Origin of the sequence: Micromonospora kangleipakensis, assembly GCF_004217615.1 — a bacterium.
Classification (GTDB): domain Bacteria; phylum Actinomycetota; class Actinomycetes; order Mycobacteriales; family Micromonosporaceae; genus Micromonospora; species Micromonospora kangleipakensis.
The window spans coordinates 3,167,671-3,278,679 of the sequence record NZ_SHLD01000001.1 but is presented as its reverse complement, the minus strand read 5'-3'; the positions used below and the strand labels follow the sequence as shown (position 1 = coordinate 3,278,679).

Annotated in this window: 111 protein-coding genes and 1 pseudogene (1 of these 112 only partly in view); 57 read left to right on the top strand and 55 right to left on the bottom strand. The window is 73.8% G+C overall.

All coding sequences use genetic code 11. The features are described from left to right. Window positions 1-56 precede the first annotated feature (56 nt). Window positions 57-251, top strand: coding sequence for a hypothetical protein (locus EV384_RS15720; protein ID WP_130334157.1), 195 nt, complete (start codon window positions 57-59; stop codon window positions 249-251). A gap of 128 nt (window positions 252-379) precedes the next feature. On the opposite strand, the gene EV384_RS15715 is transcribed toward EV384_RS15720, so the two are convergent. From EV384_RS15715 to EV384_RS15685, 7 genes and pseudogenes are all read right to left on the bottom strand, one after another. Then, complete coding sequence (locus EV384_RS15715; protein ID WP_011905669.1) at window positions 380-583, bottom strand: cold-shock protein; 204 nt, start codon at window positions 581-583, stop codon at window positions 380-382. A 291-nt stretch (window positions 584-874) separates the two neighbouring features. Next, a complete protein-coding gene (locus EV384_RS15710) occupies window positions 875-1,147 on the bottom strand; it encodes a DUF4235 domain-containing protein (RefSeq protein WP_130334155.1) in 273 nt (90 codons plus the stop codon). Window positions 1,148-1,449: 302 nt separating this feature from the next. Further along, a pseudogene (locus EV384_RS35975) lies at window positions 1,450-1,650 on the bottom strand (DUF3618 domain-containing protein); the annotation flags it as partial. Then, window positions 1,647-2,081, bottom strand: a complete 435-nt coding sequence (locus EV384_RS15700; RefSeq protein WP_130334151.1) for a phage holin family protein — start codon at window positions 2,079-2,081, stop codon at window positions 1,647-1,649. The gene EV384_RS15700 and the pseudogene EV384_RS35975, both read right to left, overlap by 4 nt. 371 nt (window positions 2,082-2,452) lie before the next feature. After that, window positions 2,453-3,649 carry a mechanosensitive ion channel family protein gene (locus EV384_RS15695; protein WP_130334149.1) on the bottom strand — a complete coding sequence of 399 codons (1,197 nt, stop codon included), beginning with the start codon at window positions 3,647-3,649 and terminating at the stop codon, window positions 2,453-2,455. 101 nt (window positions 3,650-3,750) lie between these two features. After that, window positions 3,751-4,572: a DUF1206 domain-containing protein gene (locus EV384_RS15690; protein WP_130334147.1), complete on the bottom strand. Its 822-nt coding sequence runs from the start codon at window positions 4,570-4,572 to the stop codon at window positions 3,751-3,753. A gap of 62 nt (window positions 4,573-4,634) precedes the next feature. After that, window positions 4,635-5,000 carry a hypothetical protein gene (locus EV384_RS15685; protein WP_130334145.1) on the bottom strand — a complete coding sequence of 122 codons (366 nt, stop codon included), beginning with the start codon at window positions 4,998-5,000 and terminating at the stop codon, window positions 4,635-4,637. Between the two features lie 74 nt (window positions 5,001-5,074). Between EV384_RS15685 and EV384_RS15680 the strand changes: the two genes are divergently transcribed. After that, the gene (locus EV384_RS15680; protein WP_130334143.1) at window positions 5,075-6,301 is read left to right on the top strand and encodes a cysteine desulfurase-like protein; all 1,227 of its coding nucleotides are present in this window, start codon (window positions 5,075-5,077) and stop codon (window positions 6,299-6,301) included. Continuing rightward, complete coding sequence (locus tag EV384_RS15675; protein WP_130334141.1) at window positions 6,298-6,594, top strand: GNAT family N-acetyltransferase; 297 nt, start codon at window positions 6,298-6,300, stop codon at window positions 6,592-6,594. Before EV384_RS15680 ends, EV384_RS15675 begins: the two co-directional genes overlap by 4 nt. 18 nt (window positions 6,595-6,612) lie before the next feature. Here EV384_RS15675 and EV384_RS15670 read toward each other — a convergent pair whose 3' ends face one another. Beyond that, entirely contained in the window at window positions 6,613-8,124 is a 1,512-nt protein-coding gene (locus EV384_RS15670) for a glycoside hydrolase family 3 protein (protein WP_130334139.1), read from the bottom strand. Between the two features lie 139 nt (window positions 8,125-8,263). Here EV384_RS15670 and EV384_RS36730 point away from each other — a divergent pair, with 139 nt between their 5' ends. The 3 genes from EV384_RS36730 to EV384_RS15660 all read left to right on the top strand — a co-directional run bounded on the left by EV384_RS36730 (window position 8,264) and on the right by EV384_RS15660 (window position 10,995). Beyond that, window positions 8,264-8,386: a hypothetical protein gene (locus EV384_RS36730; protein ID WP_255544580.1), complete on the top strand. Its 123-nt coding sequence runs from the start codon at window positions 8,264-8,266 to the stop codon at window positions 8,384-8,386. Window positions 8,387-8,614: 228 nt separating this feature from the next. Next, a complete protein-coding gene (tnpB, locus tag EV384_RS15665) occupies window positions 8,615-10,030 on the top strand; it encodes an IS607 family element RNA-guided endonuclease TnpB (protein ID WP_278045602.1) in 1,416 nt (471 codons plus the stop codon). Between the two features lie 14 nt (window positions 10,031-10,044). After that, complete coding sequence (locus EV384_RS15660; protein ID WP_130334137.1) at window positions 10,045-10,995, top strand: TIGR03557 family F420-dependent LLM class oxidoreductase; 951 nt, start codon at window positions 10,045-10,047, stop codon at window positions 10,993-10,995. 37 nt (window positions 10,996-11,032) lie between these two features. Here the strand turns inward: EV384_RS15660 and EV384_RS15655 are convergent, their stop codons facing one another. Then, the gene (locus tag EV384_RS15655) at window positions 11,033-11,386 is read right to left on the bottom strand and encodes a hypothetical protein (RefSeq protein WP_130334135.1); all 354 of its coding nucleotides are present in this window, start codon (window positions 11,384-11,386) and stop codon (window positions 11,033-11,035) included. Between the two features lie 83 nt (window positions 11,387-11,469). On the opposite strand from EV384_RS15655, the gene EV384_RS15650 reads away from it, so the two are divergent. Then, window positions 11,470-13,101, top strand: a complete 1,632-nt coding sequence (locus tag EV384_RS15650) for a RecQ family ATP-dependent DNA helicase (RefSeq protein ID WP_130334133.1) — start codon at window positions 11,470-11,472, stop codon at window positions 13,099-13,101. 69 nt (window positions 13,102-13,170) lie between these two features. Continuing rightward, a complete protein-coding gene (locus EV384_RS15645) occupies window positions 13,171-13,674 on the top strand; it encodes a hypothetical protein (RefSeq protein WP_130334131.1) in 504 nt (167 codons plus the stop codon). A gap of 274 nt (window positions 13,675-13,948) precedes the next feature. Here EV384_RS15645 and EV384_RS15640 read toward each other — a convergent pair whose 3' ends face one another. The 8 genes from EV384_RS15640 to EV384_RS15605 are packed head-to-tail and all read right to left on the bottom strand — an operon-like array spanning window position 13,949 to window position 22,709. Continuing rightward, a complete protein-coding gene (locus tag EV384_RS15640) occupies window positions 13,949-14,932 on the bottom strand; it encodes a DNA topoisomerase IB (RefSeq protein WP_130334129.1) in 984 nt (327 codons plus the stop codon). Then, window positions 14,916-15,884 (bottom strand): glycosyltransferase family 9 protein, encoded by a 969-nt coding sequence (locus tag EV384_RS15635; RefSeq protein WP_130334127.1) that lies wholly within the window; start codon window positions 15,882-15,884, stop codon window positions 14,916-14,918. The genes EV384_RS15640 and EV384_RS15635 overlap by 17 nt, the downstream gene beginning before the upstream one ends. Then, a complete protein-coding gene (locus tag EV384_RS15630; RefSeq protein WP_130334125.1) occupies window positions 15,881-16,582 on the bottom strand; it encodes an SDR family oxidoreductase in 702 nt (233 codons plus the stop codon). Before EV384_RS15630 ends, EV384_RS15635 begins: the two co-directional genes overlap by 4 nt. Continuing rightward, a complete protein-coding gene (locus EV384_RS15625; protein ID WP_130334123.1) occupies window positions 16,579-18,099 on the bottom strand; it encodes a PfkB family carbohydrate kinase in 1,521 nt (506 codons plus the stop codon). Before EV384_RS15625 ends, EV384_RS15630 begins: the two co-directional genes overlap by 4 nt. 11 nt (window positions 18,100-18,110) lie before the next feature. After that, the gene (locus EV384_RS15620; RefSeq protein WP_130334121.1) at window positions 18,111-18,821 is read right to left on the bottom strand and encodes a D-sedoheptulose-7-phosphate isomerase; all 711 of its coding nucleotides are present in this window, start codon (window positions 18,819-18,821) and stop codon (window positions 18,111-18,113) included. Further along, window positions 18,821-20,038 (bottom strand): glycosyltransferase, encoded by a 1,218-nt coding sequence (locus EV384_RS15615; RefSeq protein WP_130334119.1) that lies wholly within the window; start codon window positions 20,036-20,038, stop codon window positions 18,821-18,823. The genes EV384_RS15620 and EV384_RS15615 overlap by 1 nt, the downstream gene beginning before the upstream one ends. Further along, window positions 20,023-20,997 carry a glycosyltransferase gene (locus EV384_RS15610; protein ID WP_130334117.1) on the bottom strand — a complete coding sequence of 325 codons (975 nt, stop codon included), beginning with the start codon at window positions 20,995-20,997 and terminating at the stop codon, window positions 20,023-20,025. Before EV384_RS15610 ends, EV384_RS15615 begins: the two co-directional genes overlap by 16 nt. Next, window positions 20,994-22,709, bottom strand: coding sequence for an HAD-IIIA family hydrolase (locus EV384_RS15605; RefSeq protein ID WP_423202898.1), 1,716 nt, complete (start codon window positions 22,707-22,709; stop codon window positions 20,994-20,996). The genes EV384_RS15610 and EV384_RS15605 overlap by 4 nt, the downstream gene beginning before the upstream one ends. A gap of 193 nt (window positions 22,710-22,902) precedes the next feature. On the opposite strand from EV384_RS15605, the gene EV384_RS15600 reads away from it, so the two are divergent. The 3 genes from EV384_RS15600 to EV384_RS15590 all read left to right on the top strand — a co-directional run bounded on the left by EV384_RS15600 (window position 22,903) and on the right by EV384_RS15590 (window position 25,226). After that, entirely contained in the window at window positions 22,903-23,349 is a 447-nt protein-coding gene (locus EV384_RS15600; protein ID WP_130334115.1) for an SRPBCC family protein, read from the top strand. Next, window positions 23,346-24,347 (top strand): SDR family oxidoreductase, encoded by a 1,002-nt coding sequence (locus tag EV384_RS15595; RefSeq protein ID WP_130334113.1) that lies wholly within the window; start codon window positions 23,346-23,348, stop codon window positions 24,345-24,347. Before EV384_RS15600 ends, EV384_RS15595 begins: the two co-directional genes overlap by 4 nt. Before the next feature lie 111 nt (window positions 24,348-24,458). Then, window positions 24,459-25,226 carry a polyprenol monophosphomannose synthase gene (locus EV384_RS15590; protein ID WP_130334111.1) on the top strand — a complete coding sequence of 256 codons (768 nt, stop codon included), beginning with the start codon at window positions 24,459-24,461 and terminating at the stop codon, window positions 25,224-25,226. 300 nt (window positions 25,227-25,526) lie between these two features. On the opposite strand, the gene EV384_RS15585 is transcribed toward EV384_RS15590, so the two are convergent. Beyond that, entirely contained in the window at window positions 25,527-27,131 is a 1,605-nt protein-coding gene (locus tag EV384_RS15585; protein ID WP_130334109.1) for a phytoene desaturase family protein, read from the bottom strand. Window positions 27,132-27,203: 72 nt separating this feature from the next. Between EV384_RS15585 and EV384_RS15580 the strand changes: the two genes are divergently transcribed. Continuing rightward, window positions 27,204-28,637 carry an aldehyde dehydrogenase family protein gene (locus EV384_RS15580; protein ID WP_130334107.1) on the top strand — a complete coding sequence of 478 codons (1,434 nt, stop codon included), beginning with the start codon at window positions 27,204-27,206 and terminating at the stop codon, window positions 28,635-28,637. A gap of 56 nt (window positions 28,638-28,693) precedes the next feature. Here EV384_RS15580 and EV384_RS15575 read toward each other — a convergent pair whose 3' ends face one another. Beyond that, window positions 28,694-29,098 (bottom strand): ChaB family protein, encoded by a 405-nt coding sequence (locus EV384_RS15575; protein ID WP_130334105.1) that lies wholly within the window; start codon window positions 29,096-29,098, stop codon window positions 28,694-28,696. A gap of 152 nt (window positions 29,099-29,250) precedes the next feature. On the opposite strand from EV384_RS15575, the gene EV384_RS15570 reads away from it, so the two are divergent. The 4 genes from EV384_RS15570 to EV384_RS15555 all read left to right on the top strand — a co-directional run bounded on the left by EV384_RS15570 (window position 29,251) and on the right by EV384_RS15555 (window position 31,596). Beyond that, the gene (locus tag EV384_RS15570; RefSeq protein ID WP_130334103.1) at window positions 29,251-30,228 is read left to right on the top strand and encodes a YihY/virulence factor BrkB family protein; all 978 of its coding nucleotides are present in this window, start codon (window positions 29,251-29,253) and stop codon (window positions 30,226-30,228) included. Between the two features lie 65 nt (window positions 30,229-30,293). Then, on the top strand, window positions 30,294-30,710 hold the full coding sequence (locus EV384_RS15565; RefSeq protein ID WP_130334101.1) for a DUF2795 domain-containing protein: 417 nt from the start codon (window positions 30,294-30,296) through the stop codon (window positions 30,708-30,710). Window positions 30,711-30,762: 52 nt separating this feature from the next. Beyond that, on the top strand, window positions 30,763-31,224 hold the full coding sequence (locus tag EV384_RS15560) for an SRPBCC family protein (RefSeq protein WP_130334099.1): 462 nt from the start codon (window positions 30,763-30,765) through the stop codon (window positions 31,222-31,224). A 108-nt stretch (window positions 31,225-31,332) separates the two neighbouring features. Next, window positions 31,333-31,596 (top strand): hypothetical protein, encoded by a 264-nt coding sequence (locus EV384_RS15555; protein ID WP_130334097.1) that lies wholly within the window; start codon window positions 31,333-31,335, stop codon window positions 31,594-31,596. Window positions 31,597-31,760: 164 nt separating this feature from the next. Here the strand turns inward: EV384_RS15555 and EV384_RS15550 are convergent, their stop codons facing one another. Further along, the gene (locus tag EV384_RS15550) at window positions 31,761-32,588 is read right to left on the bottom strand and encodes an MFS transporter (RefSeq protein ID WP_242624080.1); all 828 of its coding nucleotides are present in this window, start codon (window positions 32,586-32,588) and stop codon (window positions 31,761-31,763) included. Between the two features lie 203 nt (window positions 32,589-32,791). Between EV384_RS15550 and EV384_RS15545 the strand changes: the two genes are divergently transcribed. Continuing rightward, entirely contained in the window at window positions 32,792-32,953 is a 162-nt protein-coding gene (locus tag EV384_RS15545) for a hypothetical protein (protein ID WP_242624079.1), read from the top strand. Here EV384_RS15545 and EV384_RS15540 read toward each other — a convergent pair. Beyond that, window positions 32,950-33,399 carry a hypothetical protein gene (locus EV384_RS15540; protein WP_130334091.1) on the bottom strand — a complete coding sequence of 150 codons (450 nt, stop codon included), beginning with the start codon at window positions 33,397-33,399 and terminating at the stop codon, window positions 32,950-32,952. The two genes, EV384_RS15545 and EV384_RS15540, sit on opposite strands and share 4 nt — an antisense overlap. Before the next feature lie 165 nt (window positions 33,400-33,564). Here EV384_RS15540 and EV384_RS15535 point away from each other — a divergent pair, with 165 nt between their 5' ends. Then, complete coding sequence (locus tag EV384_RS15535) at window positions 33,565-33,927, top strand: DUF6401 family natural product biosynthesis protein (protein ID WP_130334089.1); 363 nt, start codon at window positions 33,565-33,567, stop codon at window positions 33,925-33,927. 57 nt (window positions 33,928-33,984) lie between these two features. Here EV384_RS15535 and EV384_RS15530 read toward each other — a convergent pair whose 3' ends face one another. Continuing rightward, the gene (locus tag EV384_RS15530) at window positions 33,985-34,833 is read right to left on the bottom strand and encodes a mechanosensitive ion channel family protein (protein ID WP_130334087.1); all 849 of its coding nucleotides are present in this window, start codon (window positions 34,831-34,833) and stop codon (window positions 33,985-33,987) included. 200 nt (window positions 34,834-35,033) lie between these two features. Here EV384_RS15530 and EV384_RS15525 point away from each other — a divergent pair, with 200 nt between their 5' ends. The 3 genes from EV384_RS15525 (at window position 35,034) to EV384_RS15515 (ending at window position 39,338) form a co-directional block, all read left to right on the top strand. Beyond that, complete coding sequence (locus EV384_RS15525; RefSeq protein WP_130334085.1) at window positions 35,034-37,172, top strand: SpoIIE family protein phosphatase; 2,139 nt, start codon at window positions 35,034-35,036, stop codon at window positions 37,170-37,172. Window positions 37,173-37,216: 44 nt separating this feature from the next. Beyond that, window positions 37,217-37,894, top strand: coding sequence for an HAD family hydrolase (locus EV384_RS15520; RefSeq protein ID WP_130334083.1), 678 nt, complete (start codon window positions 37,217-37,219; stop codon window positions 37,892-37,894). Window positions 37,895-38,042: 148 nt separating this feature from the next. Next, the gene (locus EV384_RS15515) at window positions 38,043-39,338 is read left to right on the top strand and encodes a cation:proton antiporter (RefSeq protein WP_130334081.1); all 1,296 of its coding nucleotides are present in this window, start codon (window positions 38,043-38,045) and stop codon (window positions 39,336-39,338) included. A gap of 63 nt (window positions 39,339-39,401) precedes the next feature. Here EV384_RS15515 and EV384_RS15510 read toward each other — a convergent pair whose 3' ends face one another. The 4 genes from EV384_RS15510 to EV384_RS15490 all read right to left on the bottom strand — a co-directional run bounded on the left by EV384_RS15510 (window position 39,402) and on the right by EV384_RS15490 (window position 43,707). Then, window positions 39,402-40,337: an NAD(P)/FAD-dependent oxidoreductase gene (locus EV384_RS15510; RefSeq protein ID WP_130340599.1), complete on the bottom strand. Its 936-nt coding sequence runs from the start codon at window positions 40,335-40,337 to the stop codon at window positions 39,402-39,404. A 172-nt stretch (window positions 40,338-40,509) separates the two neighbouring features. After that, window positions 40,510-41,010 (bottom strand): metallophosphoesterase family protein, encoded by a 501-nt coding sequence (locus EV384_RS15500; protein WP_130334079.1) that lies wholly within the window; start codon window positions 41,008-41,010, stop codon window positions 40,510-40,512. A 73-nt stretch (window positions 41,011-41,083) separates the two neighbouring features. After that, window positions 41,084-41,863: an SDR family oxidoreductase gene (locus EV384_RS15495; protein WP_130334077.1), complete on the bottom strand. Its 780-nt coding sequence runs from the start codon at window positions 41,861-41,863 to the stop codon at window positions 41,084-41,086. Window positions 41,864-41,874: 11 nt separating this feature from the next. Continuing rightward, window positions 41,875-43,707: a glycoside hydrolase family 15 protein gene (locus EV384_RS15490; protein WP_207232334.1), complete on the bottom strand. Its 1,833-nt coding sequence runs from the start codon at window positions 43,705-43,707 to the stop codon at window positions 41,875-41,877. A gap of 166 nt (window positions 43,708-43,873) precedes the next feature. Between EV384_RS15490 and EV384_RS15485 the strand changes: the two genes are divergently transcribed. After that, window positions 43,874-44,461: a general stress protein gene (locus EV384_RS15485; protein WP_130334073.1), complete on the top strand. Its 588-nt coding sequence runs from the start codon at window positions 43,874-43,876 to the stop codon at window positions 44,459-44,461. 39 nt (window positions 44,462-44,500) lie between these two features. On the opposite strand, the gene EV384_RS15480 is transcribed toward EV384_RS15485, so the two are convergent. Beyond that, window positions 44,501-45,088: a DUF1684 domain-containing protein gene (locus EV384_RS15480; protein WP_130334071.1), complete on the bottom strand. Its 588-nt coding sequence runs from the start codon at window positions 45,086-45,088 to the stop codon at window positions 44,501-44,503. Window positions 45,089-45,113: 25 nt separating this feature from the next. Continuing rightward, on the bottom strand, window positions 45,114-45,644 hold the full coding sequence (locus tag EV384_RS15475; protein WP_130334069.1) for a GNAT family N-acetyltransferase: 531 nt from the start codon (window positions 45,642-45,644) through the stop codon (window positions 45,114-45,116). Between the two features lie 160 nt (window positions 45,645-45,804). Here EV384_RS15475 and EV384_RS15470 point away from each other — a divergent pair, with 160 nt between their 5' ends. The 3 genes from EV384_RS15470 to EV384_RS15460 all read left to right on the top strand — a co-directional run bounded on the left by EV384_RS15470 (window position 45,805) and on the right by EV384_RS15460 (window position 49,206). Next, a complete protein-coding gene (locus EV384_RS15470) occupies window positions 45,805-46,287 on the top strand; it encodes a MarR family winged helix-turn-helix transcriptional regulator (protein WP_130334067.1) in 483 nt (160 codons plus the stop codon). 10 nt (window positions 46,288-46,297) lie between these two features. Next, a complete protein-coding gene (locus tag EV384_RS15465) occupies window positions 46,298-47,284 on the top strand; it encodes a pirin family protein (protein WP_130334065.1) in 987 nt (328 codons plus the stop codon). 332 nt (window positions 47,285-47,616) lie between these two features. Beyond that, entirely contained in the window at window positions 47,617-49,206 is a 1,590-nt protein-coding gene (locus EV384_RS15460; protein WP_130340597.1) for a phospholipase D family protein, read from the top strand. Here the strand turns inward: EV384_RS15460 and EV384_RS15455 are convergent. Next, a complete protein-coding gene (locus EV384_RS15455; protein WP_130334063.1) occupies window positions 49,155-49,898 on the bottom strand; it encodes a hypothetical protein in 744 nt (247 codons plus the stop codon). The two genes, EV384_RS15460 and EV384_RS15455, sit on opposite strands and share 52 nt — an antisense overlap. Window positions 49,899-50,272: 374 nt before the next feature. Here EV384_RS15455 and EV384_RS15450 point away from each other — a divergent pair, with 374 nt between their 5' ends. Next, on the top strand, window positions 50,273-51,097 hold the full coding sequence (locus EV384_RS15450; RefSeq protein WP_130334061.1) for a SigB/SigF/SigG family RNA polymerase sigma factor: 825 nt from the start codon (window positions 50,273-50,275) through the stop codon (window positions 51,095-51,097). Between the two features lie 91 nt (window positions 51,098-51,188). Here EV384_RS15450 and EV384_RS15445 read toward each other — a convergent pair whose 3' ends face one another. The 4 genes from EV384_RS15445 to EV384_RS15430 all read right to left on the bottom strand — a co-directional run bounded on the left by EV384_RS15445 (window position 51,189) and on the right by EV384_RS15430 (window position 54,816). After that, complete coding sequence (locus EV384_RS15445) at window positions 51,189-51,920, bottom strand: class I SAM-dependent methyltransferase (RefSeq protein ID WP_130334059.1); 732 nt, start codon at window positions 51,918-51,920, stop codon at window positions 51,189-51,191. Window positions 51,921-52,017: 97 nt separating this feature from the next. Then, window positions 52,018-52,608, bottom strand: coding sequence for a GNAT family N-acetyltransferase (locus EV384_RS15440; protein ID WP_130334057.1), 591 nt, complete (start codon window positions 52,606-52,608; stop codon window positions 52,018-52,020). Further along, window positions 52,605-54,146 (bottom strand): APC family permease, encoded by a 1,542-nt coding sequence (locus tag EV384_RS15435; RefSeq protein ID WP_130334055.1) that lies wholly within the window; start codon window positions 54,144-54,146, stop codon window positions 52,605-52,607. The genes EV384_RS15440 and EV384_RS15435 overlap by 4 nt, the downstream gene beginning before the upstream one ends. A gap of 43 nt (window positions 54,147-54,189) precedes the next feature. Next, window positions 54,190-54,816, bottom strand: a complete 627-nt coding sequence (locus tag EV384_RS15430; RefSeq protein WP_130334053.1) for a GOLPH3/VPS74 family protein — start codon at window positions 54,814-54,816, stop codon at window positions 54,190-54,192. A 138-nt stretch (window positions 54,817-54,954) separates the two neighbouring features. Between EV384_RS15430 and EV384_RS15425 the strand changes: the two genes are divergently transcribed. The 3 genes from EV384_RS15425 to hrpB are packed head-to-tail and all read left to right on the top strand — an operon-like array spanning window position 54,955 to window position 58,614. After that, window positions 54,955-55,797 (top strand): helix-turn-helix domain-containing protein, encoded by an 843-nt coding sequence (locus EV384_RS15425; protein WP_130334051.1) that lies wholly within the window; start codon window positions 54,955-54,957, stop codon window positions 55,795-55,797. Window positions 55,798-55,837: 40 nt separating this feature from the next. Continuing rightward, window positions 55,838-56,038, top strand: coding sequence for a DUF397 domain-containing protein (locus tag EV384_RS15420; RefSeq protein ID WP_130334049.1), 201 nt, complete (start codon window positions 55,838-55,840; stop codon window positions 56,036-56,038). Between the two features lie 23 nt (window positions 56,039-56,061). Next, window positions 56,062-58,614 (top strand): ATP-dependent helicase HrpB, encoded by a 2,553-nt coding sequence (gene hrpB, locus EV384_RS15415; protein ID WP_130334047.1) that lies wholly within the window; start codon window positions 56,062-56,064, stop codon window positions 58,612-58,614. Between the two features lie 4 nt (window positions 58,615-58,618). On the opposite strand, the gene EV384_RS15410 is transcribed toward hrpB, so the two are convergent. Next, on the bottom strand, window positions 58,619-59,344 hold the full coding sequence (locus EV384_RS15410) for a PP2C family protein-serine/threonine phosphatase (protein WP_130334045.1): 726 nt from the start codon (window positions 59,342-59,344) through the stop codon (window positions 58,619-58,621). Between the two features lie 67 nt (window positions 59,345-59,411). On the opposite strand from EV384_RS15410, the gene EV384_RS15405 reads away from it, so the two are divergent. Next, complete coding sequence (locus tag EV384_RS15405; RefSeq protein WP_130334043.1) at window positions 59,412-59,606, top strand: hypothetical protein; 195 nt, start codon at window positions 59,412-59,414, stop codon at window positions 59,604-59,606. 160 nt (window positions 59,607-59,766) lie between these two features. Here EV384_RS15405 and EV384_RS15400 read toward each other — a convergent pair whose 3' ends face one another. Further along, complete coding sequence (locus EV384_RS15400; RefSeq protein WP_242624078.1) at window positions 59,767-60,093, bottom strand: hypothetical protein; 327 nt, start codon at window positions 60,091-60,093, stop codon at window positions 59,767-59,769. 456 nt (window positions 60,094-60,549) lie between these two features. Between EV384_RS15400 and EV384_RS15390 the strand changes: the two genes are divergently transcribed. From EV384_RS15390 to EV384_RS15360, 7 genes are all read left to right on the top strand, one after another. Beyond that, on the top strand, window positions 60,550-61,275 hold the full coding sequence (locus EV384_RS15390; protein ID WP_423202958.1) for a DUF5753 domain-containing protein: 726 nt from the start codon (window positions 60,550-60,552) through the stop codon (window positions 61,273-61,275). After that, a complete protein-coding gene (locus tag EV384_RS15385; RefSeq protein WP_130334037.1) occupies window positions 61,263-61,463 on the top strand; it encodes a DUF397 domain-containing protein in 201 nt (66 codons plus the stop codon). The genes EV384_RS15390 and EV384_RS15385 overlap by 13 nt, the downstream gene beginning before the upstream one ends. After that, entirely contained in the window at window positions 61,418-61,765 is a 348-nt protein-coding gene (locus tag EV384_RS15380) for a DMT family transporter (protein WP_130334035.1), read from the top strand. Before EV384_RS15385 ends, EV384_RS15380 begins: the two co-directional genes overlap by 46 nt. A 56-nt stretch (window positions 61,766-61,821) precedes the next feature. Beyond that, the gene (locus EV384_RS15375) at window positions 61,822-62,748 is read left to right on the top strand and encodes a hypothetical protein (RefSeq protein WP_130334033.1); all 927 of its coding nucleotides are present in this window, start codon (window positions 61,822-61,824) and stop codon (window positions 62,746-62,748) included. After that, on the top strand, window positions 62,745-63,257 hold the full coding sequence (locus EV384_RS15370) for a hypothetical protein (protein WP_242624077.1): 513 nt from the start codon (window positions 62,745-62,747) through the stop codon (window positions 63,255-63,257). The genes EV384_RS15375 and EV384_RS15370 overlap by 4 nt, the downstream gene beginning before the upstream one ends. A gap of 215 nt (window positions 63,258-63,472) precedes the next feature. Beyond that, complete coding sequence (locus EV384_RS15365) at window positions 63,473-64,795, top strand: MFS transporter (protein ID WP_130334031.1); 1,323 nt, start codon at window positions 63,473-63,475, stop codon at window positions 64,793-64,795. A gap of 12 nt (window positions 64,796-64,807) precedes the next feature. Continuing rightward, window positions 64,808-65,341, top strand: a complete 534-nt coding sequence (locus EV384_RS15360; protein ID WP_130334029.1) for a GNAT family N-acetyltransferase — start codon at window positions 64,808-64,810, stop codon at window positions 65,339-65,341. A gap of 78 nt (window positions 65,342-65,419) precedes the next feature. On the opposite strand, the gene EV384_RS15355 is transcribed toward EV384_RS15360, so the two are convergent. The 5 genes from EV384_RS15355 to EV384_RS15335 are packed head-to-tail and all read right to left on the bottom strand — an operon-like array spanning window position 65,420 to window position 70,009. After that, complete coding sequence (locus EV384_RS15355) at window positions 65,420-65,677, bottom strand: UBP-type zinc finger domain-containing protein (RefSeq protein ID WP_130334027.1); 258 nt, start codon at window positions 65,675-65,677, stop codon at window positions 65,420-65,422. Between the two features lie 28 nt (window positions 65,678-65,705). Then, the gene (locus EV384_RS15350; RefSeq protein ID WP_130334025.1) at window positions 65,706-67,286 is read right to left on the bottom strand and encodes a Na+/H+ antiporter; all 1,581 of its coding nucleotides are present in this window, start codon (window positions 67,284-67,286) and stop codon (window positions 65,706-65,708) included. Window positions 67,287-67,322: 36 nt separating this feature from the next. Then, window positions 67,323-68,288, bottom strand: coding sequence for a TIGR03885 family FMN-dependent LLM class oxidoreductase (locus EV384_RS15345; RefSeq protein WP_130334023.1), 966 nt, complete (start codon window positions 68,286-68,288; stop codon window positions 67,323-67,325). Between the two features lie 41 nt (window positions 68,289-68,329). Further along, window positions 68,330-69,742: an NADP-dependent succinic semialdehyde dehydrogenase gene (locus EV384_RS15340; RefSeq protein WP_130334021.1), complete on the bottom strand. Its 1,413-nt coding sequence runs from the start codon at window positions 69,740-69,742 to the stop codon at window positions 68,330-68,332. Between the two features lie 12 nt (window positions 69,743-69,754). Continuing rightward, complete coding sequence (locus EV384_RS15335) at window positions 69,755-70,009, bottom strand: DUF6343 family protein (protein WP_130334019.1); 255 nt, start codon at window positions 70,007-70,009, stop codon at window positions 69,755-69,757. Window positions 70,010-70,181: 172 nt separating this feature from the next. Here EV384_RS15335 and EV384_RS15330 point away from each other — a divergent pair, with 172 nt between their 5' ends. After that, window positions 70,182-70,793 carry a putative antibiotic biosynthesis monooxygenase gene (locus tag EV384_RS15330; protein WP_130334017.1) on the top strand — a complete coding sequence of 204 codons (612 nt, stop codon included), beginning with the start codon at window positions 70,182-70,184 and terminating at the stop codon, window positions 70,791-70,793. A gap of 116 nt (window positions 70,794-70,909) precedes the next feature. Then, window positions 70,910-71,749, top strand: a complete 840-nt coding sequence (locus EV384_RS15325; protein ID WP_130334015.1) for a GDSL-type esterase/lipase family protein — start codon at window positions 70,910-70,912, stop codon at window positions 71,747-71,749. A gap of 53 nt (window positions 71,750-71,802) precedes the next feature. On the opposite strand, the gene EV384_RS15320 is transcribed toward EV384_RS15325, so the two are convergent. From EV384_RS15320 to EV384_RS15315, 3 genes are all read right to left on the bottom strand, one after another. Further along, a complete protein-coding gene (locus EV384_RS15320) occupies window positions 71,803-72,540 on the bottom strand; it encodes an EcsC family protein (RefSeq protein ID WP_130334014.1) in 738 nt (245 codons plus the stop codon). A 36-nt stretch (window positions 72,541-72,576) separates the two neighbouring features. After that, on the bottom strand, window positions 72,577-72,723 hold the full coding sequence (locus EV384_RS34820) for a hypothetical protein (RefSeq protein WP_165439948.1): 147 nt from the start codon (window positions 72,721-72,723) through the stop codon (window positions 72,577-72,579). Between the two features lie 111 nt (window positions 72,724-72,834). Beyond that, entirely contained in the window at window positions 72,835-73,728 is an 894-nt protein-coding gene (locus tag EV384_RS15315) for a peptidase M23 (RefSeq protein WP_130334012.1), read from the bottom strand. A 433-nt stretch (window positions 73,729-74,161) separates the two neighbouring features. On the opposite strand from EV384_RS15315, the gene EV384_RS15310 reads away from it, so the two are divergent. From EV384_RS15310 to EV384_RS15300, 3 genes are read left to right on the top strand one after another with little or no spacing between them, the layout of a single operon-like run. After that, window positions 74,162-75,082, top strand: coding sequence for a proteasome assembly chaperone family protein (locus EV384_RS15310; protein WP_130334010.1), 921 nt, complete (start codon window positions 74,162-74,164; stop codon window positions 75,080-75,082). 60 nt (window positions 75,083-75,142) lie between these two features. Further along, entirely contained in the window at window positions 75,143-75,940 is a 798-nt protein-coding gene (locus EV384_RS15305; protein WP_130334008.1) for an exodeoxyribonuclease III, read from the top strand. Window positions 75,941-75,993: 53 nt separating this feature from the next. After that, window positions 75,994-76,314, top strand: coding sequence for an antibiotic biosynthesis monooxygenase family protein (locus EV384_RS15300; protein ID WP_130334006.1), 321 nt, complete (start codon window positions 75,994-75,996; stop codon window positions 76,312-76,314). A 6-nt stretch (window positions 76,315-76,320) separates the two neighbouring features. Here the strand turns inward: EV384_RS15300 and EV384_RS15295 are convergent, their stop codons facing one another. Next, window positions 76,321-76,992 (bottom strand): class F sortase, encoded by a 672-nt coding sequence (locus tag EV384_RS15295; protein ID WP_130334004.1) that lies wholly within the window; start codon window positions 76,990-76,992, stop codon window positions 76,321-76,323. Window positions 76,993-77,000: 8 nt separating this feature from the next. Next, window positions 77,001-77,564: a hypothetical protein gene (locus EV384_RS15290; RefSeq protein ID WP_130334002.1), complete on the bottom strand. Its 564-nt coding sequence runs from the start codon at window positions 77,562-77,564 to the stop codon at window positions 77,001-77,003. Window positions 77,565-77,694: 130 nt separating this feature from the next. Between EV384_RS15290 and trmB the strand changes: the two genes are divergently transcribed. From trmB to EV384_RS15275, 3 genes are all read left to right on the top strand, one after another. Beyond that, window positions 77,695-78,429 (top strand): tRNA (guanosine(46)-N7)-methyltransferase TrmB, encoded by a 735-nt coding sequence (gene trmB, locus EV384_RS15285; RefSeq protein WP_130334000.1) that lies wholly within the window; start codon window positions 77,695-77,697, stop codon window positions 78,427-78,429. Window positions 78,430-78,563: 134 nt separating this feature from the next. Beyond that, entirely contained in the window at window positions 78,564-81,077 is a 2,514-nt protein-coding gene (locus EV384_RS15280) for a DEAD/DEAH box helicase (protein WP_130333998.1), read from the top strand. Window positions 81,078-81,197: 120 nt separating this feature from the next. After that, on the top strand, window positions 81,198-81,842 hold the full coding sequence (locus EV384_RS15275; protein ID WP_130333996.1) for a hypothetical protein: 645 nt from the start codon (window positions 81,198-81,200) through the stop codon (window positions 81,840-81,842). Window positions 81,843-82,006: 164 nt separating this feature from the next. Here the strand turns inward: EV384_RS15275 and EV384_RS15270 are convergent, their stop codons facing one another. From EV384_RS15270 to EV384_RS15255, 4 genes are read right to left on the bottom strand one after another with little or no spacing between them, the layout of a single operon-like run. Then, a complete protein-coding gene (locus EV384_RS15270) occupies window positions 82,007-82,951 on the bottom strand; it encodes an ABC transporter substrate-binding protein (RefSeq protein WP_130333994.1) in 945 nt (314 codons plus the stop codon). Further along, the gene (locus tag EV384_RS15265; RefSeq protein WP_130340593.1) at window positions 82,951-83,820 is read right to left on the bottom strand and encodes an ABC transporter ATP-binding protein; all 870 of its coding nucleotides are present in this window, start codon (window positions 83,818-83,820) and stop codon (window positions 82,951-82,953) included. Before EV384_RS15265 ends, EV384_RS15270 begins: the two co-directional genes overlap by 1 nt. Window positions 83,821-83,846: 26 nt before the next feature. Beyond that, complete coding sequence (locus EV384_RS15260; protein WP_242624076.1) at window positions 83,847-84,911, bottom strand: FecCD family ABC transporter permease; 1,065 nt, start codon at window positions 84,909-84,911, stop codon at window positions 83,847-83,849. After that, entirely contained in the window at window positions 84,908-85,954 is a 1,047-nt protein-coding gene (locus tag EV384_RS15255; protein ID WP_130333992.1) for a FecCD family ABC transporter permease, read from the bottom strand. The genes EV384_RS15260 and EV384_RS15255 overlap by 4 nt, the downstream gene beginning before the upstream one ends. Window positions 85,955-86,151: 197 nt before the next feature. On the opposite strand from EV384_RS15255, the gene EV384_RS15250 reads away from it, so the two are divergent. Continuing rightward, complete coding sequence (locus tag EV384_RS15250) at window positions 86,152-86,511, top strand: YciI family protein (RefSeq protein ID WP_130333990.1); 360 nt, start codon at window positions 86,152-86,154, stop codon at window positions 86,509-86,511. A gap of 6 nt (window positions 86,512-86,517) precedes the next feature. On the opposite strand, the gene EV384_RS15245 is transcribed toward EV384_RS15250, so the two are convergent. Further along, window positions 86,518-86,979, bottom strand: a complete 462-nt coding sequence (locus EV384_RS15245) for a cytidine deaminase family protein (protein WP_242624075.1) — start codon at window positions 86,977-86,979, stop codon at window positions 86,518-86,520. A 189-nt stretch (window positions 86,980-87,168) separates the two neighbouring features. On the opposite strand from EV384_RS15245, the gene hrpA reads away from it, so the two are divergent. Next, window positions 87,169-91,182, top strand: a complete 4,014-nt coding sequence (gene hrpA / locus EV384_RS15240; protein WP_130333986.1) for an ATP-dependent RNA helicase HrpA — start codon at window positions 87,169-87,171, stop codon at window positions 91,180-91,182. Here hrpA and EV384_RS15235 read toward each other — a convergent pair. Continuing rightward, complete coding sequence (locus EV384_RS15235) at window positions 91,149-92,402, bottom strand: MFS transporter (protein ID WP_130333984.1); 1,254 nt, start codon at window positions 92,400-92,402, stop codon at window positions 91,149-91,151. The two genes, hrpA and EV384_RS15235, sit on opposite strands and share 34 nt — an antisense overlap. Window positions 92,403-92,558: 156 nt before the next feature. Then, complete coding sequence (locus EV384_RS15230; protein ID WP_130333982.1) at window positions 92,559-93,488, bottom strand: LysR family transcriptional regulator; 930 nt, start codon at window positions 93,486-93,488, stop codon at window positions 92,559-92,561. Window positions 93,489-93,523: 35 nt separating this feature from the next. Between EV384_RS15230 and EV384_RS15225 the strand changes: the two genes are divergently transcribed. The 4 genes from EV384_RS15225 (at window position 93,524) to EV384_RS15210 (ending at window position 98,639) form a co-directional block, all read left to right on the top strand. Next, window positions 93,524-94,255 carry a succinate dehydrogenase cytochrome b subunit gene (locus EV384_RS15225; RefSeq protein WP_207232333.1) on the top strand — a complete coding sequence of 244 codons (732 nt, stop codon included), beginning with the start codon at window positions 93,524-93,526 and terminating at the stop codon, window positions 94,253-94,255. A 2-nt stretch (window positions 94,256-94,257) separates the two neighbouring features. After that, window positions 94,258-96,195, top strand: a complete 1,938-nt coding sequence (locus tag EV384_RS15220) for a fumarate reductase/succinate dehydrogenase flavoprotein subunit (RefSeq protein ID WP_130333980.1) — start codon at window positions 94,258-94,260, stop codon at window positions 96,193-96,195. Next, window positions 96,192-96,953, top strand: coding sequence for a succinate dehydrogenase/fumarate reductase iron-sulfur subunit (locus tag EV384_RS15215; protein WP_130333978.1), 762 nt, complete (start codon window positions 96,192-96,194; stop codon window positions 96,951-96,953). Before EV384_RS15220 ends, EV384_RS15215 begins: the two co-directional genes overlap by 4 nt. Before the next feature lie 600 nt (window positions 96,954-97,553). Continuing rightward, entirely contained in the window at window positions 97,554-98,639 is a 1,086-nt protein-coding gene (locus EV384_RS15210; RefSeq protein ID WP_207232601.1) for an MBL fold metallo-hydrolase, read from the top strand. Between the two features lie 24 nt (window positions 98,640-98,663). On the opposite strand, the gene EV384_RS15205 is transcribed toward EV384_RS15210, so the two are convergent. Continuing rightward, on the bottom strand, window positions 98,664-100,175 hold the full coding sequence (locus EV384_RS15205; protein WP_130333976.1) for a deoxyguanosinetriphosphate triphosphohydrolase family protein: 1,512 nt from the start codon (window positions 100,173-100,175) through the stop codon (window positions 98,664-98,666). Window positions 100,176-100,272: 97 nt separating this feature from the next. On the opposite strand from EV384_RS15205, the gene EV384_RS15200 reads away from it, so the two are divergent. Next, a complete protein-coding gene (locus tag EV384_RS15200; protein ID WP_242624074.1) occupies window positions 100,273-102,657 on the top strand; it encodes a Tex family protein in 2,385 nt (794 codons plus the stop codon). A gap of 42 nt (window positions 102,658-102,699) precedes the next feature. On the opposite strand, the gene EV384_RS15195 is transcribed toward EV384_RS15200, so the two are convergent. Continuing rightward, window positions 102,700-103,659, bottom strand: coding sequence for an LCP family protein (locus tag EV384_RS15195; protein WP_130333974.1), 960 nt, complete (start codon window positions 103,657-103,659; stop codon window positions 102,700-102,702). Window positions 103,660-103,897: 238 nt separating this feature from the next. Between EV384_RS15195 and EV384_RS15190 the strand changes: the two genes are divergently transcribed. Beyond that, window positions 103,898-104,317, top strand: a complete 420-nt coding sequence (locus EV384_RS15190) for a hypothetical protein (protein ID WP_207232332.1) — start codon at window positions 103,898-103,900, stop codon at window positions 104,315-104,317. On the opposite strand, the gene EV384_RS15185 is transcribed toward EV384_RS15190, so the two are convergent. Further along, a complete protein-coding gene (locus EV384_RS15185) occupies window positions 104,280-105,254 on the bottom strand; it encodes a DUF389 domain-containing protein (protein ID WP_130333970.1) in 975 nt (324 codons plus the stop codon). The two genes, EV384_RS15190 and EV384_RS15185, sit on opposite strands and share 38 nt — an antisense overlap. Before the next feature lie 255 nt (window positions 105,255-105,509). On the opposite strand from EV384_RS15185, the gene EV384_RS15180 reads away from it, so the two are divergent. The 4 genes from EV384_RS15180 to EV384_RS15165 all read left to right on the top strand — a co-directional run. After that, window positions 105,510-106,697 (top strand): aminotransferase class I/II-fold pyridoxal phosphate-dependent enzyme, encoded by a 1,188-nt coding sequence (locus EV384_RS15180; RefSeq protein WP_130333968.1) that lies wholly within the window; start codon window positions 105,510-105,512, stop codon window positions 106,695-106,697. A 325-nt stretch (window positions 106,698-107,022) separates the two neighbouring features. Next, window positions 107,023-108,117: a lipid II:glycine glycyltransferase FemX gene (locus EV384_RS15175; RefSeq protein WP_130333966.1), complete on the top strand. Its 1,095-nt coding sequence runs from the start codon at window positions 107,023-107,025 to the stop codon at window positions 108,115-108,117. Window positions 108,118-108,971: 854 nt separating this feature from the next. Continuing rightward, window positions 108,972-109,640 carry a sugar transferase gene (locus EV384_RS15170; RefSeq protein WP_207232331.1) on the top strand — a complete coding sequence of 223 codons (669 nt, stop codon included), beginning with the start codon at window positions 108,972-108,974 and terminating at the stop codon, window positions 109,638-109,640. Between the two features lie 176 nt (window positions 109,641-109,816). Further along, window positions 109,817-111,009, top strand: the 5' portion of a protein-coding gene (locus EV384_RS15165; RefSeq protein ID WP_130333964.1) for a nucleotide sugar dehydrogenase. Its footprint extends 70 nt past the window's final position; the window shows 1,193 of its 1,263 coding nt (coding positions 1-1,193); it begins with the start codon at window positions 109,817-109,819; its stop codon lies beyond the right edge, outside the window.

Here is a 111,009-nt window from a genome sequence, read left to right as displayed (position 1 = left end):
TGCCGGGGCGCCGGCGGGCATGCTTGGACCGGTGCCGTACGCCGAGAGGGGATTCGATGAGGGGCTGGCTCACGCTCACGCTCGGACTGCTGGCGGTGGTCGTCGGCGCGGTCTGGACCGTGCAGGGCCTCGGCTACCTCGGCGGCAGCGTGATGACCGACCAGCGGATCTGGGCGGTGATCGGCCCGGCGGTCGTCCTCTTCGGACTCGCCGCGCTCTGGTACGGCATGCGCCGCCGCCACCGCCCCTGACCCGCGCTCCGCCCGCCCGGGCCACACCCCGGAAACGCGGAAAGCCCCGCATCCCGGGCGGGGTGCGGGGCTTCACATCGATCCGGGGGGCCGGATCGCACTGGCCGGCGGCTGCCGGCCGGCACTGCTCAGAGGGGGCGGACCTGCTCGGCCTGCGGACCCTTCTGACCCTGGGCGATCTCGAACTCCACCCGCTGGTTCTCCTCCAGCGTGCGGTAGCCGCTGGTCTGGATGGCCGAGAAGTGGACGAACACGTCAGCACCCCCGCCGTCGACGGTGATGAAGCCGAAGCCCTTGTCTGCGTTGAACCACTTCACGGTTCCCTGCGCCATGTGTATCTCCTTCTAAAACTGGCGGCCGAGCACGCCGTGCGGCCGATTGGCCGTTTTCGAGCAGCGGCGCCTGAGGCGGCCCCCAAGGTAGGAGACTTCTCTCAACCCACGCCATCTCTCAACAGCGTGGAACAGCAAACCACGTACGCAAAAACTCTGCACGGCCTACCCGACGAACTTCTCCGACATGTGACCTGACGGATGCGTCAGATCAACTAGGCGGGCAGGCGGGACCATGCGAAAGGCCCCTTCCCCGTCGATGCCTGGGGAAGGGGCCGACACCTGCGCGGATCAGTCGGGCCAGCGGCCGGTCAGCCGGCGCACGCCCACCGCGCCGCCCCGGTCCACGGCGGCCCGGACGACCGCGAAGATCGCCCCCTGCAACGCCGCGGCGGCCAGGATCTCGCCCCAGCCACGGTCCTCGTCGGTGGCGCTGGGCGCCTCGCCGTCGCCCGCGGTCACCTTCCAGACCTGCCGGAAGACCACCCCGGCGACCGTACCGGCGGCCAGCCCGAGCAGCACCCCGACGGGCCGGTACGCGGCCTTGCCGATCTTTCCGCTCACCTGCGCCTCCCCCGGACGATCAACAGCGCCACCACGGTCGCCACCGCGCCGGCCGCGACGGCCGCCCACGGCACCGGGTTGCGCCGGACCGCCCCACCCTTGTCGTACGCCTGCGCCCGCGCGACCCGGGCCTTCTGCGCCGCCTGCCCGCGCATCACGCCGGCCTTCTGCGCCGCCTGCCCGCGCACCCCGCCGGCCTTCTGCGCCGCCTGCACGCGCATCACGCCCGCCTTCTCCGCCGCCTGCCCGCGCACCACGCCGGCCTTCTGCGCAGCCTGCCCGCGCATCAGGCCGGCCTTCTGCGCCGCCTGCCCGCGCACCCGGGCCATGGTCGACGCGGCCTGCTCGCGCAGCCGCGCCTTCGCCTGCTCGGCGGAGTCCTTCAGCCGGGCCTTGACGTCGGCCCTGGCGGCCAACAGCTCCACCGTCTCACCCAGCTCCACCCGGGTACGCCGGATCTCCTCGCGGAGCGCCTCCGTGTCGCCGGTCCCGTTGCCCGTCATGCCCGCCTCCCGTCCTTCACCGCGGCGGTGACGGTGTCCACGTCCGCCCGGACGCTGCGGACCGTCGCCTCCGGCACCGGCGGGACGGCACGGCTGACCTGCTTCTTGCCGACCAGGGCGAGAATCCCGGCCAGCAGGAAGAGCGCCACCGCCACGATCAGGGCGGCGAGCCACGCGGGCATCACCAACGCCAGCAGCAGGATCGCCGTGGCGACCAGGGCGCCCGTCCCGTAGAGGGCCATCACCCCGCCACCGCCGAAGAGGCCGATCCCGATCCCGGCGTGCTTGCCCTTCTGGGTCAGTTCCGCCCGGGCCAGCGCCAGCTCGTCCCGCACCAGCCGGGAGACCTGCTCGGTGGCCCGCTGCACCAGTTCCGCGGTGGACGGCTCGCTCCCGGTCCGGGACGTGCTGCGACTCGCGACGTCAGCCATGCTGTCCTCCTTTCATCATCACCGCGCTGTATGCCCGGAGTCACGGCCCGCCAATCCTGCCCGGAGCACCGGTCGCGCCGCCCACCGTCCGGCACGCGGGACGCGGGCCGGAGCGGGGGCGTGCGCAGCAGGTCCCCCGAACCCGACGGAACAAACGCACCGGCAGCCAGATGTCCCGTAACGGGCGACCCCTCGCGGGTCCCGCCGCGCGGCACGACGCCTCCCCGCCAGGTGCAACGGCCGGGCGGGCGGCGAGGTCACGTCGCGCCGCCGGGCGGCCAGGTCACGTCACCGGCCGGGGGGCGGCCCGGACAGCGCGGAGCCCCCGGCGCCGCGGGGGCGGCCGGGGGCTCCGGGCGGCGGACCGCCGGTCAGCGGCGGGTCTCGGCGTGGTCCTCGCGGCCCACGAAGACCTCGCTGCGGGCCTCGCCGTCATCGCTGCCGCCGAAGACCCGGGCGTCGTCCGGCACGTCGGTGTCGGGGAGCCGACGGACCGGCCGGCGCGGCTGGACCGCCTGCCACGGCAGGGCGCCGGAGGCGTCGCCGACCTCGGCGCGCATCCGGGGCAGCGCGGTCGGCCGCTGGTCGCGGACCCAGGCCACCAGGTGCTCGCGGACCAGGCAGCGCAGGTCCCAGAGGCTGCCGGCGTCCGCGGCGCTCACCAGCGCCCGGACCTTGATCATGCCGCCGGTGGCGTCGGTGACCTGGAGTACGCAGACCCGCCCGTCCCACAGCTCGCTGGACTCGGCCAGCCGGCGCAGCTCCTCCCGCATCGCCTGCACCGGGATCGACCAGTCGACGTCGAGCTCGGCGGTGCCGAGCACCGCCGCCTCGGTCCGGGTCCAGTTCTCGAACGGCGTGCTGGTGAAGTACGAGGTGGGCAGGATCAGCCGGCGGTCGTCCCAGATCTGCACCACCACGTAGCTCAGGGTCAGCTCCTCGATCCGGCCCCACTCCCCCTCGACCACCACCACGTCGTCGAGGCGTACCGCGTCGCTGAAGGCGAGTTGGAGGCCGGCGAAGACGTTGCCGAGCAGGCTCTGCGCGGCGAGCGCGGCGACCACACCGACCACCCCGGCGCTGGTCAGGACGCCGGCGCCGATCCCGCGTACGGCGGGGAAGGTCATCAGCATCACGCCGACGGCGAGCACCACGATCACCGCGATGGTGAGCCGGCGCAGCAGCACCACCTGGGTGCGCACCCGGCGGGCGTGCCGGTTGTTCGGCACGTCCACCCGGAACCGGGCCAGCGCGGTGTCCTCGATCACCACCAGGAGCGAGGCGACCAGCCAGGACACGGTGGCGATGATCCCCAGGGCGAGCACGTGCAGGACGATCTGCCGCCACGGGCTGCCGACCGCGTACCCGGTGCTGAACCGGACGCCCAGTTGGACGGCGAGCACGGTCGCGGACACCTGGAACGGGCGGTGCGCGTGGTCGGTGAGCTCGGTCATCAGCAGCGAACGCCGGCCGAGTCGGCGGGTGACCCGGTGCACCACCTCGACCACCAGCAGAGCGATCGCCGCCGCGGCGAGCGCGGCGACGATCGTTTCGAGGTAGTTCTGCACAGGTACTACTCCCTCCAGCCGGGCGGGGACGCTTCGGGCAAAGGCCCAATGGTGCCCGGCGGTCCGGGAATCGACCAGGTCAGACCTTCCGGTACCCGGGGTCAGACCTTGCGGTACCGGGACTGGAGGAAGCAGTAGATCCCGAAGGCGACGATGCCGAGCGCCATCAGCGCGAGGACCACCGGGCCCCAGGGCTGGTCGCGCAGGGTCCGCAGGGCGGCGTCCAGGCCGCGGGCCTTCTCCGGGTCGTACTTGACGGCGGCCACGACGACCAGGATGCCGGCGACGGCGAAGACGGCGCCCCGGGCCGCGTAACCGGCCATGCCGAGGCGGCGGGCCAGGGTGTGGGTCTTCGGGCTCATCTCACCGGTCTTGAGGTTCTTCTCGAACTTCTTCTTGAGGCCGTAGACGACCATCCCGATACCGACGATCGCGAGCACCAGCCCGGCGAGCGCGACCAGCCAGCGGCCACCGGTGGAGGCCATCAGCTTCGCGGAGAGCGCCTCCTGCTGGTCGGAGGCGTTGGCGCTGGCGTCCTGGAAGACCTTGACCGCGGTCCAGGCGAGCCAGAGGAAGACCACGGTGCGGACGACGGAGGTGATCCGTTCGAGGAGCCGGTCCCTGCCGCGCAGCGCGCGGTGGCCGACGGCCGCCTCGAGCGCCTGCCAGATCGCCATGGCCACCAGGCCGACCGCGATCGTGATGAGCAGGAACTTGCCCATCGGCTGGGCGCCCAGGGTGCGGAGCGCGCCGTTCTGGTTGCCCTCCTCGCCCGACTTGCCGAAGGCGATCTGCACGGTGAGCCAGGCGAAGAGCAGGTGCACGATGCCGTAGCCGATGAATCCGGCCCGGGCCAACAGTTCGAGCCACCGGCTGTTCTTGGCCTCGGAGGCGGTGGCTTCGGCGTTCCGGGTGAGTGACATGGCGCCTCAATCTCCGGATGCGAAGATTTCCAAACGTCGGCCACCGCCGCCCGCGATCGGGTTCAGCTGCTGGAACCCTTCGCCACGCGGATCTTGACCTGCTGGTCGGTGACGCTGTCCAGGGTGACCTGGAGGCCGCCCGCCTCGGCGGCCTGCTGGCCGGCGGTGAGCGTGAGCTGCTCGCCGGCCACCTCGACGGTGACCTGGTCGCCCTGGGCGCCGATCAGCTTCGCCTCGACGCCGAGGATGCTGGCGCTGGCGTCGACGCCGCGGTCGAAGGTGACCGTGCAGGCGTCCAGGCCGCAGTCGGTGGAGGCGCCCTCCGAGCTGCAGCCGGCGAGCAGCGCGACGCCGAGCGCCAGGCCGGCCAGCAGGCCGGCGGCCCGCCGGGTGGGGGTCAGGGAGGGGGAAAGGGGTCGGTTCGTCACCCGGCAAGGGTACGGGACGTCGTCCAGCCCCGGCACCCGCCGGTGATCACCACCGGCCGCGTTAGGGTCCCCGCATGCCGTTCGACATCGCCCGGACCCGGGCCGCGTACCCCGCCCTGACCGAGGGCTTCGTCCACTTCGACGGTGCCGGCGGCACCCAGACCGCCCAGCCGGTGATCGAGGCGGTCACCGCCGCGATGCGCGCGGCGATCGGCAACCGCAGCGCCGCCTTCGTGCCCGGCCGGCGGTCGCTGGACCTGGTCGCGGCCGCCCGGTCCGCGGTGGCCGACCTGCTCGGCGCGCGACCCGAGGGCGTGGTGCTCGGGCCGAGCGCCACGGCGCTGACGTACACCCTGGCCCGGACGCTCGCCGCGGCCTGGCGGCCGGGCGACGAGGTGGTGGTCTCCCGGCTCGACCACGACGCGAACGTGCGGCCCTGGGTGCAGGCGGCCGAGGCGGCCGGGGCCACCGTGCGCTGGGCGGAGTTCGACCCGGCGACCGGTGAGCTGCCCGCCGGCCAGTACGCCGACCTGGTGGGCGAGCGGACCCGCCTCGTGGCGGTGACCGCCGGCAGCAACGCGATCGGCACCGCGCCGGACGTCGCCGCGATCGCGAAGACCGCGCACGCGGCCGGCGCGCTGGTCTGCGTCGACGGGGTGCACTCGGTGCCGCACGGCCCGACCGACCTCGCCTCGCTGGGCGCGGACTTCCTGGTCACCAGCGCGTACAAGTGGTCCGGGCCGCACCTGGCCGCGATGGTCGCCGACCCGGCCCGGTGGGAGCAGCTGCGCCCGGCGAAGCTGCTCCCCTCCTCCGACGCGGTCCCGGACCGGTTCGAGTACGGCACTCCGAGCTTCGCGCTGCTGGCCGGGGTGGCCGCCGCGGTGGACCACCTGGCCACCCTCGACCCCGGCGCCACCGGCAGCCGGCGGGAGCGGGTCCGCGCCGGGCTGGCCGCCGCCCAGGCCCACGAGGAGGCGGTCTTCGACCGGCTGCTCGCCGGGCTGACCGCGCTGCCGGGGGTGACCGTGTACGGCTCCCCGGCGCGGCGCTGCCCGACGGTCTCCTTCCGGGTCGCCGGGCTGGCGCCGGCCGAGACGGCGGCGGCGCTGGGCGCGGCCGGCTGCTGCCTCTCCTCCGGCGACTACTACGCCTACGAGTACTTCCGCACGATGGGCCTGCGCGACGGCGGCGGGGCGGTCCGGGCCAGCGTCTACCACTACAACACCGTGGACGAGGTGGACCGGTTGCTCGCCGAACTGGACAGGATCGTCGCCGGTGGGGAGAGAATGGCCCGGTGAGCTTCCTGGTCGAGGAGAACCCCGCCAAGCACCGCTTCGAGATCCTGGTCGACGACGCGCTGGCCGGGTTCACCGCGTACATCCCGCGCGGCGAGGTGGGCGAGGTGCTGGTCTTCACCCACACCGAGGTAGACGAGCGGTTCCAGAACATGGGCGTCGGGTCGGCCCTGATCCGGGGCACCCTCGACCAGGTGCGCGAGCGCGGCGGCCGGCTGGTGCCGAAGTGCCCCTTCGTGGCGGCCTTCATCAAGCGCCACCCGGAGTACGCCGACCTGGTGGTCGCCGAGGCCTGACCGGGTCGCGCCGGCGGCTCAGCCGGCGCCGGCGAGGAGTTCGGCGGCCGCCCGGGCGGCGGCCCGGGTGGCGCCGTGGGTGGCGACGTGCACGGCGCCGGTGACCAGCTCCGGGACACCGAGCTCCACGACGACGGCGTCGGGGCGGGCGGCCAGCGCGCGGCGCACCGCGGCCCGCATCCAGTCGTGCCGGTGGAGGTCCCGCACGACCAGCACGACGGGGCGGCCGGCCGCGCCGGCGGTCGGGTCGGCGGGCGCCTCGCCCTCGGCGTACCGGGCGACGGTGGTCTCCGGAACCAGGTCGGCCAGGGGCGCGCCGATCCCCCAGGGGGTCTCCGCGCCGATGGCCATGTTGTGCGGCGGGGCGAACTCCACCACGTGCGCCGGGCGGCGCAGCGGCAGCGCGTCGACGCCGGCGGGTCCGGTGACCACCCGGACCGCCCGTCGCGCGGCGGCCAGCCCGACCGCCGAGCCGTCGGTCGGGGCCGGGTCGCCGGCCGGGCGGTCGGCGCGGGCGGCGACCGTCCAGGCGGCGAGCTGACCGACCCGCTTGGCCGCCTCGGCGAGCCGCTCCTCCGGCAGCTCCCCGGCGACCACCGCGGCGACGATGGCGTCGCGCAGCTCCCGGGCGTCCGCCTCGGTGGCCCGCTCCCCACCCACGCAGATCGCGTCCGCGCCGGCGGCCAGGGCGCGCACCGCCGCGCCGGCGAAGCCGTACCGGTCGGCGACGGCCCGCATCTCCACCGCGTCGGTGACCACCACCCCGTGGAACCCCAGCTCCTCGCGGAGCAGCCCGCCGAGGATGCGCGGGCTGAGGGTGGCCGGCAGCTCCGGGTCGAGCGCGGGCACCAGCAGGTGCCCGGTCATCACCGCCTGCACGCCGGCGGCCACGGCGGCCCGGAACGGGGCCAGCTCGACGGCGTCGAGGCGGGCCCGGTCGCCGCCGATGAGGGGCAGGTCGTGGTGCGAGTCGACCCGGGTGTCGCCGTGGCCCGGGAAGTGCTTGGCGCAGGCGGCCACGCCGCCGGCCTGGAGTCCGCGTACCCAGGCGGCGGTGTGCCGGGCGACCAGGTCGGCGGCGGCGCCGAACGAGCGGACGCCGATGACCGGGTTGGCCGGGTTGGAGTTGACGTCGGCGTCCGGGGCGTAGTTGAGGGTGACGCCCACGCCGGCCAGCTCGGCGCCGAGGTCGCGGGCCACCGCCTCGGTCAGCGCCGGGTCGTCGACCGCGCCCAGGGCGAAGTTGCCGGGCCGGGAGCTGCCCCGGCCGGACTCGATCCGGGTGACGTCGCCGGCCTCCTCGTCGATGGCGACGATGACGTCCGGACGCTCGGCGCGCAGCGTCGCGGTGAGCGCGGCGAGCTGCCCGGGGTCGACGATGTTGCGGGCGAAGAGGACCACCGAGCCGAGCCCTTCGCCGAGCCACCGGCGGACCCAGGGTGGCGGGGTGGTGCCGACGAAGCCGGGTTGCAGGACGGCGGCGGCGAGGCCCGCCAGGTCTCCGGTCGCCCCCACGGTCCGCTCGCTCATGCGCTGCCGTACCCCCGTCTTCCCCACCGACCCGCCGCCCCGGCGGGTGCTGCCATGGTCACACCGCCCTCGGAAATAGTCAATAAACCTTACTGTTAGCGCCTGGCGGTTCCCGGCACCCCCGTGGGAGAGTGCGACCATGCACCCCGCGCTGCTCGCCGACGCCACCAGCGCGGCCGACGTCCCCGGCGTACGGCTGCTCGGCCTGGTGGTCGGCGGCCTGTTCCTGCTCCTCGCGATCCGGGCGATGTTCCGCCGCTGAGCCCCGCCCGCGCACGGTTCGGCGCGGCCATCCGGGGTACCGCTGTCGTGGTCCGGTCGGTGCGCCCGGCACCCCGCGACGAGGGGATGTCAACCGTTGCCGGTTGAGTAGGCGTTGGTATGCGTTGGTGACCTTGAAAGAGTGGCTTGTAGTGCATGGTGGCGGGGGATCAGGCGGTGGGCGGCTTGGTGCCGTGGGGGGTGGCGGTGGTGGTTGCGGGTTTACCGGGTGGTTACGGTGCTGGGCGTGGCGCACCGGGAGCGGTTGAGCGTGGTGCAGGCGTACCGGTTCGCGTTGGACCTGACGCCCCGCCAGGAGCGGGCGGTGCTCGCGCATGCTGGTGCGGCGCGGGTGGCGCACAACTGGGCGCTGGCCCGGGTCAAGGCGGTCATGGACCAGCGGGCCGCCGAACGCACTTACGGCACCCCCGACGAGCACCTCACCCCCACGATCGGCTGGTCTCTGCCGGCGCTGCATAGAGCGTGGAACGCGGTGAAGGCGGATGTGGCGCCGTGGTGGGCCGAGTGTTCGAAGGAGGCGTTCAACACCGGCCTGGACGCCCTGGCCAGGGCGTTGACGAACTGGTCCGACTCGCGTTCAGGCAAGCGGGCCGGGCGTCGGGTGGGGTTCCCGCGTTTCAAATCCCGGCGCCGGTCCACACCGTCGGTGCGGTTCACGACGGGGGCGATCCGGGTCGAGCCGGACCGCAGGCATGTGGTGTTGCCCCGGCTGGGCCGGTTGAAGCTGCACGAGTCGGCTCGTAAGCTCGCCCGCCGGCTTGAGGCGGGCACCGCCCGGATCCTGTCGGCGACGGTGCGCCGCGGCGGTGGGCGCTGGTACGTGTCGTTCACCTGCGCGGTGCAGCGCGACGCGGGTGTGCCAGCTCGTCCGGATGCGACAGTCGGTGTCGACCTGGGTGTGACGCATCTGGCGGCGCTGTCCACCGGTGAGGTAGAGCCCAACCCGCGCCATTTGGACACCGCCGCCCGCCGGATGCGGCGTCTCGCGCGGCGCATGTCTCGCGGGGTCGGCCCTGACCGGCGCACCGGCCGGCGTGGGTCGAAGCGGTGGAAGCGGGCCCGCGTGCGACTCGGCCGGGCGCACGCCCGGGTCGCTCATCTGCGCCGTGACGGTCTGCACAAGCTGACCACCCGGCTCGCCGCCGAGTACGGCACCATCGTGGTGGAAGACCTCAACGTGGCCGGGATGCTCGCCAACCGGCGGCTGGCCCGGCGTATCGCTGATGCCGGGTTCGCCGAACTGCGGCGGCAACTGGCGTACAAGACGGGGTGGAGCGGCGGGCGGCTGGTGGTGGCCGACCGGTGGTATCCGTCCTCAAAAACCTGCTCCGGCTGCGGCGCGGTGAAAACCAAGCTCGCCCTGTCCGAGCGCACCTACACCTGCACCACCTGCGGCCTCGTCCTGGACCGAGACGTCAACGCCGCACGGAACCTGGCCGCGCTGGCGGTCACCGTCGCCGGGAGTGGCCCGGAGACACGAAACGGACGCGGAGCCGACCGTAAGACCCGCCCCCGCGGGCTGGTGGCTGTGAAACGTCAACCCGGCACCGCCAAAGCGGCCAACACCGGGACCGTCCCACCGCAAGGTAGGACATCCAATCATGAGCTCACCTACGCATCATGAAAGGAAACGGAACGATGAGGATCGGCTACTTTCTGTCCAGCGAGGAGTACACCCCGGCGGAGCTGCTGGAGCAGGCGCGCGGCGCCGAGCGGGCCGGCTTCGAGGCACTGTGGATCTCCGACCACTACCACCCCTGGGTGGACGCGCAGGGCCAGAGCCCCTTCGTCTGGTCGACCATCGGCGCGCTCAGCCAGGTGTGCGCGCTGCCGGTGACCACCGCGGTCACCTGCCCCACGGTGCGGATCCACCCGGCGGTCATCGCCCAGGCGGCGGCGACCAGCGCGGTCATGCACAACGGCCGGTTCGTCCTCGGCGTGGGCAGCGGCGAGGCGCTCAACGAGCACATCCTCGGCGACGCCTGGCCGCAGACCGACGTCCGGCTGGAGATGCTGGAGGAGGCGGTCGAGGTGATGCGCAAGCTGTGGCGGGGTGAGTTCGTCAACCACCACGGCAGGCACTACACCGTCGAACACGCCCGGATCTACACGCTGCCGGACACGCCCCCGCCGGTCCACGTCTCCGGCTTCGGCCCGAAGGCGATCGACCTGGCCGCCCGGATCGGCGACGGCTACATCAGCGTGATGCCCGACGGCGAGATGGTGCGCCGGTTCCGGGACAACGGCGGCGGCGACAAGCCGTGCCAGGCCGGCTTCAAGGCGGCGTACGCCGACAGCGTGGACGCCGGCGCGCGGATCGCGTACGAGAAGTGGCCGAACGCCGGGGTGCCGGGCGAGCTCTCCCAGGTGCTCCCCTCGCCGCGCCACTTCGAGCAGGCCGCCCAGCTGGTCAAGCCGGAGATGATGAAGGAGTCGTTCGTCTGCGGCAACAGCGCCGACGCGCACCTGGAGATGATCGACAAGTACGCCAAGGCCGGCTTCGACGAGGTCTACGTGGCGAACACCGGGCCGCACTGGCCGGGCCTGTTCGACCTCTACCAGCGGGAGGTGCTACCCCGGCTGCGCTGAACAGCGCGCCGTCCCGGGCGGGTCGCTGCGCCGGGACTCAGCCGACCCCCAATGCCCGGCGGAGCCGCTCGCCACCGGCCGGGGTGCCGAGAGCGGCCCGTTCGGCGGGGTGGTCGACGTACCAGCGCAGCACGTCCGCCAGGAACCACGGCTGCACCCGCAGCCAGGTGAGCGTCAGCCGCGGCGCGGTCGTCGAGCCGCGCCATCGAGGGGGGGTCGGGAGCTCGGCGAGGCGGGCCAGCAGCTTGGGCTGGGTGGTCAGCCCGGCGAAGGCCGGCAGGATCGCCGCGTGCAGGGCCAGCGCCCGCCGGAGGTACGCCCGCAGGTTCGCCTCCACGGTCCCCTCGCCCGGTCGGGGCGGCGCCCCCTCCTGCTCCGCCTCGCACGTCAACGCCCGTTCTGGGGGTCGGCTGAACCACCCCGTCGGAAGCCTCCGGTTTCGCCCGATCCCCCCTCGGGTACCTGCGGCCACTGATGAAGCTGACCACGCACTCGACGACGTTGCGCCGCGCGGCGCGAAGCCTCTTCGGCTGGACCGCGCTCCGGCCCAACCAACTGGCCGCGATGCGCGCGGTGATGAAGCGACGCGACGCCCTGGTGGTGCTCCCCACCGGCGCCGGCAAGTCGGCGATCTACCAGATCCCGGCCAGCCTGATCCCCGGACCCACCGTGGTCATCTCCCCGCTGCTGGCGCTCCAGCAGGACCAGATCGCGGCGCTCAACGAGCGGCAACGCCCCGAGCTGCGGGCGGTCCGGATCAGCTCCGACGAGACCGCGGCCCAGCAGGCCGAGGCGATCGTCGAGATCCGGGAGGGGCTCGCCGAGTTCCTCTTCATCACCCCGGAGGCGCTCAGCAACCCGGACCGGATGGCCGAGGTCCGGTCGCTGAACCCGGCGCTGGTGGCGATCGACGAGGCGCACTGCATCTCGGCCTGGGGGCACGACTTCCGCCCCGACTACCTGGCGCTGGGCCACCTGATCGACGGCCTCGGCCGGCCGCCGGTGGTCGCGCTCACCGCCACCGCCTCCCCGCCGGTACGCGACGACATCATCGCCCGGCTGCGGCTCCGCGACCCGGAGGTGGTGGTCTCCGGACTGGACCGGCCCAACATCTTCCTCGAGGTGGCGTACTGCCCCACCGACGACTACCGCTGGCGGCGCCTGGTCGCGCTGCTCCGCGACGACGAGCGCCCCGGCATCATCTACGTGCCGACCCGCCGGGCGGCCGAGGAGCTGGCCCAGCGGCTCACCGACGCCGGCTTTCCGGCCCAGTACTACCACGGCGGGATGGCCACCAACGCCCGCAACGAGCTGCACGAGGCGTTCCTCGCCGACCAGGTGCCGATCATGGTGGCGACGTCCGCCTTCGGCATGGGCATCGACAAGCCCAACATCGCCTGGGTGGTGCACATGGCACTGCCCGACTCCCCGGACAGCTACTTCCAGGAGATCGGCCGCGCCGGCCGGGACGGGGAGCCGGCCCGGGTGCTGCTGCTCTGGCGCGCCGAGGACGTCGGGCTGCAGCGCTACTTCAGCGGCGGCCTGCCGGACGAGACCGAGCTGCGGGACCTCGCCGCGGTGCTGCGCAAGCAGGCCCGGACCAAGAAGGAGCTGCGCGAGCTGACCGGCCTCGGCCCGCGCAAGCTCGGCCAGTACCTCTCCCTGCTGGAGCAGGTCGGGGCCGTGGAGCCGCGCGCCCGGCAGCAGCTCGGCGCGCCGCGCTACTCCCCCCGGCCGGCCGACGCCGCGGCGGCCGCGCTGGCCGAGGCGGAGCGGCAGCAGACGGTCACCCGGTCGCGTACCGACATGATGCGGGCCTTCGCCGAGACCACCGGGTGCCGGGGCCAGGCGCTGCTGGCGTACTTCGGCGAGCAGATGAGCGAGGTCTGCGGGCACTGCGACAACTGCCACGCCGGCACCAGCGTCGCCGACGACGGGGCGAGCGGTCCGTTCCCGGTGCACAGCCAGGTCCGGCACCCGGAGTGGGGCGCCGGCCTGGTGCTCAGCTACGAGGAGGACCGGATGACGGTGCTCTTCGACGAGGTGGGGTACAAGACGTTGTCCGTGCGCGTGGTGTCCGAACAGGGCCTGCTCACGCTGAACTAGCCTGACCCGGGCGCCGGCGTGGCGCCCGGCACCACTGACGACGATGACCAGGGCGAGAGGGGCTCACTCGTGATCGAGCAGCCGGCATACACCAGGTTCGGATTCTCCGACGAGGAGTGGGGGCTGCTGGTCGGCCTGCCGCAGTCGGTGCTGACCGCGGCGAGCGCGGCCGAGTCGGACGGCACCAAGCGCACCATGGCGGAGAACGCCGCCGGGCTGGAGGGCATCGCCGCCGGGCGCGAGTCGGCCAGCCCGCTGGTGGCCGCGGTCGCCGGCGAGATCGTCGCCCGGGTGGGCGACCCGGAGGCCGGCGAGGAGCTGCCGGTGATCGAGCCCGCCGACCCGCGGGCGATGACCGACGACGTGCTGGCCCGGGCCGGCCAGGCGGCGGCCCTGCTGGCCGCCCGGGTCGACGAGGGTCAGGCCGGGGCGTACAAGCACTGGCTGGTGGAGATCGCCGAGCAGGTGGTGACCGCGGCGTCCACCGGCGGCCTGCTGGGCCTCGGCGGCGACGTGGTCAGCGACTCGGAGCGCCGCTTCCGGGACCGGCTCTCCCAGGTGCTCAACGACTGACCCGGACATCCGGCGTCCGACCCCGGGACAGCTCGGCACGGATCGTCAACTCTCCGGCGTCAATGGTCAACCCCGGGCGGAGATACTGGTCGCGGGCCGCCAGCCGGTAGACCGGCACGGCCCACTGGTATCGGGGGGCCGTGGCGAGGCGCCCGCGACGGTCGGTCGCGGGCGGCCGCCCGGTGCCGAGGGCTCCCACTCGCACCGGCAGGGCCACCGGACACGCCGACTCCGGCCCCGTCGTTCTTCCCCCAAGGACCGACGACGGGGCCGGTCAGGCCTCCTCCAGCAGCGCCAGGACGATCTTCTCCACGGTGCCGCGCGGCATCTCCGGCTCGACCGGCGCCACCACCCCGTCGTGGTAGAGGTCCACCACGCGCGGGTCCACGTAGGACGTACGGGCCACGGTCGGGGTGTTGCCGAGCAGCTCGGCGACGGAGCGCATCACCGCCGCGACGGCCCGCTTCCGCCCGGTGACCGAGCGCTGCCGGCCTGCCGTGGCCAGCTCCGTCGCCGCCAGCACGGTCGCATGCCAGGTACGGAAGTCCTTCGCGGTCATCTCCCCGCCGCTGGCGTCGCGGAGGTAGTCGTTCACCTCGTCGCTGCGCACGTCGCGCCAGCTCCGGCCGTCCCAGTAGCCGAAGAGCCGCTCCTCGGCCCGCCGCCGCCGGCGCAGGTTGGTCAGCACCCGGCACAGCTCCGGGTCCTCGATCCGGCGCACCAGGTCGATGCCGCCCTTGGCCGGGAACTCGAAGACCACGCACCCCCGGCGGGACCGGGCGTGCTCGGGGCGCAGGGTGGAGACGCCGAAGGTCGGGTCGTCGCCGGTCGCGTACTGGTCGCTGCCGACCCGGAACATGCCCATGTCGAGCAGCCGGGCGACGGTGGCGAGGACCCGCTCGCGCCGCAGCCCACGCAGACCCAGGTCGTGGTCGACCCGTTCGCGCAGCCCGGGCAGCCGGCGCGCCACCTCCAGCACGTGGTCGAACTTCGCCTCGTCCCGCTTCTGCCGCCACATCGGGTGGTAGAGGTACTGCTTGCGGCCGGCCGCGTCGACGCCGGTGGCCTGGATGTGCCCGTTCGGGTACGGCGAGATCCAGACGTCCTGCCAGGCCGGGGGGATCACCAGCTCGCCGAGGCGGGCCAGCTCCTCGGGGTCGCGCACCGGCTCGCCGGCCGGGTCGAGGAAGAGCCAGCCCTTGCCGCGCCGGCGGCGTCCGTACCCCGGCCTGCCCGGATCACTACGCCGCAACCGCACCGGAGACCCGCACCGCCCGTTCCGCGTCGTCCACCGCGGCCAGCACCTCATCGACGGAGATGGCCGCCAACGTCGGAGGCGTTTCTACCCCGCCCGCCGCGGTCCAATCACGACCGATCCGCGCCCCGCCCGCGGCGTCGAGCACCCGGTGCCGGGGGCGGTCCGGCGGCGGTCCCCAGCGGGCCGGCGGGACCGGTCCGAAGAGCACCACCGAGGCGGTGCCGTAGCCGGTGGCCAGGTGGGCGACCCCGGTGTCCCCGCTGACCACCAGCCGGGCGGCGGCCACCAGGGCGGCCAGCTCGGCCAGGCCGGTCCGGCCGGCGAGCACCGCCTCCGGGGCCAGCCCGGCGGCGCCGGCCACCCGGGCGACGAGGTCCCGCTCGTCCGCGGAGCCGGTCAGCACCACCCGATGGCCCCGGTCGGCCAGCGCCCGGGCGAGCGCGACGAACCGCTCCGCCGGCCAGCGCTTGGCGTCGATCTTGCCGCCCGGGTGCAGCACGGTGGCACCGGCCGGGACCGCCGCCGCGGGCGGCGGCAGCAGCGCCAGGTCGGCGGGGTCCGCCGGCAGGCCGTACCAGTGCAGGAGCCGGCACCAGCGGCGGACCTCGTGCTCGTCGTCGTCCCACGCCGGACCGTCGGCGTGCCCGACCCCGGCGTTGGCGAAGGCGAGCAGCCGGCCCGGCCGGGCGGCGGCGAGCAGCCGGTGCGACTGTGGGCCCCGGCCGTGCAGGTTGACCGCCACCTGGGGCGGCGGGGTCGACCAGGCCGGTGCGCCCAGCCCGTCGGTGGGCAGCACCCGGTCGATCCCGCCGACCAGGTCGGCCAGCGGCGCCAGCCAGGCCGGGGCGGCCAGCACCAGCTCCCGGTCGGGGAATCCGGCCCGCAGCCCGCGCAGCGCCGGGACGGCGGCCGCCAGGTCGCCGACCCCGAGCGCGCGGAGCACGAGGATCACGGGTACGACGACTCCTGCTCGGCGCAGACCACCAGCTCCCGTACCGCGCACCCGGGCGGCTGGGAGAGCGCGAACATGATCGCGGCGGCAGTGTCGGCCGGCTCGTTGAGCGCGGCGTCCGGCCCGGGCTGGTACTGCGCGTCCCGCTCGTCGAAGAACGCCGTGCGCATGCCGCCCGGGATCAGCAGGGTGACCGTGACCGAGCCGGCGAGCTCCGCCGCGAGGGCCCGGGTGAAGCCCACCACCCCGAACTTCGCCGCGCAGTACGCGGTCGCGTCGCTGACCGCCTTCACCCCGAGGGTGGAGGCGACGGTGACGATGCTGCCCCGGGAGGCCTCCAGGTACGGCAGCGCGGCGCGGATCACCGCCGCGGTGGCGAGCAGGTCCACCGTCACGATCCGTTCCCAGGTCTCGCCGGGCACGTCGGCCAGCTTGCCCGGGACGTCCATGCCGGCCGCGGTGACCACGGCGTCCAGGCCGCCGGAGCGTTCCGCCAGCTCGCGCGTCGCCGCCTCGGCGGCCCGGGTGTCGGCCAGGTCGCACTGGACCCACGGCACCCCGTCCCCGGGCCGCTGCCGGTCCAGCACGAGGGGCCGACCGCCGGCCCGGGCGACCGCGGTGACCACGGCGGCGCCGAGACCGCTCGCGCCGCCGGTGACCAGGACGGTGGGACCCGCCCCCGGGGAACTGCCGCTCATCGTGCTCCCTCCGCCGTCGGCCGGACGGCCGTCGTGCCGGACCGGGCCACGGTCGGCCCGCCGGGGGTCCCCCGGCGACTGGCGCGGGCCGCCGCGATCATGTCGGTGGTGGACCGCCCGTCCAGGTACGGCACCACCACGGTCTGCCCGCCCCAGCGCCGCAGGATCTCCGCCTCCGGCAGCGTCTCCTCGCCGCCGCCGGTGGCGTAGTCACCGCCCTTGACCCAGATGTCCGGGCGGAGCCAGGACAGGGCCGCGTGCGGGGTGGGCTCGTCGAAGATCAGCACGGCGTCGACGCAGCTCAACGCGGCGAGCAGCCGGCTGCGGTCGCCCTGCGGCACCACCGGGCGGTCGGGCCCCTTGAGGCCGGCGACGCTGTGGTCGGAGTTGAGGCAGACCACCAGGCAGTCGCCGAGCTGGCGGGCCGCCTGGAGGGTGGCCACGTGCCCGGCGTGGAGCAGGTCGAAGCAGCCGCCGGTGGCCACCACCGTGCCGCCGGCCGCACGTACCTCGGCGATCACCGCGCCGGCCGCGGCCGGACCGATCCGGTCACCGCCGCCGCCCGTCACGGCCGGGAAGGCCGGTCCGGCCTCGACGGCCGGCCGGTCGGTCCGGGCCCGGACCGGTGCCGGCAGGGCGGCGGCCACTCCCCCGCCCGCCACGTACGCGGACGCCTCGGCGACCGCCGCCTGCACCGCCTCGGAGACCAGGGCGCCCCGGGCCAGGGCGAGGGTCGCCGCGGCCGCGAACCGGTCCCCCGCCCCGCAGGTGTCCCCCTCGGCGCTGGCCGGCGCGGGCACCACCAGCGGCGTGGTGCCGGCGTGGCAGAGCAGCGCCCCCTCGCCGCCGAGGGTCACCGCCACCGCGCCCGCCCGCCACCGGTCGCGCAGCGCCTGCGCGCCCCGGGACGCGGTCACCAGCCGGGATGCGCCCGGGGTCGCCTTCGCCAGCTCCCGCGCCTCGGACTCGTTGGGGGTGGCCAGGCGCACCCCCGGCACCGCCGCCGGCCCGCGCGGGTGCGGGTCCCAGACCACCGGCGCCCGGGTGGCGGCGAGCGCGGCCCGCAGCGCCGGCTGCCCGGCGACCCCCCGGCCGTAGTCGCTGACCAGCACCGCGGACGCCCGGGCGATCAGCTGCAGCACCGCCTCGCCCGGTTCGCCGGGGTCGCCGGGCGTCCCGCCCCGGTCGTGCCGCAGCAGCACCCGGCCCCGGACCCGCAACCGGATCTTCTCCGGCGTGGCCCCGGCCAGCGGAAGGGCGTACAGCTGCACGTCCGCGGCGGCCAGCAGCGAGCTGAGCCGGGCCCCACCCGCGTCGTCGGCGATGGCGGTGACCAGCGCCACCTCCGCGCCCTGGGCGGCGGCGAAGACCGCGGCGAGGCCGGCCCCACCGGGCCGGTCGACGTACGTGGTCTCGTCGAGCACCGGCACCGGGGAGTCCGGACAGAGTCGGTTCACCACCCCCTCGACGTCCCGGTCCAGCAGCGTGTCACCGATCACCACCACGGGTCCCGTCACGCTCGACCTCCTCATCGGGCCTCGACCTCCGGGGCCTCGTCCGCGAGCACCACCTCGACGCCGGTGCGCACCGGCGTGGATCGGGCGGGTCCGGTCGACAGCGGCTGCGCCGCCCGGCCGGCGAGCGCCGCCGGCAGCGCCCGGTCGACGTACTCGCAGAGCACGTGGGTGGCGACCAGGTGCAGCTCCTGCACCACCTGGCTCTCCGGGGAGTCGATGGCGAGGGTCTCCGTGCAGGCGTCGGCGAGGGGGTTGGGGGTGGGTCCGGTGAAGGCCCAGCAGCGCAGGCCGGTGTCGCGTCCGGCGTGGGCGGCGGTGAGGAGGTTGGTGCTGGTGCCGCTGGTGGACATGAGCAGGAGGATGTCGTCCGGTCGGCCGTGGGCGCGGACCTGGCGGGCGAAGACCTCGTCGTAGCCGTAGTCGTTGCCGATGGCGGTGAGGGCGCTGGTTTCGGCGTGCAGGGCGATGGCGGAGAGGGGTTCGCGGTCGTCGCGGAGTTTGCCGACGAGTTCGGCGGTGAGGTGTTGGGCCTCGGCGGCGCTGCCGCCGTTGCCGGCGACGAGCAGCCGCCCGCCGGTGGCCAGCCGGTGCGCCAGCTCCCCGCCCCAGCGGGCGAGGAGCTGCTCCGCGCGGCGGAAGGGCAGCAGCGCCGCGGCCAGGTGGGCCAGGTGGGTGTCCAGCACAGTTCCGGCGCCGTCGCCGGTCGGGCCGGGCGCCGCCATCAGGCGACCACCCGGGTCGGCCGACGCACGGCCGCCACCTCGCCGTACACCTCCGTCAGCCGGTCCGCCGTGGTCGACCAGGAGTAGCAGCGGCGGGCCCGTTCCAGCGCCGCCGTGGCGTACCCGAAGCGCCGGATCCGGTCGCCGAGCAGCCGCTGGATCGCCGCGCCCAGCGCCTGCGGGTCGCGGGCCGGGACGAGATCGCCGGTCCGCCCGTCGACCACCGTGTCGATCAGCCCGCCGACGGCGGTGCCGATCACCGGTACGCCGCACGCCATCGCCTCCAGCGGGGTGAGCCCGAACGGCTCGTACCAGGGCGCGGCGACCAGCACGTCCGCGGACCGGTACCAGCGGCCCATCTCCTCGCGGGGCACCGCGCCGACCAGGCGCACCCGGTCGGCCACCCCGCAGGACTCCGCGAGCGTGCGCAGCCGGCGGGCGTACGGGTCGGTCTCCAGCAGCCCGGCCGGCGGACCGCCCACCACCACGCACTCCGCACCGGGGACCAGGGCCGTCGCCCGGATCACGTCCTGGAAGCCCTTGCGCTCCACCAGCCGGCCGACGGTGAGGATCCGCGGCCGGTCGCCGTCGCGCTGGGCGGCCGGGCCGAGCGGGGCGAAGGTGCGGAGGTTCACCCCGGACGGGACGATCGTCATCCGGGACCGCGGCACCCCCATCCGGACCAGCTCGCCGACCTCGTCCTGGCACTGGGCGATCACCCGGTCGACGGACCGGCCCAGCTCCCGTTCGTGGCGGAGCCGGCCCCGAGGGCTGGTGTCCTGCGGCCCCTGGTGGCGCCGCTTCACCGTGCCGAGTGCGTGGTACGTCTGCACCACCGGCACCCCGGTCCGCCGGCCGGCGGCGAGCGCGGCCAGGCCGCTCATCCAGAAGTGCGCGTGGATCACCTCGGGCTGCCAGTCGCCGGTGCGCCACCGCTCCGCCAGCCAGCCGCCGAACTCGGCCATGTACGGCAGCAGCTCGTCCTTGGCGACGGGCTCGGCCGGGCCGGCCGGCACGTGCACCACGTCGAAGCCGTCCGGGGCCCGTACCGTCACGGGCAGGTCCACGGCGTCGCGACGGGTGTAGACGCGGACGTCGTGGCCGGCGGCCACCAGCGCGGCGGAGAGCTCCGCGACGTGCGTGTTCTGGCCGCCCGCGTCCTCGCCGCCGAGGACGGCGAGCGGGCTGGCGTGCTCCGAGATCATCGCGACGCGCATACTTCCTCCTCCAGCAGCCGGTCCCAGTCGGCGAGGAAACGGTCCAGGCCGTAGCGGTTCCGTGCGGCCACCCGCGCCTCGGCGCCCGCCCTGCGGGCCGCCGACGGGTCCTCGACGAACCGTCGGGCCGCCTCCAGCAGGACGTCCACCCGGGTGGAGAGGGCCCCGGCGGACGGCGGCACCGCCTCCACGGCCTCGGTGGTGGCGAGCGCGACGACCGGCATGCCGATCGTCATGGCCTCGACGAGGCTCAGCCCGAGCGAGGTCCACCGGCACAGGTGCAGGTACGCCCGCCGCTTGGCCAGTTCGGTGTGCATGGCGTGCTGCGGGACGTCATCGTGGCTGGTGACCCGGTCCGCCGGCAGCCCGAGGTGGTCGGCCAACCCGGCCACCCCCATGCCGTAGACGTCCAGCGGGGCGATCTCGGCGAACCGGGGCAGCAGGTCCGTCCCGGTGACCCGCCTGCGGCGGACCGGTTCGTTGATCACCACCGCGAGCCGGTCCAGCTCGCCGGTCCACTCCACGGCCGGGGCGAGCACGCCGTGTTCGACGACCGCGGTGCGGGTGCCGCCGTTGTCCCAGAAGAGCTGGTTGAAGTGGGTGACGTGGGTGAGCAGCAGGTCGTCGCGGTCGGCCATCGGGTGGCGGGTGTTCGGCACCTCGCCCTTGGGGGTGTTGTGCTCGACGTAGATCGCCGGCAGGTCCCGGCCCACCCGGCGGCCCAGCCACTCGCAGGCGAGGTCGAACTCCTCGGGGCGCTGGAGCAGGACCAGGTCCACGTCGGCCCGGCCCAGCTCCTGCGGGGTCACCTCGACGGCGCTGTCGGGCCACGGATAGGTCCGCGCCCGACCCAGGCCGTACGGGCCCCGGTCGGGGGTGACCGGCACCAGGTACCGGTGTTTGCCGTGCACGAAGGACGTGGTCCAGGAGCCGTGCACGTGCCACAGCAGGATGTTCATCGGGCCACCCCGCCGGTGGCGGTCACCGCCGGTCCCCGCGGCGGTCCGGCGACCACCGCCTCCGGCCCGGCCGGCGCGTCGGCGGGCACGCCGAGCAGCCGCAGCGCCGCCAGGACCCGTCCCGGCTCGACGGCGGAGAGGCAGGGATGCCCGGGGACGGGGCAGCGGGTGGCCCGGGTGTCCCGGCAGGGCGCGCCCGCGTCGCCGAGCCGGACCGTGGGCACCCGGTACGGCCCCCACTGTCCGAACGGGACGGTCGGGGCGAAGAGGCTGACCACCGGCACCCCCAGCGCCGCGGCCAGGTGCGCCGGCCCGGTGTTGCCGACGACGAGCGCGCCGGCCCGCGCGATGATGGCGGCCAGCTCGCCGAGCCCGGTGCGGCCACCGAGGTCGATTCCGCCGGCCGCGGCGACCCGGGCGGTCAACTCCCGCTCGTCCGGTCCGCCGGTGACCACCACCCGGTACCCGGCGGCGTGGAGCACCCGGACGATCCGGGTGGCCAGCTCCGGCGGGCAGGCCCGGGTCTCGACCGACGATCCGGGGTGCAGCACCACGTAGCCGGGCTCGCCGGTGCCGGCCGGCGTGGCCGGCAGCCGGTCGTCCCGCAGCCGCAGCCCCGGTTCGTCGTCCGGGGCCAGGGCGAAGCCGGCGGCGGCGGCGAGGGAGAGGGCGCGTTCGGGTTCGGGTACGCCGACGGGTACGCGGTGGCGGACGTCGAGCAGGGCGCCGGGGTAGTCGTCGCTGATGGCGCTGATCCGGGGTACGCCGGCCATCCGTAGCAGGAGGGCCAGGGGTAGGGGGGACTGGTGGAAGGAGGTGAAGATGACGGCCTCGTCGGCGCCGACCTGGGCGAGGCGGGTGGTGAGGTGGCGGATGTCGTCGGGGTCGACGGGGGCGGGGTTGCCGTCGATCCACGGCAGTGGCCATTCGATGAGCCCGTCGATGCCGGGCAGCAGGTCGGCGGCGGCTCGGCCGCGGGGGCCGCAGAGCAGGACGACCCGGTCGGCTCCGGCGGCGACGGCCCGGATGCCGGGACCGGTGACCAGCACGTCCCCCGCGGCGTCGCTGCGTACCACCAGCACGGTGCCCCGCCGTCGCTGCGACGCGGGCGGGGACACCAGGCCGATCCGGTCCAGGATCCGCGCCACCGCCGCGGGCAGGTCCTCGACGACCGTGGGCGCGGCGGCGACCTCGGCCGGCCGGGTGGCCGGGGTGGGGACCATGATCCCCGCGGCGCCGGCCGCCGCGGCGGCCTCCATGTCGGCGCCGATGTCGCCGACCATGACGCAACGGATCGGGCTGGTGCCGAGCGCACGGGCGGCGGCGCGCACCAGACCGGGAGCGGGCTTGCGGCAGCCGCAACCGTCCCGCTCGCCGTGCGGGCAGATCTGCCAGGCGTCGAAGGGTCCGAGCAGCTCCTCCACCCGCGCGTTCACCCGGCGCAGCTCGTCGTGGGTGAACAGGCCGCGGGCCAGTCCCGACTGGTTGGTCACCACCGCGAGCCGCAACCCGGCGCCGCGCAGCCGGTCCAGGGCCTCCCGGACGCCCGGCAGCGGCCGGACCTTCTCCGGGTCGCCGTTGTAGGGCACGTCCTCGACGAGGGTGCCGTCCCGGTCCAGCAGGACCGCGTCGAAGAGTGCCGACGGGAACCGGTCAGAACCCGGGTCAACCCGGGCTGACCTGCACTGATCCCGCTCGTGGTCCCGTCGCACGGCGGGCGGGTTCCCGAGCCCCCGAGGAGTAAACATCATCTTCGGCGGAGCCGCCCCGACCGCCACCCGGCATCCCGGGCGTGCCCGGCCGGTCCGTCGCCACTCCCCGCCCGGTGCGGCGTTACCCGCCGCCGCCGAGAAGCTAACCCGGTGACCCCGTTAGCGGCGGACCAGGCGAGGGTATGGGATTGCCGTGGCGATTGTGGAGAAAGTGATCGACGCGCCCCCGCAGCAGGTCTTCGACGTGTTGGCCGACGGTTGGACGTACAGCGACTGGGTGGTCGGCACCGCGCACGTGCGGAACGTGGACGACACCTGGCCCCGGGTGGGCAGCCAGCTGCACCACCGGGCCGGACCGTGGCCGTTCTCCCTGCAGGACTCCTCCACCGTGCTGGTCTGCGAGCCGCCGCGCAAGCTCGTCGTCAAGGCGGGGCTCTGGCCGGCCGGCGAGGCGACCGTGGTCTTCACCCTGGATCCGGTGGGCGACGGCGCCACCCGGGTCCGGATCGGCGAGGACTTCGCCGCCGGGCCGCTGCGCTGGGTGCGCAACAAGCTCAACGACCTGGTGCTGCGCCTGCGGAACAAGGAGACGTTGAACCGGCTCTCCGACATCGCCACCCGGCAGAAGGCGGACCGATGACCCAACGGGTGGTGATCACCGGGGCGAGCGCCGGGGTGGGTCGGGCGGTCGCGCGGGCGTACGCGGCCCGGGGCGCCCGGCTGGGGCTGATCGCCCGGGGCGAGGCCGGCCTGGCCGCCGCCGAGCGGGACTGCCGCCGGCTCGGCGCCGCCGACGTCCGGACGTACCAGGTGGACGTGGCCGACGAGGGTGCGGTGCAGCGGGCCGCCGACGACGTGGTGCAGCACTTCGACGGCCTGGACGTCTGGATCAACGACGCGATGGTGTCGGTCTTCGCCCCGGCCTGGGAGATCACGGCGGCCGAGTTCCGCCGGGTCACCGAGGTGAACTACCTCGGCACGGTGCACGGCACCCTGGCCGCGCTGCGACACATGCGCGCGCACGGCCGCGGCGCCATCGTGCAGGTCGGTTCCGCCCTGGCCTACCGGGGCATCCCGCTGCAGTCGGCGTACTGCGCCAGCAAGCACGCGGTGCAGGGGTTCAACGACTCGCTCCGGGCCGAGCTGCTGCACGACCTACCCGGCGTACGGCTGTCCATGGTGCAGCTGCCGGCGGTCAACACCCCGCAGTTCTCCTGGGTACGCACCCGGTTGCCCCGGCATCCGCAGCCGGTGCCGCCGATCTTCGCGCCGGAGGTGGCCGCCCGGGCGGTGGTGCGGGCCGCGGACCACGGGCCGCGCGAGCTGAACGTGGGCGGGCCGACCTGGCGGGCCCGGCTGGGCAACGTCCTCTTCCCCGGCCTGCTCGACCGGCAGCTGGCCCGCAGCGGGTACGACAGCCAGCAGACCGACACCCCGATCGACCCGGCGCAGTGGCGGGACAACCTGGACCGGCCCGGCGACGACGAGCAGGACTGGGGCGCGGAGGGGGTCTTCACCGACCGGTCCCGGCGGCACTCGGCCGCACTCTGGGTGAGCGCGCACAAGCCGACGGCGTCGGTCCTCGCCCTGGGTGGGCTGGTGATGGCGGCCACCGGGCTGGCCCGCCGGTTACGCTGACCGGCCGGCGCGACGATGCTCCGCAGCCTCCGGGCGGGCGTCTGTGCGGACCGGGCGGAGGCAACTAGCTACCCTCTCAGATGAACACTGTCGGCCGACCGAGGATGTCCCATGATCGAACCCGTGCAGTTGCCCGCTCCGTGGCGGGACGCACGCCTGACCGTCGTCGTGCCCACCTACAACGAGGCGGGGAACCTTCCGGTCCTGGTCGAGCGGCTCCTCGCCCTGCCGCTGCCGGGGCTGAAGGTGCTGGTCGCGGACGACAACTCCCCGGACGGGACGGGCGAGGTGGCGGACAAGCTGGCCATCGAGCACCCGGACCGCGTGCAGGTGGTGCACCGCGCGGGCAAGGAGGGGCTGGGCCGGGCGTACGTGGACGGGATCGGCCGGGCGCTGGACGGCGGCGCCGAGTACGTGGCGCAGATGGACGCCGACCTGTCGCACCCGCCGGAGGCGCTGCCGGGCATGCTCGGCGCGCTGCTCTCCACCCAGGCCGGCGTGGTGATCGGCTCCCGTTACGTGCCCGGCGGGCAGCTGGACGAGAACTGGCCGCTCTACCGGCGGGCGCTCAGCGGTTGGGCCAACCTGTACGTGCACACGCTGCTGCGGGTGCGGATCCGGGACCTCACCGCCGGCTTCAAGATCTGGCGGGCCGACGCCCTGCGCGAGATCGGGCTGGACCGGGTGCAGTCCAACGGCTACAGCTTCCAGGTCGAGATGCACTACCTCGCCACCAAGCTGGGGCACACCATCCTGGAGGTGCCGATCCGCTTCGAGGAGCGCCGCGAGGGCATCTCGAAGATGACCACCGCCACCAAGATCGAGAGCGCGCTGATGCCGTTCAAGCTGCGCTCCCGGCACCGCAACATCGAGGGCTGAGCACGGCGTCCCGCCCCCCGCCGTGGCCGTGACGCACGGTCATGGCGGGGCGGCGACCGATCCCCCTGCTCGACGCCCTTTGCTCTGCTTCAGCCACCGCAACACCGCGCTGAGCTGCGGTTATCGCCATGACTGGCAGTCCCGCCAGAACCGCAGCCAGCACGGAGGGTAACTGTTGCGTGGAGTGCAGCAGAGCAAAGGGCGCGCCAGAGAGTGCCATCTCCGGACGGGCCGCCGAACCGCCGCGGGGCCGTCGTCGAGCGGCGCCCAGGCCCGCCTCGCAGGGCGGCCCAGGGCTGCTCAGCGGTAGACGGCCCGGTGCGCCGCGCCGATCACCCCGGCGTACAGCTCGCCGGTGAGCGCGCGGTCGCGGGCCAGCGCCGCCCGGGCCGCGTTCGCGCCGGGCGCGCCGTGCACGCCGCCACCCGGGTGGGCCGACGAGCTGGCCAGAAAGAGCCGGTCCACCGGGGTGTCCGCCCGGCCCAGGCCGGGAATCGGGCGGAGGAAGAGCTGCTGGTACGCGGCCGCGGTGCCCCCGCCGACCGCGCCGCCGACCAGGCTCGGGTCGCCCTGCTCCAGGTCGGCCGGGCCGGCCACGTGCCGCCCCACGATCAGCGAGCGGAAGCCGGGCGCGGCCTCCTCCAGCACCTCCTCCATCCGCTCGACGTGTCCGGCGATCTCCTCGGCCCGCCAGTGTCGACGGAACGGCAGGTGGGTGTACGACCAGAGCGACTCGGTGCCCGGCGGGGAGTGACTCGGGTCGGCCACCGACATCTGCCCGACCAGCAGGAACGGGTCGCGGGGCACCTCGCCCCGGGCCAGCGCAGCGGAGTAGGTGGTCAACCCGTCGAGGTCGGCGCCGAGGTGCACGGTGCCGGCGGCGGCCACGGCCCGGTTCTTCCACGGCACCGGCGCGGAGAGCGCCCAGTCCACCTTGAGGGTGGAGCCGTCCCACTTGAAGTGGGCCAGGTCCTCCACCAGCCGGGGCGGCAGCGCCGCCGCGCCGACCAGGTCCAGGAAGAGCGCCGGCGCGGGGATGTCGGCCAGCACCGCCCGCCGGGCCCGCCAGGTGGCGCCGCCGACCGTGCGGACCCCCATGGCCCGGCCCCGGGCGGTGAGCACCCGGTCGACCCGGGCGCCGTAGTCGATCCGGCCGCCCCGCGCGACCAGCCGGGCCACCAGCGCGTCGGTGATCTTCTGGGACCCGCCGACCGGCACCGGCCAGCCGACCTGCTGGCCGAGCATGGCCAGCAGCCAGCCGTACACCCCGGAGCCGGCCTCCTCGGGCGACAGGTCGGTGTGCAGGGCGCAGCCGGCCAGCAGCGCCGGCCCGCCGTCGCCGTCGAAGAGCTCGTCGCCGAGCTTGCGGACCGGCACCACGAGCCGGCGGGCCAGCCGCAGCGCGCCCGAGACGCGCAGCCGGCGCAGCAGGGTCAGCCCGCCGCGCACCGGCGGGAAGGGCGTGGTGATGGTGTCGAGCATCGGCTCGGCCACCTCGCGCCAGTCGGCGTACGCGTGCCGCCAGCGGTCCCCGTCCCCCGGGGCGAACGCCTCCAGCGAGGCGGCGGTGGTGTCGACGTCCCGGTTGACCACCGCGGCTCGTCCGTCGGGCAGCAGGTGGGCCAGCACGTCGGGGGCGTGCGTCCAGGTGAGCCCGTACCGGTCGAGGTCCAGCCCGCGCAGCACCGGCGAGGCGTAACCGAGCGGATAGAACGAGCTGTAGAGGTCGCTGAGGTAGCCGGGGGCGGTCACCTCGGCGGAGCGGACCGCCCCGCCGGGGGCCTGGGTCGCCTCCAGCACCAGGATGTCCCAGCCCGCGTCGGCCAGCAGGTTCGCGGCCACCAGGCCGTTGTGGCCGGCGCCGACGACGACGGCGTCCGCGCCGGCCGTGGCGGTCGTGGTCATCCGATCCGCCTACCCGGCCGGTTACCGGGCGAAACGCGTTTGCCTCGCCGGGGCCGGGGCATCCACTGCCGCATGTACACGGTTACACAGCTCATCGGCGGAGTGTGGGGTGCGGGTGGCACGGGAGGGGAGCTGGTCGTACACGATCCGACCGACGGCTCCCCGGTGACCAGCGTGCCGGTGGCTACGGCGGACGAGGTGGCCAAGGCGGTGGAGGCCGCCCGGGAGACGGCGACGGACTGGGCGGCGACCGCCTCCGCGGAGCGGGCGGCGGCGCTGCACCGGGCCGCGGACGCGGTGGAGGCCGCCGCGGAGGAGCTGGCGCAGGCGACGACGGCGGAGATGGGCAAGCCGCTGGACGACGCGCGCGGCGGGGTGGCGGCGGGGGTCGGCACGCTGCGACAGTACGCGGAGCTGGCGCCGGTGCGCGGCGGCCGGACGCTGCACGGCGGGCAGTCGTCCATCGACTTCATGGCCCCCGAGCCGCACGGCGTGGTCGCCGCGATCACCCCGTGGAACGACCCGGTGGCGATCTCCTGCGGGCTGCTCGGCGCGGCCCTGGTCACCGGCAACGTGGTGCTCTACAAGCCGAGCGAGCGCACCCCGGCGACCGGTTGGCTGCTGGCGAAGGCGCTGGACTCCGCGCTGCCCGCCGGGGTGCTGTCGCTGCTGACCGGCGGCCCCGAGGTGGGCGCGGCGCTGGCCGGCCAGCAGGTGGACGTGGTGGCCCACGTCGGCTCCACCGCCACCGGCCGGGAGATCGCCGCCGCCGGGGCCCGCACCGGCGCCAAGGTGCTGCTGGAGAACGGCGGCAGCGACCCGCTCGTGGTGGACAACGGCGTCGACCCGGTCTGGGCGGCCGGGCAGGCGGCGCTCGGCTGCTTCGCCAACGCCGGGCAGATCTGCGTGGCGGTGGAACGGATCTACGTGCACCGGGACGTGGCGGAGGACTTCGTCGACGCGCTGGTGCAACGCGCCGAGGCGCTGACCATGGGCCCGGGCCGCGACCCCGGGACGCAGCTCGGCCCGCTGGTGGACCGGCGGCACCGGGACCACGTGCACGGGCAGGTCACCGCGGCGATCGCGGAGGGCGCCCGGGTGCGTACCGGCGGGATGGAGCCGGACGGGCCGGGAGCGTTCTACCCGGCGACGGTGGTGGCCGACTGCCGGCACGAGATGGCCCTGGTCCGCGAGGAGACGTTCGGTCCGGTCGCCCCGGTGATCGTGGTCGACTCGTTCAGCGAGGGGCTGCGCTGCGCCGCCGACTCGCCGTACGGGCTGGCGGCCACGGTGCTCACCGGGTCGATGAGCCACGCCCAGCGGGCCTGGCGGGAGCTGCCGGTCGGCACCGTCAAGGTGAACGCGGTCTTCGGGGGCGCGCCGGGCGGCGCCGCGCAGCCGCGCCGGGGCAGCGGCCAGGGCTTCGGGTACGGCCCGGAGCTGCTCGACGAGTTCAGCACGGTGAAGACCGTGCACATCGAGGCGCCGGGCGGCGGCCACTGGTGACGACGACGCGGGAGCCCGGGACCAGTCGGTCCCGGGCTCCCGTCGTGTCGGGGCGGTCAGCGACGGGCCCGCGCCTCCCGGGTCTGCTTGTCGTTCGCCTTCTGGATCGCCTTGACCAGCTCCGGCTTGGTCATCCGGGACCGGCCCGGCACGTCCAGCTTCTTGGCCACCTCCATCAGGTGCTCCTTGGGCGCATTCGCGTCCACACCGGCGGCCGTGGGCGTCCGCCGCGCGGGGCCGCCCCCGGCGGCCTGCTGGTCGCTGGGGCCCTTGCGGCCCTTCGGCTCCCAGTGGTCGCCGACCTTCTCGAACTCGTGCTTCACGGCGGCGAACGCGGTGCGGTGCGACCGCTCCCCCTCGCCGTACGTCTCCACCGCCGAGTCGTGCGTCTTCTCCCACGTCCGCTGGGCCTTCTCCGGGGAGCGCCGCAGCGTGCTGGGCAGTACCTCGCGCCCGGGCATCTCGTCCTCCTCCGCGTCGATGGGTTACCCAGTGAAGTTCCCGCACCGCCCGGCGACAAACCGGCACCCGGTTTGTCGACTTTCCCGGCGGGGTACCGCCCGGGCCACCACGTGCGGGGGTGCGCCCGGGCGGCGGAACACAGGGAGCGGCCATGGCAGCGACGACGGAGCCGGCGGTCACCGGCCGGCAGCGGGCCCGGATCCCCCGCCGGATGCGCCAGCTGAGCTGGGCCACCTGGCGCGGGGTGCTGGTCCGCAGCGGGCGCAACTTCCTCAAGGACAACTGCGCGGACTGGGCGGCGGCGCTCACCTACTACGGAGTGCTGGCGCTCTTCCCCTCCACCATCGTCGTGGTCGCCCTGGTCGGGCTGGTCTCCGACGGCGAGCGCACCGTGGACACGGTGATCGGCCTGGCCCGGGAGATCGGCGCCGGCTCGGTGGTCGGAAACGACGGCTTCGTCAACGTGGTCCGCGGCGTGGTCCAGCAGCAGGGTCAGGCGAAGGTGCTGCTCAGCTTCGGTCTGCTCGGCGCGCTCTGGTCGGCCTCGGGCTTCATCGGGGCGTTCACCCGGGCCTCCAACGCCGTCTACGGCGTCGCGGAGGGCCGCCCCTTCTACCGGCTGCGCCCGTTGCAGATCGGCCTGGCCGGGGTGTCGCTGGTCCTGCTGGCGATCGTCGCCACCGGCCTGATCGTCAGCGGGCCGGTCACCGACGCGGTGGGCGACCGGCTGCACGCCGGCGGGCTGGCCCGGACGGTGTGGAGCGTCGCCAAGTGGCCGGTGCTGGCCCTGGTGGTGATGACCCTGCTCTCGCTGATGTTCTGGATCGCGCCGAACGTCCAGCAGCCCCGGTTCCGCTGGCTCACCCCGGGCGGTGCGCTCGCCCTGTTCGCCTGGGTGGTCGCCTCGTTCGGTTTCGGCCTCTACGTCGCCAACTTCGGCTCGTACGACGTGACCTACGGCAGCCTCGGCGCCGTCATCGCCTTCCTGGTCTGGCTGTACCTGTCCAACTGCGCCCTGCTGCTCGGCGTGCAGGTCAACGCGGAGGTGCAGCGCGGCCGGGTGCTGCAGGCGGGCGGCGAGGACCCGGGCGAGCCCGTCCTGCCACCGCGGGCGCCCGCCGATTCGTGACCGAATGACCGGCTCCGTGGGCCGGCCCCGGTTTACGGGCGGCCCCCTCGGGCATGTCTGTCGGCATGGAACGTGGCAACAGCAAGCACTCGCCGAGGGTCGACGACAACATGAGCCAGGAGGTCGCCGGGCTCGTCCAGGGGCCGGGGGCCGGTGGCTCGCGCGTCGAGGAGTCCCGGCAGCCGGAGCCGGCGGGCGAGGACCAGCCGGAGCCGAAGACGGTGACGGCCGGCGCGAGCCGTGGCGGCAACCCGCAGGGGATGAGCATGGACGACGTGGAGGGGCGCAGCCGCCTCGGCCGGTTCATCACCATGACGGCGCTGCCGGGCGACCGGGCGGCGCTGATCGCCAACGCCCAGCAGAACGCGGCGCCGGCGGACATCATCGCCGCGCTGGAAGGGCTTCCCGAGGGCATCCGTTACCAGACGATTTCCGAGGTGTGGGCCGCACTCGGGCACAAGAACGAGACGACGCGCTGGTGACCGGATCGGCCCACGATCCGCAGACTCACCGGCGGGCAGAGGAGGATTCTTCATGAGCGGCGTTACCGAGCACGTGGACGTCTCCGTCCCGATCCGGACCGCCTACGACCAGTGGACCCAGTTCGAGGAGTTCCCCCACTTCATGGAAGGTGTCCAGGAGGTGCGGCAGCTCTCCGACACGACGACCCACTGGACGGTGGAGATCGCCGGGGTGAAGCGGGAGTTCGACGCCGAGATCACCGAGCAGCTGCCGGACGAGCGGGTCGCCTGGAAGTCCACCGGCGGCACCCAGCAGGCCGGCGTGGTGACGTTCCACCGGCTCGACGAGGGCACCACCCGCGTCACCCTGCAGATGGACTTCGAGCCGCACGGCGTGGTCGAACAGGCCGGCGACAAGCTGGGCGTGGTCGACCGCCGGGCCAAGGGCGACCTGGAGCGGTTCAAGCAGTTCATCGAGCGGCGCGGTCAGGAGACCGGCGCCTGGCGCGGCAAGGTCGACCGGCCGACGCCCTGATCCCCTGACCCCCCGGACAGACAACTCCGATGGCCGCCGGTGATCCGGCGGCCATCGCCGTGTCCGCCCCGGCCGTTTGCGATCACCGCCCCCGGGTACCGCTGGGGAATGACCGACAACGACAGCCACGTGTGGCGCGACGAGGAGCGGACCCCGCTGCGCGAACTTGACCGGGCGATCGCCCGGTCCACGCTCGACGGGCAGGCCGACGACGCCACCGGCAACGACGCTGGCGAGGAGGCCGCGTTCGGGCACGGTCCCGAGGCGGTGGACCGTGGCGCTGGCCCGGAGGCCGAGCGTCGGGAGATGACCGACGCGGACCGGGCGTACCGGCCCTCGACGACCGGACGGACCGGCCCCGACAGCATGTGAGGTGGGCGGGCCCGGCCCGCCGGGGCCCCGGCGGCGGCCGGCGGGCCGGCCCGCCGGAAGCCCGCGCGTGACCCTCGGGGCCACGGCCGGGCGCACGGCGGCGTCCTGAGCCGCCGTCAGGGCAGCCGGAACGAACCTACGAACCTGCGTGCCGGGAGCCCCGGTCAGGGCCGCCGGGACGCGGCGGCGTGCAGGGCGATCAGGGCCGCCGCGAGCACGACCAGCGCCGGCCCGAGCGCCTGCACCGACGTACGCCCGAGCAGCACCCCGATCCCGGCCGGCACCAGCGCGCCGCCCAGGCCGGCGGCGCCGATCTGCAGGCCGATGACCCGGTCCGCGTGCGCCCCGCCGACCCGCTCGGCGGTGGTGAGGGTCAGCAGCGGGAAGGCCGGCGCCGCGGCGAAGCCGACCACCAGCAGCCCGGCCAACGTTACCCAGGCCGGCGCGGGGAGGGCGATCAGCGCCGCCCCGGCGGCCATGCCGAGCAGGCTCTCCCGCAGCACCCGCGCGCTGCCCAGCCGCTCGGCGACCACCCCCTGCACCACCCGACCGACGAAGAGGCTGCCCCAGTAGCCGGAGACGCAGATCCCGGCGACCGCGGCGGGCAGCCCGCGCCCCTCGGTGAGCAGCAGGAACGCCCAGAGCCCGGCGGCCACCTCGATGGCCACGTAGACCGCGAAGGCGACCGCGCCGAAGTCCGGGCCGGGGAGCACCGCCGGGGCGATCGGGTCGGGCGGCATGGTGCCGGCGCCGGCCGGGGCCCGCTCCCGCCAGGCGCGCACGGTGAGCGCGAACGCGGCGGCCAGGACGAGCTGGGCGGTCGCGACCATGCCGTACCCCCAGCGCCAGGCCAGGCCGGCGCTGAGCGCACCGGTCATGATCAGCGGGCCGATCGCGACGCCGAGGCCGAAGAAGGCGTGACGAAGGCGAGGTAGGCCAGCACGAGCAGGGACGCCCGGGGCGGGGCAGGGGTGCGCGACACGGTGGGTCATCCTGCCGCACCCCGGCCGGACGGTTGACGCCGACCGGCGACTCCCCCGAAACGACAAAAACTGACGTCCGGACGGCTGAGAATCCGGACAGGTCATCCAGAATCGGCCGAACGGGTGACGGCAATGCCGGGGTGCCGCGCAAGACTTTCGGGATGCAACAGGGCTCCGGCTTCCTCACGTCACGTCAGCGTCGCCTGGCTTGGTTGGGCTTCTTGCTCGCCGCCGTCCAGGCGCCCGTCGCCGCGAAACTCGTCGCCGACGACTCCTGGCTGTTCAGCCTCTGCGTCGCGCTGATGGTGGCCACAGTGATCATCGCGGACGACGCCTCCCGGCCCCGTCCGGCGGGCGCCCCCTCCTCGGACTAGCCGTCCGCGCCGGGGCGCGCCTCGTGCCCCGGCCGCCCCCGGGTGCGGCGGCGCTCCTTCATCTCCGCCTCGTACAGGTGTCGTCGGCCGTGGACCAGCTCGTCGCGGGCCTGGCGGTCCAGCTCCCGGAACAGGGCGTAGTAGCCGTCGTCGAAGTCCTCGACGATCTGGAAGGTCCAGCGTCCGGCGATCACGTTCCGGCCGAGCAGGTCCCGGCCGATCCGGTCGGCGATGTCGCCGTGCCCGGCGGACCGGAACAGCTCCACCGCGTCGTCGAGCATCAGGTCGGCATGGCCGATGAGCTGGTGCAGCGAGTAGAGGTGGCCCCGGGCCCGCTCGACGGCCTCCAGGGCCTCGCTGAGCTTGCCCAGGGCCTCCACTGTGCCGTCGCTCACGCCGGCCGGGCGCCGGTGCCGCTCGTCGGGTCCGTCCGCGTGCTGTCCCATTCCGTTCCTCCGCGAGGTCGCCTGCGCCGGTTCGCGCGGTTTCCCTCCTGCCCGGTCCCGGCCGGATCAATCCCACCGGAGGAGGCCGCACACCGCCCCGGCCGATCGGCACTCATCCGGTCGGCCGAGGTCGACCCGGTCAGGGCGTGATTAGCCTCGGTTTCCATGCGTGTGCCGAACAACCGGGTCGCGACCCCCTCCGCCGCCGGCGCCGCGCGGTCCGCCCTCACCGCGCTCACCGCCTCCGTCGGCACCGCCGGGCTGGCCGCCGCCGCCGCCCGCCCCGGGCTGCTCGCCCTGGTCGACCAGCACGCCGCCGCCGTCCGCGACAGCCTCGACGGCGACCGCCGGCGGCTCACGGTCGCCGCGCTCGCCGGGTACGCCGAGGGCGTCCGCGCCGCCGCGATCGAGCACGGCTGGCAGCCGTCCGCCGAACCGACCGACTGGTCGGCGCCGGACTGGCTGCACACCCGGCTGCTGGCGGTCTGCGCCCTGGCCCGCGGGCTGGACCCGCGACACCTGGCCTGACCCGAGGCGAGGGTGCCCGCGATCGCCCCGCGGACACCCTCCCTGCCACCGGTCGGCTCAGCCGCCCGGCCGGCGGAACTGCTGGGTCTCGTCGCCCCGGGCGCCGGACATCGACTCCTGGCCGCGGGACATCACCTGGGTACGCTCCGCGGCGCTCCGGTCGGCCATCTGCCGCTCGTAGTCGCTGCGCCCGGCACCCTGCGCCTGGCGCTGCTCCCGGATCGCGTGGGACTCCTCCGCGGCCCGGTCCAGCCAGCCGTCCCAGCGGCTCTGCATCGGCTTCACCAGACCACCGCCGACGCCGACGATCAGGATGCCGGCCACCGTGCCGAGCACCGCGATCAGCACCGGAGTGGTCACCGTGGTGGCGATACCCACCTGGTTGAGCGCGGCGATCACGCCGAGCGCCAGGATGAAGATCGCCGCCAGGTCGGCGAGGATCTTGCCGTACGAGAGCCCGCCCAGCGCGCCGGTGATCAGGTCCCGGACCGCGTTGGCGATGGCGGCGGCGATCACCACGATGACGATCGCCACGAAGGCTCGCGGCAGCCAGGCGACCACGCCCCGGATCAGGTCGCTGATGGCGTTCGGTCCCCACACCCCGAAGGCGAACTGCAGGGTGAACAGCAGGACGGCGTAGTAGGCCAGTTTGGCCAGGATGTCACTCGCGTCGTACTTGGTTCTCTCGAGCGCCCGTTTGACGCCGCCCCGTTCGACCCAGCGGTCGAAACCCACCCGTTCCAGTGCCGCGTCCACGATCTTGAGGACGGCTCGGGCGATGAGCCAACCCACCACGAGGATCACGATGAACGCGATGGCCCTCGGGATGAAGAGCAGCACCGACCTCCACATGTCGGCCAGGGCGTCACCGATGTCGGCCTGCCCGGCCGCGAGGGTTTTCGGCATGATGTCCCTCCTGTCGCGTGAACTGCGACGCCCGCATACCCGGTCGTCACCGGGGCACGCCGTGCCACCGGCCGGGATTTCCCCGACATCCCTGTCGGAACCGGCCCTGACCTGCCGAAACGGCCCGACCGACCGACACCGGGGGCGCCGCCCCGCGCATGATCGGAACGTCCGCGTCACGCTCCGGATAGGCTGCGGTCATGCCAGGCACGGTCAGGCGGATCCCCACGCCATCAGCCCCGGTCCCCGGAGCTCCTGGGGACCCGGGCGCCAGCAGCTCCGGCGCGGCGGCCGCCGTGCTCGCCCATCCGTGGGCCGGCACGTCGCTCGGCGCGCCCGAGCGGTGGGACCCGGCGGTACGCGCCGTGGTCGATCTGGTCCTCGCCTCGCCCGTCCCGATGGCCCTGCTCCACGGCGACGACCTGGTGCTGCTCTACAACGACGGGTACGCCGAGCTGATCGGCGCCCGGCACCCGGCGGCGCTCGGCCGGCCGGCCGCGGAGGTCTTCGCGGACGTCTGGCACGAGCCGGGCGCCGGGGAGGTGCTCGAACGCGCGTACCGGTACGGCGAGTCCTTCCTCGAGCGGGAGGCGGTGCTGCCGGCCGACCGGCATCTGGTCGGCGGCGGCGAGCCGGCGGTCTTCACCCAGGGCCACTCCCCGGTGCGCGACAGCACCGGCCGGATCATCGGCGTGCTCACCGTCGCGGCGCAGACCACCCAGCTCACCCAGCAGCTGCAGAGCCTGAGCGACTTCGCCGCCGCCCTGTCCGGCACCCTCACCCTCGATGACGTCGCCCGCGTCACCCTCCGGTACGCCATCAACTCGTTCGACGCCGACCGGGTCGCCTTCGCCGTCGATGAGGGCGGCAGCTGGCGGATGGTCCGGCGGATCCGGGGCGAGCTGCTCGACGAGGCCGACGAGCGGCTGCCGCCGCTGTGGCGGCGCGCCCCGGCCGACTCGCCCGGCCCGGTCGCGGTGACCGCCCGCAGCGGGGTGCCCTTCTACGTCAGCGACGGCCAGCCGCTGCGGGAGACCGCGGTCGACCGGCACGACCAGAAGATCCGGGCGCTGGCCGCCCTGCCGCTGCGCTCCTCGGTGGTCCGGGGCGCGCTGGCGGTCGGCTACCAGACCCCGCACATCTGGTCCGCGGCGGAGCGGGCGCTGCTCGTCGCCTCGGCCGAGCTGGTCGGTCAGGCGGCCGAGCGGGCGCGCCGGTTCGAGACCCAGCACGGCACCGCCCAGCTGCTGCAGCGCAGCATGCTCCCGGAGCAGCTGCCCGACCTGCCCCGGCTGCGCATAGCCGCCCGGTACGCCCCAGGGGTCGACGGCAACGCCGCCGGCGGCGACTTCTACGACGCCTTCGTGCTGCCCACCGGCGCGCTGGGCGTGGTCCTCGGCGACGTGGCCGGCCACGACGTGCAGGCGGCGGCGCGGATGGGGCAGGTGCGGGCGGCCCTGCGGGCGCTCGCCCTCAGCGATCCCCGCCCTGACGCGGTGCTCGGCGGGCTGGACCGGCTGGTCTCCAGCCTGGGCGCCGAGGCCGGGACGCAGGAGCTCTTCGTGACCGTGGTCTTCGGGGTCGTCGAGGCGGACCGGGAGCGGATCACGCTGGCCAGCGCGGGCCATCCCGCACCGCTGATCCGGCGTTGCTCGGAGACGGACGAACCCGTCGCCGAGTACGTCGACGTGCCGCCCGGCGCCCCGCTGGGCCTCGGCTGCCAGCCCCGTACGGTCACCGTGCCGTTCCGCCCCGGCGACACCCTGCTGCTGTTCAGCGACGGCGTGATCGAGCGGCGCTGGCAGGACCTGACCGCCGGGCTGGCCGGGCTGGCCGGGGCGGTGACCGCCGCCAGCAGCGGCGACCCCCGGGCGCTCTGCGCGGTGGCCACCGGCGCCGTGCCGGGGTCCACCGAGGACGACGTCGCGGTGCTGGCGGTGGAGCACGCGGTCAAGCCGAGCCGGTCGGCCAGCATGGAGGTGCCGGCCGAGCCGACCGCGCCGAGCCGGGTGCGGCACTGGATGACCGCCCAGCTCACCGAGTGGCGGGTGCCGGAGGCCGTGATCGGCGCGGCGGTGCTCTGCACCAGCGAGCTGACCACCAACGCGTTGCTGCACGCCGGCACCGCCGCCCGGGTGGAGATCGACCTGAGTGCCGAGCGGCTGCTGGTGTCGGTCGCCGACTCGGGCACCCGCGGCACGGTGACCCGGGCGCAGACCGACACGCTGAGCAGCCGGGGGCGCGGTCTGGGCCTGATCGAGGAGCTGAGCGACGCCTGGGGCACCGACCCGACGGTGCGCGGCTCGACGGTCTGGTTCGAGATCCTCATCCCCTCCTGACGGGTCGCGCGTCAGCGCGAGCCCGGCCGGGTAGAAGGGGAGGCATGCCTACCGACAACCGCTGCGGCGTCCTCCTCGACGTGGACGGCACCCTCGTCGACACCACCTACCTGCACACCGTGAGCTGGTGGGAGGCGCTGCGCCAGGCCGATCACCGGGTCCCCATGGCGCTGATCCACCGGTCGATCGGCATGGGCTCCGACAAGCTCCTCGACCACCTGCTCGGTCCGGAGCGCGACCGGGGCGACGACGGCAAGCTGCGGGACGCCCACGACAGCTTCTTCGGCGAGTACTGGGAGCGGCTCGCCCCGCTGCCCGGGGCCGCCGCCCTGCTCCGGGCCTGCGCCGCCCGGGGGCTGCGGGTGGTGCTGGCGACGTCGGCGGCCGAACACGAGGTGGCCGCGCTGCGGGCCGCGCTGGACGCCGATGACGCCATCGACACGGTGACCTGCTCCGCGGACGCGCAGGAGAGCAAGCCGGCGCCGGATATCCTGGTCGCCGCGCTGGAGCAGTCCGGGCTCACGGCGGAGCGGGTGGTCTTCGTCGGCGACTCGGTCTGGGACGTCGCGGCGGCCGGCAAGCTGAACATCCCCTGCATCGGCCTGACCTGCGGCGGCACCAGCCGGGGCGAGCTGGCTGGCGCGGGCGCGGTGGCCGTCTACGACGATCCGGCCGCGCTCCTCGACGGCCTTGCCGACAGCGCCATCGCCGCCCTGGTCTGACCCGCCGACGCCGTCGCGCGTCCTCCGTGGGGCGAGGTCCGGGTGACGGGTCCCACCGGGACAAGCCGGACACCGAGGCTTAGGGGTCGAAAGTACGGGGCACTGGTCACCACCTGCCCGCACCGCGGGCGGCGGGAAGGGTGGTGCGGTGGAACCGGTGGACGTGGCGTTGGCGCTGGTGGGTGTGGGCGCGCTGCTGGCAGGGATCCTGCCGCGCGTGCTGGAGCGGCGCCCGCTCTCCATGCCGATCGCCTTCCTCGGCCTGGGCATGCTGGTCTTCCTGCTCCCGACCGGGTTGCCCACGCCGGACCCGCTGCGCTGGCCGGAACTCACCACGCATCTCACCGAGATCGGGGTGATCGTGGCGCTGATGGGCGCCGGCCTGAAGATCGACCGGCCGCTGAGCTGGGCCCGCTGGTCGTCGACCTGGCGGCTGCTGGCCATCGCGATGCCGCTCTGCATCGCGGCGGTGGCGCTGCTGGGCTGGTGGTGGGCCGGCCTGGTGCCGGCGGCGGCGCTGCTGCTGGGCGCGGCGCTCGCCCCCACCGACCCGGTGCTCGCCGCCGACGTGCAGGTGGGTGAGCCGACCGACGTGGAGGACTCCGAGGACGAGGTGCGCTTCGCGCTGACCTCGGAGGCGGGGCTGAACGACGGCCTGGCCTTCCCGTTCGTGTACGCGGCCATCGCGATCGCCACCACCAGCCTCGCCCCGACGGACTGGCTGGCGCACTGGTTCACCGTTGACGTGCTCTACAAGCTCGCCGTCGGCGTGGGTGGTGGCCTGCTCGTCGGCTGGCTGCTCGGCAAGCTCTTCTTCCGGGCCCCGAGCGAGCTGCGGCTGGCCCGGCACGCCGAGGGCTTCCTCGCGCTGGCCGCCACCTTCCTGGCGTACGGGCTGGTGGAGGTGGTCGGCGGGTACGGCTTCCTGGCGGTCTTCGTGGCCGCCCGGGCGATCCGGGCCGCAGAACGGACCCACGAGTTCCACTCGGTGCTGCACGACTTCGCCGAGCAGATCGAGCGGCTGCTCACCGTCATGCTGCTGCTGCTCTTCGGCGGCGCGGTGATCGGCGGTCTGCTCGCCCCGCTGACCTGGCCGGCGGCGCTGGTCGGGCTGGCGCTGGTCTTCGTGGTCCGGCCGCTGGCCGGCTGGCTGTCGCTGCGCGGGGCGCCGGGCCGGCCGGCCGAGCACTGGGTGATCTCGCTCTTCGGCATCCGGGGGGTCGGCTCGTTCTACTACCTGGCGTACGCCACCAGCAAGACGGACTTCCCGCAGGCCGAGCTGATCTGGGCCACGGTCGGCCTGGTGGTGATCGTCTCGGTGGTGGTGCACGGGATCGCGGCCACCCCGGTCATGCAGCTGCTCGACCGGGCGGGCGAGCGGACGCGGGAGGACTCGGAGCGGGGGCGCACGGAGGAGCCGGCCCTGGGCGGCGCCCGGAGCTGACCGGGGCGGCCGAGGGCCGGAGCCGGTCAGCCGTGCGGCGCGAGGCGGCCGACCGGCGGAGGGTCAGCGCAGCCGGTCGACCAGTGCCCGGCCGAGGTCCCGGCCGGAGAGCCAGGCGCTCTGCACCCGGGGCTTGCCGAACGCGTCGCCGGCGATGCCGATCCCGTCGTCGTCGAGGTGGTACGTCCCGTTCGCGGCGGTGGCGGGCTTCGCGTACGTCCAGCCGTGCACGTGCACCAGCCCGGCCGGTTCCGGGAGGCCGAGCAGGTCCCGGACCGCCAGCTCGATGGCGGGGCCGGCGGCGGTGGGCTGCAACAGGTGGCCCGAGGCGAACTCGGGGGTGGTGTGGGCGACCAGCACCGGCGCGCCGTCGCCCCGCCGGTCCCCGTCGTCGCAGATCAGGCTGAGCACGGGATGCCCGTTGACGAAGGCGCCCCGGAGGTCGGACCAGTGGCGCGCCGGGAAGCGCAGCATCGCGCTCAGTGCCGGGGACCAGCGCTGGCCGGTGACCGCGCGGGTCGCCGCGCCGAGCGCGGGATCGAGCAGCAGGGCCGCCTGGGGACCCGGCATGGCCAGCGCGACCGCCGCGCAGTCCTGGCCGTCGACCCGCGGCCCCGGCTCGACCGTCAGCACCAACCGGTCGTGGACCACGGGCAGGTCCCGGGCGAGGTGCTCGACGAGCGAGCGCAGCCCGCGCGGGGCGGACCAGCGCGTCGGGCCCGTCAGCTCCCGCCGGCCCTCGGGCCCGTAAGCGACCAGGGTGTCGGTCCACTCCCGGGCCAGCCCGGCAGCCCGCCACCCCTCGGCCACCTCGGCGAACTCTGGGTGGTCGACGGTGAAGTAGGCGGCGCCGAGGTCGGCGGGGCGGCCGTCGAAGCGCTTGCTGGCCATCCGACCGCCGGTCACCCGGGCCCGCTCCCGGACCTGCACCGGGATGCCGGCCCGGACCAGCTCGGCGGCGCACGCCACCCCGGCGATGCCCGCGCCGACCACCACCACACCGGCCCGGCCCACCGTCATCCGCTGATCGTATGCGGGTCCGCGTGCGGCGGCATGAAGGGCGCGGACCCGGGGTACTGGCACAGGTGTTCGAGGACGGAGGGCCTGACCAAGGCGGAGGCGTCCCGCCGGATCGACGAGCTCCAGGCGGAGACCGGGCGCGGGCAGTGAGTCAGCGCGGGGGCAGGCGGTGCAGCTCGACCTGGTCGAGCCGTCCCGCCACCACCCACGCGGAGAGCCAGGTCGCGTACGGCTGAGCCCGCCGGTCGGTGGGCGAACCGGGGTTGAGCAGCCGCAGCCCGCCCGGGGCGACGCTGTCCCACGGGATGTGGGAGTGCCCGAAGACCAGCAGGTCGCAGTCGGGGAAGCGGGCCGCGCAGCGCTCCTCCCGCCGGGTCTTCGGGCCGGTCTCGTGCACCACCGCCACCCGCAGCCCGTCGAGCTCCACCCGGGCCACCTCGGGCAGCCGGGCCCGCAGCTCCGGGCCGTCGTTGTTGCCGTGCACGCCGACCAGCCGGCGGGCCCGCGCCGCCAGCGCGTCCAGCAGCGACACGTCCACCCAGTCCCCCGCGTGCAGCACCACGTCGGCGGCGTCGATCGCGGCCCAGAGCGGCGGCGGCAGGTCCTGCGCCCGCTTCGGTACGTGGGTGTCGGCCGTGATCACCAGCTGCATCCCCCGATCCTCCCCGCCTCCGCCCGACCTGTCGCGTGGCGGGCGGGCTGGGGCCGCGGTCGCCTGACCGGGCTCAGGGGCCCTGGCCCTGGTTCTGCATCAGGCCGCCGTCCATGAAGTACGTCGACCCGGTCACGTACTCGGCGTCGTCGCTGGCCAGGAAGACGGCCAGCTTGGCGATCTCCTGCGGCTGCGCGGCCCGCTTCCAGGGGATGCTCTGCACCTGCTCCTCCAGGTACTGCGGGTCGTCGATGGCCCGCTGGTTGAACGGGGTGAGCACCATGCCGGGACCGATGTTGTTGACGTTCATGTGCATCGGCGCCACCTCCAGCGCCAGGCTCTTGGCCAGTTCCAGCATGCCGCCCTTGCTGGCGTCGTAGTCGGCGCCGCCGGCCCGGGCCACCTCCTGGTGGATGGAGGTGATGTTGATGATCTTCCCCTGGCCGCCCTGGTTGCGCCGATGCTGCACGAACCGGCGGCAGCAGAAGAACATCCCGTAAAGGTTGGTGCGGATGCACCGGTCCCACGTCTCGGTGTCCAGGTCCGCCACGGGAATGCCGGAGGCGTCGACACCCGCGTCGTTCATCAGCACGTCCAGGGTGTCGAACTCGGCGAGCGCCTCGTCGAACATCGCCTCGACCTGGTGCTCGACGCTGATGTCGCCCTGCACCACCACGGCCCGGCGGCCCGCCTTCTCGATCTCGGCCCTGGTGTGGTTCGCCCCGGCGTGGTCGTGCAGGTAGTGCACCACCACGTCGGCACCCTCGCGGCCGAACTCGATGGCGGTGGCCTGGCCGATGCCCGAGTCCGAGCCGGTGATCAGGGCGGTCTTGCCCGCCAGTCGTCCGGTCATCTGCGTGCTCCCTACGTGATCACCGTGCCGGTCGGCACGGCCTCTCGCTCGGCAAAGCCGCCGAGCCGCTTGGCGGCCGCGGTGATCCAACCCGCGGCGTGGATCAGGCCGATGTGCGAGAAGGCCTGTGGAAAGTTGCCCAGCTGCTCGCCGGTGGCCTGGTCGATCTGCTCGGCGTAGAGCCCCAGGTCGTTGACCCGGGCGGCGAGCTGCTCGAAGAGCCGCCGCGCCCGGTCCAGCTCGCCGGCCGCGGCGAGGCAGCAGACCAGCCAGAACGAGCAGATCACGAAGCCCGCGGGGTCGTCGTCCCAGCGCCGCAGCAGGCCGTCCCGGCAGAGCCGGCGCTCGACCACGTCCATCGTGGATCGCATCCGGGGGTCGTCCGCCGGCACGAAGCCGACCAGCGGCATGATCAGCACCGAGGCGTCGAGGTTGTCCGAGTCGAAGGCCCCGGTGTACGCGCCGAGTCGCTCGTTCCAGCCGCGGGTCAGCACCGTCTCCCGGATCTCGTCCCGGGCCGCCGCCCAGCGGGCAACGTCGGCCGGCTCGCCGAGCCGGGTTCCGAAGCGCACCGCCCGGTCCAGCGCGGTCCAGCACAGCACCTTGGACGACACGTAGTGCCGCTCGGCGTCACGCGCCTCCCACATCCCGGCGTCCGGCCGGCGCCAGTCGACCACCGCCCGGTCGGCCAGGGCATGCAGGAACTGGCGCACGTCGGGCGACATCGGGTCCAGGTAGTGCCGCATCAGCCAGGCGGCGTCGAGGACCTCGCCGAGCACGTCGGTCTGCCGCTGCCGCCACGCGTCGTTGCCGATGAAGACCGGTCGACTGTCGGCGTACCCGGACAGGTGGTCCAACCGGTGTTCGGTGAGGTCCCGCTCCCCGTGCACGCCGTACATGATCGGCACCGGCTCGTCGCCGATCCGGCCCATGGCCCGGGACACCCAGGCGAACTGCCGGTTCGCCTCGTCCGGGCAGGCGGCCAGCCAGAGCGCCTGGAGGGTGAGGCTGAAGTCGCGTACCCAGACGAAGCGGTAGTCGTAGTTGCGGTCGCCGCCCAACTCCTCCGGGAGCGAGGTGGTGGCCGCCGCGACCACGGCGCCGCTGGGCTGGTAGGTCATGCCCTGCACCACGATCGCGCTGCGCCACACCTGGTCCCGGTACTCGCCCCGGTACTGGTCACGATGCAGGTCGGCCCAGGACCGCCACCCGGCGACCGCGTCGGCCACCACCCGGTCGGCATCCGGCACGGCCGGCGGACGCCCCCCGTAGGTGTCGGCGTGGCCGAGAGTGAAGTGGTGGCGGGTGCCGGCGCGGGCGGTGAACCGCCCGGTGGCCTCGCCGTCGCCGAGGTCCAGCGGAACGTTGGCGCGCAGGCTCAACCGGCAGGTGCCGGCGGTGGCGTCGAACTGCCCGTCGGATTCGGTGAGGTACGCGGAGACCCGCCCATACTCGAAGCGGGGCTGGTACTGCACTCGCATCGGGACCTCGCCGGTCAGTCCCTCGACCAGGCGGGCGAGAACGCGGGGTGAGCGCCGGCCGATCTCGTGGCCCTGCGCGCCGGGCTCCAGCGCCAAGGCGTCGGTCACCGCCACCGAACCGGTCCGGGTGGTGAAGACGGTACGCAGCACCAGCGTGTCGTCCAGATAGGACCGTTCGCTGGTGAAATCCTCCTCCGGGCGGATTGTCCAGTGCCCCGCCCGGTCGTCGAGCAGCCGGCCGAATACGGAGGGCCCGTCGAAGCGCGGCGGGCACCACCAGTTCACCGAACCGGCCAGGTCGACCAGCGCCGCACTGCAGCCGTCCGCCAGAAAGCCGTGCTCCCCTATCCGCCCGCTGTCCACGCCGGTGTCTACCCGGGTGCACCGGCGGCATTCCGCGCGCCGGCATTCGACCTGCGCCGAGCGCATGTCCCAACGGGCCGGCACCGTCCGGCGGGCATCCGACGCCGGCGGTGCGTTACCGCCCGACGGCGGTGGGAACCCGGGCGGTTGACGAAGGAGGATGCTCATGACCAGACCCTCGACTCCGACCGCGGCCTGGCAACCCGGGATGCCGGGCGGCGACAACCTCCCGTCCGGTCCGGCCGGCCGGCCGGCGGCGCCCGGTGGGGACGGACACGGTCCGCAGACCGGCCCGCCGACCGTGACGATCGGCTCGTACCCGGACTATCCGTCCGCCCAGCGCGTGGTGGACTACCTGGCCGACAACGGGTTCCCGGTGGAACGCAGCGCGATCGTCGGCACGAACCTGACCCTGGTGGAGACGGTGATGGGCCGGATGACCACGGGCCGGGCCGCCCTGGTGGGCGCCGGCACCGGCGCCTGGTTCGGGCTCTTCATCGGGTTGCTGTTCGGCATCTTCACCGCCGGCAACTGGGTGGCGGTGATCCTGGTCGGGCTGGTGATCGGCGCGATCTGGGGTGCCGTCTTCGGCGCGGTGGCGCACGCCATGACCGGCGGGCAGCGCGACTTCACCTCGGCCAGTTCCCTGCGCGCGGGCCAGTACGCGGTGACCGTGGAGGCCGACGTGGCCGAGCAGGCACGGCAACTGCTGGGTCGGATGCACCTGACCCCGACGGGCGCGACCGCCCGTTGACCGCTCCGACCGACGGCCCGGCGCGCCTGCGCCGGGGCGTCAGTCGTGGTACGCCAGCTCCCCGGCGCGGATCGGCACGTCCACCCGGTTCTCCGGCGGGGCGAGCGGGCAGGCCCACCGGTCGTCGTACGCGCAGCTGGGGTTGTAGAGGTAGTTGGCGTCGAGCCGGACCCGCTCGCCCGGCAGCACGGTCAGTCCCCGACCGAAGGTGCCCTTGACGGTGTCGGTCAGGTACCGGCCGCCGCCGTACGCCTCCGTGCCGCAGGTCCCGTCGCGCAGCGGCACGAACAGCCCACCGCCGTACGCCTCGATCCACCAGAGGGTCAGCGGCCCCCACGGGGTCTCCGCGATCGCGACCCGCCGGTACCGCACCACCCCGTCCGGCCCGCCGGTGTCGATGCTCTCGGTGCCCGAGGCGGGGCGCAGCGGCGCCTCCACCACCGCGTCCGGGTTCGGCGGGTGGTAGCGCAGCCCGGTGAAGCCGGGCCGGTCCTCGACCGGCAGCGGGCTCTGCGGGTGGCTGCGGAACAGCTCGTCCCGTTCCGCCCGGAAGCCGGCCAGGTCGCGGTCGGAGAGGTGGAGCCGGGCGATCCGCTCCCGCCAGTCGAGCAGTTCGAGATCGTCCATGACCCGAGCCTAGCCTTCGGCGCGGTCAGCTGTCGGTGGCCAGCCGGGCGTGCAGGTGCTCGTCGTAGCGCCGACCGTCGCCGTAGCGGTAGGACTCCCGCAGGGTGCCCTCGGCCGGGTAGCCGGCCCGCTCGGCGACCCGGCAGGAGGCCGGGTTGGCGACCGCGTGGCACAGCTCGATCCGGTGCAGCCGGAGCTGGGCGAAAGCCCAGGTGGTGAGCGCGGTGACGGCTGCGGAGGCGACGCCCCGGCCGCGGGCCCCGGCGACGGTCCAGTACCCGATCGAGGCGTCGCCGGCGTGGATCCGGTGCAGCGACACCGAGCCGAGCAGTGGCCCGCCCTCCGGCCCGGCCACCGCCAGGGAGACGTGGTCGCCGGCAGACCAGTCGGCGCGTCGGCGGACCCACTCGCGTGCCCCGGGCAGGTCGGTGCCGCCGGGCGACGGGTTCCACTGGGCGACGGCCGGCTCGCGCAGCGCGGCGAGGACGGCCGGAACGTCCTCCTCCCGCCAGGGGCGCAGCAGGAGGCCGGGGGCGGTCAGCTCGACATGGTCCACGGCCGGGAGTCTCCCACGGCCCGCGAAGCGGGTGCTCCCGGTTCTCCCCTGGCCAGCCCCTTCAAATTGCAATCACCCCCGTTCAGCGCGCTGCACCCGCGCCTGGTAACAGCGATCGGAGGTACTTGTTTAAATTTGAAATAGTGCTACTCTCGTGCCGGTGACCGAGAGCCTGAACCCTGAGCGGATGGCGGCCTGGCGCGCCTACATCGAGGCGAGCCAGCGGTTGTTCACCCAGCTCGAGGAGGACCTGCGCGCGGACAGCGAGCTGAGCTTCGCCGACTACCACGTGCTGGTCCTGCTCTCCGAGGCGCCGGGGCAGCGACTGCGGATGGGCGAGCTGGCGAGCCTGCTGGTCTTCTCGCCCAGCCGGCTGACGTACCAGATCTCGTCGATGCAGAAGCGCGGTCTGGTCGCCAAGGAGTCCTGCCCGGAGGACCGGCGGGGCAGCGAGGCGGTGCTCACCGCCACCGGCCTGCTCGTCCTCCGCGACGCCGCGCCGCACCACCTGGCGTCGGTGCGCACCCACCTCATGGACGACCTCGACGACGCCGAGGTCGCCTGCCTCACCCGGGTCTTCGAGCGGCTCGGTCGGCGCCTGCGCGCCGCCCGCGACGCGTCGTCCACCCCGGCCGACAACTAAGGAGCCCGCGATGCCCGCCATCACCGTCGACGACGTCCTCGTCCTGCCCCGCCTGCCGCGGCTCGACGAGTCCACCACCTTCCGGCCGGTCCGCCGGCTCACCACCGCGCCGAGCGGCTTCGAGGGTGAGGGCTTCCCGGTCCGCCGGGCCTTCGCCGGGGTGCCGCTGACCGAGCTGGACCCGTTCATCCACCTCGACCAGATGGGCGAGGTGGACTACGCGCCGGGCGAGCCGAAGGGCACCCCGTGGCACCCGCACCGCGGCTTCGAGACGGTGACCTACATGATCGACGGGATCATGGACCACCAGGACTCGCAGGGTGGCGGCGGCACCATCACCGACGGCGACACCCAGTGGATGACGGCCGGCAGCGGCCTGCTGCACATCGAGGCGCCGCCGGAGCACCTGGTGACCAGCGGCGGCCTCTTCCACGGCCTCCAGCTCTGGGTCAACCTGCCCCGGGTGGCCAAGATGAACCCGCCGCGCTACCAGGACATCCGCGGCAAGGAGTCGGCGCTGCTCACCACCCCGGACGGCGGCGCGCTGATCCGGGTGATCGCCGGCGAGGTCGCCGGGCACCGCGGGCCGGGCTCCACCCACACCCCGATCACCATCACCCACGTGACGGTGCAGCCGGGGGCGGCGCTGAGCCTGCCCTGGCGGTCCGACTTCAACGCGCTGGTCTACGTGCTGGCCGGCCGTGGCACGGTGGGCACCGACCGGCGGCCGATCCACACCGGACAGCTCGCGGTGCACGGCCCGGGCGACGCGCTGCGGGTGACCGCGGACGCGAAGCAGGACGGCAACACCCCGGCCCTGGAGCTCTACATCATGGGCGGCCAGCCGATCGGGGAGCCGGTGGCGCACTACGGGCCGTTCGTGATGAACACCCGGGACGAGCTGGTGCAGGCCTTCGAGGACTTCCAGGCCGGCAAGCTCGGCGTGATCCCCGCGAAGCGCCTGCCGCACACCGGCGGCCAGGGCCCGCGTCCCTGATCGACCCGTACGAGATGGGCGTCCCGGTTCCTCCGGGGCGCCCATCGGCGGTTCCGGGGGCATCCCCCGGCGGTCAGGACACGGCGAAGATGCCGGCCACCCCGAGGATCACCATGAGCAGGACCGCCACCACCGCGCCGCGTTCGCTCTCGACCGCAGGCTCGCGGTACTCGGTCACGGCGTTCGTCATCTCGGCGGGCATGCTGGGGCCTCCTGGATTGTCGCTTCTGAGGGATGCGGCGGCCACCACGAGGGCTCCGACCTGCGGTCGGCGTGCGTACCCGCCGTGGGGGTCCTACCGTGAGGACGTGGTCGACCTCGGGAGGCTGGACGTGGCGATGCAGGACTGGTTCCTCACCGCGCAGGAACGTGCCAACCCGGGGTCTGAATTACCCGCCTGGACGACGGGAAACCTCGCCGAGCCGTTGATTCACGGCGCGACGTACTTCGACCGCCTGGTCAGCGAGGTGGAGGCGCTGAAGGCCGGCGACCATCTCTTCTTCACCGACTGGCGGGGCGACCCGGATCAGCGGATGCGCCCGGACGGCCCGACCGTGGTGCAACTCTTCGCGCGGGCCGCCCAGCGCGGCGTGGTGGTCAAGGGGCTGATCTGGCGGTCCCACCTCGACGTGCTCTCCTACAGCGAGGCGGAGAACCGCGACCTCAGCGAGGCGGTCTGCGCGGCCGGCGGCGAGGTGCTGCTGGACCAGCGGGTCCGGCGCGGCGGCTCGCACCACCAGAAGCTCGTGGTGCTGCGCCACCCCGACGCCCCGGAGCGGGACGTCGCCTTCGCCGGCGGCATCGACCTCTGCCACAGCCGGCGGGACGACGCCGAGCACCGGGGTGACCCGCAGCCCGTCGGCATGTCCCCGAAGTACGGCGACCACCCGCCGTGGCACGACGTCCAGCTCGCGGTCCGCGGCCCGGTGGTCGGCGCGCTCGACACGACGTTCCGCGAGCGGTGGACCGATCCGATGCCGCTGGACTCGGAGAACCCGCTGGCCTACCTGCGGGACCGGCTGCGCGGCTCCGACCTGAGCCCCGACCCGCTGCCCGACCAGCCGGCCGATCCCCCGCCGTGCGGCCCGCACCGGATCCAGGTGCTGCGCACCTACCCGGCGGTACGACCCCGGTACTCGTTCGCCCCGGACGGCGAGCGGACGGTGGCCCGCGGCTACACCAAGGCGGTGCGCCGGGCCCGGCGACTGATCTACCTGGAGGACCAGTACCTCTGGTCGACCGAGGTGGCGGACCTCTTCGCGAACGCGCTGCGGGACCAGCCCGACCTGCACCTGGTCGCCGTCGTGCCGCGCCACCCGGACGTGGACGGCCGGCTCGCGCTGCCGCCGAACATGGTGGGCCGGGAGCAGGCGCTCTCGCTGTGCCAGAAGGCGGCACCGGACCGGGTGCACGTCTTCGACGTGGAGAACCACGAGGGCACCCCGGTCTACGTGCACGCCAAGGTCTGCGTGGTCGACGACGTCTGGGCCAGCGTCGGCAGCGACAACTTCAACCGCCGCTCCTGGACGCACGACAGCGAGCTCTCCTGTGCGGTGCTGGACGACACCCGGGACGAGCGGCCGCCCACGGACCCGGCCGGCCTCGGCGACGCCGCCCGGGTCTTCGCCCGGGACCTGCGGCTGCGGCTGTGGCGGGAGCACCTGGACCGGGACCCGGACGGTGGCGAGGACCACGATCTGCTGGATCCGGCCGCCGCCGTGGCGGCGATCACCGAGGCGGCGGACGCGCTGCAACGCTGGCACGACGGGGACCGAGTCGGTCCCCGCCCGCCGGGCCGGCTGCGCCCGCACCGGCCGGAGCGGCTGTCCTGGCACACCCGCTTCTGGGCGCTGCCCGCGTACCGGCTGGTCTACGACCCGGACGGCAGGCCGCTGCGGGCCCGGCGCGCCGGCACCTGGTAAGCCGGCTCGGCGGCCGGCGGCTCGTCGAGCGCGTTCGGCCCGGCCGGGTAGGCGAACGACACCCGTGGGGAGTAGAAGCCCCAGCAGATGGTGAGCGGGTTCGCCGGGCGTAGCGGGTAGACCGGGTGTTCGGGGGCGAGGAAGTCCACCCACTCGATCTCGAACGGGGTCACCGGCTCGGCCACGTACGGGTAGTCGGCGCTGGTCAGCTCCCCGTCCCGCCCGGTCAGGTACCGATGGTGGCCGCTGCGTACGAGGTGTCCGGTGTGGCCGACGCGGGCCACGGTCCGGATGATCGGCCGCCCGTCGGCGCGCGTCTCCGCCGTGAGCTGGTCGCCCCGCACGTCGATGGTGGTCTGCCCGGCCTGGGCCGGGGCGCCCCGGGCGGCGGCGTATCCGCGGACCCGGGCGCTGGAGGCGAAGTAGTGGGTCCACCACCCGCCGGGAATGTCGCCGTCCGGCGGGTCCATCCCCACCAGCGAGATCCCCAGGTAGGTCAGGGAGTAGGCCCCGAACCCGGAGGTCTGGCTCTCGTCGTCCACCACGTACTGGCACAGGAAGACCTGCCGGTCCGGGCGGGCCCGCAGCCCGGCCGGGAGGAACGCCGCGACCGCGTCGGGGTCCGCCGGCAGCCAGCTGAACAGCAGCACCCGGGCGTTGACGACGAGTTGCGGAGCGGCGGGATCCAGCACGGTGCCTCCGTAGACGTGTACACAGGGACGCTACGGGCGGTCCCGCGGACGGGACAACGACGGATAGCCGACAATGCGAACCGTTTGTCGGTTTCTTCGTTGACGGTCGGCGCGGGCCGGTGGGCCGAGCGGTCAGCCGCCCGGGGGCGTCCGGCGACGCCGGGTCGGGCGCGCGGTCCGGTAATCGTGATCACAAAGCCGGGGAGTTATGTCCGTTGCGGGGCCTTTATGGCACAAAATTACTTAAGTACATCGTACTTTCGGCTAGATTTCCCCGAGCCGATCAGGCTAAGGTGAGTCCCGAACGGCTCAATTGAAGCTAAACCAAAGCGTCACGTCTTTTATCCGCGGACGAGGTGCAGGGAGGACCACCCATGACCGCGCCAACGATCAGCGAGCAGGCGACCACACCGCCGTCCACCACTGAGAAGCTCGACCCGCGCGCCCTCACCGACAGCGCCGCGGATCTGCTCAACGCGATGGCCGCGCTGCCCGCCACCCACCCGTCGCGCGCCGCGATGCGGGACAAGGCGATCGAGGCCTGGCTGCCGCTCGCCAACCACCTCGCCCACCGTTACAGCGGTCGCGGCGAGCCCACGGACGACCTGGCGCAGACCGCCGCCGTCGGCCTGATCAAGGCGATCGACAAGTTCGACCCCTCCCGCGGCGTCGACTTCGCCGGTTACGCCATCCCGACCATCATCGGCGAGCTCAAGCGGCACTTCCGCGACCGCACCTGGGACATCCGGGTGCCGCGTCGCCTCCAGGAGCTGCGGCTGGCCATCTCCGACGCCAACAGCACGCTGCTGCAGACCCTCGGCCGCTCGCCGACGGTCACCGACATCGCCGCCCACCTCAAGCTGACCGAGGAAGAGGTCCTGGAGGGCCTGGAGGGTGCCCGCGCCTACAACGCGGTGTCGCTGTCCACCCCGACCGGCGACGGCGACCGGGCGACCGAGCTGGGCGACATGCTCGGCGGTGAGGACGGCGAGTTCGAGCTGGCCGAGCTGCGGGTCGCCCTGGGCCCGGCGCTCGCCACCCTCGACGAGCGCGAGCAGAAGATCCTCACGCTGCGCTTCTACGGCAACCTGACCCAGTCGCAGATCGCCGAGCAGATCGGCGTCTCGCAGATGCACGTGTCCCGGCTGCTGGCCCGGGCGCTGACGAAGCTGCGCGGGCAGCTCGACGGAACGTACTAGGGGGTGGCGACGTTGGCCGGGTCGGCGGACCCGGCCAACGTCGCGTCCACAGGCCCGGACGGCGGTTCGCCGGCCGGGCCTTTCCGTGCGCTCAGCGCAGCACCAGCAGGTCCATCGTGTCCACCACCGGCGCGTCCGGCGTCCGCCCCGCCGCCGCGCGCATCCGCCGCACGCCCCGCGCGTAGTCGGCGTCGTCGAGCAGCAGCAGCGGGGTGTGCGCCAACCGGCGCAGCCGGTCGGCGGCCTCCCGCAGCGACGCGGCGCTGACCTGCGGCACCGGCTCCAGCGCCACCGGCGCGAAGCCGACCCCCTCGAACGCCGCGCAGACCTCCGCCACCGAGGGGTAGCTCTCCACCACCCACAGCGCCTCCGGGAACCACCGGAACAGGCTGATCCCGCCGCCCCGACCGGCGAAGACCGAGCGGATCAGCACCGGCGCGCCGTGCCGCAGCGTCCGGCGCAGCTCGGCGGCGACCGCCGGCAGGTCCGGCAGGTGGTGGATCACCGTGGAGAGCCACGCGCCGTCCAGGCTGGCCGCCGCGAGCGGCAGGGCCTCCGCGCGGCCACCGACCATCTCCGGGTACCCGGAGCGGGCCCGCATGGCGGCCGACGGCTCGACCGCCACCACGTCGACGTCGTACCAGGCGTGGAAGGCGGTCGCCCAGGTGCCGGTGCCGGCCCCGAGGTCGAGCACCCGGGCGCCGGCGGTGGTCGGCAGGTGCCGCGCCACGGCCGCCCGCCAGCTCGCCAGGCCGTCGGGGGCCAGGTGCCGGGTGGCCGCGAAGGCGGCGGCGGTGCGATCGTCGTACACGATGCGGGCCATACCGTCAGCCAACGCGGCGCCGCGTACGCCGGTCAATATGAGAAGGCCGACAGCGACCCCCGGTCTCCAGTGGACACCGGGGGTCGCCGCGCGTCGGTCAGCCGCGCGGGTCGCGCCACATCGGGTGGAACGCCGACCCGTCGGGCAGCCGGAACGGCTCGGCGGCCCGGTAGCCGTGCCGGGCGTACAGGTCGCGGCTGCGCTCGCTGCTCGCCTCCAGGTACCCGCGCACGCCCTCGGCGTCGAGCACGGCGTGGTGGTGCCGCAGCAGCGCGCTGCCCAGCCCGCTCCCCTGCCGCTGCGGAGCCACCGCCAGGAACGCCAGGTGGTGGTGGTCGGCGTGCGGGTGGTTCGCCTCGAAGAGCTCGTCGAGGTGCTGGAACCGGGGCGTCCACTCGCCGCAGGCGGCGGCGAGGCGGGCGTCGTAGTCGGCCGGCGGCGGGGCCGGCTCGCCGGCCTGCGGGAACCAGACCGCGACCGCCGACCGGTCGGCGGTGCCGTGCACGATCCCGTGCCGCATCGCGTGGTCGACCAGGATCTCGAAGTTGTCGGCGAGCACCGCCTCCCGCTTCGCCTCGTCCGGCACCAGCCAGCGGGTGACGTCGAGGTGGTGGAACGCCCAGGCGATCCGCTCGGCGACCGCACGGGTCTCCGCCGGCCCCAGCCGCTCGATCGGCACCTCGGTCACCGGGCGGCCTCCGCGCCGGCGGGCGCCGGCTCGTCGGCGGGCGCCGGCTCGTCGGCGGCCGGCGGCACGTCGGCGACCGCGCTGTCCGCGCCGAGCCCGATCCGGGCGTACACGTCGGGCCGGCGGCCGCGCAGCACCAACCCCCAGAGCAGCCCGAGCAGCGCCGCGACCGGGTAGACCGCCGGGATCGCCCAGCGCAGCGGCGAGTCCGGGGCGACGCCGAGCAGGATCGCGAAGTTGTCCACCGCGACCACGATGATGGCGGTGAGGGCGATCGCGGCGAGGCCGGGGGCGATGGCCCGCCGCCACAGCGTCTCCGCCGTGCCCGTTCGGGCGAAGAAGGCGATCACCGCGACCGAGGTGGTGGCGATCAGCAGCAGCACACCGAACCCGCCGCCGGTGCCGCCCCAGAAGAACAGCTGCACCAGCGGGTCCCAGCCGGCGACCGCGTAGAGCACGATCACGACCAGCCCGAGGGCGCTCTGCGCCAGCGAGGCGACCCGCGGCGCGCCGGTGAGCGGCGAGGTCTGCCCGAACAGCGCCGGCAGCACCCGCTCCCGGCCGAGCGCGAAGGCGTACCGGGCGGTGGTGTTGTGGAACGAGATCATCGCCGCCAGCAGCGAGGTGAGGAAGAGCGCCTGGCCGATCGTCACGGCGGTGTCACCGAGGTGCGCGCCGGCGAGGCTGAAGATGAGCCCGGTGCTCTGCTCGCGGGACTCGTCGACGATCCGGTCCGGCCCGGTGGCGACGGTCATCGTCCAGGCCGAGAGGGCGTACAGCGTGGCGATGATGGCCACCGACAGGTACGTGGCCATCGGCACGGTCCGCCTCGGGTCCTTGCTCTCCTCGCTGAACACCACCGCGGACTCGAAGCCGGTGAAGCCGGTGGTGGCCAGCACCAGGATCGCGCCGACGCCCGGCACCAGCAGGTTGTCCGGCGACAGGGTGGCGAAGCTGACCGAGCCGCCGGCCGGGTGGGTGAGCTGCGCGAGGTCGAAGACGAGGATGACCAGGATCTCGGCGACCAGCAGCACGGCCAGCACCATGCCGTTGATGTCCACCCGGAGCATGCCCAGCACGGCGACCAGCGCCCAGGCGACCAGGGCCACCACCCACCAGGCGGGCGAGCCGCCGAAGAGCTGCTGGAGCACCGGCTCGGCCGCGGCGCCGATCGCGCCGTAGAGCCCCACCTGGAGCGCGTTGTACGCGATCAGCGCGATCCAGGCCGCGCCCACGCCGGCCGGCCGGCCGAGCCCGCGGGCGATGTACGCGTAGAAGGCGCCGGCGTTGGTCAGCCGGCGGGCCATCGCCACGTAGCCGACCGAGAAGAGCGCGAGCACCACCGCGACCACCAGGAACGCCAGCGGGATGCCGGTGACGCCGGTGACCGCGTACCCGGTGGTGACCACCCCGGCCACCACGGTCAGCGGGGCGGCGGCGGAGAGGACGAAGAAGATGACCGACGGAATGCCGAGCCGACCCCGGGCCAGGGCCTCGGAGACGTTGCTGGGACGGTCGACGGTGGCTGCAGGGGGCATGGGGGATGCTCCGGTTCGAGGGGAGGGATGAGGGGTTGGTGTGTCAGGGGGTGCCACGCAGCACCGCGGCCCCGACGGCGGCCTCGGTCTGCCCGACCAGTTCCTTCAGCGGCGCCGGCAGCGCCGGGACGAGCACGCCCAGCCGGTGGTGGGCCACCGGCCCGGCGCTCCAGAGCACCTCGCGGGTCAGCCCGGTGGCGGCGACCAGACCGAGCAGCAGAGCGTCCGGCACGGAGGGGGGTTCCGGGCGCTCCAGCAGGGTCCGCAGCCGGGTCGCCGGCCAGGCCGCGGTGTTGAGGTCGACCGGCACGTAGCTCAGGTTGGTCCGGAGCAGCCGGCGGCTCTCCTGCCGGCGGAGCACGCCGGCGCGGGCCAGCCGCTCGCCGACCGAGGTCACGGCGGTCTGCGCCAGGAAGCTGAGCCAGGTGCGGACCGCCTGGTGCCGGGGCTCCCCGAGCAGCTGGTCGAGCACGGTGTGCGCGAGCGCGTCGGCCGGCGGCCGGCGGTCCAGCACGGTGACCTGTCCACCGGAGACGGTGATCCGTCCGAAGAGGATGAGCTCGCCGAGCAGGCCGGCGGCGAGCCCCAACCCGGTCGCCGCGGGGTGCAGCTTGGCCTTGCCCCGGCTGTCGTTGTGGGCGATCAGGAAGAACTCATCAGCGATGAGCAAACGAGCCTCCTGGCTGTCCACAAACGGTCGACACCGGACAGAGGATGCACCTTGCACTCCTGCGATGCAACTCCCGAATTCAACGGTTGCACTCCGTACCGGCGCGACCTGCGGATCTTGTCGTGACAGACTCGGAGGGTGACCGTCAGCCCCACCGTTCGCCGCCGCCGCATCGCCCGGGAACTCCGCCAACTGCGCGAACACGCAGGGATGACCCTCGATGTGGCGGCCCGCCAGCTCGACATGTCCAAGAGCAACCTCTCCCGGATCGAGAACGCGCAGATCGGCATCAAGCCCCGGGACGTCCGCGCCGCGCTCGCGCTCTACCAGGTGACCGGCGCCGACGCCGAGGCGCTGATCGAGATCGCCCGGGGGGCGCAGCAGCGCGGCTGGTGGCAGAACTACAGCGACGTGCTGCCGGAGTGGTTCGAGTTCTACGTCGGGCTGGAGGCCGAGGCGGCCACCCTGCGGACGTACGAGGCCGAGTCGGTGCCGGGGCTGCTGCAGACCGAGGCGTACGCCCGGGAGATCTACCGGATCACCGCGGGCGAGGACGGCATCGAGCGCAAGGTCGCCGCCCGCCTGCACCGGCAGGACGTGCTGCACCGCGAGTCGCCGGTCCGGCTCTCCGTGGTGCTCAACGAGGCGGTGCTGCTGCGCGCCGTCGGCGGGCCGGCCGTGATGGCCGCTCAACTCAGCCACATGGCGAAACTCGCTCAGTTACCGAACGTAGCCATTCACGTACTTCCATTCAGTGCCGGCGGGCATCCGGCGATGAGTACCCCGTACGTCATCCTCGGCTTCGCCGACGCCGCCGACGCCACCGTGGTTTACCTGGACAACCTCACCATGGGGCTGGCTCTGGAGGACGCTGCGCAGGTGCACGGGTATAGCCTGCTGCATGAGGAGCTGTGCCGGATGGCACTGGATCCGGCGGCGTCCTTGACCCGGCTGGAGCAGACTTCTCGTAACTTTGCGTGACCGCTCGGCGGCACGCCGACGGAAGACGAGAGGTACGGGGATGACCGCGCTCGACCTGTCCGGGGCGGACTGGCGCACCAGCACGCGCAGCAGTGGCAACGGCAACTGCGTGGAGGTCGCCGCGGTGGACGGTCGGATCGCCGTGCGGGACAGCAAGGACCGCGGCGGCCCGGCGCTGGTCTTCCCGCCGACGGCCTGGGCGGCCTTCGTCACCGGCGTGGACGGGGTGCGCCCGGCCTGAGCACCGGGTGCGAGAGTGGGACCGTGCTCTCCGACGTACCCCTCGACCTGCCGGTCCGGCCGGTGCTCCCGACGCTGGTCGCGGCGCTGCGGGCGACCGGCGACGCGGTGCTGGTGGCGCCGCCGGGCACCGGCAAGACCACCCTCGCCCCGCTCGCGGTGGCCGACGAGGTCGCCGGCCGGGTGCTGATCGCGCAGCCCCGCCGGGTCGCCGCCCGGGCCGCCGCCCGCCGGATGGCCGGCCTGCTCGGCGAGCGGGTGGGCGAGCGGATCGGGTACGCCGTCCGGGGCGAGCGCCGGGTCGGGCCGGCGACCCGGGTCGAGGTGGTCACCACCGGCCTGCTGCTGCGCCGCCTGCACCGCGACCCGGAGCTGCCCGGAGTCGGCGCGGTGCTGCTCGACGAGTGTCACGAGCGGCAGCTCGACGCCGACCTGGCTCTGGCAGTCGCGGTGGAGGCCCGCGGCACGCTCCGCCCCGACCTGTGGCTGCTGGCGATGTCGGCCACCCCGCAGGCGGACCGGTTCGCCGCGCTGCTCGGCGCCGACGGGCGGCCCGCGCCGGTCGTCCGGGCGGAGGCCGCGCTGCACCCGGTCACCCGGATCTGGGCGCCGCCGCCCCGGCCGGTGACCGCGCCGGGCGCGGGCCGGGTCGACCCGGCGCTGCTCGACCACGTGGCGGCCACCGTCCGGCGGGCGCTGCGCGAGCGGGACGGGGACGTCCTGGTGTTCCTGCCCGGCGCCGGCGAGATCGCCGCGGTCACCGGACGGCTGGCCGACCTGCGGGACCGGATCGCCCTGCTGCCGCTGCACGGCCGGCTGCCCGGGGCGGCCCAGGACGCGGCGCTGCGCCCTGCCGACCGCCGACGGGTGGTGCTGGCCACCGCGGTGGCGGAGAGCAGCCTGACCGTGCCCGGGGTCCGGGTCGTGGTGGACGCCGGGCTGAGCCGGGTGGCCCGCACCGATCTGGCCCGCGGGCTCGGCGCGCTGGTGACCGTCCCGGTGTCCCGGGCGGCGGCCACCCAGCGGGCCGGCCGGGCCGGGCGGGAGGCCGCGGGCGCCGTCTACCGGTGCTGGTCGGAGGCGACGCACGCCCGGCTGGCGCCGCAGCCGGAGCCGGAGATCGCCACCGCCGACCTGACCGGCTTCGCGCTGGAGCTGGCCGCCTGGGGCGACCCCGACGGCGCCGGGCTGGCCCTGCCCGATCCCCCGCCGCCGGCCGCGATGACGGTCGCCCGGGAGACCCTCACCGCCCTCGGGGCGGTCGACGCGGACGGCCGGATCACCGCCCGGGGCCGGGTCATCGCGTCGGTCGGGGCGCATCCCCGGCTGGCCCGGGCGCTGCTGGACGGGGCGGACCGGGTGGGCCCGGACCGCGCCGCCGAGGTGGTGGCGCTGCTCGCCGAGGAGACCGTCGCGGGCCCGGGCGACGACCTGACAGCCGCCTGGCGCCGGCTGCGCACGAACGTGGACCCCGCCGCCACCGCCCGCTGGCGCGCCGAGGTACGCCGGCTCCGGGCCGCCCTGCCCGCCGGCACGCCCGCCGACCGCCCCGGGGAGGCGGGCGGTGCGCGGGCCGCCGCGCGGGGGGACCGCCTCCCCGACGACCTGGCCGCCGGGCTGGTGGTGGGGCTGGCGTACCCGGAACGGCTGGGCCGGGCGCGGCGGGCCGGCGGTTCGGCGTACCTGATGGCGGGCGGCACCGCGGCGGAGCTGGCGCCGGGGTCGGGGCTGGCCGGGTCGGCGTGGCTCGCGGTGGCCGTCGCCGACCGCTCCCCCGGCGCGCCGGCGGCCCGGGTGCGGCTCGCCGCGCCGGTGGACGAGGCGACCGCGCGGGAGGCGGGCGCCGCGCTGCTGCGGTCGGAGCGGGAGGTGGGCTGGTCCGGCGGGGACGTGGTGGCCCGGGAGGTGGTCCGGCTGGGCGCGGTCGAGCTGGTCGACCGGCCGCTGGCCGCGCCGGGGCCGGAGCTGGTCGCCGCGGCGGTGCTGACCGGCCTGCGCCAGGGCGGGCTGGGGCTGCTCACCTGGACCCCGGCGGCGACCGCGCTGCGCGAGCGGCTGGCGTTCTGCCGGCAGGCGCTCGGCGACGAGTGGCCGGACATGGGCGACGCCGCGCTGCTGGCCGAGGCGCCGCGCTGGCTCGGTCCGGAGCTGGCCCGGGCGCGCCGCCGGGCCGACCTGGCCCGGATCGACGTGGCGTCGGCGCTGCGCCGGCTGCTGGACTGGCGGCAGGCGGCCCGGCTGGACGAGCTGGCCCCGGAGCGGCTGGCCGTGCCGAGCGGCTCCCGGGTCCGGGTGGACTACGCCGACCCGACCGCGCCGGTGCTCGCGGTGAAGCTCCAGGAGACCTTCGGCTGGCGGGACGCGCCGCGGATCGCCGACGGCCGGGTGCCGGTGCTGCTGCACCTGCTCTCCCCCGCCGGCCGGCCGGTCGCGGTCACCGCCGACCTGCCGTCCTTCTGGCGGTCCGGCTACCCGCAGGTCCGGGCGGAGCTGCGGGGGCGCTACCCGCGGCACCCGTGGCCGGAGGACCCGACCACCGCCGAGCCCACCCGGCGCGCCGCGCCCCGGCGGCGCTGAGGGGCTACTCGTCGACGATGTCGGCGATCAACACGGTGACGTTGTCCGGGCCGCCCGCCCGCAGGGCCAGGTCGATCAGCTGGCGGGCGCACGCCTCCCGGTCGGGCTGGCCGGCCAGCACCTCGGCGAGGGTGTCCGGGCGGACCACGTTGGAGAGGCCGTCGCTGCACAGCAGCCAGCGGTCGCCGGCCCAGGGCACCATCGTCGCGTACGTCGGGGAGACCTCGTCGCCCTGCAACGCCTGGGTGACCACGGCCCGGCGCGGGTGGCTGCCGGCCTGCTCGGCGGTGATCACGCCCTGGTCGACGAGCATCTGCACGAAGGTGTCGTCGCGGGTGACCTGCTTGAGCACCCCTTCGCGGAACAGGTAGGCCCGGGAGTCGCCGACGTGGGCCAGGGCCAGGCAGCTCCCGGTCCGGGCGAAGAGCAGGGCGGTCAGCGTGGTGCCCATGCCCTGGCGTTCCGGATCCTCCTCCACCGCCTGGCGGATCCGCGCGGTGGCCAGCTCGATCCCGCTCTGCAGGGCGGCGACCAGCGCGTCCTCGGGGGTCTCCACGTCCAGCGGCCCGAAGGCGTCGATGGCGATCCGGCTGGCCAGGTCACCGGCCGCCATGCCTCCCATGCCGTCGGCGACGGCGACGAGCCAGCTGCCGGCGTGGAGCGCGTCCTGGTTCCCGCTGCGGATCAGCCCACGGTCGCTCGCCCCCACGGAACGAAGCTTCAGGGTCATGGGAGGCAGCCTGCCAGGCGAAGGGCGCAGTTGTCTCTAGGAGATCAGGACGATGCCGCGTGGCGCGGTGAATCTCCCGGTCCGTCGCGCCGCCGACCCGTCGCTCAGCTCATCGGGTCGCGAGTCCTGGAACGCGAAGGTCCCGGCCGGCGGCGCCAGCCCCGCCCCCGACCTGGTGGCCCTGAACGGCACCGCCTGCACCGTCTCCATGACCCGGGGCGGCGCCGAGCGAGAACCCTCTGGCCAGACGCTACGGAGCTGATGACGTAATCGATTCAGCGGCGCGGGACCCGGCCGGCCGACGGCGGCCGGGCGGCGCGCTCGCTGATTCACCCCCGACATCAGCTCCACAGCGCGCCGGCCGTCATGCCGGTGCCGCCAGGGGCCTGCGGCGGCGCCGCAACCGGCGGACATCATCTTCTTCATGGTGTTTCCCCTTCTCTGTCGGTGACACGGGGTGTTCCATCAGGGACTTCGTCGTCGCCCCCCGGCGCGGATGCGCCTGGCGGTGACATTCCGGCCGGGTCCCTGCCCCGCGCCCGGGCCCAGCCCAGGAACCGCTCCGCCAGGTCGGCCGGCCGGGCATGCCCGTTGAGCTGGGCGAGCTGCTCCCCCGCCTCGTGCATCACCGTGCCGAGATACACCAGCAGCGCCGGCCGGTCGTCGCGGTACTCGACCAGCAGCGCGAGCCGGGCCGCCGCGCACGGCCACTCCGCGCCGCACGCCCGGCACCGCCACAGCGGCCGCATGGGTACGTGCGGTCGCGCCGGCCGGCTCACCCCGGCGTCCCGGGACGGCGTAGCGCGGACGGACCGTCGTTGCGACGCCAACCGCCCGCCCGCCAGCGCTGCGCCGGGGTGAGGTTGCCGGTCCGGCCGGGATCCATGGTGGGGAGGACCTGCGTCGACGCGGTCTGCCACGGCAGGCGCTGTCGGGGGACGCGGCACGGGGGCGGGGCGGGCTCGCGACGCCAGAACCGAAGACGCACGGGCGGAACCTCCTTCACGAGTGGTGGGGCGGGCCGCCCCGACGCCGTTGGCGGGGCGGCCCGGCGGGCCCGCCGACGGTTCGGGCCACGGCGGCGGTGCCGTTGATGGGAGCCTGCCGCGCGTCGCGGGACGAGCACACCACGTAGCGGTAGCGTCGGCGGACGTTTGGGACGTCCCCTGTGGAGGTGGGGTGTGAACGACGCGTTGCGGGTCGCCATGGCCGAGATCGGCGAGACGGCGGAGTCGCTGGCGGAGCGGGTCGGTGTCGACCCGAAGACGGCGGCCCGCTGGGTGACGCCCGGCCGGGTGCCGCATCCCCGGCACCGGGCGGCGGTGTCCCGGGCGCTCAGCCGGGAGGTCGGCGAGCTGTGGCCGGAGGTGGTCCGCCGCCGCGAGCCGGCCTGGTTCCGGCCCTGGGCCGAGGTTGAACGGGAGGCCACCTCGCTGCGCTCGTTCGAGACATCGGTGCTGCCCGGCCTGCTCCAGACCGAGGAGTACGCGCACGCGGTGCTGAGCAGCGGACCGCTGGCCGACGACGAGGTGGAGGGCTACGTGGCCGCCCGCGTCGCCCGGCAGGCGGCGGTCTTCGACCGGCCCCGCCCACCGCTGACCGTCTTCGTGGTCGACGAGGCCGCCCTGCGCCGCGGCGAGCCGAAGATCATGCACCCGCAGCTCGACCACCTGGTCGCCATGGCGCAACGGCCCCGGGTCCTGCTGCACGTGCTGCCGCTACGCGCCGGCTTCCACCCCGGGCAGGCCGGGCCCTTCGTGATCGCCAGCGTCGACGACGGCGACGACGTGGCCTATCTGGACGACCAGGCCGCCGGCCGGACGACAAAGGACGTTGCCGCCCTCTGGCAGGTCTGGGACACTCTCAGGTCGGTGGCGCTCCCGCGCGACCAGTCGATCCAGCTCCTGAAGGCGCGACCATGGCTGACCTGACCGGCGCCCGCTGGCGCACCAGCACCCGCAGCAGCTCCAACGGCGGCAACTGCGTCGAGGTCGCCGACAACCTCCCCGGCGTCGTCCTGGTCCGCGACTCCAAGAACCGCACCGGAGGCACGCTGAGCTTCACTCCGGCCGCCTGGCGGGCGTTCGTCGGCGGGCTCCCGGCGTCCCGCCGCGCCTAGAGGCCGCGATCACCGCCGAGGTGATCGGCACGAGCCTGCTCAAGGCGACGGACGGCTTCACCCGGCTCTGGCCCACGCTCGGCCTGGCCGTGGCGTACCTGTCGGCGTTCGGGCTGCTCGCCCTGGCGGTACGGGACATTCCCGTCGGCGTGGCCTACGCGGTGTGGTCGGGCCTGGGCACGGCGGCCATCATGGCCATCGGCGCGGTTTTCCTGGGCGAGCCGCTCAGCGGGGCCAAGGTGGTCGGCGCGGGTCTGGTGATCGCCGGGGTGGTCGTGCTCAACCTCGGCGGCGCCCACTGAGCCCGGCGGACCGAATCCGCTGGACGCGCGGCGGCACGTACGCGAGGGTGGCGGCCATGGATTCCGGCGAGCTGTCCGGCGCGGAGCGTCGGGTGTGGACGGCGCTGCCGGCGGGGACGCGCGCCGCGCTGGCCGGTCTGCCCGCCGCAGAGCTGCGGACGCTGCTGCTGACGGTGGCCCGGGACCGCGCGGCGACGGTGCGCCCGGCGGACGTGCTGCGGCGCTGGCGGGAGGACCGCTTCGTCCGCCCGTCCGACGCCGACCCGCGCGTCCTCGCCCGGCTGGAGGCGCGGATGTGGGAGCTGCTGCCGGCCGACGTGGCGGGCGTGGAGCTGTCCCCGGTCGCCCCGCCCGGCACCTGCTCCGCCCTCACGCCGGTCAGCCAGAACCGGATCGTCACCACCATGCGCGGCACGGAGGTGGTGAGCGACCCCACGAACGCCCTCGCCGTCGAGGCGGCGGCGCGTCGGCAACGGCAGCCCCGGACCGGCGAGGTGCACCTGGCCGCCGCGCACCGGGTGCTCCGGGCGCAGGACTTCGGCCCCGGCGCGTCCGCGCACTTCCGGCTCTTCACGCTGGTGTCCAGCGCCCGCGACGCCGGTTCGGGGCGTACCGAGGCCCGGCTGCTGGTCCGGCAGCTGGCCTGGTGGCGGGCGGTCCTCGCCGAGCTGGCGCCGTCGAGCGCACCCCGACTGCACGTCACGGTCCTCGATGACGCGGTACTCGGCGAACGGCTGGCCGACACCGTCCGCCCGGCACTCGCCGCCGACGGAATCCCGCTGCTCGACGAGCCGGAGCGGGAGCGCGGACGGGGCTACTACGTCGCCTGCGCGCTGCGACTCACCCTTCGTGACGGCACGTGGGAGGTCGGCGACGGTGGCCTCACCGACTGGACCGCCCGGCTGACCGGCGACGCCAAGGAACGCTGCCTGGTCTCCTGCCTCGCCACCGAGCGCCTCGTCACCGGCACGGTGCCGCGATGACGGCCCTCGTCGTCCAGCGGATCAGGGTCCGCTGGACCAGCCGCGACGCCGCCGCGGCCACCGTCCGCGGCGGGGTCGTCCAGGAGTACGCGCTCCCGGACGCGCCGGCCGGCGGGATCACCGTGCACGACGTGCTGCTGGACGAGGCCACCGGTTACCGGCCGACGGACCGCCTCGGGTCGGGTGACGCGGCGGTCCGCGAGGCGGGCCTCTGGGTCGAATGGCGCGACGGCGCGGCGGTGGTGGATCACCTCCCGAGCCGGGCCTCGTACCCGTTCCAGCGGGCCCGCACCCGGTTGTTCTCCCTCGCGCCGGGCCAGCTCGGGCGCTGGCGGGCGAACTTCCGTTTCACCGGATGCGCCTGTTCCGCCCGCTGGTGGTACGAGCAGTGGGCCGTGCGGGTCGCCCACGCGCCGGCCCGCCCCGACCTCTTTCACGCCGCACGGTACGCCCGCGACGTGGACCACCGGGTGCACCTCTACGGCGGTCCACGCCCCGGCCGACGCTGACGGGTCAGCCGACGGGCCGGCACATGGCGACCCGCTCGGCCGGGTCCAGGCCCATCGCGCCCTCGGCAGCCAGCAGCTCGGCCAGCCCCGGCGTGACCTGCGCCCCGGTCAACTCCCGGAACCCGCACCGGGCGTAGTACGGCCCCCATCTCCTGTGACCGGCGTCGCGTCGCCAGGGACGGCCGGTCCACCCGGCCCTGCCTAGGGTCGGTGGCATGGCCGTCGATGGGGATGCCGTAGCTCCGCCACGATCGCCGCGCGGGCTGAGGGGAATCCTGGGCGGGGCGGCCTCGCCGATCCCGCCGCCCGGACGGCTGCGCACCCTCTCCCTGGCCACCCTGGCCAACACCGTCGGCTCGGGGCTCTGGCTGGCCGGCGCGGCGCTCTACCTCACCCGGGACGTGGGGCTCTCCGCCGCCTCGGTCGGCGCCGGGCTCACCATCGCCGGGCTGGTCGGGCTGACCGCCAGCGTGCCGCTCGGCAGCCTCGCCGACCGGCGCGACCCGCGTACGCTCCGGGCGGTCCTGCAACTGGGCCAGGCCGCGGTCGCCGCGGCGTACCTGCTGGTCGGCTCGTTTCCGGTGTTCCTCGTGGTGGCGGTGCTCGACGCGCTGCTCACCTCCGGCAACCTCGCCGTCCGCGCCGCGCTGGTCGCCGCCGTCGGCGGGCCCGACGGACGGGTGCACGCCTTCGCCACGCTGCGGGCGGTGGCGAACCTGGGCATCGCGGTCGGGGCAGGGCTGGCCGGGTTCGCGCTGGCCGCCGACACGCACCTGGCATACCAGGTGCTGGTGGTCGGCAACGCGATGACCTACCTGCTGTCGGCGGCGCTGCTGCTGCGACTGCCGGCCTACCCACCGGCCCAGCGCGACCGTACGGCCGCCGCCCCGCGCCGGGGGCGGGCGCTGCGCGACGGACGCTTCCTCGCGGTGAGCGGGGCGTCGGCGGTGCTCGCCCTGCACTGGACGGTGCTCACGCTCGTCCTGCCGCTGTGGGCGGTGACCCGGGCCGGCGCGCCCCCACCCGTGGTGTCGGCGGTGCTGCTGACCAACACGGTCCTCACCGTGCTGCTGGCGCTGCGGCTGAGCCGCGGCGCGGACGCCGCCGCCCCGGCGGCCCGGCAGCTGCGCCGGGCCGGCCTGGTGCTGGCCGCGGCGATGCTGCTGTACGCCGCCACCGCCGGGCTGCCCACCGCCCTGGCGGTCGCGCTCCTGCTGGCCGCCACCGTCGTCTACACCGTCGGCGACCTGTGGCACGGCACCGCCGGAGCCGGACTGGCCTACGACCTGGCCCCGCCGGACGCCGTCGGCGCGTACCAGGGGGCGGACGCGATGCTCGCCGGCCTGGCCCGGGCGGTCGGCCCGGCCCTGCTGACCCTGGTGATCCTCGACGGCGGGGTGCCCGGCTGGTTGGCGGTGGCGGCGCTCTTCGCCGTCGTCGGCGTGACCGTCCCGCCGCTGACGAGGTGGGCGCTGGCGGGCCGGCCGTCGGCGGTCGCGGCCGGGAAGACCGACCACGGACCCGCGGACCCGGTGTAGCAGCATGTCGGCATGAGCGATCAACGGACCATCACCATCCGGCCCGGCGGAGCCGACGATGCGGCCACCGTGCTGCGGCTGCTCGACCGCGCCACCGCCTGGCTGGTGGCCCGCGGCCGGACCGGCCAGTGGGGCACCGAGCCGGCGTCGACCGATCCGCGCCGGATCGCCCAGGCCGACGCCTGGGCGGCGGGCGGCGGGCTGCACCTGGCGGTGCTCGGCGACATCCCGGTCGGCGCGCTGGTGGTCGGTTCCGCCACCGACTACGTCCCCCCGGCCACCGAGCCCGAGCTGTACGTCAACCTGCTGGTCACCGACCGGGCGCACGCCGGGCTGGGCATCGGGGCGCGGCTGCTGGAGCACGCCGCGGAGCTGGCCCGGGCGCGCGGGCTGGGGCTGCTGCGGGTGGACTGCTACGGCGGGGACGACCGGGCGCTGGTCCGCTTCTACGAGGGCTGCGGCTTCACCGCCACCGACCCGTTCACCGTGGTGCGCCCGGGTCGGGACCCCTGGCCCGGCCAGGTCCTCGCCCGCCGCCTGGACTGAGCGCTCACACCTCGACGTCGACGGGGACGCCCGGCGGCAGCCGCACCCCTCCCAGTGTCGCGCCGGCCGGGCGCGGCGTCAGCCGATCTCCTCGTCGACGAAGCACCAGCGCCAGGTCTCCCCCGGCTGAACGGACCGCATCACCGGGTGCCCGGTGGCCTCGAAGTGCTTCGTCGCGTGCTGGTTCGGCGAGGAGTCGCAGCACCCGACGTGCCCGCAGGTCAGGCAGGCCCGCAGGTGCACCCAGTCGGCGTCGCCGATGGCCACGCAGTCCGGGCACTCGTCGGTGGTCTTCGGTTCGGCCAGGCCCGGCTCGGCCAGATGTTGACAGCTCATCGGTCATCCTCCCGCTCGGCTCGGCGGCTCACTCGCCGCTCTCCTGGCGCAGCAACGACTCCTCCAGGTCCAGGTCGCGGTAGGCCCGCACCAGCACCTCCTCGGGGATCTTCCCCGAGTCGCGGGCGGCCCGGAACACCTCCCGCTCGGCGTCGATCATCTCCTGCCGCAGCCGACCGTACGCCTGGGACGGAGTTTCCCGCTCGGTGCCCCCCAGCCGTTCCCAGGCCAGGTTGGTGCGGCTCCGCACCAGCCCGCGCAGCCGTTCGACGACGGCCGGGGGCGCCCCGTCGGCCAGCTCGTCGAGGCGTTCCCGGGCGGCGCGGCTGGCCTGCTGTTGCACGGCGGCGGCGGAGAGCGCGTCCTGCACCGGGTCGTCCGGCGGGAGCTTCAGCCGCCGGGCGACGGTCGGCAGGGTGGCGCCCTGGGCGACCAGGGTGACCACGATCACCGCGAACGCCAACCAGATGAAGAGCTGCCGCGGGTACGGCCGCCCCTCGGCCAGGGTGAGCGGGAGGGCGAGCGCGGCGGCGAGGGTGACCACGCCGCGCATCCCGGCCCAACCGAGGACGATGGGGACCTGCACCGGCGGCGCCGGGTCCCGGCGCCGGACCCGGGGCACCAGCCGGGCCAGGTAGGTGGCCGGGAAGAGCCAGACGAACCGGGTCAGGAAGACGACGGCCAGCACCGCGGCGGTGATCCCGGCCAGGAAGCCGAACGGCTCGTCGAGGTCCCGGACCACCTCCCGCAGTTGCAGGCCGACCAGCAGGAAGACCAGCCCTTCCAGCAGGAACCGGATCAGCCCCCAGAACGCGGCGACCTGGAGCCGGGAGGCGGCCGACATCAGCAGCGGCAGCTTGTGGCCGATGCCCAGCCCGGTCACCACCACCGCGACCACCCCGGAGGCGTGGATCTCCTCGGCGGCGAAGACCACCGCGAACGGCACGATCAGCGACAGCGCGTTGTCCAGCACCGCGTCGCTGATCCGCTTGTGCAGGTACCCGAAGACGACCACGCCGAGCAGTCCGATCAGAATGCCGCCGCCGGTGGCGACGAGCACCTCGCGGGCCACGTCGCCGAAGCCGACGCCACCGCCGGCCGCGGTGGCCGCGGCGATCGCCACCCGCAGCAGCACCAGCGCGGTGGCGTCGTTGATCAGGCTCTCCCCCTCCAGGATGGTGACGATCCGGCGGGGCAGGCCGACCTTCCGGGCCACCGCGGTGGCGGCGACCGCATCCGGCGGCGCCACCACCGCGCCGAGGGCCAGGCAGATCGAGTACGGGACCTGGGGCAGCAGGAGGTGCACGACGGTGCCCACCGCGAACGCCGTGAAGATCACCAGCCCGACGGCGAGCAGCAGGATCGGCCGCAGGTTCAGCCGGAACGCCGGCACCGACGTCTCCAGGGCCGCCACGTAGAGCAGCGGCGGCAGGATGCCCACCAGCACCAGGTTCGGGTCCAGCCGCACGTGCGGGAAGAACGGCAGGAAGGAGAGCGCGAGGCCGAGCACGACCAGCAGGATCGGCGCGAGCAGGCCCAGCCGCCGGGCCAGCGCCGCGCCGAAGGTGGCGATCGCGAGGAAGACCACGACCTGGAACAGAGCTTCCATGGGTACGAGCCTAGGGGTCGCGGCGGCGGACGGTGATCAGGCGGGCGTCCGCAGCTTCGGCAGCACCTCCGCGCCGAAGGTGTCGATGAACGCCCGCTGCTCCTGCCCGACGTGGTGCAGGGCGATCTGGTCGAAGCCGAGCGCCAGGTACTCCTCCAGCCAGCCGACGTGCCGGCCCAGGTCGGCGGAGACGTGCACGGTGGAGGCGACCTTTTCCAGCGGCACGTCCGCGGAGACGGCGTCGAAGTGCTCGGTCATCTCCAGGTCCCAGCAGACCGGCGGGGCGAAGACGTTGCTGCGCCACTGGTCGTACGCGATCGCCTCGGCCTCGGCCTGGTCGGGCGCCCAGCTCACGTGCGCCTGGAGGTGCAGCGGCCCCCGCCCGCCGGCGTCCCGGTACGCGTCGATCATCTGGCGGAGGTGGTCGGCGGGCGCGTTGACGGTGATCAGGCCGTCGGCCCACTCGGCGCACCAGCGCGCGGTGGCCACGCTGACCGCCGCGCCGATCAGGGCCGGCGGCCGCTCGGGACGGGTCCACAGCTTCGCCCGGTCGACCCGGACCAGCCCGTCGTGGCTGACCTCCTCGCCGGCCAGCAGCGCCCGGATCACGTCGACGCACTCGCGCAGCCGCGCGTTGCGGACGTCCTTGCGGGGCCAGCCGTCGCCGGTGATGTGCTCGTTGCTCGCCTCGCCGGTGCCAAGCGCCGCCCAGAACCGGCCCGGGTACATCGCGCCGAGGGTGCCGATGGCCTGCGCGATGATCGCCGGGTGGTAGCGCTGCCCGGGCGCGTTGACCACCCCGAAGGGCAGGTTGGTGGCCTGGAGCGCGGCGCCCAGCCAGGACCAGGCGAAGCCGGACTGGCCCTGGCGGGCGCTCCACGGTGAGAAGTGGTCCGAGGACATGGCGGCGTCGAAGCCGGCCCGCTCGGCGTGGATCACCGCCGCCAGCAGCTTGGCGGGGTGGATCTGCTCGTGGGACGCGTGGAAGCCGAACACCGTCATGGGCGCACCTCCTACCCATGACGGCGTCCGGCCAATCGCGGCTACTCGGCGTGTGCGCCGGCCCCGGCGGAGGCGGCGCCCTCCCCCACCCAGACGGTCTTGGTGTTGCAGAACTCCCGCATGCCGAAGGCGGAGAGCTCCCGGCCGTAGCCGGAGTTCTTCACGCCGCCGAAGGGCAGCTCCGGGAAGGACGTGGTCATGCCGTTGATGAAGACGTTGCCGGCGTCCAGGTCGGTGGCGAAGCGCTCCTGCTCGGCCGGGTCGGTGGTCCAGGCGTTGGAGCCGAGGCCGAACGTGGTGCCGTTGGCCACCTCGATCGCCTCGTCGTACGACGAGACCCGGTAGAGGCCGGCGACCGGGCCGAAGACCTCCTCGGACCACATCCGCATCTGCGGGGTCAGGTCGGTGACCACGGTCGGCGGGTAGTACCAGCCGTCACCGGCGGGCTTCTCGCCGCCGCAGAGGACGGTCGCGCCCTGGTCGACCGCGTCCTGCACCTGGGCGTGCACCTCGTCCCGGCCGTGTTCGCTGGCGAGGGGGCCGACGTCGGTGCTCCCGTCCATCGGGTCGCCGACCTTCAGCGCCGCCATGTTCGCGGCGAACTTCTCGGCGAAGGCGTCGAAGACGTCGGTGTGCACGATGAACCGCTTCGCGGCGATGCAGGACTGGCCGTTGTTCTGGCAGCGGGCGGTGGTGGCGACCTCGGCGGCCCGGTCCAAATCGGCCGAGGGCATCACCACGAACGGGTCGCTGCCGCCGAGTTCGAGCACCGTCTTCTTCACTTCCCGGCCGGCGATCTGGGCGATGGAGCGGCCCGCGGTCTCGCTGCCGGTCAGGGTGGCGGCGCGGACCCGGGGGTCGCTGAGGATCCGGTCGACGGCCTCCGAGCCGACCAGCAGTGTGCTGAACGCGCCCTCGGGGAAGCCGGCCCGGCGGAAGACGTCCTCCAGGTAGAGGGCGGTCTGCGGCACGTTGGAGGCGTGCTTGAGCAGGCCGGTGTTTCCGGCCGTCAGGGCCGGCGCGGCGAAGCGCATGACCTGCCAGAGCGGGAAGTTCCACGGCATCACCGCGAGCACCGGGCCGATCGGCTGGTAGCGGACGAACGCCCGCTTCGCCTTCACCGCCTTCGCGTCGGCCGGCTCGTCGGCGAGCATCCGCTCGGCGTTGGCCGCGTAGAAGCGGCAGGCGGTGGCGCACTTGGTCACCTCGGCCTGGGCCGCCGCGTACGTCTTGCCCATCTCGGTGGTCATCAGCCGGGCGGTGTCGTCGCGCTCGGCGTCGAGCAGGTCGGCCGCCGCGTTCATCCACTGCGCCCGCTGGGCGACGGTGGTGCGGTGCAGGTCCCGGAAGGCGAGGTCGGCCCGCTCGATGGCGGCGTCGATCTGCTCGTTCGACATCGGGTCGTACGTCTTGAGCACCTGTCCGGTGGCGGGGTTGGTGGTGGCGATGGGCATGTCGTGCTCCTGTCACTCGAACAGTGAGTGCCGCACGCCCGGCTCCTCACGGTGGCGGGCGGCGCGTCGGCGCTGGATGACGATCAGGTCCACCACGGCCACGACGGCGAGGACCGCGCAGAGGACGCCCAGCCAGGCCACGTGGGCCCAGAACGCCACCACGGCGAAGACGGTCATGGTCACCAGCCCGAAGGTGGCGAGCGCGAGCCGCAGGTTCAGCGCGCTGTACGCGTTGCTGACCCTACGGCGCGGCTGTGATCGCGTCATTCCTCCCGGCTACCCCGGCACGGGCGCCGCTAACCGGTCGACCCGCCGCTGGGACCGCCGGTGAGCCCGGCCACCGAGCGGGTATCCGGTGGATGCGAGCCCCTGGTGGGTTGCGTTACACCGGTACGCCGCGACCGGGCCGATCCCGGCGACGGCGGGGAGGATTGAGGGCATGACCATGACCCACGCGGCGCCGGTGACCGTCGCGATCGCCCGACGCGCCGATCCGGCGCGCGGCGACGAGATGGTGGCGTGGATGCGGGCCGGCACGGCGCTGGCCGAGAGCTTCCCCGGCTTCCTCGGGGCCGGGTTCGTGCAGCGTGCGCCCGGGTCGCCCGAGTGGCACATGCTGTACCGCTTCGCCGACGACGAGACGCTGCGCCGGTGGGAGGAGTCCCCGCAGCGGCACTGGTGGCTCACCTCGGCCCAGGGCATCGTCGAGCACACCCGAATGGAGCGGCGGACCGGCATCGAGGGCTGGTTCGACGCGCCGGTCGACCACGTGGTGGAGAAGCTCGTGGCGGGCGACGCCGAGCCGGCGGTTCCGGCCGCGCCGCCGAGGTGGAAGCAGGCGGTGACGATCTGGCTGGCGTTCTTCCCGCTGAGCCTCACCGCGACCCTGCTCACCGCCCGGTTCATCGCCGACGTGCCCCTGGCGGTGCGGACCCTGCTGATGACGCTCTGCCTCACCCCGCTGATGACCTACCTGGTGCTGCCCCGGATCACCCGGGCCCTGCACTGGTGGCTACACGGCCAGCCGGCCCCTTGGCGGGCCGGCCGCTAGCACGTCAAATTTAACGGTAGTTGTCAATGCCTGAAGGTTGACAGGAGTCGTTCCCCGTCGCTCGGCGCGCATAGGGTCACCGTGCCGTTGCTCTGCGCCGCCGGACGGGGGACGTGATGCCTCGACGCTGGGTCGCCGCGCTCGCCTGCCTGGCGGCGCTGGTCGCGATCGCCTGCGACGGGGCGGACGCCTCGCCGCGACCGTCGGCCTCCGCGCGCCCCGGCGCGCCGACGGTGATGTCCGCCCTCGGCGACTCGATCACCACCGGCTTCGCCTCCTGCCTGGTGCTGGTCACCTGCGAACGCAACTCCTGGTCCACAGGGGACGGTATCCGGGTGGAGAGCCACTACCGGCGGCTGCGCGAGCGCTACCCCGCGCTGCGGGCGTACGACCGGGCGACGCCGGGGGCCCGGGCCACGGCGTTGGTCGGGCAGGCCGGCGCGGCGGTCCGCGACAGGGCGGACTACGTCACGGTGCTGATCGGCGCCAACGACGCCTGCCACGGCGGCATCGACGCGATGGCTCCGGTGGCCACCTTCCGCGACCAGGTCGACCGGGGCCTGCGGGTGCTGCGCAAGGGCCGGCCCAGGGCGCGCGTGCTGGTGGTCAGCATCCCCGACCTGTACCGGCTCTGGGAAATGGGGCACACCGAGCCCCGGGCGGTACGGGCCTGGGGGTACGGCATCTGCCCGGCGCTGCTGGCCGACCCGACCTCGACGGCGCCCGCCGCGGTGGCCCGCCGGGCCCGGTTCCGGCAACGGATCGACGACTACAACGCCCAGCTCCGCGCGGCCTGCCGAGCGTACGGGTCACGCTGCCGGTGGGACCGTGGTGCGGCGCACCGGCTCCGCTTCGGCCTCGCCCTGGTCAACACCCTGGACTGGTTCCACCCGAACGCCTCCGGCCAGGACCGGCTCGCCGAGGTGAGCTGGCCGGCCGCCGGCTGGTCGGACTGACCGGCCCCCCGCCGCCAGCCCGGCGTCCCACGGGAGCGCCGGGCGGCGGCCGGTCAGGGGCGGCGCTGCCGGGGCAGGCCGTCCGGGCCGTTGCGGTAGAGGGCGCGGGCCCGCTCGGCGAGATCCTTGGTGGCCGAGGAGTTGGCCCAGGTGCCGAGGACGATCGCCGCGCCGGGGACCACCTTGGCGACGACCCGCTTCGCCGCCCGCATCCCGGCCATCTGGGCCAGCCGGACGCCGAGCTGGAGCATGACCCTGCCCAGCGGGCGTTCCCCGGCCATCCCGAAGAGGGCCCCGGCGCGTTCCCGCCCGGCGGCCACCCCGAGGGCGAGCCGGGCGCTCTCGGCGACCTTGTGCACCCGCTGCAGCACCAGCAGGTCCGTGGCCCGGTCGGGGTGCACCGGGTCGACGCCGTACGCCGCCGCGACGTGCAGCACCAGCCGGGCCTGGGTCCAGGCCAGCACGCCCACGTCGATCACCGCGCCGGGCAGCCCGGCGGCGCCGGAGACCGCGCCGGAGAGCCGGGCCCGGTTGACGAACCGGCGGACCGCCTGGTCGGCCAGTTCGTCAGCCGGGACGTCGGGCCGGGCCGCGCGCTCCCGGGCGACCCACTGCGCCGCCTCCGGCCCGAGTCGCCGGACGGCCTCCAGGGCCAGGTGCTCCGGGGCGTACTGCGGGTCGTCCCGCATCCGGTCCCAGAGCGTGGCCGGCGGCGCCTCGGGGGCGTCGGCCGGGGCGGCGGGCGCGGTCGGGACGGTGGGCTCGCCGTCGACGGGCGCGGATTCGTTCACCATGGCTCCCCGGGGGTCGGTTCGCGGCGTACGGGGTCAGCGCCGCCGGCTGGACAGACGTGCGGCCAGCTGCCTGAGCTTGCGCTGGTTCTCCGGCTTGGCCAGCTGGCGCCGGCCCCGGTCGACGAGCTGCTGACCACGCGGCGAACGCAGGAACGCGCTGATCCGTTGCACCAGTGACATGTCGTCCTCCTGTCGGCGGTCCCCCGTCATGTGTACCTGGGACCGGCAACCCCTGGTACCCGGAACCGCCGTCCGGCACGCGTCCACAGTGCGCCCCGGCACCGGCCCCGGTCAGCCGAGGATCGCGTCGACGACCTGCTCGGCCCGCCACTCGTGCTGGGCGTACGCCCACGGGAAGGCGGACACCTGTACGGCCTGGGCGGCATCGGTCAGCGCCATGTCCTGCCAGCCGGGGATCTCCTCCAGCGCGGCGAGGAACTGGTGGGTGGCGAACTTCGGGTCCATCAGGTCCCCCACCGACCCCCAGCCGCTGCTGGGGCGCTGCTGGAACAGCCCGACCGAGTCGTGGTCCCAGCCGATGGCCTGGTGCGGGTAGTTCTGCGACTCGGGCAGCACCGCGCTGGCGTAGTTGTAGAGGTTGCTCTCCTGCATGGCGGTGGCCACCGCGATGACCAGGCCCCGACGGGGCACGCCCATGTCCCGGCCGGCGCGCACGATCGCCTTGGCGTTGTCCATCTGGTCCTCATCGAGGCCGGCCACCGGGGCGATCCGCTTCGGCTTGGGCTTCGGCTTCGGCTTCGGCTTGGCCGCGGGCTTCTTCGTCGCGGACGGGGAGACGTCCGGGTCGGCGGTCTGCGCGACCGGTGCCGGCGGCTGCCGGTCGCTGCCCCGGGAGGCCGCGTCCGGGGTCGCCCGCTGGGCGACCTCCACCGGCTGGGCCGGGGTCTCGGTGTCACCGATCGCGCCGGCGCCGACCTGGCTGACGCCGACCAGGCCCAGGCAGCAGACCGCGCCGGTGGCCACGGCCAGGCGGGTCCGGCCGGGCCGGGCGGCGAAGGGGTTAGCGAAGCCGCCGAGGCGGGTACGGAGGGAGCCGAGGGTGGAGAGCCGGGGAGCGGAGGGCTCGGTGAGGCTGGTTGACCGATCGGTGGAGGGGATATCGTCCGAACGGTCAGCCGAACCGCCGAGGCCGTACTGGTCGTCGAGGGTGCCGTCGTCACGCATTCGCCGAGGTTAGGCAGGGCGAGCCCTGGTCACCCAGCGCCACGGAGTGGCCCTGCCCACAGTTGCGGCCTCCCGAACCGGACCGGCCGGGCCGCCCCGGACCCGGCCGGGAGGATCCTCGCGGATCGGTCAAACCTCCGCCCGGTCACGAGTCCTGCCGCCCGGGGGAGGTAGCACGCGTCCGGCGACCGGTCGTTCCATGAACGACTAACTAGTACTTTCGGCCGATCTGCTGATCCCCCATTCGGTGATCTGGGATGCAAGATCGGCGTATTCGCCCCGATTTGATCATCCGGCGCGTCAAATTGTGATCATCCAGCAGCCGCCGAGCCGGGTCCTGCCGGAATGGATCAGGATGGCGGGTACGTTGCCCGAACCGGGTGCCGTGCGCGCACGGCCACCCGTACGCGCGTATCCAGGGAGGTCCCAACCGGTGCTCGACCCACACGAGCTCTACGAACTCACCGACGAGCTGCCCGAACTCGGTCAACCGGTGCTGATCCAGGCGCTCACCGGCTTCGTCGACGCCGGCAGCGCCGCCCGGCTGGCCCGCGAGCAGCTGCTCACCTCCCTCGAGGCACGCCCGATCGCCCGGTTCGACGTCGACCAGCTCTTCGACTACCGCTCCCGCCGCCCGGTGATGACCTTCGTGGAGGACCACTGGGCCGACTACGACGCCCCGGCGCTGGAGCTGCACCTGCTCCACGACGACGACGAGACCCCCTTCCTGCTGCTCACCGGCCCCGAGCCGGATCTCCAGTGGGAGCGGTTCGTGGCCGCGGTCGCCGGGCTCTCCGCCCGGCTGGACGTCCGGCTCACCGTCGGGCTGAACTCCATCCCGATGGCGGTCCCGCACACCCGGCCCACCGGGGTCACCGCGCACGCCACCCGCCCGGAGCTGATCGCCGGCTACGAGCCGTGGCTGCAGCGGGTGCAGGTGCCGGGCAGCGTCGGCCACCTGCTGGAGTACCGCCTCGGCGAGCAGGGCCGCGACGCGCTCGGCTTCGCCGCACACGTGCCGCACTACGTCGCCCAGTCCGAGTACCCGGCTGCCGCCGAGGCGCTGCTCGCCTCGGTCTCCCGCAGCACCGGCCTGCTGCTGCCGCGGGACGGGCTGCGCGCGGCCGCCGAGGTGGTCCGGGTGGAGATCGACCGCCAGGTCGCCCAGACCGAGGAGGCGGCCACCCTGGTCCAGGCCCTGGAGGAGCAGTACGACGCGTTCGCCCGGGGTCGCGGCGAGAAGAACCTGCTGGCCGCCGAGACCGGCCCGCTGCCCACCGCCGACGAGCTCGGCGCCGAGCTGGAACGCTTCCTGGCCGAGCAGACCCGCCCGGGCGACACCCCGGGAAGCTGATCGTGCCCGGCCCGCGCGCCTGCGGCGGCGGGTCGGGGCGGGATGCGGCAGGCTAAAGGCATGCGCCTGGCGACCTGGAACGTCAACTCGGTGAAGGCCCGCCTGCCCCGGCTGCTCGACTGGCTGGCCACCACGAAACCCGACGTCGTCTGCCTGCAGGAGACCAAGTGCCCCGACGGGGCGTTCCCGGTCGAGGAGGTGGGCGAGCTGGGCTACGAGGCGGCCAGCCACAGCGACGGCCGATGGAACGGCGTGGCCATCCTCTCCCGGGTCGGGCTGGCCGACGTGGCCGTCGGGTTCCCCGCCGAGCCCGGCTTCCCCGAGCCCGAGGCCCGGGCCATCTCGGCGACCTGCGACGGGGTGCGGGTCTGGTCGGTGTACGTGCCGAACGGCCGCGCCCCCGACGACCCGCACTACGCGTACAAGCTGGCCTGGTTCGCCGCGCTGCGCGACGCGCTCGAACCGGAGCTGACCACCGGGCTGCCCCTCGCCGTCTGCGGCGACTTCAACGTCGCACCGACCGACGCCGACGTCTGGGACCCGGCGCTCTTCGTCGCCTCCACCCACGTCACCCCCGCCGAGCGGGCGGCCCTGGCCGCGCTGCGCGACCTCGGGCTCAGCGACGTGGTGCCCACCCCGATGAAGGGCCCGCACCCCTACACCTACTGGGACTACCGGGCCGGGATGTTCCACCAGAACAAGGGCATGCGGATCGACCTGGTGTACGCCTCGGCGCCGTTCGCCCGCACGGTCCGCTCCGCGTACGTGGACCGGGAGGCGCGCAAGGGCAAGGGCCCCTCCGACCACGCCCCGATCGTGGTCGACGCCGACCTGGTGCCGGCCGTCGAGGCGCTCTGATCCGCCCGGCCGTCGTCGCGGCCCGGTCCGGCGGCGGTCGTTAGGGTGGAGCCATGGCAGTCGTGAAGATCAACGCGATCGACGTCCCGTCCGGCGCCGGCGAGGAGCTGGAGAAGCGGTTCGCGGCCCGGGCCGGCGCGGTGGAGAACTCCCCCGGCTTCCTCGGCTTCGAGCTGCTCCGCCCGGTCGCCGGGGAGAGCCGCTACTTCGTCTACACCCGCTGGGAGTCCGAGGAGGCGTACCAGGCGTGGGCGGCCGGGCCGTCCCGGGCCGCGCACGCCGGCGGCGCGGGTGGCGAACAGCGCCGCCCGGTCGCCAGCGGCGCGACCCTGCTGGAGTTCGAGGTGGTCCAGCAGGTGCCCGGCAAGGGCTGAGCCCGGTCAGGGCCGGCGGGTGTCGACCAGTGAGGCGAACGCGATCACGTTGTCCGCGTACCCGGTCCGCCCGCCCAACCACTCGCCGCCGCAGGTGATCAGGCGCAGCCCCGGCGGGCCCTCGTCGCCGTACACCCGGTCGGCCGGCAGGTTGGCCTTGTCGAAGTGCTCGACCGTGTCGACCTTGAAGGTCACCACGCTCCGGTCCGACCGGGTCACCTCGATCCGGTCGCCCGGCTTGAGCTTGCCGAGCTGGTAGAAGACCGCCGGGCCGCTCTTGGTGTCCACGTGCCCGACGATGATCGCCCGGCCCGGCTCCCCCGGGGTCGGGCCGCGGTCGTACCAGCCGGTCTGGTGGTGCTTGCTCAGCGGCGGCACCGCGATCGAGCCGTCCCTGGCCTGCCCGACGGGTGTCACCGGCGCGGTGACCTTGATCGCCGGCACGGAGAGGCTGACCGGGCGGCTCGCCGGCAGCGCGCCCTCCGGCGGCGGGTCGCCCTGCCCGGGGCGTACCGCGTCGGCGGCCCAGTCGAACGGCCCCGCGGTGCGGCCGAGCCCCGCCCCGGTGGCGAAGACGCCGACCAGGACCAGCACCACGGCCAGCGGCGCCGACCAGGGGCTGCGCCCCGCCCGCCGGGCCGGCCGGGCGGCCGGCTGCGGGGCGGGATGCGAGGCCATGGCGGGACTCAGCGGCGGGCGGCGCCACGGACGGTACGGGGCCGGCGCGCCGCCAGCACGCCGACGGTCGCCCCGGCCAGGGTCAGTGCGAGTCCCATCGGCACCAGCAGGTCGCCGAGGCCGACGCCGGCGCTGCCGCCGAAGCCGGTCGCCGGCCCACGGCTCGGCGCGACCCGCTTCACCACCTGAAGCATCGTCGACGCGGTCTGCCCGCTCGGGCACTCCAGCTTGACCCGGTAGTTGCCGGGACGGGTGCGCTCCTTGACCATCGGCGAGGCGGTCAGCAGCCCGCGCTGCGGCTGCACCTGCACCCGGCCGAAGGCGTCGGACACCACGATCGCCGGCACCGAGTTGTCCCGGCAGCTCGCCCGGATGCCGACCAGGAAGCCGGGTTCCACGGTGCTCGGGGTGACCTCGACGAAGATCACGTCACCGGGCGGCGGCGGGGACTGCCCGGGCGCCGGCTCGGCGACGGGGACCGGGGCGGCCAGGGCGGGGACCGTCCCGACCAGCGGGGCGGCGAACGCGGCAGCGGCGGTCGCCAACGCCGCGCGGCGCGTGACTGACACCATGACCCCTCCCGGCGCGGTAGGGCGGTACCGGGCAGCGGGCCGCCCGTCCTGCCGTACTGGGATGAATCCTCTCACCCCTGGCCGCACCTCACATCCGATCGGTCGAACCGTCGCGTAGGCTCGGGTCGCTGTGACCTCCACCGACCAGACCCCCGCCGCCCCGCCCGCGCACGTCGCGCCGATCCGCACCTTCCACCCCCGCCGGGGGCGGATGAGCGGCCGCCAGCTCGACGCGCTGGACCGGCTCTGGCCGGCGTACGGCCTGGACATCGCCGAGCTCGACGGGCCGTTCGATCCGACGGCGCTCTTCGGCCGGCCGGCCCCGCTGGTGCTGGAGATCGGATCCGGGATGGGCGATGCCACCGCCGCGATGGCGGCGGCCGATCCGGACCGACACTATCTGGCGGTCGAGGTGCACACGCCCGGAATCGCCAACCTCCTGGAGCTGGCGGAACGGCACGCGCTGGGCAACGTCCGGGTGGCCCGGGGCGACGCGCTGGACCTGGTCCGGGCGCTGCCGGAGGGCTCGCTGGACGCGCTGCACGTCTTCTTCCCCGACCCCTGGCCCAAGTCGCGGCACCACAAGCGGCGGCTGATCCAGCCCGGCCACGTGGCGCTGCTGCGTTCCCGGCTGGCCCCCGGCGGGACGCTGCACTGCGCCACCGACTGGGCCGAGTACGCCGAGTCGATGCGGGAGACCCTGACCGCCGACCCGGAGCTGGTCGACACCCACGGCGGCTTCGCCCCGCGCCCCGCACACCGCCCGGTGACGAAGTTCGAGCGCCGCGCACTCACCGCCGGCCGCCCGGTCTTCGACCTGGTCCACCGCCGGGTCGCCGCCACCGCCGCGCCCGCCCGGGGCTGACCCGCGGGCGTACCCCTCCGGATGGTCGACGTCGGCCGGGATCGGGACGCGCGGGACGGATCACGCGCCCGGCGGGCGCCGCGGACTCCCCGGTTGGCGCGACGGCCCATGATCCAGGCACCATGGGGAGCGCTATGACGCTCACTGCCGCGCTGCCTCGACGCGCCGACCCCGACACCCTCTTCGACGCGTTCGCCGGCTGGGCGAAGGAGCGCGGCCTCGACCTCTACCCCCATCAGGAGGAGGCGGTCATCGAGATCGTCTCCGGCGCGAACGTGATCATGAACACGCCGACCGGCTCGGGCAAGAGCCTGGTCGCGATCGCCGCCCACTTCGCCGCCCTGGCCGACGACCGGACCACCTTCTACACCGCGCCGATCAAGGCGCTGGTCTCGGAGAAGTTCTTCGCCCTCTGCGAGGTCTTCGGCGCCGAGAACGTCGGCATGCTCACCGGCGACGCCAGCGTCAACGCCGACGCCCCGATCATCTGCTGCACCGCGGAGATCCTGGCCAACCTCGCGCTGCGCGAGGGCGCCCGGGCCGACGTCGGCCAGGTGATCATGGACGAGTTCCACTTCTACGCCGAACCGGACCGGGGCTGGGCCTGGCAGGTGCCGATCATCGAGCTGCCGCAGGCGCAGTTCGTCCTGATGTCCGCCACGCTCGGCGACACCACCCGGTTCGTCGACGACCTCACCCGGCGCACCGGCCGGCCGACCGCCGTCGTCCGCTCGGCCGAGCGGCCGGTCCCGCTCCTCTTCTCGTACGCGATGACCCCGCTGCACGAGACCCTGGAGGAGCTGCTGGCGACCAAGCAGGCCCCGGTCTACGTCGTGCACTTCACCCAGGCCGCCGCGCTGGAACGCGCCCAGGCGCTGATGAGCGTCAACGTCTGCACCCGCGCCGAGAAGGACATGATCGCCCAGGCGATCGGGAACTTCCGGTTCACCTCCGGCTTCGGCAAGACGCTGTCCCGGCTGGTCCGGCACGGCATCGGCGTGCACCACGCCGGCATGCTGCCCAAGTACCGCCGCCTGGTGGAGACCCTCGCCCAGGCCGGGCTGCTCAAGGTCATCTGCGGCACCGACACCCTGGGCGTCGGCATCAACGTGCCGATCCGCACCGTGCTCTTCACCGGCCTGTCCAAGTACGACGGGGTCCGCACCCGGCTGCTCAAGGCCCGCGAGTTCCACCAGATCGCCGGCCGGGCCGGGCGGGCCGGCTTCGACACCCTCGGCCGGGTCGTGGTGCAGGCGCCCGAGCACGTCATCGAGAACGAGAAGGCCCTCGCCAAGGCCGGCGACGACCCGAAGAAGCGCCGCAAGGTGGTCAAGAAGAAGCCGCCGGAGGGCTCGATCGGCTGGGGCGAGCCGACCTTCCAGCGCCTGGTCGAGGCCGAGCCGGAGCCGCTGACCTCCAGCTTCCAGGTCAGCCACTCGATGCTGCTCAACGTGATCGGCCGTCCCGGCGACGCGTTCGCCTCGATGCGGCACCTGCTCACCGACAACCACGAGGACCGGGCCGCCCAGCGTCGGCACATCCGGCGGGCCATCGCCATCTACCGGGCGCTGCTGGCCGGCGGGGTGGTCGAGCAGCTCGCCGAGCCGGACGAGACCGGCCGGCGGGTCCGGCTCACCGTCGACCTCCAGCTCGACTTCGCGCTCAACCAGCCGCTCTCCCCGCTCGCCCTGGCGACGATCGAGCTGCTGGACAGGGAGTCGCCGTCGTACGCCCTCGACGTGCTCTCGGTGATCGAGTCGATCCTCGACGACCCGCGCCAGGTGCTCTCCGCCCAGCAGTTCAAGGCCCGCGGCGAGGCGGTCGCCGCGATGAAGGCCGAGGGCATCGAGTACGAGGCCCGGCTGGAACTGCTCGACGAGGTGACCTGGCCCAAGCCGCTCGCGGAGCTGCTGGACGGCGCGTACGAGATGTACCGGCAGGGGCACCCCTGGGTCGCCGACCACCAGCTCTCCCCCAAGTCCGTCGTCCGGGACATGTACGAGCGGGCGATGACCTTCACCGAGTACGTGCAGTTCTACGGGCTGTCCCGCTCGGAGGGCCTGGTGCTGCGGTACCTCGCCGACGCGTACAAGACACTGCGGCAGACCGTGCCCGAGGACGCCAAGACCGAGGAGCTGGTCGACCTCATCGAGTGGCTGGGCGAGCTGGTCCGCCAGGTCGACTCCAGCCTGATCGACGAGTGGGAGCGGCTGCGCAACCCGTCCGACGTGGCGGAGGTGGCCCTGGCCCACGCGGCCCTGGACGACCGGCCGCCGGCCGTGACCCGCAACGCGCGGGCGTTCCGGGTGCTGGTGCGCAACGCGCTGTTCCGCCGGGTCGAGCTGGCCGCCCTGCGCCGCTGGGACCTGCTCGGCGAGCTCGACGCCGGGGACGGCTGGGACGCCGACGCCTGGGCGGACGCGCTGGAGCCGTACTTCGAGTCGTACGACTCGATCGGGGTGGGTCCGGACGCGCGCGGGCCGGCGCTGCTCATGATCGAGCAGGGCCGGGAACGCTGGACCGTCCGGCAGATCATCGACGACCCGGCGGGCGACCACGACTGGGGCATCAGCGCCGAGGTCGACCTGGCCGCCTCCGACGAGGTGGGCGCCGCGGTCGTCCGGATCACCGCCGTCGAGCAGCTGTAGAAGTTTCTCTCCGAGGGGCCGTCCGGTGCGTCCGGACGGCCCCTTTTCTTCCCTAGGCGATGTCAGACCCGTCGATTAGAATGTATGTACTAATCGAGTTCCTGACCTGGGAGGATGCTCGTGACCGCGCCCATCTCCACTCCCCTGACGCCGTACGCCACCCTCCTCGGCTTCACCCGGTACGTGGACCGCACCGGGCCCACCAAGGCCACCTTCGTCGGCGGCCTGCGCAAGCAGCGCGCGAGCCGGCACGGGTTCAACCCGCACGGCCAGTTCGTCAAGGCGCTCAAGGCCGACATCGCGTTCCACACCGGCGGCACCCACCTGGCCCAGGTGCCCGACCTGGTCAAGCCCCGCTGGCGCCCGCTCTACCAGGCGCTCGTCCCCGGCGCGACGGCCTGGCTCCAGTCGCTCGGCGAGCCGGCCGAGGTGGACCTCGCCCAGACCCGCGACGCCCTGGCGATGCTCGGCGACCTGCCCGTCAAGATCAACCCTCACTTCGGCGTTCGGTACGCCGACGGCCGCGCCGAGGCGGTCCGCCTGCACTTCGACGAGGCGCCGCCCAGCGAGGAGGCGACCCTCGCCACCCTGCACCTGATGTCCCGGCACATGGACGCGCTCCTCCCGCACGCCGAGCCGGTCCTCGTCGACGTCCGCCGCGGCGAGGCCCACCGGATGCCCGAGACGGCCAAGCCCCAGCAGGTCGAGCAGTGGCTGGCCGGCGAGGCCGCCGCGTTCCGTGCCATCTGGTCCACCGCCGCCTGACCCCACCACCACGGCGGCCCACCGCCCGCCCGGACGGATGCACGGAGAGAGGACCCCTCTCTCCGTGCATCCACGAGCGCGGACCGGCGGCGGGCGCCCGCCGCCGACTCAGCCGACCCGGTCCGGGGCGAAGCGGGCGAGCGGGTTGGCCAGCGTCCCGACGATCAGGCGGCCAGGTGCTTCTCCAGGTCGTCGAGGATCTTGTTGGCGGCGCCGACGCCGATGCCGGTCATCCAGACCTCGTCGGAGACCACGTGCGCCTTGCCCGCCTTCACCGCGGACAGACCCTGCCAGAGGGTGCCGCCGGTGACCTTGGCCTGCTCGGCGGCGGCCTTCTCGCCGTACGCGGTCACGAAGATGACGTCACCGTCGACCTCGTTGATCCGCTCCGGGCTGACCAGGTCGAAGCGCTTGTCCTCCTTGCCCTCGAGCCGCTGCCGCGCCGGGCGGCCCAGCCCGGTGTCGCCGACGACGATGCCGGAGAACGAGTCCGGGCCGTACACCCGGATGTTGCCCGGGATGAACCGCACGATGGAGATCTCCCGCGACGCGGCGTCGCCGAGCTTCGCGCCGAACTCCTTCGCCCGCTTCTCGTACGTGCTCAGCAGGTCCTTGGCCTGCTGCTCCCGGCCCAGGGCCTTGCCGTCGAGGAGCAGGTTCTCCTTCCAGGTGATGCCGACCTTCTCGGTGAAGACGGTCGGGGCGATGGCGCTCAGCTCGTCGTAGAACTTCTCCTGGCGGAACCTGCTGCCCAGGATGAGGTCCGGCTTGAGCGCGGTGATCGCCTCCAGGTCGGGCTCGGTGAGCACCCCGACCTCCTTGATGCCGGCCAGCTTCTCCTCGCCGAAGTAGGTGGGCCAGCTCTTCGCCTCACCGGCGGTGGCGGCGCCGACCGGCGTGACGCCGAGCGAGAGCGCCGTGTCGATCTTGTCGGTGTCGAGCACCACGACCCGCTTCGGGTCCGCCGGCACCTTGGTGGTGCCCATGGCGTGGGTGATCTCCCGGGTCTCCCCGGTGGCGGAGCCCGGGGCCGGGTCGCTCTCACCGCAGGCGGTGAGGCCGACTCCGAGAGCCAGGGCCGCGGTGAGGGCGGCGGCGAGACGACGCATCAGATTCCTTTCGAAGGGTACGAGTCGACGGGCGGCAGGTCCGCGTCGGCGACGGAGGGGCGCGCCACCGGAGCGGTCGGGCGCGCCAGGGACGGGCTGGTAAGGCCGGGCACCACGAGCGGCGCGCCGGTCACCGGGCAGGGCACGACCACGCAGTCGAGCCCGAAGACGTCACGGACCAGGTCCGCGGTGAGGATCTCGCGCGGCGGGCCGGCGGCGACCACCCTGCCGTCGCGCATGGCGATCAGGTGGTCGGCGTAGCGGGCGGCCTGGTTGAGGTCGTGCAGCACGGCGACCACGGTCCGGCCGCGTTCGGCGCGCAGCCGGTGCAGCAGGTCCAGCACCTCCACCTGGTGGGCCAGGTCGAGGAAGGTGGTCGGCTCGTCCAGCAGCAGCGCCTCGGTGTCCTGGGCGAGGGTCATCGCGATCCAGACCCGCTGGCGCTGCCCGCCGGAGAGGGTGTCCACCGGGCGGTCGGCGAGCCCGGCGACGTCGGCCTGGGCCATCGCCCGGTCGACGGCGACGGAGTCCTGCTCCGACCACTGCCGCCACCACCGCTGGTACGGCTGCCGGCCCCGGCCGACCAGGTCCGCCACGGTGACCCCCTCCGGCACCAGCGGGCTCTGCGGCAGCACGCCGAGGCGGCGGGCGACCTCGCGGGTGGGCAGCTCGCGGATGGCCGTGCCGTCCAGCAGCACGGTGCCGCGGCGCGGGGTGAGCAGCCGGGCCATGGTCCGCAGCAGGGTGGACTTGCCGCAGGCGTTCGGCCCGACGATGACCGTGAACGCGTCGGTGGGCAGCTCCACGTCGAGCCCGTCCAGCACGGTCCGCTCGTCGTAGCCGACGGTCAGGTCGCGGGTCGCGAGCATCGCGCCTCGGGTCTCAGGGGTGCGGTTCACGCGGACCTCCGCCGACGTCGGACCAGCAGGAACATCAGGTACGGACCGCCGATGGCAGCGGTGAGCACGCCCGCCGGCAGCTGGGTGGGGGCGAAGATCCGCCGGCCGGCCAGGTCGGCCAGCACCAGCAGCAGCGCGCCGACCAGGGCGGCGCAGACCAGCGGCGGCCGCTCGGCGCGGACCAGCCGGCGGGCCACCTGCGGGGCGACCAGCGCGACGAAGTCGACCGCGCCGACCTGGGCGGTGACGGTGGCGGCCAGCACGACGCCGGTGGCCGCCAGGCCGAGCCGCCGGGCCCCCGGGCGCAGCCCGATCCCCCGCGCGGTGTCGTCGTCCAGCGCGGTGCCGTTGAGCGCCCAGCCGGCCCAGGCCAGCACCGGCAGCAGGACGACCAGGGTGAGCGCGATCCAGAGCGTCTCGGACCAGCCCCGGCCGGCCAGGGTGCCGATCAGCCAGATCTGCGCGCGCAGCCCGTCGATCGGGTCGGCGGAGAGCATGACCACCTCGGTCAGCGCCCGCAGGGCGAACGCGACGGCCACCCCGGCCAGCACGAACCGCTGGGCGGCCAGACCGTGCCGGGCACCGAGGACGAGCAGCAGCAGCGCGGCGGCCAGCCCGCCGACCAGCGCCGCCGGGGCGACCAGCACCGCGGCGGCGCCGGTGGTGATCGCGACGGTGGCGGCCAGGCCGGCGCCCTGGGTGATGCCGATGACGTCCGGGCTGGCCAGCGGGTTGCGGGCCACGCTCTGGATGAGCGTGCCGGCGATCCCGAAGGCCGCCCCGGCGGTCGCGGCCAGCACGATCCGGGGCAGCCGCAGGTCGCGCACTACCAGGTCGTACGGGGTGCCGGCGCCGGACAGCGAGCGGAGCACGTCGGCCGGGGCGACGTACGGGGTGCCGAGGGAGAGGCTGAGCACGACGGCGGCGGCGAGCAGCACGGTGGTCACGGTGGCGACGAGCAGCGCGCGGCGGCGGACCTGCACGCTGACCGGTCCGAACCGCAGCAGCGACCGACCGGGCAGCCCGGCGTACGTCGGGCGGGACGACTCGACGGCGGTCACGCGGTCACCACCTTCGCCCGGCGAACCAGGTACGCCAGCAGCGGGGCGCCGATCAGCGCGGTGACGATCCCGGCCGGCACCTCACCGGGCGGGGCGACCAGCCGGCCGACGACGTCGGCGCCGAGCAGCAGGGCCGGCCCGAGCAGGGCGGAGACCGCGAGGGTCCACCGGTGGTCGGCGCCGACCAGCGCCCGGGCCAGGTGCGGCACGGCGAGCCCGACGAAGGCGATCGGTCCGGCGGCGGCCACGGCGGCGCCGGTGAGCAGCACGGCGGCGGCGCCGCCGCCGAGGCGTACCAGGCCGATCCGGTGGCCGAGGCCGCGGGCGACGTCGTCGCCGAGGGCGAGCGCGTCGAGGCCCCGGGCGACCAGCGCGGCCAGCGCCAGCCCGGCGAGGACGAACGGCAGCACCTGCCCGGCGACGCCGACGTCCCGGCCGGTCAGCCCGCCGACCACCCAGAAGCGGTACTCCTCGAAGGTGCGCGCGTCGATGCTGAGCATGGCGTACACCCCGGCGGCGAGGCTGGCGTCGAGGGCCGCGCCGACCAGCGCGAGGGTGACCGGGCTGGCGCCCTCGCGGGTGCCGCTGGCCACCGCGAGGACGAGCAGGCCGGCGGCGAGCGCGCCGGCGACGCCGAACCAGACGTACCCGGCGAGGCTGCCGACGCCGAAGACCGCGATGGCGAGCACCACGCCGAACGAGGCGCCGGCGCTGATGCCGAGGATCCGCGGTTCGGCGAGGGGATTGCGGGTGAGCGCCTGGAAGAGCACCCCGGCGACGGCGAGCGCGAGCCCGACGGTCAGCCCCAGGACCGTCCGCGGCAGGCGCAGCTCCCGGACGATGGTGGTGGCCTCGCCGCCGTCGGGGGCGGTGAGCGCCTGCCACACCTGGTCGACGGCGAGCGGGCGGCTGCCGAGGGCGAGGCTGGCCAGCAGGGCCAGGACCAGCAGCAGGGCCGCCGCTGCGGCGACCGTCGCCCGGCGGCCGGACCGCCGGCGGCTCGGGACGCCGGCCCGCTCGGGTCGGGTGGCGACGGTGGTCACGGCAGGGTTCCGCCCCTCTCGGCTTAGGATCGCCTTACCTTAGCCGAGCGTATTAGGTGTGCCTAACTCGGATTCGTCGATGCGGCGTCGCCACCCTGGCCGGACCGGGGCCGGGTCGGGCGGTCGGCGCCGCCCGGACGGGGCCGCTACCGGCAACAAGGGGACAGTCAGCGGTTTTTCGCACCTAGGCTGGCGGCATGCGATTCGACCAGCACACCGTCGTCCTCCTGGTCCGTCCGCCGGACCCGCCCGAACTGCCGCTGGACGCGGTCGACCGCCTGCAGAACGCGCACCTGGCGCACCAGGCCGGGCTGGTGGAGCAGGGCGCGCTCCTCGCCGCCGGCCCGTTCCTCGGCGCCGACGACGACCGGCTGCGCGGCTTCGCCGTGCTCTCGGTAGATCCGGAGATGGCCCGCGAGCTCTACGCCAACGACCCGGCCGTCCGGGCCGGACGGCTGGTCGTCCAGGTGATGAGCTGGATGGTGCCGGAGGGCAACGTGCGCTTCGAGCAGGTGCCGGTCCCCCGGTCGATGCTGGAGGCGGCGTCGGGCGACTGACCCGGGTCAGTCCTCCGCGGCCTGGCGGCTGCCGGGCACCACGGGCATCGACCACACCCCGGTCCGCGACACGGTCGCGACCTGCTGGTCGGCCCGGACGTACGTCTCGGGCAGCAGGTCGGCCACCGGCACCGCGCGCAGCCCGTCCGCCGGCCCGACGATCACCTTGATCGACGAAAAGTAGTCGAGCAGCACCTGCCGGCAGCGGCCGCACGGCGGGATGACGCCCCGGCCCCGGTCCCCCACCGCGACGATGGTCTCCAGCTCGGTCACGCCCTGGGTGGCGGCGGCGCCGATCGCCACCACCTCGGCACACGGTCCACCGGTGAAGTGGTAGACGTTCACACCGGTGAAGACCCGCCCGTCGGCGCTGCGCGCGGCGGCGGCGACGGTGTGGTTCTCGCTACGGCAGCGCAGCTTGGCGACGGCGGTGGCCGCCTGCACCAGCGCCCGGTCCGTGTCCCGCATGATCATCCCGTCCCGTCCAGCATGTCGGTCGGCGGCCACTCTAGTCCGCAGATCCGCCCGGAGCTGGGAGGGCGCGCGCGGGTGTGCTCGCCGCCGCCGCCACCCGCCGCCGCCGGCGCCGCCCGCCCCGGCCGGCTGGCGGTAACCCGGCGGCGCTTCGCCGCGGGGCTGCCTATTCTTGGCGACGACATGCAGAATCCAGCCGTACCCGCCGCACCCGACTCCGTTCGCGAGCTGCACCGCCGCCTCCCCGACCTGATGTTCCGCGACCAGCGCCAGCTGCAGCGGCGGCTGGACGGGGTCCGCAGGCTGCGCGACCCGGAGCGCCGGGAGGCCGCGCTCGCCGAGATCAGCGCCGACGTCACGCGCGCCGAGGCGCGGCTGGCGAGCCGGCGGGCCGCCGTGCCCGTGATCACCTACCCGGCACAGCTGCCGGTCAGCGAGCGCAGGGACGACATCGCCGCGGCGATCCGGGACCACCAGGTGGTGATCGTGGCCGGCGAGACCGGCTCCGGCAAGACCACCCAGCTACCCAAGATCTGCCTGGAGCTGGGGCGCGGGATCAACGGCCTGATCGGGCACACCCAGCCGCGCCGGCTCGCCGCGCGTACGGTCGCCGACCGGATCGCCGAGGAGCTCGGCACCGAGCTGGGCGACGTGGTCGGCTACAAGGTCCGCTTCACCGACCAGGTGGGCGAGAACAGCCTGGTCAAGCTGATGACCGACGGCATCCTCCTGGCCGAGCTGCAGACCGACCGGATGCTGCGCCAGTACGACACGCTGATCATCGACGAGGCGCACGAGCGCAGCCTCAACATCGACTTCATCCTGGGCTACCTCCGGCAGCTCCTCCCCCGCCGTCCCGACCTGAAGGTGATCATCACCTCGGCGACCATCGAGACCGACCGCTTCGCCCGGCACTTCGCGGACGCGGCGGGCGAGCCGGCACCGATCGTCGAGGTGTCGGGCCGTACCTACCCCGTCGAGCTGCGGTACCGGCCGCTGGTCGAGGTGACCGAGGCCGAGGAGGAGGACGCCGACGAGGAGAACGTCCGCGACCAGATCCAGGCGATCGGCGACGCGGTCGAGGAGCTGGCCGCCGAGGGGCCCGGCGACATCCTGGTCTTCCTCAGCGGCGAGCGGGAGATCCGGGACACCGCCGACGCGCTCGGCAAGCTGGTGCAGAAGAAGCGGTCGCTGCTCGGCACCGAGATCCTGCCGCTCTACGCCCGGCTCTCCACCGCCGAGCAGCACCGGGTCTTCGCCCCGCACGCCGGACGCCGGGTGGTGCTCGCCACCAACGTCGCGGAGACCTCACTGACCGTCCCCGGCATCAAGTACGTCGTCGACCCGGGCACGGCGCGGATCTCCCGCTACAGCAGCCGGCTCAAGGTGCAGCGGCTGCCCATCGAGCCGGTCTCGCAGGCCTCGGCCAACCAGCGCAAGGGGCGCTGCGGTCGTACCTCGGACGGCATCTGCATCCGGCTCTACGACGAACAGGACTTCCTCTCCCGCCCCGAGTTCACCGACCCGGAGATCCTGCGCACCAACCTGGCCTCGGTCATCCTCCAGATGACCTCGATCGGGCTGGGCGACATCGGCGCGTTCCCGTTCATCGACCCGCCGGACCGGCGCAACGTGACCGACGGCGTGAACCTGCTGCACGAGCTGGGCGCGCTGGACCCGACCGAGACCGACCCGGGGAAGCGGCTCACCCCGCAGGGCCGGCGGCTGGCGCAGCTCCCGGTCGACCCGCGACTGGCCCGGATGGTCCTGGAGGGCGAGCGCAACGGCTGCGCCACCGAGGTGGTGGTGATCGCCGCCGCCCTCTCCATCCAGGACCCGCGGGAGCGGCCGGCGGAGAAGCAGGCCCAGGCCGACCAGGCGCACGCCCGGTTCGCCGACGCCGAGTCGGACTTCGTCGCCTTCCTCAACCTCTGGCGCTATCTGCGGGAGCAGCAGCGGACGCTGTCGTCCAGCGCGTTCCGCCGGATGTGCAAGGCGGAATACCTGAACTACCTGCGGGTCCGCGAGTGGCAGGACATCGTCAGCCAGTTGCGCCAGGTGCTGCGTACCCCGGAAGGAGGGCGACCGGCGCGCGACGGCGAGGGCGGGCGGCGCGGAATCGGCGCGGACCTGCCGGAGGAGATCGACACCCCGAAGGTGCACCAGTCGCTGCTGCCCGGCCTGCTCTCCCACGTCGGGCTCAAGGACGCCCAGAAGCACGAGTACCTGGGCGCCCGGGGGGCGAAGTTCGCGCTCTTCCCCGGGTCGGCGCTGTTCAAGAAGCCGCCGCGCTGGGTGATGGCCGCCGAGCTGGTGGAGACCTCCCGGCTCTGGGGCCGGGTGAACGGCCGGATCGAGCCCGAGTGGGTCGAGCCGCTGGCCCAGCACCTGGTCAGGCGCAGCTACAGCGAGCCGCACTGGGAGAAGAAGCAGGCCGCGGTGATGGCCTACGAGAAGGTCACCCTCTACGGCATCCCGCTGGTCACCTCCCGCAAGGTCAACTTCGGCCGGATCGACCCGGCGCTGTCCCGGGAGCTGTTCATCCGACACGCCCTCGTCGAGGGCGACTGGCAGACCCACCACCAGTTCTGGCGGGACAACCAGCGGCTGCTGGCCGAGATCGAGGAGCTGGAGAGCCGGGCCCGGCGGCGGGACATCCTGGTCGACGACGAGACGATCTTCGGCTTCTACGACCAGCGGATCCCCGCCGACGTGGTCTCCGGGCGGCACTTCGACTCGTGGTGGAAGAAGACCCGCCGGGACCAGCCGGACCTGCTCACCTTCACCCGGGAGCTGCTGGTCAACGCCGGCCGGGGCGGGGTGGACGAGGCCGACTACCCGGACGAGTGGCGGGCCGACGGGGTCGCGCTCCCGCTGACCTACCGCTTCGAGCCGGGCACCCCCACCGACGGGGTGACCGTCGACATCCCGCTGCCGATGCTCAACCAGGTGCCGGCGGAGAGCTTCGACTGGCAGGTGCCGGGGCTGCGCGAGGAGCTGGTCGTCGCGCTGATCCGGTCGCTGCCCAAGGCGGTCCGCCGCAACTTCGTCCCGGTGCCGGACTACGCCCGCGCCGCGCTCGCCGAGCTGCCGGCCGGCGAGGAGCCGCTGCTCGACGCGCTGACCCGGCAGCTGCGCCGGATGACCGGGGTGACCGTCCCCCGGGACGCCTGGGACGTGGCGAAGCTGCCGCCGCACCTGCGGGTGACGTTCCGGGTGCTCGGCGAGGACGACAAGCCCGTCGCCGAGGGCAAGGACCTGCCGACCCTGCAACGCGAGCTCCGCCAGGAGGTACGCCAGGTCGTCGCCGCCGCCGCGCCGGACGTGGCCCGCACCGGGCTGAAGGAGTGGAGCATCGGCACCCTGCCGCGCACCATCGAGCAGGTGCGGGCGGGCTACGCGGTGACCGCGTACCCGGCCCTGGTCGACGAGGGCGCCACGGTCGGGGTGAAGGTCTTCGACTCCGAGGCCGAGCAGGCCGCCGCGCACTGGGCGGGCACCCGGCGTCTGCTGCGGCTGACCGTGCCCTCCCCGGCGAAGTTCCTCCAGGGGCGGCTGTCCAACGAGGCGAAGCTGGCGCTGAGCCGCAACCCGCACGGCGGCGTGCAGGAGCTGATCGAGGACGCGGCCGGCGCGGCGATCGACAAGCTGATCGCCGACGCGGGCGGCCCGGCCTGGGACGCGGAGGGCTTCGCCGCGCTGCGCGACAAGGTCCGCGCCGACCTGGTGGACACCGTGGTCGAGGTGATGGACCGGGTCCGCAAGGTGCTCGCCGCCGCGTACGCGGTGGAGCAGCGGCTCGGCGCGACCCGGAACCTGGCCGTGGTGGCCGCCCTGGCGGACATCCGCAACCAGCTCTCCGGCCTGGTGCACAAGGGTTTCATCACCGAGACCGGGTACGCCCGCCTCGCCGACCTGCTGCGCTACCTCACCGCGATCGAGCGCCGGCTGGACCGGCTGCCCGGCAACCCGCAGCGGGACAAGCAACAGCAGGACCGGATCGCGGTCGTCCAGAAGGAGTACGCGGACATGCTCGCCGCGCTGCCACCGGCCCGGCGGAGCTCGGCGGCGGCACGCCAGATCCGCTGGATGATCGAGGAGCTTCGGGTGAACGTCTTCGCTCAGGGCCTCGGCACCCCGTACCCGGTGTCGGAGCAGCGGATCTACCGGGCCATGGACGACGCCGAGGGGCGCTGACCGGGGGCCACGCCGGCCGGATCAGCTGAGCCCTCCCAGCGGAGCGCCACGTACAGCAGCAGAGCGGAGAGGGCGGTCAGGACGGGCGCCACGGCGAAACCGGTGGTCAGTCCGACATGGTCGGCGAGAAGGCCCAGCAGGAACGGGGCGCCGAGGACCAGCACCCCGCCGAGCAGCTGGACGAGGGCGTTGGCAGCGTCGGTGTCGTCCGGGGCCGCGGCCAGGGTCAGGGCGAGGGCCAACGGGAACTGGTTGGCGATGCCCAGACCTGTGACGAAGAGACCGAGCAGGGCGGGGACGACGCCCCCGGGAAGCCACAGGGCAGCCAGACCGGCGAGGGTGACCGCCAGGGACAACCCCGTCAGAAAGGCAGCGCGCCCGGGACGGCGGGTGAGACGAGCACCGGCGAGCCGACCGAGCAGGATGCCCGCGTAGAACACCGTCATGGCTGTCGCCGCGGTGGAGGTGGAGAACCCTCTGGCGCCGCTCAACAGCTCCGCGCCGAAGTACACGACACAGAACTCGACCCCGATGCCGACCGCCACCAGCAGCGCCAGCAACCGACAGACCACGGAGAGCCCGGCGCGGTGTCCGCCCCGCCGCGCGGCGGGTGGGCGCGGCACTGACGGGAACGGCTGGTGCCGGTGGACGACGGCCAGGGCGACCAGGATGACGGCGGGGAGAGCCATGGCAACCCGCCAGGTGCTGGTGAGCGCATGGCTCATTCCGAGGGCCAGCGGAGCGATGACGGCGCAGAGGCCGGCCCCGATGTTCATCTCGACCAGTGCCTGGTCTCGTCGCGGGCCATGATGGTCGGCGACCAGCGACTGGGTGGTGGTCTGCACGGTGGTGCCGGCAAAGCCCATGACAAGTGCGCCCAGCATGGTGAGCTGGATGCTCTGGGTGATGGTGAACAGGGCGGCGCCTGCGGTGGTCACCAGCGCCGACCGCCACAGCACCGCACGGCGGCCCATCCTCGCCGCCAACGGGGCGAAAGCGGCTCCCGACAGCACGGAACCGGCTGCCCAGAGCGCCGAGTAGACGCTGAGCACGGTGTAGGAGAAGTGGAGTTCCTGGCGAAGCAGCGCAAGGGCCGGACCGAAGGCGTACAGCCAGAAGGTGTAGGCACCGAGGGCGCTGTAGGTGAGCAGCGTCAGCCCGTCCCGCACGAAGACGTCGCCGCCGGCCCGCAGGGTGGACCTTCGCGCGTTCTGTCCCATACCTGCGGAAGGTCCTTCCGGTCGGGTAGTGGTTCCACCGACCTCCGGTGGCCGTGCGACTCTAGCCGGCCGCCGCTCGGCGAAGAATCCACGTCAGGTGATACCGCCAGCCGGCGGAGGACGATCCCCTGACCGGGGCCTCGACCCGCCTCGGGACTAGAGCGGCTCCACCCCGGGCGGCAGGTCGTCGCTGCCGGTGGCGTCGTGGACGTACTCGAGCAGGATCCGCCGCAGTTCGCGGCCGGCGTGGGTGGGGACCACGTCCTTGCGGCGGGCCACCGCGATGGTCCGTCGTACGCCCGGCGGGGCGAGCCGGGTGACCCGGATGCCGGGCCGGCGGGCGACCACGATCCCGGGCACCAGGGCGGCGCCGAGCCCGGCCTCGACGAAGCTGAGCACGGCGTCCATCTCCCCGCCGTCGACCGACAGGGTCGGCTCGAAGCCGGCGTCCCGGCAGGCCTGGAGGGTGGCGTCACGCAGGTCGTAGCCCTCGCGGAACATGACGAGGGGCTGGTCGCGCAGGTCGGTGATGCGCAGCTCGCCGGTGCCCGAGGTGGCCGGCAGCGGGTCCACCGAGGCGACCACCAGGCTCTCCCGCAGGATCGGGTCGGCGCGCAGGCCGGGATCGATGCCCGCCGCCGGCATGATGATCAGCGCCAGGTCGAGGTCGCCGCGGACCAGGTCGCGGACCAGGTCCTGCGAGCCGCCCTCCTCCACCCGGAGGTCGACGGTGGGGTGGGCGTCGCGGAACCGGCGCAGCACCGGCGGGGCGAGCGAGGTGGCCAGGCTGGGGGTGGCGCCGAGCCGCACCCGGCCCCGGCGCAGCCCGACCAGCTCCTGCACCTCCCGGGTGGCCGTGTCGACGTCGGCGAGGATCCGCTTGGCCATCGGGAGCAGCACCTCGCCCGCGGCGGTGAGGGCGATGTTGCCCCTTACCCGTTCGAAGAGCGGGGCTCCGAGGTCGGTCTCCAGGGCGTGAATTTGCTTACTCAACGAGGGCTGGGTTATGCCTACCAGGTCGGCAGCTTGGGTGAAATGTCGTACTTCTGCGACCGCGACGAAGTACCGGAGCTGATGGAGCTGCATCTACATAGCCTACGGCTATCAAGACTGCGAGGTCGATGCATTGGACGACTGATCAAACTGCTCCTAGCGTCGGTCACGTGGTAATCACGAAAACTCGGTCGCCCATCCGCTCGAACGTCGGCCTGAAGGCCGTCATGGCGGTGACGGGCATTCTCCTGGCGCTGTTCCTGATCGCGCACATGCTCGGCAACCTGAAGGTGTTCACGGGGGAGACCTCGTTCGACCACTACGCGCACTGGCTGCGCGACATCGGCACGCCGCTGCTCCCCTCGACCTGGTACCTGTGGATCCAGCGGACCGTGCTGACCGTCGCCGTGCTGGCCCACATCGGCGCCGCGACCGTGCTCGCGATGCGTGCCCGCGCCGCCCGCCCGGTCCGGTACGCGCACCGCAAGAAGGTGCGGGGCAGCTACGCGGCCCGGACGATGCGCTGGGGTGGGGTGATCATCCTGCTCTTCGTGATCTACCACATCCTGGACCTGACCACCGGTCACCTGAACCCGCAGGGCGACGCCAGCAACCCGTACGGCAACGTGGTCGCCGACTTCGCGCCGGAGCGCTGGTACGTCACGCTCTTCTACGCCCTGGCGATCGTCACGCTCGGTTTCCACCTGCGTCACGGCGCCTTCAGCGCGTTCCGCAGCCTGGGCCAGCAGACCCCGAAGGGTGAGCGCCGGGCGCGCGCCGCGGCGCTGGTCTTCGCGGTCGTGCTCTGCGCCGGCTACCTGGTGGTTCCGTTCGCCGTACTCACCGGATTGGTGTCCTGACCATGGATCTCTTCATTGAGCGCGAGCCGATCGCCGACACCAGGGCTCCCGAGGGTCCGATCGAGACCCGCTGGGACCGCCGCCGCTTCGAGGCGAAGCTGGTCAACCCGGCCAACCGCCGCAAGATGACGGTGATCGTGGTGGGCACCGGCCTGGCCGGCGGCTCCGCCGCGGCCACCCTGGCCGAGCAGGGCTACCAGGTCAAGTCCTACTGCTACCAGGACAGCCCGCGCCGGGCCCACTCGATCGCCGCGCAGGGCGGCATCAACGCCGCCAAGAACTACCGCAACGACGGCGACTCGGTGCACCGGCTCTTCTACGACACCGTCAAGGGCGGCGACTTCCGCTCCCGGGAGTCGAACGTGCACCGGCTGGCCGAGGTCTCGGTCAACATCATCGACCAGTGCGTCGCGCAGGGCGTGCCCTTCGCCCGCGAGTACGGCGGCCTGCTCGACACCCGCTCGTTCGGCGGCGCGCAGGTACAGCGCACCTTCTACGCCCGGGGCCAGACGGGCCAGCAGCTGCTGCTCGGCGCGTACCAGGCGCTGGAGCGGCAGATCGGCCTCGGCAACGTGGAGATGAACGCCCGGCACGAGATGCTGGAGCTGATCGTCGTCGACGGCAAGGCCCGGGGCATCGTGGTCCGGGACCTGGTCACCGGCGAGATCACCACCGAGATGGCCGACGCGGTCGTGCTCGCCTCCGGCGGCTACGGCAACGTCTTCTACCTCTCCACCAACGCCAAGGGCTGCAACGTCACCGCCACCTGGCGGGCGCACCGCAAGGGCGCGTACTTCGCCAACCCCTGCTACACGCAGATCCACCCGACCTGCATCCCGGTCTCCGGCGACCACCAGTCGAAGCTGACCCTGATGAGCGAGTCGCTGCGCAACGACGGCCGGGTCTGGGTGCCGAAGGCCAAGGGCGACGACCGCAACCCGACGGACATCCCCGAGGACGAGCGGGACTACTACCTGGAGCGGATCTACCCCTCCTTCGGCAACCTGGTCCCCCGCGACATCGCCTCCCGCGCCGCGAAGAACGTCTGCGACGAGGGCCGCGGCGTGGGCCCGACCAAGCTCGGCGTCTACCTCGACTTCGCCGACGCGATCAACCGGCTCGGCCGCAAGGCGATCGAGGCCAAGTACGGCAACCTCTTCGAGATGTACGAGCGGATCACCGGCGAGGACCCGTACGAGGTTCCGATGCGGATCTACCCGGCCGTGCACTACACGATGGGCGGCCTCTGGGTCGACTACGACCTCCAGTCGACCATCCCGGGCCTGTTCGTGATCGGCGAGGCGAACTTCTCCGACCACGGCGCGAACCGGCTCGGCGCCTCGGCCCTGATGCAGGGCCTGGCCGACGGCTACTTCGTGCTGCCCAGCACCCTCGCCAACTACCTGGCCGCCGGCCCGTTCGAGAGGGTCGAGGCGAGCCACCCGGCGGTGGTGGAGGCGCGCGCCGACGTCGAGGACCGGATCCAGCGGCTGCTGGCCGTCAACGGCGACCGGACGGTGGACTCGTTCCACCGGGAGCTGGGCCAGATCATGTGGGAGCACTGCGGCATGGAGCGCTCCGAGGCCGGTCTCCGCAAGGCGATCGACGAGATCCGGGCGCTGCGCGAGCAGTTCTGGCAGCGGGTCCGCGTCCCGGGCGACGGCGAGGGGCTCAACCAGTCGCTGGAGAAGGCCGGCCGGGTGGCCGACTTCTTCGAGCTCGCCGAGCTGATGTGCATCGACGCCCTGCACCGCGAGGAGTCCTGCGGCGGCCACTTCCGGGCCGAGCACCAGACCCCCGACGGCGAGGCGCAGCGCGACGACGAGCACTTCGCGTACGTGGCGGCCTGGGAGTACACCGGCACCGGCGAGCCGTCCGTGCTGCACAAGGAAGACCTGAAGTTCGAATACGTCCACCCCACGCAGCGGAGCTACAAGTGAACCTGACCCTGCGCATCTGGCGCCAGAAGGGCCCTGAGGACAAGGGTCGGATGGTGACCTACCAGGTCGACGACGTCTCCCCGGACATGTCGTTCCTGGAGATGCTCGACGTGCTCAACGAGCGGCTGATCCTCGCCGGCGAGGAGCCGGTGGCGTTCGACCACGACTGCCGCGAGGGCATCTGCGGCATGTGCGGCCTGATGATCAACGGCGACGCGCACGGGCCGCAGCGCGGCACCACCGCCTGCCAGCTGCACATGCGGCAGTTCTCCGACGGCGAGACGATCGACATCGAGCCGTGGCGGGCCCGCGCCTTCCCGGTCATCAAGGACCTGGTGGTCAACCGGGGCGCCTTCGACAAGATCATCGCCGCTGGCGGGTACATCACCGCGCCGACCGGCAGCGCCCCCGAGGCGCACTCCACCCCGGTGGCCAAGGCCAACGCGGACGCCGCCTTCGAGTCGGCCGCCTGCATCGGCTGCGGCGCCTGCGTGGCGGCCTGCCCGAACGGCTCCGGCATGCTCTTCACCGCCGCCAAGCTCACCCAGCTCTCGCTGCTGCCGCAGGGCCAGCCCGAGCGGTACACCCGGGTGATCGGCATGGTCGACGCGCACGACGAGGCCGGCTTCGGCGGCTGCACCAACGCCGGTGAGTGCACCGCGGTCTGCCCGAAGGGCATCCCGCTGAACACCATCGGCCGGCTCAACCGCGACTACCTCGCGGCGACCGCCAAGCGCGGCGACACGCCGGGCTCCTGAGCCCGGCCGCCCCCAGCGCCGTCACCGACCGCCGTGCCCCAGCGAGGGGTACGGCGGTCGGACCGCTTCCGGGACCGGACGCCGGAACCGGACGGCTGGCCGCCGCACGCGACGGGCCCGTGGAGGGCGTGCTGTGGAGCTGAATCGTCCACGACATCACGGCGCGCCGGACGGAACCGCACCGGGCGAGGCCCGATTCGTTGCCGACATCAGCTCCAAAGGCTCTCCGGACAGCAGGGACGGGCCGTGGGGCAACGGCGGCGCCAGGGGATGCCAGGGCGGCGGGCCCTGAGCCCGGGGGCGCCGCCCACCGCCGGTTCAAGTCCCCGAGCGCGGGTAGCAGTCCGATGGAGGGCACCCGAAGAGGGAACATTCAGGCATGAAGGCACTGACGTGGCAGGGCAAGCGGCCCGCTCCCCCGCCACCCTCGCCGAGGTACGCGAGGAGTGCCGGGCCGGTCCGGCGCCGGCTGGGCTGAGCGCGAGGGCACGACGGCGCCGGGGTGGCTACCGTGTACTGCGGGACACGGCGGAGGGGACGACGATGGGCGAGACAGCGGATCGGGCGGTGGAGCGGGCGCTCGGCCGCCGACTGTGGCGGATGGCCGGGGTGGCGGCGCTGGCCGGCGTGGCCTGGGTGGGCCGCGACGTGCCGGCGCAGCTCGGCGGCCGGCTGACCGGCGCGCGGGCGGAGCGGGCGGCCCGCTCGCCCCGGTTCCGCGACGGCACCTTCCACAACCCGACGAGCACCCGCACGATGGTCGCCGACCCGGGCCGGAACCTGGTCAAGGAGCTGATCTTCGGCAAGCAGAAGCGGCGGCCCGACGGTGGGGTGCCGCTGCTGCGTCCGTCCGCCGCGCCCGCCGCCGACCCGGCCCGGGAGCTCAACGTCGTCTGGTACGGCCACGCCTCGGCGCTGATCGAGATCGAGGGGCGCCGGGTGCTGCTCGACCCGGTCTGGAGCGACCGGTGCTCCCCGTCAACCCGGGTCGGTCCGCGCCGGATCCACGAGCCGCCGGTACGCCTCGACGAGCTGCCCCCGGTGGACGCCATCCTGATCTCGCACGACCACTACGACCACCTCGACCTGGCGACCGTACGCGGGCTGGTGGCCCACCAGTCGGCGCCGTTCCTGGTGCCGCTCGGCGTCGGCGCCCACCTCGACCGGTGGGGCGTGCCCGAGGAGCGGATCGTCGAGCTGGACTGGTCGGAGAGCCATCAGATCGGCGACCTGACCATCACGGCCACCGCCGCCCAGCACTTCTCCGGCCGGGGGCTGCGCCGCGACGGCACGCTCTGGAGCTCCTGGGTGGTGGCCGGCGCGCACCGCAAAGCCTTCTACACCGGCGACTCCGGCTACTTCGAGGGGTACGCCGAGATCGGCGCCGAGCACGGGCCGTTCGACGTCACGCTGATGCAGATCGGCGCGTACGACCGGGCCTGGCCGAGCATCCACATGTTCCCCGAGGAGGCGGTCGCCGCCCACCTCGACCTGCGCGGCGGGCTGTTCATCCCGGTGCACTGGGCGACGTTCAACCTGGCCCTGCACGACTGGGCCGAGCCGGTGAACCGGCTCTGGGTGGAGGCGAAGGCCCGGGACGTCCGCCTGGCCGTGCCGCGCCCCGGCGAACGGGTGGTGGTGGACGACCCGCCGGCCGTGGACGGCTGGTGGCAGGCGATCGTCTGAGCGGTCCGGCGGTGGCCGGTGGCCTCAGAGCACGAAGGCGTCCGTCCAGAGGGCGCCGGAGCGGCCGGAGAGGGCGTCCAGCATGGCAACCGCCTGGCCGTCGGTGAGCTGCGCGACGAAGTCGACGATGGCCCGGCCCCGGGCCCGGCCGATCCGGTCCGGCGTACGCGGGTGCAGCTCCGCCTCGGCCAGCTCGACCAGGTCGTGCAGCCGGCGGGGCAGCCGGGACTCCTCCTCCGGGTCGAGCAGCCACTCCCAGAGCGCCTCCACCAGGGTGCCCAGCAGCCGGGCCTGACCGCGCTGGTGCAGGGCCAGGTCGGGGCGGGCCAGCACGAACCGGTGGTGGACGAACTTGAGCACCTGCACCTCGTGCCACTGCGCCTCGGCCAGCAGCACGTGGCCGACGCGGACGTTCGGGTCGGCGGTCACCGTGATCGACTCGACGAACCGGGTGGACCAGCGGGCGGAGAAGCGGGCCACGTACTGCTCCGCCTCGATCGAGCCGTCGAAGGGGAGCGCGAGCAGCCCCTCCACCAGCTCCTCGCGGACGTGCTCGACCGCGGCGGCGAACGCGTCGTCGTCGGCGATCCAGGCGTCCTTGCGGTGCAGCTGGCGGCGCAGCCGTTCGATCGCCGAGCCGGGGCGGCGGGCCGCGGCGGCCAGGGCGGCGTCGGTGATCGCCCGGAAGTGCCCGCTCTCCCGCTGCCAGGCCATCAGCTCGGCGGCCACCGCGCCCTGCTGGAGCACCCCGACCCGGTAGAAGTCCTCCACGTCGTGGATGGCGTAGGCGATGTCGTCGGCGGTGTCCATGATGGACGCCTCGGGGGTCTGCTGCCAGTCCGGGATCCGCCCGGCGAACGGCTCGCGGGCCTGCCGCAGGTCGTCCACCTCGGTCCGGTACGCGCCGAACTTCGACGACCCGCTCGCCGGGTCGTCCGGTGGCGGGGCGGCGCCGCGCGGCGCCGGGTCGAGCTGGCGCGGGTGCGGGTCCGGATGGTCGAGCCGGGTCCACGGGTACTTCAGCATCGCCGCCCGCACCGCGGCGGTGAGGTCCAGCCCGGTGGTCGCCGCGCCGCGGATCTCGGTGCTGGTGACGATGCGGTACGACTGCGCGTTGCCCTCGAAGCCGTCGGTCAGGCCGAGCCGCTGCCGGGCCAGCCGGTCCAGCACCCGCTCCCCGAGGTGGCCGAAGGGCGGGTGGCCGAGGTCGTGGGCGAGCGCGGCGGCCTCCACCACGTCCGGGTCGCAGCCACCCAGCTTCTCCAGCAGGACGCGGTGCTCCCCGTCGGCGGTGAGCCGTTCGGCGACCGCGCGGGCCACCTGGGCCACCTTCAGGCTGTGGGTGAGCCGGTTGTGCACCAGCAGGCCCGAACCACCCGGACTGACCACCTGGGTCACGCCGTTAAGCCGGGCGAAGAAGGGCGAGGCCACGATCCGGTCCCGGTCGGCCCGGAACGGGCTGGCGGCCAGGTCGCCGAGGGCTCGGGCGCTGCCGCCGAAGAGCCGCCGCGCCCGCGGGTCGGCAGGTGGTTCCATGATCGCCACGCTAGCGCAGCCGGCGGGGGCGGCGGCAGCCGTCCGGGCGGACCGGCAGAATGCACTGCGGAACCCACCCGAAAAGGCGGATCAGATCGTGACCCAGTCTGTGCACCAGCGGATCGCCGACGAGCTCGGCGTCGCCGAACGGCAGGTACGGGCGGCCGTGGAGCTGCTCGACGGCGGCGCCACCGTGCCGTTCATCGCCCGCTACCGCAAGGAGGCCACCGGCCTGCTCGACGACGCCCAGCTGCGCACCCTGGAGGAGCGGCTGCGCTACCTGCGCGAGCTGGACGAGCGGCGCGCCGCGGTGCTGGAGTCGATCCGGAGCCAGGGCAAGCTCGACGAGGCCCTGGAAGCCCAGATCATGGCGGCCGAGTCGAAGTCCCGGCTGGAGGACATCTACCTGCCGTACAAGCCGAAGCGGCGGACCCGGGCGCAGATCGCCCGCGAGGCCGGGCTGGAGCCCCTCGCCGACACGCTGCTGGCCGACCCGGCGCAGGACCCGCGCGCGACGGCCGCCGGCTTCGTCGACACGGACAAGGGCGTCGCCGACGCGGCCGCCGCCCTGGACGGCGCCCGCGCCATCCTCATCGAGCGCTTCGGCGAGGACGCCGACCTGATCGGCACGCTGCGCGAACAGATGTGGTCGCGGGGCCGGCTGGTCTCCCGGGTACGCGACGGCCAGGCGGCCGCCGGCGCGAAGTTCGCCGACTACTTCGACTTCGCCGAGCCGTTCACCCGGCTCCCCTCGCACCGGATCCTCGCCATGTTCCGGGGCGAGAAGGAGGGCGTGCTCGACCTGACCATGGACCCGGAGGCCGAGGGCGACTCGGACGCCGTGGCGACCGGCCCGAGCCGGTACGAGGCGGCCGTCGCCGGCCGCTTCGGCGTCAGCGACCAGGGCCGGCCGGCCGACAAGTGGCTGGCCGACACGGTGCGCTGGGCCTGGCGTACCCGGATCCTCATCCACCTCGGCGCGGACCTGCGGATGCGGCTCTGGCAGGCGGCCGAGGAGGAGGCCGTCCGGGTCTTCGCCACCAACCTGCGTGACCTGCTGCTCGCCGCGCCCGCCGGCACCCGGCCCACCATGGGCCTCGACCCGGGCCTGCGGACCGGCGTGAAGGTCGCCGTGGTGGACGCCACCGGCAAGGTGGTCGCCACCGACACGATCTACCCGCACGAGCCGCGCCGACAGTGGGACGCCTCCGTCGAGACGCTGGCGAAGCTGGCCGGGGCGCACGGAGTCGAGCTGATCGCCATCGGCAACGGCACCGCCAGCCGGGAGACCGACAAGCTCGCCGGTGACCTGATCAAGCGGTACCCGCAGCTCGACCTCACCAAGGTGGTGGTCTCCGAGGCCGGCGCGTCGGTCTACTCCGCCTCCGCGTACGCCTCACAGGAGCTGCCCGGGCTGGACGTGTCGCTGCGCGGCGCGGTCTCCATCGCCCGCCGGCTCCAGGACCCCCTCGCCGAGCTGGTGAAGATCGACCCGCGCTCGATCGGCGTCGGGCAGTACCAACACGACCTCTCCGAGGTCAAGCTGTCCCGCTCGCTGGACGCGGTGGTGGAGGACTGCGTCAACGGGGTCGGGGTGGACGTCAACACCGCCTCCGCTCCCCTGCTCACCCGGGTCTCCGGCATCGGCGCCGGGCTGGCCGAGAACATCGTGCTGCACCGGGACGCCAACGGCCCGTTCCGCACCCGGGCGGAGCTGAAGAAGGTGGCGCGGCTCGGCCCGAAGGCGTTCGAGCAGTGCGCCGGCTTCCTGCGCATCCCCGGCGGCGACGACCCCCTCGACTCGTCCAGCGTGCACCCGGAGGCGTACCCGGTGGTGCGGCGGATCCTGGCCAGCACCGGGCAGGACCTGCGCTCGCTGATCGGGAAGTCGGCGATCCTGCGCGGGCTGAAGGCGACCGACTTCGTCGACGACACCTTCGGCCTGCCCACCGTCACCGACATCCTGCGCGAGCTGGAGAAGCCGGGCCGCGACCCGCGACCGGCGTTCAAGACGGCCACCTTCGCCGAGGGCGTCGAGAAGATCAGCGACCTGGTCCCCGGCATGCTGCTGGAGGGCGTGGTCACCAACGTGGCGGCGTTCGGCGCCTTCGTCGACGTCGGGGTGCACCAGGACGGCCTGGTGCACGTCTCGGCGATGTCGAGCACCTTCGTCAAGGACCCCCGGGACGTGGTGAAGTCCGGCGACGTGGTCCGGGTCAAGGTGCTCGACGTCGACGTGCCCCGCAAGCGGATCTCGCTGACCCTGCGGCTGGACGATGAGACCTCGGGCGGCAGCGGTCGACCGCAGGGCGACGGCGGTGGACGCGAGCGCGGTGGCCGGCGGAGCGACCAGGGCGGTGCGCGCGGTGGTCAGAGCGCGGCGGCGCGCGGCGACCGGGGTGGCCGGCAGCAGCGGCAGGGTGGGGCCGCAACGGCCGACAGCGCTATGGCCGACGCGCTGCGCCGGGCCGGTCTGGCCTGACCGCCGGCGGCCCGGGACCCCCGTCGGTGCCGGGCCGCCGACTCAGTTCCCGTTGATCGCGGACGGGTTCTGGCTCAGCCAGTCGTCCATCCTGTCATTTTTCACCGCCGCGAAGAGCTTCGCCGAGGCGGCCAGGTCAGGGAAGATCACACTCTGGTCGCCGACCATGCCGGTGCCGGTGGTGGGGCTGGTCAGCATGGTGAGGTCGCCGGACCGGATCTGGCGCAGATTCCACACGGTGTCGAACACCGACAGGTTCCGGTCCACCTGCACGGCACCGGCGGTGGCTCGCAGGAAGTCGTTGAGCTGTCCAGGGTTGGTCATGACGCCCTTCCGGCTGGCCTCCTGCATCACCGCGGCGATGATCGCCTGCTGGTGCCGCATCCGGCTGTAGTCGCCGTCGGTGAACTGCTTACGCTGCCGGGCGTAGTCCAGCGCCAGGTCGCTGTTCATGTGGTGCACCCCTGGTTGCAGGACCCCGTCGGGGGCGAGGTCCGACTTGAACGGCTTGTCGACGGTGACGTCCACGCCACCGAGGACATCGATCACCTTGCCGAAGCCCGCGAAGTCCACCACGACGACGTGGTCGACGCGTACCCCGGTGAATCCCTCGATCGTGCGGACCAGCAGGGGCGCCCCGCCCCAGGCGTACGCCGCGTTGATCTTCGCCTTCTTCGGCCCGCCGCCGTTCTCGGGCAGCGACTGCGGAACTGTGGTCCAGGTGTCCCGCGGGATCGAGATGAGCTGCGCCCGGTCCCGGCTGTGCGGCACGTGGACCAGCATGATCGTGTCGGTGCGCGAGACGTTGTCGCCCGGCTCGGACCTGTCCTTGCCGACCACCAGGAAGTTGCGCGCCGAATCCGCCGCCCGTACCGGCCGCTGCTCCTCCTGCAGACCCTGGAACGCGTCGACCTTGTCGACCTGGTTCTCCAGCGATCGCACGTACAGCCAGCTGCCGAGGCCACCGCCGCCGATCACCACGAACGCCAGGATCACGATCACTGCCGCCACCTGCGCCCATCGCCGCCGGGGCCACCACCGTCGGCGGCGTCCACCCGACCCGGCCAGGTGCCCGTTCGGGTCCCACGGCGGCCGCGACGTCTGCCCCGTCCCGCCGGGACGAACCTTTTCCACCATGGAAACGGAGGATACGCCACGGAAACCCACAAAGGGGTAAAACGGGCAGGCTGGCCCCGGCCTGTGCAGGCCGCGCCGGTTGCCGTCGCGTACCGTCTGTCCGGTGGACGACTGGCGTGCGCAGCGGGAGCGGGCGGTACGGGCGCACGCGGCCGCCGAGGAGCGGCGCCGGGCCGACGAGGCGGCGGAGGCCGCCCGGCTGGTGGTCTGGTTCGCGGCGGAGGCGGACCGGCGCGGCCTGCGCCGCACCCGGCTCACCGTCCAGCCTCACCATGGCGGCGGCCGGTACCGCAGCCGGCTCACCGGGTGGTACGTCGACCGGGCCCGCAGGCGGGCCGTCGACGCGCGGGGGAACTTCTATCTGTTGGCCGTACCGCCCAGCCTCCGGGCACGCCTTTTCGGCGCCGACCCGCAACCGCAGCCGGCACCGCTGATCGTCGGGCAGGGCGGACGCGACGGCGAGTCCATCCCGCTCCGCACGCTCCTCACCCGCCGACTGGACGCCGGCGACGACTGGCCCTGACCGGCCCGGTGGTCCGCCGCGCCACGTTCCACCACCAGAGCTGCTGCACGCCGAGGGTGAGCAGCCCCGCGATGACGATGGCGCAGAGGTTGATGACGAGTTGCAGCGCCGAGCCCGCGGCCTCGTGCCACACCCCATACGCGGTGGCGACGGCGACGTTCGCGGCTGCCGGCACGGTGGTCACCGAGATCAGCACGCCGACCAGCGAACCCGACTTCTTCGCGGTCAGTGAGAGCATGCCGGCGACCCCGGCCAACAGCCCGATCACCCAGGAGAGCGCGTCGGGCCGCCAGATGAAGTCGGTCAGCGGACGCTCGGCGAGCAGCATCTGCCGCCCGACCAGGCCGGCCGCGGTCAGCGCCCAGGTGCTCAGCACGGTGACCGCCATGGCCGCCAGGAAGCCGACCACCAGGGCCTGCACCGAGCGAACGATGATCCGCCGGTTGCGCCGCAGCAGCGCGACGCAGAGGGCGGCGAGCGGCCCGAACTCCGGACCCACCACCATCGCGCCGACGATGAGGATCGGCTGGTCCAGCAGGACGCCGACGCCGGCGATCATCGTGGCGACCATGATCAGTACGAGGTAGGTGCCGGTGAGCACGGTCTGTTCGCCGGTCTTCGCGGCGATCTCGTCCCACACCACGGCGTCCTCACCGTGCCCCGGAGCCTCGCGGGCGGCCTTCTCCGCCGCGGCGGAGACCGTCAGCTCGACGTCGTCGGCGGAGATCCCACCGCGCGCCTCCACCCCGAGCTCCTGGAGCCGGCGCAGCACCTGGTCGGCGCTCTCCCGCACCACGTCGCAGAGGATCAGGTCCCCCGGGGGCCGTCGGGCGGCGCCGGGAAGCACCGCCAGATGGGCCACGCCGGCCTCTTCGGCGAGCAGATCCGTCACCGCCTTCGCCTCGTCGGTCGGGGCGATGATCCTCAGGTGCAGCATTCCTCCCCCGTCCTGACGCACGGCAGGTCCGGCCGGACCACTGTACGGGCGACGCCCGGTCGAGCGGCATCGCGGACGGGCCGGTGCGGTGCCCGCAGCCGGGAGCCAGGTGGCGGTGACCGAATCACCAGCATTGTCATGACTGCGGGCAAAACAGTCACAAAGCGTCCCTTGTCTCGTTAGGTCAGCGAGAAGCCGCCCAGCCGGTCAGACCGGTCTGTGCCGGGTAACGCGATCAGCACCGGAGGTCGACCGATGACGTTCCCGGACCGGGTGAGCGCACCTGTGGTCCGCCAACCCGGACCCGATCCGACGGCCGAGCGGATCCTCCTGTCGCCCCCCGACGTCGGCGCGCTCGAGGAGTCGTACGTCCTGAACGCGCTCCGGTCCGGTTGGGTGGCGCCCGCCGGCCCCGACCTCGACGCCTTCGAACGCGAGGTCGCCCAGCGGGTCGGTTGCTCGCACGCGGTGGCGCTCTCCTCCGGCACCGCCGGACTTCACCTGGCGCTGGTCGCGCTCGGCGCCGGCCCCGGGGACGTCGTGGTGGTGCCGACCCTGACGTTCGCGGCGACGGCCAACGCCGTGGTGTACACGGGAGCGGAACCGATCTTCGTCGACTGCGAGCCGGCAACGGGCAATCTGGATCTCGACCTTCTCCACGATCTGCTCCGTGACCTGCAGCTACGGGGTCGCCGGGTCGCCGCCGTGCTGCCCGTGGACATCTTCGGCAGTTGCGCCGACTACGGCCGGATCCTGCCGCTCTGCGCGGAGGCCGGAGTGCCGGTGGTGGAGGATGCCGCCGAGGCGCTCGGCGCGGTCCACGCCGGACGCGCCGCCGGCTCTTTCGGCCGGGCGGCGGTCGTCTCGTTCAACGGCAACAAGATCATTACCACCTCGGGCGGCGGAATGCTGCTGTCCGACGACGCCGAGCTCGTGGCCCGCTGTCGCTACCTGTCGACCCAGGCCCGTCAGCCGGTCACCCACTACGAGCACACCGAGGTGGGCTACAACTACCGGTTGAGCAACCTGCTCGCCGCCCTGGGCAGGGCCCAGTTGCGCCGCCTGGACGAGATGATCGCCCGGCGCCGGCGCCTGCGGGAGCGCTACGCGAAACTGTTCGCCGTGGTCCCGGGGGTCCGCCTGCTCGCGGACGAGGACGAGGGGAGCAACTGCTGGCTCACCGCGATCGTCGTCGATCCAGCCGTCGCCGGCTGGCGGGCGCGGGATCTCGCCGACCATCTCGGCGCACTGAGGATCGAGACGCGGCCGGTGTGGAAACCCATGCATCTGCAACCGGTCTTCGCCGGCGCGCGGTCACTGCTCACCGGAGCGGCGGAACGACTCTTCGCGGACGGTCTGGTCCTGCCCAGTGGTTCCGCGCTGAGCGAGCGCGAGACCGTCCGCGTCCTCAACGCGACGCGGCAGTTCCTCAACGGCCGCTGAGGGACGCGGAATCGACAAGTGCCCGGACGGGCTTGGGCGGAGCCGGGCGTCCCGGCCTGGCATGACAGCCCGGGGGTCGGCCCCTCCCGTCTCCGGGACGGGCCGGGCGCCGTGCTATCGGGCGGGCACTGGAGCATCGTGTCGCCTGCAATCAGCGCAGCTCTGGAACGGCAGGGTGCACGGCTGGCGAAGGCGATCGCGGGAACACTGCTCCGAGCCACTCCCTTTACTGGTAGAACCAGAACGATTTGCCTAGGCGCCGGAGAAGCATTAGCTGACCCACCGGGGTGAGGGTGCAGCTGCCGAAGGAAGGACGGTTGTTACGATGCGAATTTCGCTATGGGATGCGCGCGATCCGGAAACAGCTTCCGAATGGCGCTCACGTTGTGCGAACTGGCCGGCCCGCGAGGTCTTCGCCGATCCAGCTTACGTGCGACTCTTCGCCACCGAACGGGATCAACCGCTCGCAGCCTTCGCAGAGACCGATTCGGGATTCATTCTTTACCCGTTCGTCCTCAGGCCGATCGCCGCTCCGCACCTGTGCGGACAGTCGCGTCCGAGCTTCGACATCACCAGCGCGTACGGTTACGCTGGCGCTTTCACCAGCGGCGCCACCGACGTCGACGCCAAGAGCTTCTGGAGCGCCTTCGACGAGCTCTGCCGGGAACGCCGCGTCATCGCGGAGTTCACCAGGCTGTCCCTGTTCGAGTCGGAGCGCCTCGCCCCGCCGGCGCTCATGACCCAGAAACTGACCAACGTAGTTGTGGACCTCCGCATGCCGGAGGACCAACTGTGGCGCGAATTCGAGTCAAAGGTACGGCGCAACGTCAACAAGGCGACGCGTAGCGGGGTGCAGATCGAGGTCGACGAGGACGGCCGGCGATTGACAGATTTCGTACGCATTTACACTGACACGATGCGGCGGCGACAGGCGGCGGAGAACTACTACTTCCCACGTTCGTTCTTCGAGGCGATCGTGCGCGATCTGCCCGGGCAGTTCACCTTCTTCCATGCCCTGCACGACGGGCGCGTCATCTCGACAGAACTGGTGCTGGTCTCCGGCCTGAGCCTCTATTTCTATCTCGGCGGCACGGACGAGGCCTTTTTCGACCTCCGCCCGAACGAACTGTTGAAGTTCGAGGTGATGCGGTGGGGTCGTGCACGCGGGAAAGAGCGCTACGTGCTCGGCGGCGGGTACGCCCCTGACGACGGAATCTTCCGGTACAAGAAAGCCTTCGCCCCCCAGGGGCTGCTTCCCTATCACGTCGCCTCTCGCGTGCTCGACGCAGAGCGGTACGAGTCACTGGTGCGGGCACACCTGGCCGAAGGACGGCGGCGGGACGAGGCATGGCAACCGGACGACAGCTTCTTCCCCACGTACCGGCGCCCCTTGCCCTCGAGCAGGCCCGAAGGCGATTAATCACCCGATAGGCGGCAAAGCACCGCGCATGGCGGATTGTGCGTTCCACGAACTGCACGACCAGCCCCTGGTCTCGACCGAACTCGTTCTCATCTCCGCCGACGCGGGTACTCGTACCTGGGCGGGACCGCGCGATCCGCCTTCGACCTGCGCCCCAACGGCCTGGTGAAGTTCGAGGTCATCCGGTGGGGACGGGAGCACGGGACGAGGCACTCCGTACTCGGCGGTGGATATGCGGCCGGCGACGGCATCTTGGCCTACAAGCGAGCCTTCGCCTCGACGGCCTGGTGCCTCAATCGGTCGGCAGCAGGGTGTTCGACGAGCAGACGTACGCCCACCTGGCGACGCGCACCACACGCAGGGGCGGCGTCGGCTCGCTGGTTGGCATCCAGATCCGGCTTCTTCCCCGGGTACCGCCGGCACCTGCCGTCCGCACCGGCTTGACCAAGACTCCCCGCGGCCCACCGACGCCGGGAACGGGCCCGCCACGGCGCCCCCGTCGGTCCGAACACGCCGATGTCGAGCGTGCCGCCGGCAACGCTTCGACGCGATCGCCGGATTAGTACGACTTGGTGGTTTTGACAGCATTCGCCCGGATAACCAGATACGGTCACACTAGCGCCGTCAATCAGACATATCGGTCCGGCCCCCGGGCCGACCACGGATGCGTTGCATTGGCAGGTTGCGACGAGCTTCCGTCCGGCGCGGCGCGCCTCACGGTGACTACGGGGTCGCCGGGGCAACGCGGACGGCATTTCGGAAGTCGGGCTCCGCCCGGCTGCCGCGCGAAGCCATGCCCGGACGCCAGCGGATCACATGGCTGACGCGACGACTGAATTGTGGGGAGCACCATCGTGGCCACTGAACGGCATCCGTACGACCGGCTCAAGCGGGCACTCGACATCTTCATCGCCAGTCTCGCGCTGCTGGTCCTGTCACCGGTCCTGCTGGGCGTGAGCGTCGCGGTTGCGCTGGCGATGGGCCGCCCTGTGCTCTTCCGGCAGAGCAGGCCGGGACGCTACGGCGCATTGTTCGAGCTGCGGAAGTTCCGGACGATGCACCCGCCAGGTCGAGGTCGGGTCAGTGACGGCGAACGACTGACCCGCTTCGGCAGGTGGCTGCGCCTGACCAGTTTGGACGAGCTGCCGACGCTGTGGAATGTGCTGCGGGGCGACATGAGTCTGGTAGGACCGCGCCCCCTCCTGGTGCAGTACCTCGACCGGTACACCCCGAAGCAGGCGCGCCGCCACGAGGTGCGTCCTGGCGTGACCGGACTGGCCCAGGTCCGCGGTCGCAACGCGCTGAGCTGGGAGGAGAAGTTCGCCTACGACGTGCGGTACGTCGACGGGCGGTGTCTCTGGCTCGATCTGCGCATCCTGTTGGAGACGGTGGTCAAGGTCGCGCGGCGCGACGGCATCACGGCTGACGGCCACGCAACCGCCCCCGAGTTCCTCGGCACCGCACGGTCGCTGGCGGACGCCAGCCGTGGCGGCACCTCACGCGACGCGAGCTGGAGAACCTGAGCCCTCGGGGCTCGGACCGTCGTCCTGGCCCGGCGCGTGATGGAGCGGGCCGACGCCTGCCACACTCCCCTGCCCCTTCACGCAGAACATCCTATTTCTTCCGATTGTTGGGATTCTATACACTGACGGGCGTAAGCTCCCTGTTTATGCAGGAGAGCGCTAGTTGGAGGGCACATATGGGGGTTGAGAAGCTGGTCGTCATCGGCCAGGGGTACGTCGGTCTCCCGCTGGCCATGAGAGGGGTGGAGGCCGGGTTCGATGTAGTCGGCATCGACCTCGACGAGAGTCGCGTCAAGCGGCTCACCTCGGGCGAATCGTTCGTCGAGGACATCCCCGCCGACCGGCTCGGCCGGGCCTTGGGCACGGGTCGCTACCACCCCACCACCGAGTACGCGGACGCCGCCGGCTTCGACGTCTGCGTCATCACCGTCCCCACACCGCTCCGCGACGGAACCCCCGATGTCAGTTACATCGAGCAGGCCGGTGTCAGTCTCGGCCCGCACCTCAGCCGCGGGTGCACGGTGATCCTGGAGTCAACCACCTACCCGGGCACCACCGAGGAACTGCTCCGTCCGCTGCTGGAGACGGCCAGCGGGCTGCAGAGCCCGGGCGAGTTCCACCTGGGATACAGCCCGGAACGCATCGATCCGGGCAATCCGAGGTGGCGGCTGGAAAACACCCCGAAGGTGGTGTCCGGGATGGACGCCGCGGCCTTGCGCCGGGTGGACGGGTTCTACCAGCGGATCGTCCAGCGGACCGTCCCGGTCGACTCGACCCGGGTGGCGGAACTCGCCAAGCTGATCGAAAATACCTTCCGGCAGGTCAACATCGCCCTGATCAACGAACTGGCGGTGCTGTCGCACGAACTCGGCGTAGACGTGTGGCAGGCGATCGACGCCGCAGCGACCAAGCCGTTCGGCTTCATGTCGTTTCGGCCGGGCCCGGGCGTCGGCGGGCACTGCCTGCCGATCGACCCCTGCTACCTGTCCTGGCAGGTGAAACGGACCCTCGGCCGGCAGTTCCGGTTCGTGGAACTGGCCAACGACATCAACCACGAAATGCCCGAGCACGTGGTACAGCGGATCATGACTGGGCTCAACCGGCACGGCCGGCCCGTCAACGGGTCCCAGCTGCTGATACTCGGTCTGGCGTACAAGAAGAACACCGGCGACATGCGCGACTCCCCGGCCATCGAGATCACCCGCCGGCTCCAGCTGCTCGGCGCCCGGGTACGCGCCGTCGAGCCGTACGCCGAGCCGCACCACATCCCCGACGGCGTCGAGGTGGTGGACCTCACCGAACGCGAACTGCGGGCGGCGGATGCGACGGTGGTGGTCACCGACCACGACAGCCTCGACTACGAGCTGGT

What these genes read in the sequence shown, in the direction of transcription:
- EV384_RS15595 (WP_130334113.1), top strand. Translation starts at nt 23,346, where the DNA reads ATGACCCAACGGGTGGTGATCACCGGGGCGAGCGCCGGGGTGGGTCGG.
- EV384_RS15355 (WP_130334027.1), bottom strand. Translation starts at nt 65,677, where the DNA reads ATGAGCTGTCAACATCTGGCCGAGCCGGGCCTGGCCGAACCGAAGACC.
- EV384_RS15690 (WP_130334147.1), bottom strand. Translation starts at nt 4,572, where the DNA reads ATGTCACTCACCCGGAACGCCGAAGCCACCGCCTCCGAGGCCAAGAAC.
- EV384_RS15235 (WP_130333984.1), bottom strand. Translation starts at nt 92,402, where the DNA reads ATGGGACAGAACGCGCGAAGGTCCACCCTGCGGGCCGGCGGCGACGTC.
- EV384_RS15450 (WP_130334061.1), top strand. Translation starts at nt 50,273, where the DNA reads ATGACCGCGCCAACGATCAGCGAGCAGGCGACCACACCGCCGTCCACC.
- EV384_RS15630 (WP_130334125.1), bottom strand. Translation starts at nt 16,582, where the DNA reads ATGAGCGGCAGTTCCCCGGGGGCGGGTCCCACCGTCCTGGTCACCGGC.
- EV384_RS15375 (WP_130334033.1), top strand. Translation starts at nt 61,822, where the DNA reads ATGGATTCCGGCGAGCTGTCCGGCGCGGAGCGTCGGGTGTGGACGGCG.
- EV384_RS15535 (WP_130334089.1), top strand. Translation starts at nt 33,565, where the DNA reads ATGCGTGTGCCGAACAACCGGGTCGCGACCCCCTCCGCCGCCGGCGCC.
- EV384_RS15585 (WP_130334109.1), bottom strand. Translation starts at nt 27,131, where the DNA reads ATGACCACGACCGCCACGGCCGGCGCGGACGCCGTCGTCGTCGGCGCC.
- EV384_RS15420 (WP_130334049.1), top strand. Translation starts at nt 55,838, where the DNA reads ATGACCGCGCTCGACCTGTCCGGGGCGGACTGGCGCACCAGCACGCGC.
- EV384_RS15530 (WP_130334087.1), bottom strand. Translation starts at nt 34,833, where the DNA reads ATGCCGAAAACCCTCGCGGCCGGGCAGGCCGACATCGGTGACGCCCTG.
- EV384_RS15390 (WP_423202958.1), top strand. Translation starts at nt 60,550, where the DNA reads ATGGCCGAGATCGGCGAGACGGCGGAGTCGCTGGCGGAGCGGGTCGGT.
- EV384_RS15610 (WP_130334117.1), bottom strand. Translation starts at nt 20,997, where the DNA reads ATGAACATCCTGCTGTGGCACGTGCACGGCTCCTGGACCACGTCCTTC.
- EV384_RS15715 (WP_011905669.1), bottom strand. Translation starts at nt 583, where the DNA reads ATGGCGCAGGGAACCGTGAAGTGGTTCAACGCAGACAAGGGCTTCGGC.
- EV384_RS15580 (WP_130334107.1), top strand. Translation starts at nt 27,204, where the DNA reads ATGTACACGGTTACACAGCTCATCGGCGGAGTGTGGGGTGCGGGTGGC.
- EV384_RS15280 (WP_130333998.1), top strand. Translation starts at nt 78,564, where the DNA reads ATGACGCTCACTGCCGCGCTGCCTCGACGCGCCGACCCCGACACCCTC.
- EV384_RS15175 (WP_130333966.1), top strand. Translation starts at nt 107,023, where the DNA reads ATGCGAATTTCGCTATGGGATGCGCGCGATCCGGAAACAGCTTCCGAA.
- EV384_RS15305 (WP_130334008.1), top strand. Translation starts at nt 75,143, where the DNA reads ATGCGCCTGGCGACCTGGAACGTCAACTCGGTGAAGGCCCGCCTGCCC.
- EV384_RS15435 (WP_130334055.1), bottom strand. Translation starts at nt 54,146, where the DNA reads ATGCCCCCTGCAGCCACCGTCGACCGTCCCAGCAACGTCTCCGAGGCC.
- EV384_RS15495 (WP_130334077.1), bottom strand. Translation starts at nt 41,863, where the DNA reads ATGACCGGACGACTGGCGGGCAAGACCGCCCTGATCACCGGCTCGGAC.
- EV384_RS15185 (WP_130333970.1), bottom strand. Translation starts at nt 105,254, where the DNA reads ATGCTGCACCTGAGGATCATCGCCCCGACCGACGAGGCGAAGGCGGTG.
- EV384_RS15555 (WP_130334097.1), top strand. Translation starts at nt 31,333, where the DNA reads ATGACCGACAACGACAGCCACGTGTGGCGCGACGAGGAGCGGACCCCG.
- EV384_RS15500 (WP_130334079.1), bottom strand. Translation starts at nt 41,010, where the DNA reads ATGCAGCTGGTGATCACGGCCGACACCCACGTACCGAAGCGGGCGCAG.
- EV384_RS15465 (WP_130334065.1), top strand. Translation starts at nt 46,298, where the DNA reads ATGCCCGCCATCACCGTCGACGACGTCCTCGTCCTGCCCCGCCTGCCG.
- EV384_RS15480 (WP_130334071.1), bottom strand. Translation starts at nt 45,088, where the DNA reads ATGGACGATCTCGAACTGCTCGACTGGCGGGAGCGGATCGCCCGGCTC.
- EV384_RS15315 (WP_130334012.1), bottom strand. Translation starts at nt 73,728, where the DNA reads ATGCGTGACGACGGCACCCTCGACGACCAGTACGGCCTCGGCGGTTCG.
- EV384_RS15660 (WP_130334137.1), top strand. Translation starts at nt 10,045, where the DNA reads ATGAGGATCGGCTACTTTCTGTCCAGCGAGGAGTACACCCCGGCGGAG.
- EV384_RS15350 (WP_130334025.1), bottom strand. Translation starts at nt 67,286, where the DNA reads ATGGAAGCTCTGTTCCAGGTCGTGGTCTTCCTCGCGATCGCCACCTTC.
- EV384_RS15295 (WP_130334004.1), bottom strand. Translation starts at nt 76,992, where the DNA reads ATGGCCTCGCATCCCGCCCCGCAGCCGGCCGCCCGGCCGGCCCGGCGG.
- hrpA (WP_130333986.1), top strand. Translation starts at nt 87,169, where the DNA reads ATGCAGAATCCAGCCGTACCCGCCGCACCCGACTCCGTTCGCGAGCTG.
- EV384_RS15290 (WP_130334002.1), bottom strand. Translation starts at nt 77,564, where the DNA reads ATGGTGTCAGTCACGCGCCGCGCGGCGTTGGCGACCGCCGCTGCCGCG.
- EV384_RS15400 (WP_242624078.1), bottom strand. Translation starts at nt 60,093, where the DNA reads ATGCGGCCGCTGTGGCGGTGCCGGGCGTGCGGCGCGGAGTGGCCGTGC.
- EV384_RS15300 (WP_130334006.1), top strand. Translation starts at nt 75,994, where the DNA reads ATGGCAGTCGTGAAGATCAACGCGATCGACGTCCCGTCCGGCGCCGGC.
- EV384_RS15560 (WP_130334099.1), top strand. Translation starts at nt 30,763, where the DNA reads ATGAGCGGCGTTACCGAGCACGTGGACGTCTCCGTCCCGATCCGGACC.
- EV384_RS15525 (WP_130334085.1), top strand. Translation starts at nt 35,034, where the DNA reads ATGCCAGGCACGGTCAGGCGGATCCCCACGCCATCAGCCCCGGTCCCC.
- EV384_RS15410 (WP_130334045.1), bottom strand. Translation starts at nt 59,344, where the DNA reads ATGACCCTGAAGCTTCGTTCCGTGGGGGCGAGCGACCGTGGGCTGATC.
- EV384_RS15365 (WP_130334031.1), top strand. Translation starts at nt 63,473, where the DNA reads ATGGCCGTCGATGGGGATGCCGTAGCTCCGCCACGATCGCCGCGCGGG.
- EV384_RS15700 (WP_130334151.1), bottom strand. Translation starts at nt 2,081, where the DNA reads ATGGCTGACGTCGCGAGTCGCAGCACGTCCCGGACCGGGAGCGAGCCG.
- EV384_RS15250 (WP_130333990.1), top strand. Translation starts at nt 86,152, where the DNA reads ATGCGATTCGACCAGCACACCGTCGTCCTCCTGGTCCGTCCGCCGGAC.
- EV384_RS15340 (WP_130334021.1), bottom strand. Translation starts at nt 69,742, where the DNA reads ATGCCCATCGCCACCACCAACCCCGCCACCGGACAGGTGCTCAAGACG.
- EV384_RS15225 (WP_207232333.1), top strand. Translation starts at nt 93,524, where the DNA reads ATGCATTGGACGACTGATCAAACTGCTCCTAGCGTCGGTCACGTGGTA.
- EV384_RS15445 (WP_130334059.1), bottom strand. Translation starts at nt 51,920, where the DNA reads ATGGCCCGCATCGTGTACGACGATCGCACCGCCGCCGCCTTCGCGGCC.
- EV384_RS15180 (WP_130333968.1), top strand. Translation starts at nt 105,510, where the DNA reads ATGACGTTCCCGGACCGGGTGAGCGCACCTGTGGTCCGCCAACCCGGA.
- EV384_RS15485 (WP_130334073.1), top strand. Translation starts at nt 43,874, where the DNA reads ATGACCAGACCCTCGACTCCGACCGCGGCCTGGCAACCCGGGATGCCG.
- EV384_RS15650 (WP_130334133.1), top strand. Translation starts at nt 11,470, where the DNA reads ATGAAGCTGACCACGCACTCGACGACGTTGCGCCGCGCGGCGCGAAGC.
- EV384_RS15720 (WP_130334157.1), top strand. Translation starts at nt 57, where the DNA reads ATGAGGGGCTGGCTCACGCTCACGCTCGGACTGCTGGCGGTGGTCGTC.
- EV384_RS15615 (WP_130334119.1), bottom strand. Translation starts at nt 20,038, where the DNA reads ATGCGCGTCGCGATGATCTCGGAGCACGCCAGCCCGCTCGCCGTCCTC.
- EV384_RS15670 (WP_130334139.1), bottom strand. Translation starts at nt 8,124, where the DNA reads ATGAGCGAGCGGACCGTGGGGGCGACCGGAGACCTGGCGGGCCTCGCC.
- EV384_RS15540 (WP_130334091.1), bottom strand. Translation starts at nt 33,399, where the DNA reads ATGGGACAGCACGCGGACGGACCCGACGAGCGGCACCGGCGCCCGGCC.
- EV384_RS15245 (WP_242624075.1), bottom strand. Translation starts at nt 86,979, where the DNA reads ATGCGGGACACGGACCGGGCGCTGGTGCAGGCGGCCACCGCCGTCGCC.
- EV384_RS15210 (WP_207232601.1), top strand. Translation starts at nt 97,554, where the DNA reads ATGGCCGGGGTGGCGGCGCTGGCCGGCGTGGCCTGGGTGGGCCGCGAC.
- EV384_RS15330 (WP_130334017.1), top strand. Translation starts at nt 70,182, where the DNA reads ATGACCATGACCCACGCGGCGCCGGTGACCGTCGCGATCGCCCGACGC.
- EV384_RS15620 (WP_130334121.1), bottom strand. Translation starts at nt 18,821, where the DNA reads ATGGCGGCGCCCGGCCCGACCGGCGACGGCGCCGGAACTGTGCTGGAC.
- EV384_RS36730 (WP_255544580.1), top strand. Translation starts at nt 8,264, where the DNA reads ATGCACCCCGCGCTGCTCGCCGACGCCACCAGCGCGGCCGACGTCCCC.
- EV384_RS15360 (WP_130334029.1), top strand. Translation starts at nt 64,808, where the DNA reads ATGAGCGATCAACGGACCATCACCATCCGGCCCGGCGGAGCCGACGAT.
- EV384_RS15345 (WP_130334023.1), bottom strand. Translation starts at nt 68,288, where the DNA reads ATGACGGTGTTCGGCTTCCACGCGTCCCACGAGCAGATCCACCCCGCC.
- EV384_RS15325 (WP_130334015.1), top strand. Translation starts at nt 70,910, where the DNA reads ATGCCTCGACGCTGGGTCGCCGCGCTCGCCTGCCTGGCGGCGCTGGTC.
- EV384_RS15385 (WP_130334037.1), top strand. Translation starts at nt 61,263, where the DNA reads ATGGCTGACCTGACCGGCGCCCGCTGGCGCACCAGCACCCGCAGCAGC.
- EV384_RS34820 (WP_165439948.1), bottom strand. Translation starts at nt 72,723, where the DNA reads ATGTCACTGGTGCAACGGATCAGCGCGTTCCTGCGTTCGCCGCGTGGT.
- EV384_RS15520 (WP_130334083.1), top strand. Translation starts at nt 37,217, where the DNA reads ATGCCTACCGACAACCGCTGCGGCGTCCTCCTCGACGTGGACGGCACC.
- EV384_RS15265 (WP_130340593.1), bottom strand. Translation starts at nt 83,820, where the DNA reads ATGCTCGCGACCCGCGACCTGACCGTCGGCTACGACGAGCGGACCGTG.
- EV384_RS15230 (WP_130333982.1), bottom strand. Translation starts at nt 93,488, where the DNA reads ATGCAGCTCCATCAGCTCCGGTACTTCGTCGCGGTCGCAGAAGTACGA.
- EV384_RS15205 (WP_130333976.1), bottom strand. Translation starts at nt 100,175, where the DNA reads ATGGAACCACCTGCCGACCCGCGGGCGCGGCGGCTCTTCGGCGGCAGC.
- EV384_RS15575 (WP_130334105.1), bottom strand. Translation starts at nt 29,098, where the DNA reads ATGCCCGGGCGCGAGGTACTGCCCAGCACGCTGCGGCGCTCCCCGGAG.
- EV384_RS15565 (WP_130334101.1), top strand. Translation starts at nt 30,294, where the DNA reads ATGGAACGTGGCAACAGCAAGCACTCGCCGAGGGTCGACGACAACATG.
- EV384_RS15590 (WP_130334111.1), top strand. Translation starts at nt 24,459, where the DNA reads ATGATCGAACCCGTGCAGTTGCCCGCTCCGTGGCGGGACGCACGCCTG.
- EV384_RS15220 (WP_130333980.1), top strand. Translation starts at nt 94,258, where the DNA reads ATGGATCTCTTCATTGAGCGCGAGCCGATCGCCGACACCAGGGCTCCC.
- EV384_RS15680 (WP_130334143.1), top strand. Translation starts at nt 5,075, where the DNA reads ATGCCGTTCGACATCGCCCGGACCCGGGCCGCGTACCCCGCCCTGACC.
- EV384_RS15370 (WP_242624077.1), top strand. Translation starts at nt 62,745, where the DNA reads ATGACGGCCCTCGTCGTCCAGCGGATCAGGGTCCGCTGGACCAGCCGC.
- EV384_RS15570 (WP_130334103.1), top strand. Translation starts at nt 29,251, where the DNA reads ATGGCAGCGACGACGGAGCCGGCGGTCACCGGCCGGCAGCGGGCCCGG.
- EV384_RS15550 (WP_242624080.1), bottom strand. Translation starts at nt 32,588, where the DNA reads ATGACCCACCGTGTCGCGCACCCCTGCCCCGCCCCGGGCGTCCCTGCT.
- EV384_RS15270 (WP_130333994.1), bottom strand. Translation starts at nt 82,951, where the DNA reads ATGCGTCGTCTCGCCGCCGCCCTCACCGCGGCCCTGGCTCTCGGAGTC.
- EV384_RS15335 (WP_130334019.1), bottom strand. Translation starts at nt 70,009, where the DNA reads ATGACGCGATCACAGCCGCGCCGTAGGGTCAGCAACGCGTACAGCGCG.